General features: G+C 62.2%; 89 protein-coding genes, 2 pseudogenes and 2 riboswitches (1 of these 93 only partly in view). Of the genes and pseudogenes, 40 read left to right on the top strand and 51 right to left on the bottom strand.

Going from position 1 to position 99786, the window contains the following annotated elements:
- Nucleotides 1–55: 55 nt before the first annotated feature.
- Nucleotides 56–886 (bottom strand): D-alanyl-D-alanine carboxypeptidase family protein, encoded by an 831-nt coding sequence (locus tag CO670_RS05165; protein WP_097589256.1) that lies wholly within the window; start codon nt 884–886, stop codon nt 56–58.
- Between the two features lie 186 nt (nt 887–1072).
- Here CO670_RS05165 and CO670_RS05160 point away from each other — a divergent pair.
- Nucleotides 1073–1592, top strand: a pseudogene (locus CO670_RS05160) (AAA family ATPase).
- Between the two features lie 28 nt (nt 1593–1620).
- Here CO670_RS05160 and CO670_RS05155 read toward each other — a convergent pair.
- Nucleotides 1621–2178: a cysteine hydrolase family protein gene (locus tag CO670_RS05155; RefSeq protein ID WP_097589255.1), complete on the bottom strand. Its 558-nt coding sequence runs from the start codon at nt 2176–2178 to the stop codon at nt 1621–1623.
- 91 nt (nt 2179–2269) lie between these two features.
- Complete coding sequence (locus tag CO670_RS05150; RefSeq protein WP_097589254.1) at nt 2270–9367, bottom strand: hypothetical protein; 7098 nt, start codon at nt 9365–9367, stop codon at nt 2270–2272.
- A gap of 465 nt (nt 9368–9832) precedes the next feature.
- Here CO670_RS05150 and CO670_RS05145 point away from each other — a divergent pair, with 465 nt between their 5' ends.
- Complete coding sequence (locus tag CO670_RS05145; protein WP_097589253.1) at nt 9833–10216, top strand: Hpt domain-containing protein; 384 nt, start codon at nt 9833–9835, stop codon at nt 10214–10216.
- A 200-nt stretch (nt 10217–10416) separates the two neighbouring features.
- Nucleotides 10417–10737 carry a 2Fe-2S iron-sulfur cluster-binding protein gene (locus CO670_RS05140; RefSeq protein ID WP_011425597.1) on the top strand — a complete coding sequence of 107 codons (321 nt, stop codon included), beginning with the start codon at nt 10417–10419 and terminating at the stop codon, nt 10735–10737.
- 325 nt (nt 10738–11062) lie between these two features.
- On the opposite strand, the gene CO670_RS05135 is transcribed toward CO670_RS05140, so the two are convergent.
- Entirely contained in the window at nt 11063–11689 is a 627-nt protein-coding gene (locus CO670_RS05135; protein ID WP_097589252.1) for a DUF922 domain-containing protein, read from the bottom strand.
- A 101-nt stretch (nt 11690–11790) separates the two neighbouring features.
- Here CO670_RS05135 and folP point away from each other — a divergent pair, with 101 nt between their 5' ends.
- Genes folP through folK form a run of 3 tightly spaced genes read left to right on the top strand, consistent with a single transcriptional unit; the run spans nt 11791 to nt 13533 of the window.
- Nucleotides 11791–12660, top strand: a complete 870-nt coding sequence (folP, locus tag CO670_RS05130) for a dihydropteroate synthase (protein ID WP_097589251.1) — start codon at nt 11791–11793, stop codon at nt 12658–12660.
- Nucleotides 12657–13022 (top strand): dihydroneopterin aldolase, encoded by a 366-nt coding sequence (gene folB / locus CO670_RS05125; RefSeq protein ID WP_097589250.1) that lies wholly within the window; start codon nt 12657–12659, stop codon nt 13020–13022. The genes folP and folB overlap by 4 nt, the downstream gene beginning before the upstream one ends.
- On the top strand, nt 13015–13533 hold the full coding sequence (folK, locus tag CO670_RS05120; RefSeq protein ID WP_097589249.1) for a 2-amino-4-hydroxy-6-hydroxymethyldihydropteridine diphosphokinase: 519 nt from the start codon (nt 13015–13017) through the stop codon (nt 13531–13533). The genes folB and folK overlap by 8 nt, the downstream gene beginning before the upstream one ends.
- 52 nt (nt 13534–13585) lie before the next feature.
- Here the strand turns inward: folK and CO670_RS05115 are convergent, their stop codons facing one another.
- From CO670_RS05115 to CO670_RS05100, 4 genes are all read right to left on the bottom strand, one after another.
- The gene (locus tag CO670_RS05115) at nt 13586–14137 is read right to left on the bottom strand and encodes a hypothetical protein (protein WP_097589248.1); all 552 of its coding nucleotides are present in this window, start codon (nt 14135–14137) and stop codon (nt 13586–13588) included.
- Between the two features lie 211 nt (nt 14138–14348).
- A complete protein-coding gene (locus CO670_RS05110; RefSeq protein ID WP_097589247.1) occupies nt 14349–15428 on the bottom strand; it encodes a TIGR01620 family protein in 1080 nt (359 codons plus the stop codon).
- Nucleotides 15425–16900 (bottom strand): YcjX family protein, encoded by a 1476-nt coding sequence (locus CO670_RS05105; protein ID WP_097589246.1) that lies wholly within the window; start codon nt 16898–16900, stop codon nt 15425–15427. Before CO670_RS05105 ends, CO670_RS05110 begins: the two co-directional genes overlap by 4 nt.
- A gap of 75 nt (nt 16901–16975) precedes the next feature.
- Nucleotides 16976–17470: a histidine phosphatase family protein gene (locus CO670_RS05100; RefSeq protein WP_097589245.1), complete on the bottom strand. Its 495-nt coding sequence runs from the start codon at nt 17468–17470 to the stop codon at nt 16976–16978.
- Here CO670_RS05100 and CO670_RS32865 point away from each other — a divergent pair.
- Together CO670_RS32865 and dksA are read left to right on the top strand one after the other, a co-directional pair.
- Nucleotides 17469–17633 carry a hypothetical protein gene (locus CO670_RS32865; RefSeq protein WP_176538869.1) on the top strand — a complete coding sequence of 55 codons (165 nt, stop codon included), beginning with the start codon at nt 17469–17471 and terminating at the stop codon, nt 17631–17633. The two genes, CO670_RS05100 and CO670_RS32865, sit on opposite strands and share 2 nt — an antisense overlap.
- Before the next feature lie 111 nt (nt 17634–17744).
- Nucleotides 17745–18164 (top strand): RNA polymerase-binding protein DksA, encoded by a 420-nt coding sequence (gene dksA / locus CO670_RS05095; RefSeq protein WP_008525884.1) that lies wholly within the window; start codon nt 17745–17747, stop codon nt 18162–18164.
- A gap of 60 nt (nt 18165–18224) precedes the next feature.
- Here the strand turns inward: dksA and CO670_RS05090 are convergent, their stop codons facing one another.
- Both CO670_RS05090 and CO670_RS05085 read right to left on the bottom strand, forming a co-directional pair.
- A complete protein-coding gene (locus CO670_RS05090; protein WP_097589244.1) occupies nt 18225–18860 on the bottom strand; it encodes a DUF1062 domain-containing protein in 636 nt (211 codons plus the stop codon).
- Between the two features lie 392 nt (nt 18861–19252).
- Entirely contained in the window at nt 19253–20284 is a 1032-nt protein-coding gene (locus tag CO670_RS05085) for a flagellar biosynthetic protein FliO (protein ID WP_097589243.1), read from the bottom strand.
- Nucleotides 20285–20590: 306 nt separating this feature from the next.
- Here CO670_RS05085 and CO670_RS05080 point away from each other — a divergent pair, with 306 nt between their 5' ends.
- Nucleotides 20591–23194, top strand: coding sequence for a PAS domain-containing sensor histidine kinase (locus CO670_RS05080; protein ID WP_097589242.1), 2604 nt, complete (start codon nt 20591–20593; stop codon nt 23192–23194).
- 107 nt (nt 23195–23301) lie between these two features.
- On the opposite strand, the gene CO670_RS05075 is transcribed toward CO670_RS05080, so the two are convergent.
- Nucleotides 23302–24228 carry a pseudouridine-5'-phosphate glycosidase gene (locus CO670_RS05075; protein ID WP_097589270.1) on the bottom strand — a complete coding sequence of 309 codons (927 nt, stop codon included), beginning with the start codon at nt 24226–24228 and terminating at the stop codon, nt 23302–23304.
- An 89-nt stretch (nt 24229–24317) separates the two neighbouring features.
- The gene (locus tag CO670_RS05070; RefSeq protein WP_097589241.1) at nt 24318–25262 is read right to left on the bottom strand and encodes a carbohydrate kinase family protein; all 945 of its coding nucleotides are present in this window, start codon (nt 25260–25262) and stop codon (nt 24318–24320) included.
- Nucleotides 25263–25491: 229 nt separating this feature from the next.
- Here CO670_RS05070 and recA point away from each other — a divergent pair, with 229 nt between their 5' ends.
- Nucleotides 25492–26580 carry a recombinase RecA gene (gene recA / locus CO670_RS05065; RefSeq protein WP_088674365.1) on the top strand — a complete coding sequence of 363 codons (1089 nt, stop codon included), beginning with the start codon at nt 25492–25494 and terminating at the stop codon, nt 26578–26580.
- A gap of 165 nt (nt 26581–26745) precedes the next feature.
- Nucleotides 26746–29400 (top strand): alanine--tRNA ligase, encoded by a 2655-nt coding sequence (gene alaS / locus CO670_RS05060; protein ID WP_097589240.1) that lies wholly within the window; start codon nt 26746–26748, stop codon nt 29398–29400.
- Nucleotides 29401–30037: 637 nt separating this feature from the next.
- Here alaS and CO670_RS32450 read toward each other — a convergent pair.
- Nucleotides 30038–30265 carry a hypothetical protein gene (locus tag CO670_RS32450; RefSeq protein ID WP_141502229.1) on the bottom strand — a complete coding sequence of 76 codons (228 nt, stop codon included), beginning with the start codon at nt 30263–30265 and terminating at the stop codon, nt 30038–30040.
- A gap of 355 nt (nt 30266–30620) precedes the next feature.
- On the opposite strand from CO670_RS32450, the gene CO670_RS05050 reads away from it, so the two are divergent.
- Nucleotides 30621–31472, top strand: coding sequence for an AraC family transcriptional regulator (locus tag CO670_RS05050; protein WP_097589238.1), 852 nt, complete (start codon nt 30621–30623; stop codon nt 31470–31472).
- A 52-nt stretch (nt 31473–31524) separates the two neighbouring features.
- Here CO670_RS05050 and CO670_RS05045 read toward each other — a convergent pair whose 3' ends face one another.
- From CO670_RS05045 to CO670_RS05035, 3 genes are all read right to left on the bottom strand, one after another.
- Complete coding sequence (locus CO670_RS05045; RefSeq protein WP_097589237.1) at nt 31525–32151, bottom strand: glutathione S-transferase family protein; 627 nt, start codon at nt 32149–32151, stop codon at nt 31525–31527.
- Nucleotides 32152–32237: 86 nt separating this feature from the next.
- On the bottom strand, nt 32238–32684 hold the full coding sequence (locus tag CO670_RS05040; RefSeq protein ID WP_097589236.1) for a GNAT family N-acetyltransferase: 447 nt from the start codon (nt 32682–32684) through the stop codon (nt 32238–32240).
- A 70-nt stretch (nt 32685–32754) separates the two neighbouring features.
- Complete coding sequence (locus CO670_RS05035; RefSeq protein ID WP_088674229.1) at nt 32755–33966, bottom strand: NADP-dependent isocitrate dehydrogenase; 1212 nt, start codon at nt 33964–33966, stop codon at nt 32755–32757.
- Nucleotides 33967–34154: 188 nt separating this feature from the next.
- Here CO670_RS05035 and CO670_RS05030 point away from each other — a divergent pair, with 188 nt between their 5' ends.
- The 10 genes from CO670_RS05030 to CO670_RS04985 all read left to right on the top strand — a co-directional run bounded on the left by CO670_RS05030 (nt 34155) and on the right by CO670_RS04985 (nt 44773).
- Complete coding sequence (locus CO670_RS05030; protein WP_097589269.1) at nt 34155–34697, top strand: hypothetical protein; 543 nt, start codon at nt 34155–34157, stop codon at nt 34695–34697.
- A gap of 122 nt (nt 34698–34819) precedes the next feature.
- Nucleotides 34820–36856, top strand: a complete 2037-nt coding sequence (locus tag CO670_RS05025; RefSeq protein ID WP_097589235.1) for an FUSC family protein — start codon at nt 34820–34822, stop codon at nt 36854–36856.
- Between the two features lie 34 nt (nt 36857–36890).
- A complete protein-coding gene (locus tag CO670_RS05020; RefSeq protein ID WP_097589234.1) occupies nt 36891–37721 on the top strand; it encodes an RNA methyltransferase in 831 nt (276 codons plus the stop codon).
- Nucleotides 37702–38502, top strand: coding sequence for a glutamate racemase (murI, locus tag CO670_RS05015; RefSeq protein ID WP_097589233.1), 801 nt, complete (start codon nt 37702–37704; stop codon nt 38500–38502). Before CO670_RS05020 ends, murI begins: the two co-directional genes overlap by 20 nt.
- Nucleotides 38503–38633: 131 nt before the next feature.
- Complete coding sequence (locus tag CO670_RS05010; RefSeq protein ID WP_097589232.1) at nt 38634–40145, top strand: ATP-binding protein; 1512 nt, start codon at nt 38634–38636, stop codon at nt 40143–40145.
- Between the two features lie 338 nt (nt 40146–40483).
- The gene (gene rpsD / locus CO670_RS05005) at nt 40484–41101 is read left to right on the top strand and encodes a 30S ribosomal protein S4 (RefSeq protein WP_097589231.1); all 618 of its coding nucleotides are present in this window, start codon (nt 40484–40486) and stop codon (nt 41099–41101) included.
- 72 nt (nt 41102–41173) lie between these two features.
- Nucleotides 41174–42103 carry a glutaminase gene (locus CO670_RS05000; RefSeq protein ID WP_097589230.1) on the top strand — a complete coding sequence of 310 codons (930 nt, stop codon included), beginning with the start codon at nt 41174–41176 and terminating at the stop codon, nt 42101–42103.
- Between the two features lie 59 nt (nt 42104–42162).
- The gene (ttcA, locus tag CO670_RS04995; RefSeq protein WP_097589229.1) at nt 42163–43032 is read left to right on the top strand and encodes a tRNA 2-thiocytidine(32) synthetase TtcA; all 870 of its coding nucleotides are present in this window, start codon (nt 42163–42165) and stop codon (nt 43030–43032) included.
- Nucleotides 43033–43078: 46 nt separating this feature from the next.
- On the top strand, nt 43079–43906 hold the full coding sequence (locus CO670_RS04990; RefSeq protein WP_097589268.1) for an inositol monophosphatase family protein: 828 nt from the start codon (nt 43079–43081) through the stop codon (nt 43904–43906).
- A gap of 42 nt (nt 43907–43948) precedes the next feature.
- Nucleotides 43949–44773 (top strand): inositol monophosphatase family protein, encoded by an 825-nt coding sequence (locus tag CO670_RS04985; protein WP_097589228.1) that lies wholly within the window; start codon nt 43949–43951, stop codon nt 44771–44773.
- 60 nt (nt 44774–44833) lie between these two features.
- Here CO670_RS04985 and CO670_RS04980 read toward each other — a convergent pair whose 3' ends face one another.
- From CO670_RS04980 to CO670_RS04960, 5 genes are all read right to left on the bottom strand, one after another.
- A complete protein-coding gene (locus CO670_RS04980; RefSeq protein ID WP_097589227.1) occupies nt 44834–45307 on the bottom strand; it encodes a GNAT family N-acetyltransferase in 474 nt (157 codons plus the stop codon).
- Between the two features lie 33 nt (nt 45308–45340).
- Nucleotides 45341–46621: a multidrug effflux MFS transporter gene (locus CO670_RS04975; RefSeq protein WP_097589226.1), complete on the bottom strand. Its 1281-nt coding sequence runs from the start codon at nt 46619–46621 to the stop codon at nt 45341–45343.
- A 34-nt stretch (nt 46622–46655) separates the two neighbouring features.
- The gene (locus CO670_RS04970; RefSeq protein WP_097589225.1) at nt 46656–47861 is read right to left on the bottom strand and encodes a multidrug effflux MFS transporter; all 1206 of its coding nucleotides are present in this window, start codon (nt 47859–47861) and stop codon (nt 46656–46658) included.
- A gap of 137 nt (nt 47862–47998) precedes the next feature.
- On the bottom strand, nt 47999–48334 hold the full coding sequence (grxD, locus tag CO670_RS04965) for a Grx4 family monothiol glutaredoxin (RefSeq protein ID WP_009994514.1): 336 nt from the start codon (nt 48332–48334) through the stop codon (nt 47999–48001).
- A 183-nt stretch (nt 48335–48517) separates the two neighbouring features.
- Nucleotides 48518–48748, bottom strand: a complete 231-nt coding sequence (locus CO670_RS04960) for a hypothetical protein (RefSeq protein WP_097589224.1) — start codon at nt 48746–48748, stop codon at nt 48518–48520.
- Nucleotides 48749–48913: 165 nt separating this feature from the next.
- Between CO670_RS04960 and CO670_RS04955 the strand changes: the two genes are divergently transcribed.
- The gene (locus CO670_RS04955; RefSeq protein WP_097589267.1) at nt 48914–50104 is read left to right on the top strand and encodes a hypothetical protein; all 1191 of its coding nucleotides are present in this window, start codon (nt 48914–48916) and stop codon (nt 50102–50104) included.
- A gap of 36 nt (nt 50105–50140) precedes the next feature.
- On the opposite strand, the gene CO670_RS04950 is transcribed toward CO670_RS04955, so the two are convergent.
- The 4 genes from CO670_RS04950 to CO670_RS04935 form a co-directional block, all read right to left on the bottom strand.
- A complete protein-coding gene (locus CO670_RS04950) occupies nt 50141–50374 on the bottom strand; it encodes a BolA family transcriptional regulator (RefSeq protein WP_003540079.1) in 234 nt (77 codons plus the stop codon).
- A gap of 19 nt (nt 50375–50393) precedes the next feature.
- Nucleotides 50394–52625 (bottom strand): phosphoribosylformylglycinamidine synthase subunit PurL, encoded by a 2232-nt coding sequence (purL, locus tag CO670_RS04945; protein WP_097589223.1) that lies wholly within the window; start codon nt 52623–52625, stop codon nt 50394–50396.
- 121 nt (nt 52626–52746) lie between these two features.
- The gene (locus tag CO670_RS04940; protein ID WP_097589222.1) at nt 52747–53325 is read right to left on the bottom strand and encodes an acyloxyacyl hydrolase; all 579 of its coding nucleotides are present in this window, start codon (nt 53323–53325) and stop codon (nt 52747–52749) included.
- A gap of 122 nt (nt 53326–53447) precedes the next feature.
- Nucleotides 53448–54866, bottom strand: a complete 1419-nt coding sequence (locus CO670_RS04935) for a PLP-dependent aminotransferase family protein (protein WP_097589221.1) — start codon at nt 54864–54866, stop codon at nt 53448–53450.
- Between the two features lie 81 nt (nt 54867–54947).
- Between CO670_RS04935 and CO670_RS04930 the strand changes: the two genes are divergently transcribed.
- Nucleotides 54948–55205 (top strand): DUF1127 domain-containing protein, encoded by a 258-nt coding sequence (locus CO670_RS04930; RefSeq protein ID WP_097589220.1) that lies wholly within the window; start codon nt 54948–54950, stop codon nt 55203–55205.
- Nucleotides 55206–55342: 137 nt separating this feature from the next.
- Here CO670_RS04930 and CO670_RS04925 read toward each other — a convergent pair whose 3' ends face one another.
- From CO670_RS04925 to CO670_RS04895, 7 genes are all read right to left on the bottom strand, one after another.
- A complete protein-coding gene (locus tag CO670_RS04925; protein ID WP_097589219.1) occupies nt 55343–55741 on the bottom strand; it encodes a hypothetical protein in 399 nt (132 codons plus the stop codon).
- Nucleotides 55742–55819: 78 nt separating this feature from the next.
- Complete coding sequence (gene purQ / locus CO670_RS04920) at nt 55820–56491, bottom strand: phosphoribosylformylglycinamidine synthase subunit PurQ (protein ID WP_097589218.1); 672 nt, start codon at nt 56489–56491, stop codon at nt 55820–55822.
- A complete protein-coding gene (locus tag CO670_RS04915) occupies nt 56488–57042 on the bottom strand; it encodes an RNA 2'-phosphotransferase (protein ID WP_097589217.1) in 555 nt (184 codons plus the stop codon). The genes purQ and CO670_RS04915 overlap by 4 nt, the downstream gene beginning before the upstream one ends.
- 43 nt (nt 57043–57085) lie before the next feature.
- Nucleotides 57086–57328: a phosphoribosylformylglycinamidine synthase subunit PurS gene (purS, locus tag CO670_RS04910; protein WP_097589216.1), complete on the bottom strand. Its 243-nt coding sequence runs from the start codon at nt 57326–57328 to the stop codon at nt 57086–57088.
- A 15-nt stretch (nt 57329–57343) separates the two neighbouring features.
- Nucleotides 57344–58108 (bottom strand): phosphoribosylaminoimidazolesuccinocarboxamide synthase, encoded by a 765-nt coding sequence (purC, locus tag CO670_RS04905; protein WP_008526002.1) that lies wholly within the window; start codon nt 58106–58108, stop codon nt 57344–57346.
- Nucleotides 58109–58358: 250 nt separating this feature from the next.
- Complete coding sequence (locus tag CO670_RS04900; protein ID WP_097589215.1) at nt 58359–60659, bottom strand: EAL domain-containing protein; 2301 nt, start codon at nt 60657–60659, stop codon at nt 58359–58361.
- A 95-nt stretch (nt 60660–60754) separates the two neighbouring features.
- Nucleotides 60755–61309: an alpha/beta hydrolase gene (locus CO670_RS04895; RefSeq protein ID WP_097589214.1), complete on the bottom strand. Its 555-nt coding sequence runs from the start codon at nt 61307–61309 to the stop codon at nt 60755–60757.
- A 172-nt stretch (nt 61310–61481) separates the two neighbouring features.
- Here CO670_RS04895 and CO670_RS04890 point away from each other — a divergent pair, with 172 nt between their 5' ends.
- Nucleotides 61482–62285 carry a DUF2189 domain-containing protein gene (locus tag CO670_RS04890; protein ID WP_097589213.1) on the top strand — a complete coding sequence of 268 codons (804 nt, stop codon included), beginning with the start codon at nt 61482–61484 and terminating at the stop codon, nt 62283–62285.
- A 109-nt stretch (nt 62286–62394) separates the two neighbouring features.
- Nucleotides 62395–62854, top strand: a pseudogene (locus CO670_RS04885) (low affinity iron permease family protein); the annotation flags it as partial.
- Nucleotides 62855–63691: 837 nt separating this feature from the next.
- On the opposite strand, the gene purB reads toward CO670_RS04885, so the two are convergent.
- The 5 genes from purB to CO670_RS04855 all read right to left on the bottom strand — a co-directional run bounded on the left by purB (nt 63692) and on the right by CO670_RS04855 (nt 68180).
- Nucleotides 63692–64999 (bottom strand): adenylosuccinate lyase, encoded by a 1308-nt coding sequence (gene purB / locus CO670_RS04875; RefSeq protein WP_004676261.1) that lies wholly within the window; start codon nt 64997–64999, stop codon nt 63692–63694.
- 123 nt (nt 65000–65122) lie between these two features.
- Nucleotides 65123–65620 carry a hypothetical protein gene (locus CO670_RS04870; protein ID WP_097589211.1) on the bottom strand — a complete coding sequence of 166 codons (498 nt, stop codon included), beginning with the start codon at nt 65618–65620 and terminating at the stop codon, nt 65123–65125.
- 14 nt (nt 65621–65634) lie between these two features.
- Nucleotides 65635–66360, bottom strand: a complete 726-nt coding sequence (locus CO670_RS04865; RefSeq protein ID WP_097589210.1) for a DUF2259 domain-containing protein — start codon at nt 66358–66360, stop codon at nt 65635–65637.
- Nucleotides 66357–67034: a ribulose-phosphate 3-epimerase gene (rpe, locus tag CO670_RS04860; RefSeq protein ID WP_097589209.1), complete on the bottom strand. Its 678-nt coding sequence runs from the start codon at nt 67032–67034 to the stop codon at nt 66357–66359. Before rpe ends, CO670_RS04865 begins: the two co-directional genes overlap by 4 nt.
- Nucleotides 67035–67097: 63 nt before the next feature.
- Entirely contained in the window at nt 67098–68180 is a 1083-nt protein-coding gene (locus tag CO670_RS04855; RefSeq protein WP_097589208.1) for a branched-chain amino acid ABC transporter substrate-binding protein, read from the bottom strand.
- 253 nt (nt 68181–68433) lie between these two features.
- Here CO670_RS04855 and CO670_RS04850 point away from each other — a divergent pair, with 253 nt between their 5' ends.
- Nucleotides 68434–68928, top strand: coding sequence for a flavin reductase (locus CO670_RS04850; protein ID WP_088674261.1), 495 nt, complete (start codon nt 68434–68436; stop codon nt 68926–68928).
- A gap of 29 nt (nt 68929–68957) precedes the next feature.
- Nucleotides 68958–69278 carry a TfoX/Sxy family protein gene (locus tag CO670_RS04845; protein WP_097589207.1) on the top strand — a complete coding sequence of 107 codons (321 nt, stop codon included), beginning with the start codon at nt 68958–68960 and terminating at the stop codon, nt 69276–69278.
- On the opposite strand, the gene CO670_RS04840 is transcribed toward CO670_RS04845, so the two are convergent.
- The 5 genes from CO670_RS04840 to CO670_RS04820 all read right to left on the bottom strand — a co-directional run bounded on the left by CO670_RS04840 (nt 69275) and on the right by CO670_RS04820 (nt 74092).
- Entirely contained in the window at nt 69275–69697 is a 423-nt protein-coding gene (locus CO670_RS04840; RefSeq protein ID WP_097589206.1) for an NUDIX domain-containing protein, read from the bottom strand. The two genes, CO670_RS04845 and CO670_RS04840, sit on opposite strands and share 4 nt — an antisense overlap.
- Nucleotides 69698–69705: 8 nt before the next feature.
- Complete coding sequence (locus CO670_RS04835; protein ID WP_097589205.1) at nt 69706–71205, bottom strand: DEAD/DEAH box helicase; 1500 nt, start codon at nt 71203–71205, stop codon at nt 69706–69708.
- Between the two features lie 157 nt (nt 71206–71362).
- Nucleotides 71363–72688, bottom strand: a complete 1326-nt coding sequence (locus CO670_RS04830; RefSeq protein WP_097589204.1) for a M23 family metallopeptidase — start codon at nt 72686–72688, stop codon at nt 71363–71365.
- 106 nt (nt 72689–72794) lie between these two features.
- A complete protein-coding gene (locus tag CO670_RS04825) occupies nt 72795–73622 on the bottom strand; it encodes a ferritin-like domain-containing protein (RefSeq protein ID WP_097589203.1) in 828 nt (275 codons plus the stop codon).
- Nucleotides 73619–74092 (bottom strand): peroxiredoxin, encoded by a 474-nt coding sequence (locus tag CO670_RS04820; protein WP_097589202.1) that lies wholly within the window; start codon nt 74090–74092, stop codon nt 73619–73621. Before CO670_RS04820 ends, CO670_RS04825 begins: the two co-directional genes overlap by 4 nt.
- 125 nt (nt 74093–74217) lie before the next feature.
- Between CO670_RS04820 and CO670_RS04815 the strand changes: the two genes are divergently transcribed.
- On the top strand, nt 74218–77622 hold the full coding sequence (locus CO670_RS04815) for a DUF3971 domain-containing protein (RefSeq protein ID WP_097589201.1): 3405 nt from the start codon (nt 74218–74220) through the stop codon (nt 77620–77622).
- A 123-nt stretch (nt 77623–77745) separates the two neighbouring features.
- Here CO670_RS04815 and CO670_RS04810 read toward each other — a convergent pair whose 3' ends face one another.
- Nucleotides 77746–79407: an alpha-amylase family protein gene (locus CO670_RS04810; protein WP_097589200.1), complete on the bottom strand. Its 1662-nt coding sequence runs from the start codon at nt 79405–79407 to the stop codon at nt 77746–77748.
- Between the two features lie 171 nt (nt 79408–79578).
- On the opposite strand from CO670_RS04810, the gene CO670_RS04805 reads away from it, so the two are divergent.
- Nucleotides 79579–79863, top strand: coding sequence for a hypothetical protein (locus CO670_RS04805; protein ID WP_097589199.1), 285 nt, complete (start codon nt 79579–79581; stop codon nt 79861–79863).
- A 79-nt stretch (nt 79864–79942) separates the two neighbouring features.
- Here CO670_RS04805 and tyrS read toward each other — a convergent pair whose 3' ends face one another.
- A complete protein-coding gene (tyrS, locus tag CO670_RS04800; protein WP_097589198.1) occupies nt 79943–81199 on the bottom strand; it encodes a tyrosine--tRNA ligase in 1257 nt (418 codons plus the stop codon).
- A 128-nt stretch (nt 81200–81327) separates the two neighbouring features.
- Here tyrS and CO670_RS04795 point away from each other — a divergent pair, with 128 nt between their 5' ends.
- On the top strand, nt 81328–82446 hold the full coding sequence (locus CO670_RS04795; RefSeq protein WP_097589197.1) for an anhydro-N-acetylmuramic acid kinase: 1119 nt from the start codon (nt 81328–81330) through the stop codon (nt 82444–82446).
- Between the two features lie 27 nt (nt 82447–82473).
- On the opposite strand, the gene CO670_RS04790 is transcribed toward CO670_RS04795, so the two are convergent.
- Entirely contained in the window at nt 82474–83640 is a 1167-nt protein-coding gene (locus CO670_RS04790) for an acyltransferase (RefSeq protein ID WP_097589196.1), read from the bottom strand.
- A 143-nt stretch (nt 83641–83783) separates the two neighbouring features.
- Nucleotides 83784–84461: an alpha/beta hydrolase gene (locus CO670_RS04785; RefSeq protein WP_088674274.1), complete on the bottom strand. Its 678-nt coding sequence runs from the start codon at nt 84459–84461 to the stop codon at nt 83784–83786.
- 218 nt (nt 84462–84679) lie between these two features.
- Here CO670_RS04785 and CO670_RS04780 point away from each other — a divergent pair, with 218 nt between their 5' ends.
- From CO670_RS04780 to sufA, 7 genes are all read left to right on the top strand, one after another.
- Nucleotides 84680–85846 (top strand): cysteine desulfurase family protein, encoded by a 1167-nt coding sequence (locus CO670_RS04780; protein WP_097589195.1) that lies wholly within the window; start codon nt 84680–84682, stop codon nt 85844–85846.
- A 167-nt stretch (nt 85847–86013) separates the two neighbouring features.
- A complete protein-coding gene (gene sufB / locus CO670_RS04775; RefSeq protein ID WP_097589194.1) occupies nt 86014–87483 on the top strand; it encodes a Fe-S cluster assembly protein SufB in 1470 nt (489 codons plus the stop codon).
- Between the two features lie 295 nt (nt 87484–87778).
- The gene (sufC, locus tag CO670_RS04770) at nt 87779–88534 is read left to right on the top strand and encodes a Fe-S cluster assembly ATPase SufC (RefSeq protein WP_097589193.1); all 756 of its coding nucleotides are present in this window, start codon (nt 87779–87781) and stop codon (nt 88532–88534) included.
- Between the two features lie 25 nt (nt 88535–88559).
- Complete coding sequence (gene sufD / locus CO670_RS04765) at nt 88560–89834, top strand: Fe-S cluster assembly protein SufD (RefSeq protein WP_097589192.1); 1275 nt, start codon at nt 88560–88562, stop codon at nt 89832–89834.
- 13 nt (nt 89835–89847) lie between these two features.
- Nucleotides 89848–91089: a cysteine desulfurase gene (locus CO670_RS04760; RefSeq protein ID WP_097589191.1), complete on the top strand. Its 1242-nt coding sequence runs from the start codon at nt 89848–89850 to the stop codon at nt 91087–91089.
- A gap of 12 nt (nt 91090–91101) precedes the next feature.
- Entirely contained in the window at nt 91102–91482 is a 381-nt protein-coding gene (locus CO670_RS04755; protein ID WP_016554095.1) for an SUF system Fe-S cluster assembly protein, read from the top strand.
- 92 nt (nt 91483–91574) lie between these two features.
- Nucleotides 91575–91967, top strand: a complete 393-nt coding sequence (gene sufA / locus CO670_RS04750) for a Fe-S cluster assembly scaffold SufA (protein ID WP_097589190.1) — start codon at nt 91575–91577, stop codon at nt 91965–91967.
- A 62-nt stretch (nt 91968–92029) separates the two neighbouring features.
- On the opposite strand, the gene CO670_RS04745 is transcribed toward sufA, so the two are convergent.
- From CO670_RS04745 to gcvT, 5 genes are all read right to left on the bottom strand, one after another.
- Entirely contained in the window at nt 92030–92332 is a 303-nt protein-coding gene (locus tag CO670_RS04745; protein ID WP_097589189.1) for a flagellar basal body rod C-terminal domain-containing protein, read from the bottom strand.
- 151 nt (nt 92333–92483) lie between these two features.
- Nucleotides 92484–93524 (bottom strand): GH25 family lysozyme, encoded by a 1041-nt coding sequence (locus CO670_RS04740; protein WP_097589188.1) that lies wholly within the window; start codon nt 93522–93524, stop codon nt 92484–92486.
- A gap of 209 nt (nt 93525–93733) precedes the next feature.
- Nucleotides 93734–96598, bottom strand: coding sequence for an aminomethyl-transferring glycine dehydrogenase (gene gcvP, locus CO670_RS04735; protein ID WP_097589187.1), 2865 nt, complete (start codon nt 96596–96598; stop codon nt 93734–93736).
- Nucleotides 96598–96960 (bottom strand): glycine cleavage system protein GcvH, encoded by a 363-nt coding sequence (gene gcvH / locus CO670_RS04730; RefSeq protein WP_088674283.1) that lies wholly within the window; start codon nt 96958–96960, stop codon nt 96598–96600. The genes gcvP and gcvH overlap by 1 nt, the downstream gene beginning before the upstream one ends.
- 26 nt (nt 96961–96986) lie before the next feature.
- Nucleotides 96987–98123, bottom strand: a complete 1137-nt coding sequence (gene gcvT / locus CO670_RS04725; protein WP_097589186.1) for a glycine cleavage system aminomethyltransferase GcvT — start codon at nt 98121–98123, stop codon at nt 96987–96989.
- Nucleotides 98124–98198: 75 nt separating this feature from the next.
- A riboswitch (glycine riboswitch) is annotated at nt 98199–98280 on the bottom strand.
- A 3-nt stretch (nt 98281–98283) separates the two neighbouring features.
- Nucleotides 98284–98372: riboswitch (glycine riboswitch) on the bottom strand.
- 159 nt (nt 98373–98531) lie between these two features.
- Here gcvT and CO670_RS04720 point away from each other — a divergent pair.
- Nucleotides 98532–98912, top strand: coding sequence for a hypothetical protein (locus CO670_RS04720; protein ID WP_097589185.1), 381 nt, complete (start codon nt 98532–98534; stop codon nt 98910–98912).
- A gap of 71 nt (nt 98913–98983) precedes the next feature.
- Nucleotides 98984–99786: the 5' portion of a copper chaperone PCu(A)C gene (locus CO670_RS04715; protein WP_097589184.1), read on the top strand. It continues 211 nt past the right edge of the window; 803 of the gene's 1014 nt are visible here — the first part of the coding sequence; its start codon is at nt 98984–98986; its stop codon lies off the right edge, out of view.

The raw sequence follows: 99786 nt of genomic DNA, 5'->3' as shown, positions 1-99786 counted from the left end.
TTTTTTTTAGGTAGGCGGCAGCCTATTTGGTCGGCTGCGCGTCCGTCATCGTGGCTCACGGCTGACCGGTTGCCGTGACCGTAGGTGACGACGGCAGATAGTTGTCCAGCAGGCCCGCCATCTTGTCGTCGCGCAGGCTTGCGGTCTTTTCGCCCATGACGACGCCCACCACGCGGCGGCCGTCCTTCAGCGCCGATGTCACGACATTGTAGCCGGATGCATCGGTGTAGCCGGTCTTGATGCCGTCGACGCCGTCATAGCGGTACATGAGGTTATTGTGGCCGCGCAGCTTCATGCCGCGGAACTGGAAGCCGCGCATGGAGAAGAGCTTGAATTCTTCGGGGTAGTCCCGCATCAGCGAAACGCCGAGGGTCGCCATGTCGCGCGCCGTGGTGACCTGCTCGGGATCGGGCAGTCCCGACGGGTTCTTGAAGACCGTATCCTTCATGCCGAGCTGATGCGCCTTGTCGGTCATCGTCTTGGCGAAGGCCTGTTCGGAGCCGCCGAGCTGTTCGGCGATCGCCACGGCCGCGTCATTGGCCGAGAGCACGACGATGGCTTCGACCGCTTCGCGCAGCGTCACCTTGCGGCCGGCGCCGACGGCGAGCTTGAAGGGCTCCTTGCTCTCGGCATTTTCCGACATGGTAAGCTTTTGGTCCCAGGCGAGACGTCCCTCATGCAGGGCCTCGAAAGCGAGATAGAGCGTCATCATCTTGGTCAGCGACGCCGGATAGTTCAGCTCGTCCTGATTGGAAGCTTCGAGGACCTGTCCTGAATGCGCGTCCACGACGAAGCTTGCCTGACCTGCTTCAGCCAGAGTATAGGCGCCAAGCAGGAAGGCGGACGAGAGCGCTGTGGCAAGAAGCCGGGATGTCATCTTGGTCATCAATGTTGCTGTCTCTATCGGTTGATGGTCGAACGAGCCGTTCAGTTGATCGTAGCGCATTGGAAAAGTTTGTGACGGAATGAAGGACGGGGAGCAACAAAAGTTGGTGATCCACAGGTGATTGGGTTTGTTCAGCAGTTCGCCTAAAACGAGATCCTCACGAATATTCACGGACGAGGTGAAACCATGCTGATCATCTTCGGCGGCTTGCCGGGAAGCGGGAAAACGACAATCGCCCGCGCGCTCGCGAAACGGCTTGGCGCCGTCCATGTCAGGGTCGACACGATCGAGCAGGCGATCAGGGCGTCAGGCGATGTTGAAAGAGACATCGGCCCGGCCGGTTATGTCGTCGCCTATGGAGTGGCGCAGGATAATCTCACTCTCGGCAGATTGGTCATTGCCGACTCGGTCAATCCGCTGGAGATAACGCGCAGAGCATGGCTGGCGGTTGCCGCGCGATCTGCGGTGACTGCGGTCGAGGTGGAGGTGATCTGTTCCGACAAGACCGAGCATCGCCGCCGGGGTGGAGACGCGGGAAACCGATGTTGAGGGACTCGTGAAACCGAGCTGGCAAGAGGTTGTCGACCGGGCCTATGAGGATTGGGGGCGGAGGCCAATCGTTGTCGATACGGCTGCGAAGAGCGTTGAGGAGGCGGTGGACGGGTTGGTCGTCAAATTGGGCATTGATCGCCGGCCCTCGATTTGATGCCAGCTCTCCTTTCGCGCTCCGCGCCTTATAAAACGATGTCTGCGGCGGGACGGACGGCGACCACGGCTTTGCCGGCGTCGAAGCCGTCTAGCGTTTCATTGTGGTGCGCGACGATCTCAGAGAAGGTGAGGGTTTCGGTGTCGCCGGTCGTGTGGCCGTCGGCAATCAGCGTCACATCATATCCGAGCGACACGGCGCGCCTGACCGTCGTATCGACGCAGAATTGGGACATGCAGCCGCCGACGATCAGGTGAGTGATGGATCGTTCGTCCAGACGTTCCGCGAGATCGGTCTCGAAGAAGGAGTCGGCGCTTTTCTTGCGCACGACGACTTCGCCCTGCTTCGGCGCAATTTCCTGGCGCAGCGCCCATCCCGGCGTGCCGACGGCCAATCTGTGGCCGTTGCCGCCGTCATGCTGCACCAGCACGACAGGCACGCCAGCCTGCCTCGCCTTTTCCTGAAGCGAGGCAAGACGGGCGACGGTCTGATCGAGGGCGGAATCGATCTGCGGCTGCCGCTCCGGCGTGGCTTTTCCGGAAAGAATTGCGTTCTGCACGTCGATGATCAGAAGGGCCTTGGTCATTTCCGGAGCTTCCTGCGCAGATGATCTAAAACGAAAACCGCCTGACACGCTGTTCAGGCGGCTTTCCAATCAAGATATCAGTCAGCTCAGCTCAGCTGAGCCGGCCTGCGGCGTGGGCGAGCATGGTGTAGACCTTGCCCGTGTCCGAGGTGAGGTAGGACTGCGAGACGATCTGGTTCGGGTCGCTGCGGGCGACGTCGGCGAGCAGCTTTTCGAAATCGCCGATATAGCGGTCGACGGCGGTGCGGAATTCCGGTTCGCGGTCGTATTTGCGCTTGATCTCGTCGAAGGTCTGCTGGCCCTTCAGCGTGTAGAGGCGACGGGTGAAGACGTCGCGCTCGCCGCGCTGATAACGGCGCCAGAGATCGACGGAGGCGTCGTGATCGATGGCGCGGGCGATGTCGACCGAGAGCGAATTCAGGGATTCGACGACATGGCGCGGGTTGCGGACATCGCCGCTGCGCGCGGCCGGCGCTGCCTGTGTGGCCGGGGCGCGAGCGGGCGCTTCCTCGGCGGCCTCCTCACGCGAGGCGCCGCGCAGGAGATCGCTGATCCAGCCGCCGCTTTCCGCACGAGCCGGTTCCTGGCGGGCAGGCGCTGGCTGCTGGGCGGGGCGCTGAGGCGCGGCAGCGGGCGCCGATGGCGCGATCGTTCCGCGCAGGCCCGTGGCTTCGATCGGCGGGCGGGCGGGCTGCTGCGGCTGGGCGGCGACCTGTTGAGTTACGGCCGGCTGAGCGGGACGCGGGGCAGGCTGCGCCTGGGCGAGCGTGCGGGCGACCGGCTCGGATATTTCGAGCTGCTGGCTGCTGCGGCCGACGAGCTGGGAAATGTCCTGCAGCGCCTTGATCTGCTCGGCGACGGCCCGGCGCATGGCCGAGGCGCTTTCCTTGGCTTCCTCGGGAAGGTCGAAGGCGCCGCGCTTCAGTTCGGCGCGAGTGGCGTCGAGCTCGCTGCGGATATCGGCTGCGGAGCGACGGATATCTTCGGTCGCGCCGGAGAAGCGGCCGACGGCATCCTCGATCGCTTCACGCAGCGATTCCCGCATGTTCTGAGCGGCGCCATCGGAAGCGCGGCCGGCTTCGCCGAGCATGCGCTCGACTTCCGACAGCGAGGCGGTGAGACCGCCGCGAATGCGGTTGGAGAGATCGCCGGAGCGGCGCTCGACATTGGCGAAGGTGGTGTCGATTGTCGTATTGGCTTCTTCGCCGGCGCGGGTGATCGCCTCGCGCATCGTTTCGGCGGCTTCCTGGGCGCGCTTCTCGGTCTCGCCAAGAATGCGGCCGACATCGGCGAAGGAGGACTGGACACCCTGGCGCAGATTGCCGGTGACCTGGGTGGCGCGCTGCTCGGCCCGCTCGAAGACGGACTCGATCATGCCGCCGAGGCCGCGCATGGTCTTCTCAATCTCGTCGGAACGCTGGACAAGGCCGACCGAGAGCGTCTGCAGCGCGCTTTCGCGCTCTTCCAGCGTCGAGGCGAGGTTGGACTGGGCGGCGCCGAGAAGCTGAGAGGCCTGGGTCAGAACCTTCGAGTGCTCGTCGAAGCGGCCGATGATGCTGCCGACCTGCGACAGCGTCTGGCCCGATATGTCGGAGAGGCGGTCGACCTTGCCTTCGAGAAGCCTGGTCGAGGCGGAAACCATTTCGGCGGCCTTGGTGGCGGAGTCGGCAAAGCGCGTGGTGGTCTCGCCGAGACGGCTGTCGACGCCGGTCAGCTGTTCGGCGGCGCGGTTCATCATCATCGCCATCGCCGCGCTGCTTTCCGACATGCGCTGAACGAGGCCGTTGACGTTTTCCGCCAGGCTGTTCTCGATGGCGGCGACGGCATTGGTCACATTCTCGGTGCGGGCGGCAACGGCGCTGGCAAGCGCTTCGTTTTCCGCACGCAGGCGGTCGGCGCTGAGATTGGCTGCGGCGGTGATGCGGGCGGCAGCCTGCTCGCCGGCATCGGTGTAGCGGTCGATGATCGGGCGGGCGGTCTCGTCGAGGATGCGCGTCAGTTCGACCGAGCGGCCCGATAGCATCGAGTTGAGGTCGCGGGTGCGCTCCTCGAGGGTGGTGCGGATCGAATTGCCGCGCGCTTCGAGCGCTCGGTCGATATCGGAGAGCGTCGTATCGATCTCGCGGGTACGCTCTTCGAGATTGGAGCGGATAGCGCTGCTGCGTGCTTCGAGCGCCCGGTCGACATCCGCCATGGTGGCGGAAATCTCGCTGCCGGCGCCGGTCAGCGTCGAGCGGATGGCATTGCCGCGTGCTTCCAGCGACTGGCCGGCATCCGACAGAGCCTTGGAAATCGCATTGACCTGCGTGCCGACGATGGTCTCGGCCTCGGCGACCTTGTTGACGATGGCGTTGCCGGCTTCCGAGAAGGTCTGGGCGACGGCAGCGGCCTGGCTTGCCAGCCGGTTCTGGGCCTCGGCGACGCGGGTGACGATCTGCGACGAGCGCTCATCCATGGTGCGGGTGAATTCGTCGCTTTTCGTGTTGAGGTCTTCGGCGAATTGCTGGCCGGTCTTGCCGAGCAGTTCGGTGGTTCTCGTCGCTTCGCCTTCCATGCCCTGGGCGGCTTCGGCAACCGCGCTGCGCAGCGTCGAGGCGAGGCCGGCGGCCTTGCCCTCGATCGTGCGGTTGACGGCTTCGAGGCCGACGGTCAAGGCGCGGTCCATGGTGGACAGGCGTTCCTCGATACGTTCATTGCCGCGGTCGAGGGTTTCGCCGAGGCTCGCCGTGCGGCCTTCGATGGCGCCCGTCAGGGTCGTGGTCCTGGTGTCCAGCGTCTCCGCCAGATTGGCGGTACGGCTGTCGATCGCCTGGGTGAGGTTCGCGGCGCTGCCTTCGAGCGCCGCCGAGATGCGCTGGCTAGCGTCGTCGCCGAGCGCGCCGATGCGGGAAATGCCATCGGTCAGCACGCCGGAGAGCTGGCTGCCGACCGATTCCACCTTTTCGGCAACACCGCCGACGCCGTCACGGATGCGGGTCTCGATGGCGGCGAGGCCGGCTTCGACGCGTGATCCGGTTTCTTCGAACCGGCCGGTCAGGCTTTCGACGGACTGGTCCAGATGCGAGGAGAAATTCTGGGCGGAGGTCGAAATCGCACTCGCGGCTTCCTGGAAGCGGCCGGCGATCTGCCCGGCGCCGGCATGCATGCGCTCTTCCAGTGTCTGCGCGCTGGCATCGATCGTCTTGCGGAGCGAAGCCTCGCGCTCTTCCAGCGACATTTCGAGCATGCTGACGCTCGTCGCAACCGAGGTGCCGATGCTGGTCGCCTGTTCGGTCAGCGTATCGTTGATCAGCGCATGGGCCTGGTTCAGCGACAGGTCGATGGCGTTGGCGCGGTCTTCGAGCGTGGTGCGGATGCGGTCATGGGCGGAGGCAAGGCCGCCCTCAATGCGCGCCGCAGCCTCCTCGGCAAGGCCTCCGAGCCGCGCATGGGCATCGGCGAGGCGGCCTTCGATCCGGCCGGTCAGGCCGCCGACGAGATCTTCGAAGCGGGCGCCGCCCGCATCGAGAACGCCGGAGAGAGCCGCGCTGTGTCCGGAGAGGGCATTTTCGAGCCGCTGCTGATTGTCGGTATAGGCGGCGTGGATCGCGTCTGTCTTGTCGGCGAAGGCGCTGGCAACGCGTGCCTCGGCACTGGCGACGGCCTCCATCATGGCGTTGCTGCGGGCTTCCAGTGCGCTGTCGAAGCGGCTCTGGTTGTCGTCGAGCGAAATGGCGAGCGCCATGGTCTTTTCATCGAGCGAATCGGTGAGGCGGTCGTGGCTTGCCGCCACGGCGTTGACGATCGCGGCGGTGCGGTGACCCAAGGCTTCTTCCAGGCGAGCCTGGCCGTCGCTCAAGGAGGAGGCGAGGGCGCTCGCCTTCTGGTCGAGGACGCCGTTCAAGCGCTCATGCGTGCCGGCGACCGCATTGGTGATCGCGTCGGTGCCCGATGTCAGCGTCTCCTCCAGACGGCTCTGGCTTTCGTTCAGAGAGATGGCAAGCGCCATCGCCCGGTCGTCGAAGGTCTCGGACAGGCGGTCATGGGTGGCGGAGATCGCGCTGAGGAAGGACTCCGAGCGGGTTTCCAGCGTGTCCTGCAGGCGGGTCTGGCCCTCGTTGAGAGAGGCGGCGAAGGCCGATGCCTTTTCGTCGAGCGTTTCGGAAAGACGCTCATGCGTGCCGGAAACGGCCTTGAGGAAGGATTCCGAGCGGGCTTCGAGCGTGTCTTCGATACGGGACTGGCTCTCGTTGAGCGAGATTGCGAGCGTCATCGCCTTCTCGTCAAGCGTTTCCGACAGGCGCTCATGGGTGCCGGAGACGGCATTCAGCAGCGCCGCCGAGCGGGTTTCCAGCGTGTCCTCGATGCGAGCCTGGCCCTCGGTCAGCGAGATGGCAAGCGCCATCGCTTTTTCGTCCAGCGTCTCGGAGAGGCGGTCATGGGTGCCGGATACGGCATCCAGCAGCGCCGCGGAGCGGGTTTCGAGCGTATTTTCGATGCGGGTCTGGGTGTCGTTCAGCGAGGTGGCAAAAGCTGCCGCCTTGCCTTCCAGAGTCTCGGCAAAGCGTTCATGGGTGCCGGAGACGGCGTTCAGCAGAGCGGCGGAACGGGTCTCGAGCGTCTCTTCGATCCGGGTCTGGCTCTCGTTCAAGGAAATGGCGAGCGCCATCGCCTTTTCGTCGAGCGTTTCGGCAAGCCGGTCGCTGGTGCCGGACACGCTGTTCAGCAATGCTTCGGCGCGCGTTCCGAGCGCGCCTTCGATACGGGCATGGCGCTCGTCGAGCGAGCTCGTCAGGGCGGCCGCCTTCGTATCCAGCGTTTCCGACAGGCGATCATGAGTACCCGAGACGGCATTCAGGAAGGCCGTGGAGCGGGTCTCGAGCGTGTCTTCGATACGGCTCTGGCTTTCGTTCAAGGAGATGGCGAGCGCCATCGCCTTCTCGTCAAGCGTTTCGGAAAGGCGGTCATGGGTGCCGGAAACGGCATCCAGCAGGGCGGCCGAGCGGGTCTCCAGCGTGTCTTCGATACGGGTCTGGCTCTCGTTCAGGGAAATGGCGAGCGCCATCGCCTTTTCGTCGAGCGTTTCGGCAAGACGGTCATGGGTGTCGGAAACGGCATTGATGATGGCATCGGAGCGGCTCGTCAGCGCTTCCTCGAAGCGGCTGTGATGGGTGCTCAGTGCATCGACCAGCGAGTCGCCGCGTTCGGCCATGACGCTGTCGATCCGCTCGTGGGCTGTGCCGAGCGCCTCACGGATTTCCGCGGCGCGTGCTGCAAGCACACCTGTCAACTCTTCGGCACGGCCGCCGAAGGCGGTGGTGACTTGCTCGGTGCCGGCGGCAACGGCGGCAGTCAGATCGGTGGTGGTGGTGCGCAGCGTGTCGCGGAACTCGGTCGAGCGGGCCTGGAGATTGTTCTGCAGGTCGGAGGTGCCCGATGCCAGCGCCAGCGCGATGTCCGACGTGGCGCTCTGCAGCGCCGAGGTCAGTTCGCCGGTGCGGCCGGCAAGCGCCGTGGTGATTTCCTCCGTCCGGGTGCCGAGCGCGCTTTCCAGCACTTCATGGCCGGTGGCGAACGCGGTGGCCAGCGCCAGCGACTGGTCGGTGATCGAGGAACTGATCCGCTCGATGCTGGAGCTGAGAATGCCCTCGATCGAATCCGAACCGCCGGTCAGCGTCTCGTTGATGCGGGCAAGGCTCTCCATCAGCTTGGTGTCGAGCGAACCGGTGCGCTTGTCGAAAGCGCTGGTGAATTCGGCGACGCGCTCGTCGAAGGCGGTCGACAGCTGGGCGACGGTGGTCTGCAGCCGCTCCTCGAAGAAGCCGGAGCGCACGTCGAGATCCATGACGGCGTCGTCGGCGGTGCTCTGCAGGCTCTGGCGGAAGCTTGCACCCTTTTCGTCGAGCGCGCTGTTCAGCTTCGACAGCACGTCGTCGAGCGTGCCGCTGATGGTGCGTTCGCCCGATGTCAGGCTTTCGTTGATCTCGCGGGTGCGGGCGATCAGGATTTCGTTGAGCTGGTGCGTGCGCTCGTTCAGCGCCGCGTTCAGCTTCTCGGTGCTGCTATCCATGGTCGAGGCGCGCGTCTCGAACTGGCTGAGCAGCTTTTCACCGTGTTCATTGAGATTGACCGAGATGGCTTCGAGACGGTTGTCGAATTCGGTGGCCAGCGCAAAACCGGATGCGTTCAGCGTCTGGAGCAGGCTGTCGGTCTTGGCGGCGAGCAGGCTGCCCATCGACTGCAGGGCGCTGTCCGATTTTTCCAGGATCGTCGCCGCACGCGTGTCGATCAGCGAGGCAAAGGCTTCGCCCGATGTGGCGAGGCGCACCGCGATCTCTTCGGTCGCAAGCGACAGCTCTTCCTTCAGCTGATCGTGGACGCTGCCGATCGAGGTGCGGATGCGGTCGGCATGATTGACGATCGCCTCGCGCTCGGAGCCGAGTTCGTGGACGAGGCCGCGCACGCGCAACTCGTTATCGGCATAGGAGCGTTCGAGCGCGTTGACCTCGGAATGGACAAGCGTTTCCAGCTCGGAGGCGCGCGCGATGGTGCGCTCGATGCCTTCGTTCATGGCCGAGACTTCGCGGCGCACGGCCTGGCCGACCGTCATGATGCGCTCGGAGGCAATGGTTTCCGGCTCGGCGAGACGCAGTGCCACCTCGGCCATGGAGCGGGCGGCGTTGCGCATGTCCTGGGCGCGGGAAATCATGATGGCGAAGGCATAGAACATCATCACCGGGATGATGATACCGACGAGGCCGGCGATGACGCCGGGCAGGGCGACGAGATCGGCGACCGAACGGATCTGCCAGATCTGCGGCGCGTAGAGCAGAGACATCAGGCCGAGGCCGGCCATGACCCAGAGGACGGAAAACAGGGTGGCGGTGCGCACCGCCGAGCGGCTGGAGGCACCATCGAAGGATTTCAGGATAGAGGCGGGCGTATTGCGGCTGGCATCGTTGGCCGGCGCGAAGGCCGGAGCCCTGGAAGCCTGCTCGCCGGCGCCCCCGCGGCGGTTGCGGCGCTGCGCTTCTTCCTGGGCCTGCTGATTACGCGCATTCGATGGTTCAGACACATTAGCCTCCGGGGCCTGGGGCGCGCTGCCGCGGCGAGACGGCACGGTTTCCTTGCCGAAATCGATCTGGAGGGCCTCGTCCAATGCCTTGAACGCCTTGTCCTCGATCGACTCATTATATTTGTTGTTCGCCATTCGGTTATGCCTCGTTACTGTCAGCCAGTCCGGCAGCGCATCCCGGGCTTCCGCCTTACCCGGGTAACAACTTCGCCGCTCCAGCCTTCCATCCCAACCGCGGACGGATAAGCATGTCATTTCAGAGTAGATAGCCGCTTTTTCAAACGGAAGGTATCAAAACACTACCATTATCCACTCGCTCGGCAAAGGCGCGTACCATAAACCCGCTCTACCAGTATCGTAGTGACACATCTGGGCTCTTCACACAATTAATGAAGGCTTGAGATTCACGGCTCGTTAATCCGTTGTTAACATCTTTGAATCCGGAGCCCTGCTTAAAAACCAATAATTTAGGGATGTTTAACGGACATTAACCATATGGCGAGATTTCCGCCCTGAATGTGCCGGAATTTAACGTGATGGCCACCCTCCTGGCGCAGAACTGTAGCAACTGCGGACGATAAGAGACGGGAGAATTGGCAAATGGCAGCCCAAATGGCAGCATTGAGCATCGTATTCGAGGCGCCGGACAATGCAAAGGGACCCTGTCCTTCCAAGGTCCGGCCGATCGATCTGGTCCATCTTGCAAAGCAGACGATGGGCGACAAGACGCTGGAAATCGAAGTCCTTCAGATGTTTGCGCGCCAGGCGCGCGCGTGCCTGCAGGATATCGCAAGCGGCGAAACCAGCCGGGCGGGTGCTGCGGCACACCGGCTGAAGGGGGCGGCAAGCTCCGTCGGCGCGTTCCGCGTATCGCAGACGGCGGAAGCCATCGAGGAAACCGGCTGTGACGCCGGGACGATGGCAGCGCTGGGTGCCGCCGTCGTCGACGCCGAGAATTTCATCCTGAAACTCTGCCGCGGCTGACCCTCTCCAGCCATCGTTCGACCGAGGCCCGTTGTTTCATTGCGAAACCACGGGTCTTTTTGCGACGTGCCATATGACGCATTGAAGACGGCGGGCGACGGCCCGATCTGCGAGGTTAAGACACGTTCCGCAATGTTGACTGATGCGTCGAATTGTCGGAAGAAAATCCGCCCACCATTAGAAGACCGGAAATAGTCCTGATGCCCAAACTTACCATCGTCGCCTTCGACGGCACGCGCTTCGACCTCGACGTCGACCAAGGCTCCACCGTAATGGAGAACGCCGTGCGCAATTCGGTGCCCGGCATCGAGGCCGAATGCGGCGGCGCCTGCGCCTGTGCGACCTGTCATGTTTATGTCGATGAGGAATGGACCGAGAAGGTCGGCCAGCCCGAGGCGATGGAAGAGGACATGCTCGATTTCGCCTTCGACGTACGTCCGACCTCGCGGCTTTCCTGTCAGATCAGGATGAAGGCCGCCTATGACGGGCTCGTCGTGCACGTGCCGGAACGCCAGGCCTGAGGCGCGACGCCTCGACTGGCTACGCTCGTCGAGATCTTCCCATACCCACAAAAAAGACGCCTCGCGCGCTGGTGCGAGCGAGGCGAGGCGGGCGCATTACCAACGGATGAGGGAGGAACATCCGCGGCTTCGGAACGCGCCAGGAGAACCCAGCGATGAAAGTGCAGATGCCGTACCTGAACTTTCGAATGTGTTCATATTAACGCGTTCCGGTTGAGTCTGCCAGGATGAAAAATGACCATTAAATCGCTGGGGAGAGCGTAAGTTTCGCACAGGTTTCGTTGCGCAGCTAAGCTTTCCCACTCGCAATCAGCTTGAAAAAGCGTTATTTTCCGCCGGCTCTGCCGTTGATTCGATTATTCAGCAATCTCAGCATACGCTTCTGGAAATTGACCGCCTCTACCCGGTCGAATTGCGCCTGCTGCCGGTCGTGCTCCTCTATACCGCGAGCTGATTCGTTGGAAACGAGTTCCTGCATGGCCTCGCAACTGCGCTGCACCGGCAAGGCGCGAATGGCCCGCTCCATGGCACGGGCCTGGTTGCGGGCGATCTCGGCGTGGCGCTCCTCGTGGCGCTTGATATCGCTCGAAAGTGCATCCCAGATCATCGACAGCTCCTTGCTCGCGCCCTTGCGGCTGTTCCAGCGCGGCAGGATGATCTGGGTATGGACTGTCACCTTGACGTTGCCGACGCGGCAGCGCCCGTCGTCCTGGATATAGGTGGCCTCGCCGCCGAAGCGGATCTTCGTGGCGCCCGGATGGCGCGCCGAGGAGCCGCTCGCCGTCGGGCCGCGCCGGCTGAGTTCGCGATCGAGCTCATCCGCCGTTTTGCCGCGGATGTCGAAATAGGAATAGCTTTTCGATGCAATCACTTCGGCTGCCGCTGGGCCGCAGAGGCAAAGAGCAATGGAAAAGGCGACAGGAAGGTACATATAACGCACTGCAAGCGGCATTCTGAATGCAACCCGTGTTGAAATCGGCAGGAGCTTGGGGCATAGCCACCACAAGCGCAATATCGGATGACGGTTTTTTCGTCATCAATGGGATAAGTCTGGTGACAGGGCTCGAAGGCAGTTTATGGCGCGTCGCCCATGGCCGGGAGATCGAACTCGGCCGTCGGTCGGCGATCATGGCGATCATCAACGTGACGCCGGACTCCTTTTCCGACGGCGGGCGCTTCGAAACCGTCGAGGCGGTCGTCGAACATGCGCTGCAGGCAGTCGCCGACGGCGCCGCCATTATCGACATCGGCGGCGAATCGACCCGGCCGGGCGCCGCATCCGTCAGCCCTTCCGAGGAGCAGGCGCGCGTGCTGCCGGTGATCGAGGCGCTGCGCGGGCGCACCGAAGCCCTCATCTCCATCGATACCTATCGCGCCGAGACGGCGCGGCTTGCGATCAGCGCCGGCGCTCATATCGTCAATGACGTCTTCGGGCTGCAAAGGGAGCCTGATATCGCCGATCTCGCCGCGGCGACCGGGGCCGGGCTCTGCATCATGCATACCGGCCGCGACAGGGCGAAGCTTCCCGACGTGATCGCCGACCAGGTGCACTTCCTCAAGCACTCGCTCGCGATCGCCGCAGCGGCCGGCGTCGGCAACGACCATATCGTACTCGATCCGGGCTTCGGCTTCGCCAAGGAGACGGCCGAGGAGAACCTGGAATTGATGGCGCGGTTTTCCGAGCTTTCGCGCTTCGGCCTGCCGCTGCTTGCCGGCACGTCGCGCAAGCGCTTCCTCGGCAGCGTGACGGGGCGGGAGGCGCCGGAGCGGGACGTGGCGACGGCTGCATCAAGCGCGCTGCTTCGGCTGCAGGGAGCTGCGGTTTTCCGGGTGCACAATGTCGCAATCAACAGGGATGCGCTCGATATCGCCGATGCTATGCTCAATGCCCGCCAGGATTTCGAGAGGAAGCGGCCGACATGACCACTTACACGATCACGCTGCAGAACTGCGCCTTCTTCGCGCGCCACGGCGTGCATGACGAGGAGGAATTCCTCGGCCAGCGCTTTTTCGTCGATGCCGAGCTCGATGTCGTCGCCGGCGAGGCGCTGGAAAGCGATTCAATCGACGACACGGTGAATTACGGCATTGCCTTTACGGTGATCGAGGAGATCGTCACGGGCAAGCGGCGCTATCTGATCGAGGCGCTGGCGCTCGATATCGCCAGGGGGCTCTGTCAGAAATTTCCGCAGGTGCGGCGGGCGAAGATCACGGTGCGCAAGCCGAATGCGCCGGTGCCCGGCGTGCTCGATTTCGTGCAGGTGAGCGTTGAGCACTTTGCCTGAGGCCTCGTTGCAATCGGCCACGCTCGGTCTCGGCGGCAATATCGGCGATCCGGTAAAGGCGATGGCCGCGGCGCTGCAAAGCCTGGACCGGCGGGACGACTGCCGTGTCAGCGCCGTCTCGCGGCTCTATCGCACGCCGCCCTGGGGCAAGACCGACCAGTCGTTCTTCTTCAATGCCTGCGCCGCCGTCGAAACCTCGCTTCCACCGGAAGCATTGCTCGATCTCTGCCTGTCGATCGAGCGCGAGATGAAACGCGAGCGCGTCGAGCGCTGGGGTCCGCGCACGCTCGATATCGACGTGCTGACCTATGGCGACGTCGTTCAGGAGGCGCCGCGGCTGGAGCTGCCGCATCCCCGCATGACCGGTCGCGGCTTCGTGCTGATGCCGCTTGCCGATATCGCGCCGGGCCTTCTCGTCAAGGGCAGGACGGTCGGCGACTGGCTGTCGGATGCCGATGTGGCGGGCATCGAGGTCGCCGATAACGGCCGCGACTGGTGGCGGAAATCCTGAAACGAAAAACGGCGGGAAATCCCGCCGCTTCCGGAAAATCCTGGATGCCGTCTTACTGAATGGAGCCGACGGCCATTTCGTCGACCTGGCGGGTCAATGTCAGGCCGATGACCGGGACCATCTGGCTTTCGACCTTGACCGAGACGGTGATGTTCATCGTCTTGTCGTCACGTACGCGGGCGATCATCGCGCCGTTCAGCTTGGCGCGGTTGATGCCGACAACGACAGTATCCTCAGTGACGGCGCCGGAGACGACGTCGAGGCCCTTACCGGCAGCGCCATCGAGGAACTTGCCCTTGTAGGTGGAGCCAGCCTGCGAGATGACGGCGGTCATCGGCTGCTTGAAGACGCCGACGCGGCACGTGCCGTCGAGCTTGATGCCGGCGCTGCTGTCGCCGGTCGGCTCGCCGATCAGGTTGCAGGTGAATTTCGTGCCTTTATACTTTCCGGCGACGATCTCGCCCGGACCCTTCCAGGAGCCGGCGACGGATTCGAAGAAGGCCTTGTCACGGGTCGCAGCCGTGGCTGCCGGAGCGACATCTGCGACGGGAGACAATGCCGCGGCGGCAAGGCCGCAAACGAAGAGAAACTTGCGCGAATACATGGATTTTCCTTGGCAAACACCACTCACGAACTGGCTGCAAGTTTTGCCGAATAATGGTTAATCCTTCCTTTCGATTGTCCCGAAATGCACGGTGGCACAAGGGTTTTCGCGCGGCGCGAACTTCAGTATCCCGCTGCTAATATCTTGAATCCACTTCAATTTCTCCAACATTACGCTACGTATGGTGAAAGCTGCCGAAACGTCACTGATGTCAAGGAGTGTTGCCGCGCGGTGACATCGAAGGCGTGAGATCGCCGATGAAATCGCCGATTCCCGGCCGTTTCAGCGCGTGGAAGGCGAGCGGGCGGCAAAGATCCATGGCCGCGATTCCAATGCGGGCGGTCATCAGGCCGTTGATGACGCCTTCGCCGAGTCGGGCGGAGAGCTTTGAAGCCAATCCGTGGCCGAGCACCTGCTGGACGAGGCTGTCGCCGACGGCGATAGAGCCGGTGACGGCGAGATGGGCGAGCACATCGCGCAGCAGGCGGAACATGCCGAGTGTGCCCGGACGGCCGCCATAGAGCTCGGCCATGGCGCGGATGAGCCGTACGGCCTCGTAAAGGACATAGAGCAGGTCGACGACGGCGCGCGGGCTGACGGCGGTCACGATCGAGACGCGCTTCGAGGCATTGACGATGAGGGCGCGGGCCTTGCGGTCGAGGGGAGCGAGCAGCTCGCGTTCGGCGAGCGCAATCAGATGCGGGGCGTCGATGACCTCGCCTTCGGTCGCCTTCAGCGTCGCGCGGCCTTTCGACGTCTCGGGATTGGCGGAAAGCAGCGTGGTGAGACGCGTAACGACGGCGCGTGCTTTCGCCGGCCGGGTTTCGAGGACGGCGGCTTCCGCTTCGGCCTTGATCGTCTGAACCGCGGCAAGGCGCATCATGCCCACGGTTTCGCGGATGACGAGGGCCAGCACGGCGAGGATGCCAACCGCCAGCACGGCAAGAGCGACATAACCGAGCCAATCGGCGCGGGCGAAGAGGTCGCGGATCAACCGATCGGTCCACAGCCCGATGCCGAGCGACAGCAGGATGCCGAAGGCGCCGGCGGCGATCTTGCCGAAGGAGGTTCGCCTTTTGCGCGGCGTTGCGACCGGGACGGCGCTCAGATCCTTATCGGGATTGAGGAAAGGATCGTCCTCGTCGGGCGTCACGACGATGTTTTCGGAGAAGCTTTCCGGCCTGCGCCGCGGCTGCTGCCCCCGGCCGTTTTCGCGCGGCTCCGAGGTTTCTTCCTCGTAGATGAAGGCGGCGGGCGGGCGGCGCGGCGGATCGGATGGGGGCTTGCTCATGCGAGACGGTCTCCGAACAGGAACTGCATGGCGCGGTCGAGGCGGATATGCGGGACCGACAGCTTGACGCCGCCGCCGGCTTCCTCGAGATGCGGCGGGCGAAACCTGACGACGTTGACGTCGGGCAGGGGCTCGACCGTCTTGCCCGAAGCGATGCGGTCGAACAGGCTTTCCGGATCCTCCGGCAGGTCGCCCGGGAAGATCGCGGTTTTTCTCTGCCCGTCGAAGCGTTCGCCGGCGATGGTTTCGCCCTCCATCGGCGTGCCGACGATGACGGGCAGTTCATGGCCGTCACGCTTGACCGTCGCCTCCCGGGTCGCGCGCACGGAGGCCAGCGCCATGACATCGATGCCCGCGCCTGCCATGCCGATGCGGCCGATGGCGCGGTCGACGAGGCGGCGGGTCAGCGCATCGAGCCGGTCATGGCTCTCATGATGGAGATGATCAGCCTTGGTGGCGGCGACCAGCACGCGGTCGATGCGGCGCCCAAGCAGCGAAGAGAGCAGCGAATTGGTGCCGGGGCGGAAGCAGGCGAGCACATCGGTCAGCGCGCGCTCCAGATCCTGCACGGCCTCGGGGCCGCGATTCATCGCCTGCAGCGCATCGACCAGCACGATCTGGCGGTCGAGCCGGGCGAAATGCTCGCGAAAGAAGGGTTTGACGACGACCGATTTATAGGCCTCGTAGCGCCGCTCCATCATCGTCCACAGCGAGCCGCGGCCGGGATGCCCGTGCGCCGGCAAGGCTAGGGGCGCGAAGGTCAGCGCCGGCGAACCGTCGAGATCGCCGGGCAGAAGCAGGCGGCCGGGCGGCAGAGTGGAAAGCGAGCGTTCATCGGCCTTACAGGCCTTGAGATAATCGGCAAAGGCGGTGGCAAGGCCGCGGGCAACCATCTCGTCCGCCTCGGCGCCAATATCAGCGCCGTAGGTGAGCGCCAGCCATTCACGCGACAGCTCGGAGCGGACGCCGGTTTTCGCGAGCGCGATCGTTTCCTCGCTGAAGGTGCGATAATCCTTGCCGAGCAGCGGTAGGTCGAGCAGCCATTCGCCGGGATAATCGACAATATCGATGGACAGCCGGCCGGGCGAGAACAGGCGGTTCCAGCCGCTGGCGCTCTGATAATCCAGGGTGATGCGCAGCTCGGAAATGGCGCGAGTCGAATCCGGCCAGATGCGGTCCTTCACCAGCGCACGAATGTGATCCTCATACTGGAAGCGCGGCACGGCGTCGTCCGGCTGCGGCTCCAGCCGCACCGCCGAGACGCGGCCCGACTGCACGGGCTCGAACAGCGGCAGGCGGCCGCCATGCAGCAGGTTATGGACCAGCGAGGAGATGAAGACCGTCTTGCCGGAGCGGGAGAGGCCGGTGACGCCAAGCCGGACGGTCGGATTGACGAGGCCGCTTGCCCGGTCGGCAAGATTATCGAACGCGATACGGGCGTCGTCGGCAAAGGATGTCAGGCGTGGCGGCAAGGCGCGATTCCGGTTGGTGACTGCCGGCAATATAGGAAGGACGCGCCGCCGGAAAAAGAAGCGGCGCGAAACACTTCAGACGACCACGAAATCGGTAAGGCGCCAGGCGTTGACGGACGCAGCGAAATCGATGACCGCGAGGCTTGCCGTCGGGAAGCCGGCGGGAAGGGCATTCACCATCGCCTCATGGCCGATCAGCGCCTCCAGCGCCTGTTCCATGGTGGGGTTGTGGCCGACCAGCATGACGGAGGCCGCGTCCTGCGCGTCGACGATCTCGATATAGGTGTCGACCGTCGCGTTATAGAGCGCATCGACATAACGTATGTCGAGCGCGAGACCCATCGCCCGGTGGACGGCGTCGGCTGTGCCGCGGCAGCGCCGAGCCGTCGAACTGATCAGGAGATCGGGGCGGTATCCCTTGTCGGCGGCCTTGTCGGCGATGATTTCGGCGTCGCCATAGCCCTTCTCGTTGAGAGGCCGGTCGAAATCGCGCTGTCCGGGTTCGGCCCACGCGGCCTCGGCATGACGCAGGAGATAGATGCGGTTGGGCGGAGGCAGGGGTACGGTCATGGGCAAATCCAGGATCGAGCGGGTCTTTTCAGTAATGGCTGCAATCGGCCGCCGTCAACCGGCAGGCGTGCGACAGCTGCCCGAAACCTGGCCGACAACACGGCGTTTTGAAGGCGAAGCAAAAAACGGCAGCCGGAATAATGATGAGAAAATAGATCGTTAGCCGGAAATTGTAACAGATTTAAAAATCTGTTTACCTGTCGTATTTGGCTTGAATCGCGGCCAGCGCTTGGGATATACAGCCCGCCATGAGATGTTCTTCAGGAGAATCGCGTTGAGTGAGAAGATCGATCTTAGCAATTACGTTCCCTCGGAAGAGGAAGAGTTCATGAACGTAAACCAGCGTGCCTACTTCAGGGCGAAGCTGGTAGCCTGGAAAAACGATATCCTTAGAGAAGCGCGCGAGACACTCGACCATCTGGCCGAGGAAAGCGCAAACCATCCCGATCTCGCCGACCGGGCGTCATCGGAAACCGACCGGGCGATCGAACTTCGCGCCCGCGACCGGCAGAGAAAGCTGATTTCCAAAATCGACGCGGCGCTGCAGCGCATCGAAGACGGTACATACGGCTACTGCGAGGAAACCGGCGAACCGATCGGCCTCAAGCGTCTCGACGCCCGCCCGATCGCGACGCTGTCGATCGAGGCGCAGGAGCGTCACGAGCGCCGCGAAAAAGTCTATCGCGACGAGTGACGGCTTCCGTGTAACCGTGAAATGGAACAAGGCGCCGCGACCTGTCGCGGCGCCTTTCATTTATAGCGGATCGCCTGTTGCGGCCGGCCTCCACGATTGCTCGCGATCGGTCTCCATGGCGAGGTCGATCGTAATGCGGGCGCCGTTTCTGATCCGCCGCCGCAGGGCGGCTGCACCATCGGCATCGATCAGAAGCTTGCCGTGTTCCTGAAGAGCCTGCAGCCGCGAGCGCGACACTTTCAGTTCCGAGGCCAGCAGGCGGTCAAGGCGCGTGCTGATCGGCAACGGGACCATCAGCTCGATTTCCAATCTCGTCCAATCTGCCGTTTGGTGCCGTATCTGCTTTGCAATGTCGAACTCGGCGAATTCGTCCACGCGTGGCGAATGACGCCTGAGAGCCTCGATGTTGAAGGTCTCCGCGCGGATCCAATCCCGGTCGTTGGATTGCAGCGCATCAAGAATCGCAGGATCGATGCTGCGAACATTGCGCCGTTCCAGGATTGGCCGGTTCCATGTCCTCTGGCAAATCAGGCATTTGTAGATAAGCCAGGCATCGAGCTTGCGGCCGTTGGCGTTGAGCCGGATCCTGTCGCTGCTCCGGAAAGCCCTCAAGCCTCCACATCCGCTGCATGTTATCCAAGGCTGAGGCGCTGTCTGAGGGGTAATGGTCCATCGGACCTGAAGCGTCTTGCACATATCGTGTTGGTCTTCCCTTCGGAAGTCCACCAGGATGGTGCATGAGAAAACCCTTACGGGACGCGGCGTGGCGATGTTGTGGGCGGCTGAAGAGCTTAAGCAGCGGAGCTGCACCTGGCACAATTGACAATGCCAAACCGGTCTCTCGCCACCACCCGATGAACATGTTCATACCTCGGACGGCATCTTGCCGTCCCGAAATACGGGTGAAACTGGAGTGAGACCGGTCTTTACTTAGGCAAAATGAACCTCAGTGCGCCAACGCTCTTCGACCTGAGGGATAACAAATGATCGACGCCAGTGGGAGTCCCGAGCGTTCTTCAAAGCTAAAAGCCACAACTTGCGGCTTTTATGCAACTTTGTGATGAAGGCAGGGAAGCATTACGCTTCCCTCACTTGTCGCGATTGACGCTCATTTCGCCGAAGATGCGGGCGACTTCCTTCTGCAGCTCGGTGTCGGCGCCGGTGATGGGGGCGAGCTCGGGATCGCGGCGCGGCAGGTTGGCGGGCTGCGGCGCGGCCTGGCGCGGGGCCTGGTTTGCCGGCGCCGGCACGATGCGTTCGGCCGTCAGATTGTTCGACATTTCCTCTTCCAGCACGCGCTGGAAATCGCGCCGAATCGCTTTTGCCGATTGCGCTGCCGCATCATCCTCGGCCGTCGCTATGCGCGCAGCCGCAGGCATGTTCTGGACAGGCGGGGCGGAAACTTCCGGCTCGATTCGTTGCTGCGGCAGCACGCGCTGGCGGGCGGCATCGAGGATTTCGGCGGCGCTGGCGGTATCGCGGAACGGCGCGGGCTGTGCGGCGGCAATGGGCGCGGCGGGACGTTCCGGCGGGCGCGGGGCGGCGCGTAGCGGAATTTCGCGTTCAGCGGCCAGAGGAGGTGCTGCCGGCTCTGGCGGAAGAGGACTGGTGGCAACCGGCGGCGGCGCGGCCGGCTGGACAGGCTCAGGGCGCGGACGTGGTTCCGGCGAAACGGGTGCTGCGAAGGAAGGCTCGGCCACCGGCTCCGGTCGGGTTGCGACCGGCGGGCGGGGCGGGGCGGCGGGCGGCATTTCCGGCCGCGCGACCGATATCGGATGCTCTTCCGCAGGCTGCGGGCGATAGGGGTTTTCCGCCGGCTCGGCCGCCTCAGTGAGGATGCGGCTTTCGATGACGATATCGGTCGGGCCGCCGATCATGATCAGATGTTCGACATCGTCGCGGCGGACCAGCACCAGCCGGCGGCGCGTATCGACGGCAGCCGCATCCAGCACCTGCAGGCGGGGCTGACGATTGCGGCCGCCGCGCACGAAGGGCGAGGGGGCGCGATTGCGGAGCAGCCAGAGCGCGATGATGAGCAGGAGAAGCGCCAGACCGACGCCACCGGCGGCAAGCAGGAAACGGCTGCCGTAAGCTCCGACAACATCATCGAACATAGTCACTCACTCCATTTCACATTCGGCACATATTGACGACTTTTCCGTTCCTTAGGCAAGGGTACAAGGTCCTGTCCAGTCACGCGTGAACGCAATTTCGTGTTGTGCCGGTCCGCGGCTGCCGGCCTCGCTGGCGGGGCGGCTGCGGCGAGCTTTCGGGGGCAGATGGCGCTCTTGCCTGTGAATTCAAGCAGTCTTGCCAGCTACCGCTGTTTTTGCCGGCGTGGCAAATTGCTAAGAAGAAAAGAGTGCCTGATTCCTGCTTCGTCTTCGTGCTACGGAGCAAGCCGGAAGGGTTTATGTGAGGAATAGATGACGAAACCGCGTCAGGCCGACGACTATAACGCACCGCTTGTGGATCGTGGGGGGCGTTCTGGCACGGTTTTGCGCATTCTTTTCCTGGCGATCGTGCTGATTGCGGCCGCTGGCGCTTTCGTCGTTTTCAAGCACTCGCTCGACAATGAGATCGTGCTCGGCGGCCTCGGCGTGCTCGCCATGGTCGGCATTTTCTTCCTGGTATCCTCGGTCATCGGCTTCATCGAGGTGATGCCCCAGCGCCAGTCCGACAGCCTGGCGCGCGCCTTTCTCAACAGCCATCCCGACGGCACGCTGATCACCGACGACAAGGGCCGGATCATCTATGCCAACGCCGCCTATGGCGCGCTGACGGGCGCCCGCAAGGCGACCGAGGTGCAGACGCTGGAAACGCTGCTGTCGCGTCACCGCGAATCCAACGAGGCGCTGTACCGGCTGGTCAACGGGCTGCGCGAAGGCAAGGAAGGCCGCGAGGAATTCCGCCTGCTGCGTGCCGTCGGACCCGGCAGCAACAGTTCCGGCGCGCATTGGTACAGGCTGAAGGCACGGCTGCTGGAGCCGGAGGATGCCGGCGGCAAGCCGCTGCAGATCTGGCAGATCACCGACATCACCGCCGAACGCGACGACCAGGAGCGCTTCTTCAAGGAGCTGCAGAACGCGATCGATTATCTCGACCATGCGCCGGCGGGCTTCTTCTCCGCCGGCAGGAAGGGTGAGATCTTCTATCTGAATGCGACGCTTGCAGAATGGCTGGGCCTCGACCTCACCAAATTCATACCGGGCTCGATGACGATCGGCGATGTCGTGGCGGGCGAGGGGCTGGCGCTGATCCAGTCTGTGCAGGCCGAACCCGGCCTGAAAAAGACCGTGACGCTCGATCTCGATCTGCGCAAGACGAACGGCCAGAGCCTGCCGGTGCAGATCATCCACAGCGTCACTTCGATGCGCGACGGGGCGCCCGGCGAAAGCCGGACGATCGTTCTGGCGCGTGAAAAGGGCGACGAAAGCGGCCACTCGGCTTCGGCCGCCGCCATGCGCTTCACCCGCTTCTTCAACAATACGCCAATGGCGATTGCCTCGGTCGACGGCGAAGGGCGTATCTTGCGCACCAATGCGCCGTTCCTGAAGCTGTTTTCCGGCGTCGTCTCGCGCGACGATCTCGAAAAGAAGCCGCGCCTGGAAACCATCGTGCAGGAAAGCGACCGGCCGGCGCTCGCCGAGGCGCTGGCGGCGGCGAAAGACCGGCAGGGCGACATCGCGCCGCTCGATACCCGCACGCCGACGGACGAAGCGCGCTACTTCCGATTCTATGTCAATGCCGTCATCGACCAGAGCGACGAGGCGCCGGAGGAAGCGGCGATCGTCTATGCCGTGGAGGTGACCGAGCAGAAGGCGCTGGAAGCGCAGATGGCGCAGACGCAGAAGATGAATGCTGTGGGAACGCTCGCCGGCGGCATCGCGCACGATTTCAACAACGTGCTGACGGCGATCCTGCTTTCCTCCGACCATCTGCTGCTGCAGGCGCGGCCCTCCGATGCGAGCTTTGCCGACCTGATGGAGATCAAGCGCAACGCCAACCGCGCCGCGGTGCTGGTGCGCCAGCTGCTCGCCTTCTCGCGCAAACAGACGATGCGGCCCTCGGTGCTGAACCTGACCGATGTCGTCGGCGATCTGCGCATGCTGGTCGATCGGCTGCTTTCCGGCACCAACGTCAAGCTCGACGTGCAATATGGCCGCGATCTCTGGCCGGTCAAAACAGACCTCTCGCAGTTCGAGCAGGTGCTGATCAATCTCTGCGTCAATGCGCGCGACGCCATGCCCGATGGCGGCACGCTGACGCTGCGCACCCGCAATCTGACGGCCGCCGACGTCGCCGCCTTCAACTATTCCTACATGCCGGCCGAGGACATGGTGCTGGTCGAGGTCGCCGATAATGGCACCGGCATCGCGCCAGAGATCATGGACAAGATTTTCGAGCCTTTCTTCACCACCAAGGATGTCGGCAAGGGCACCGGTCTCGGCCTCGCCATGGTCTACGGCATCGTCAAGCAGTCGGGCGGATACATCCAGCCGGAGTCCGAAGTCGGCAAGGGTACGACCTTCCGCGTCTTCCTGCCGCGCCACATTCCGGAGCCGGCGGTTGCCGCAGAGGCGGGCGCGATCGATGGGGCCATTGCCGGGACGGAAGTGCCGCCGCCGCCCGCATCGCCGCAGCAGCCCGAGGACCTGACCGGCTCGGCCGTCGTGCTTCTCGTCGAGGATGAGGAAGCTGTGCGCCGCGGCGGTAAACGCATGCTGGAAACGCGCGGCTATACCGTGCACGAGGCAGGCTCTGGCGTCGAGGCGCTGAGCATCATGGAAGAGCTCGACGGCAAGGTCGACATCGTCGTTTCCGACGTCGTCATGCCCGAAATGGACGGCCCGAGCCTGCTGCGCGAGCTGCGCAAGAACTATCCCGACCTGAAATTCATCTTCGTCTCCGGCTACGCCGAGGACGCCTTTGCCCGCAACCTGCCGCCGGATGCGAAATTCGGCTTCCTGCCGAAGCCGTTCTCGCTGAAGCAGCTGGCTGTGGTGGTGAAGGAGACGCTGGACGGTTAGGGGCTGGAAGGTTCAGAGAGGTCGTGCCGTGCACCACGGATCGCGCAAGTAGTTATCTACGGCAATGCGGTAAAGGCGGGGCGGGGACCAACCCCGCCCATCATCCCCTATTCTCCGAGCGCCACGGCAATCTCTGCCGCCAGCCGTGCATTGTTCTCCACCAGCGCGATATTCGTCTTCAGGCTCTGCCCATCCGTCAGGTCGAAGATCGTCGAAAGCAGATAGGGCGTCACCGCCTTGCCGGTCACTTCGTCGCGCTCGGCGCTGTCGAGGGCGCGTTCGATATAGATTTCCATCTCCTCGCGCGCGATCTCGTCGGCTTCGGGCACCGGATTGGCGATCAGCATGCCGCCGTCGATGCCGAGCTGTTCGCGCGTGGTCTGGAAATTGGCGATTGCCGCCGGGCTGTTCAGCGACAGCGGGCTGCGGATGCCGGACGAACGCGACCAGAAGGCGGGGAATTCCTCGCTCTCATAGGTGACGACGGGCACGCCGCGGGTTTCCAGTACTTCCAGCGTCTTCGGAATGTCGAGGATAGCCTTGGCGCCGGCGCAGACGACGATGACGCCGGTGCGGGCCAGTTCTTCCAGATCGGCTGAAATATCGAAGCTTTCCTCGGCGCCGCGATGCACGCCGCCGATGCCGCCTGTCGCAAAAACTCGGATGCCGGCGCGGGCCGCCGCGATCATCGTCGCCGCAACCGTGGTGGCGCCGGTGCGCCGCTCAGCGATCGCGAAGGCGAGATCGGCGCGCGAAACCTTCATCACCTCCGTCGCCTTCGCGAGCTGCTCCAATTCCGCCGATTCAAGGCCGATATGCAGCGTGCCATGGATGACGGCGATGGTTGCCGGCACGGCACCCTGCTCGCGGATGATCGTCTCGACGCTGCGGGCCATCTCGATATTGCCGGGATAGGGCATGCCGTGGGTGATGATGGTCGATTCCAGCGCCACGATCGGGGCGCCGCGCTGCTTGGCGCTGGCGACTTCCTTCGAATAGGCGATCGGCAGAAGAGGGGAGATGGGCTTGGTCATGATCTTGTCCTGTGATCGATAGAGCATGATGCCGAAAGGTGTCGGCGGTTTTCGGACGACATCATGCTCGATACTTCAATTTGGCCGCTTCAATGCAGAATTCTGACCTTGGGAACAAGGGCAAGCGCCTCATTCAACAGATCCGGCGTCAGATTTTCGTTGACCGCGTGCCGCGACTGCACGGTCAGCGCTGCCGCCGCCGTGCCGTGACGGATGGCTTCTTCGAGCGGCAGGCCTGATATCAAGGCGGCGAGCGTGCCGGCGGCGAGGGAATCACCCGCGCCCGTGACATCGGCGACGGTCTCGGCGACTGGCGGCTGAAGCGTCACGGCGCGGCCCTGGCAAAGTGCCACGAGCTCCCGCCGGCCGCGGGTGACGACGGCGTTCCGGATGCCGATCTCGTTCAGAAGCGGCGGCCAGCCCTCCGCGTCCGCCGGCTGCCTGCCGGCAAGGACCGCTGCCTCCGCCTCGTTCAGGAACAGATAGTCGATATCCCCGATGCAGGGCCTCAGCTTCACGACCTTGGCGGGCGAAATGGCGATCGCTGCGACGGGCTTTGAGAGGAAGTGCGCCTTTGCGACGATCGCCGCGATCGTCTCCTCCGGCAGGTTGGCATCGAAAAGGATCAAATCATGGGCGGCGAAGGCATCCCGTACCCAGCGGATCGAAAGGCGTCGCGGCACGAAGAAGCGGTAGAGATCCATGTCGGCGAGGGCGATGACAAGATTGCCGTCTTTCTCGATGATCGCCGTGTAACTCGGCGTTTTGCGGTCGAGGAAGACGAACGGCCGGTCGTCGATGCCGGCGTAGTCTGCGGCTTCGCCCACCATCTCGCCGATGGCATCGCCGCCGCGCGGCGAGATCATCGTCACCTGAAAGCCGAGCCTTGCAAGATTACGCGCCGCATTGAAGCCGCCGCCGCCGGGCTCCTCGAACCACGTGCCGGGATTGCTGGCGCCCTGTGCGGTCTCACCGGAAATGCGGCCGCGCCGGTCGATATGAGCGCCGCCGAGAACAAGAATCTTTTTCTTCATCCGAGCGGCTCTCCTGACGCCGGGCGAGCGAATCGGCGGCCGATACACGCTTCCAACAAAGCCGGTTCAGGTGGCTTAAGCCTTTGCTTTGCATCGATAAAACAAATATAGAACACGAGCCGTTTTACCTTTTTCTTTCAATTGTTTGATCGCCTATTGCGAGAGTGGAACAAATAGGGTACAAACTCGACATTGCTTGAGCGGCTTCAATAACCTAAAGGTGGATCGGATGTCTCAGAATTCATTGCGGCTGGTAGAGGACAAATCGGTGGACAAAAGCAAGGCGCTTGAAGCGGCACTCTCACAGATAGAGCGGTCGTTCGGCAAGGGCTCGATCATGAAACTCGGCTCCAACGAGAACGTCGTCGAGATCGAGACGGTTTCGACGGGCTCGCTCGGCCTCGATATTGCGCTCGGCATCGGCGGCCTGCCGAAAGGCCGCATCATCGAAATCTATGGTCCGGAAAGCTCCGGTAAGACGACGCTTGCGTTGCAGACCATTGCGGAAGCCCAGAAGAAGGGCGGCATCTGCGCCTTCGTCGACGCCGAACACGCTCTCGATCCGGTCTATGCCCGCAAGCTCGGCGTCGATCTGCAGAACCTTCTGATCTCGCAGCCCGATACTGGCGAACAGGCGCTCGAAATCACCGATACGCTGGTGCGCTCCGGCGCCGTCGACGTTCTGGTGGTCGACTCGGTCGCCGCGCTGACGCCGCGCGCCGAAATCGAAGGTGAGATGGGCGACAGTCTTCCGGGCTTGCAGGCTCGCCTGATGAGCCAGGCGCTGCGCAAGCTGACCGCTTCGATCTCCAAATCGAACTGCATGGTGATCTTCATCAACCAGATCCGCATGAAGATCGGCGTCATGTTCGGTTCGCCTGAGACAACGACCGGCGGCAATGCGCTGAAATTCTATGCCTCCGTGCGCCTCGACATCCGCCGCATCGGCGCGGTCAAGGAGCGCGAAGAGGTGATCGGCAACCAGACCCGCGTCAAGGTCGTCAAGAACAAGATGGCGCCTCCCTTCAAGCAGGTCGAGTTCGACATCATGTATGGCGAAGGCGTATCGAAGACCGGCGAACTCGTCGATCTCGGCGTCAAGGCCGGCATCGTCGAAAAGTCGGGTGCCTGGTTCTCCTACAACAGTCAGCGTCTCGGCCAGGGCCGCGAAAACGCCAAGACCTTCCTGCGCGACAATCCGGATCTCGCCCGCGAGATCGAGCTGTCGTTGCGGCAGAATGCCGGTCTCATCGCCGACCGCTTCCTGCAGAATGGCGGGCCGGATGCCAATGACGGCGATGACGCTGGGGAAATGTAATTTCCGCGCGGAGCTTTTCCGTCAGTCCGCCTGAAGTTCACACCGGCCGCATTCTCTGATCAGAATGCGGCCGGTTCCGTTTGTCGGCTGGACAGTGGCGGAGGTGAACGTTAAAAGCCGATGGATTTGTATTTACCTGCCTCGGGCAGCATTGAAGGGCATAAAATGAGCGGCGTGAACGATATCCGGTCGACCTTCCTCGACTATTTCAAGAAGAACGGCCACGAGATCGTTTCCTCGAGCCCGCTTGTGCCGCGCAACGACCCGACGCTGATGTTCACCAATGCCGGCATGGTGCAGTTCAAGAACGTCTTCACCGGCCTGGAGAAGCGTCCTTATTCCACGGCGACGACCTCGCAGAAATGCGTGCGCGCCGGCGGCAAGCATAACGACCTCGATAATGTCGGCTATACCGCGCGTCACCTGACCTTTTTCGAAATGCTCGGCAATTTCTCCTTCGGCGACTATTTCAAGGAGAATGCGATCGAGCTTGCCTGGAAGCTCGTGACAGAAGGTTTCGACCTGCCGAAACATCGCCTGCTGGTGACCGTCTATTCCGAAGACGAGGAAGCAGCGGCGCTGTGGAAGAAGATCGCCGGTTTCTCCGACGACAGGATCATCCGCATCCCGACCTCCGACAATTTCTGGCAGATGGGCGATACCGGCCCCTGCGGCCCGTGCTCTGAAATTTTCATCGACCAGGGTGAGAACGTCTGGGGCGGCCCTCCCGGTTCGCCGGAAGAGGATGGCGACCGCTTCCTGGAATTCTGGAACCTCGTTTTCATGCAGTTCGAGCAGATCGAGCCTGGCGTTCGTAACCCGCTGCCGCGTCCGTCGATCGATACCGGCATGGGTCTTGAGCGCATGGCCTGCATTCTCCAAGGCGTTCAGAGCGTCTTCGACACCGACCTGTTCCGCACGCTGATCGGCGCCATCGAAGACACGATAGGCGCCAAGGCAGAAGGAAGCGCCAGCCACCGCGTCATCGCCGACCATCTGCGCTCCTCGGCTTTCCTGATCGCCGACGGTGTTCTGCCGTCGAATGAAGGTCGTGGTTATGTGCTGCGCCGGATCATGCGCCGCGCCATGCGCCACGCTCAGCTTCTCGGCGCCAAGGAGCCGCTGATCTACAAGCTGCTGCCGACGCTGGTGCAGGAGATGGGCCGCGCCTATCCGGAGCTGGTGCGCGCCGAAGCGCTGATCTCGGAGACGCTGAAGCTCGAGGAAGGTCGCTTCCGCAAGACGCTGGAGCGTGGCCTGTCGCTGCTGTCGGATGCGACGACGGACCTCGGCAAGGGCGACATGCTGGATGGCGAGACCGCTTTCAAGCTTTACGACACCTATGGTTTCCCGCTCGACCTGACGCAGGATGCCCTTCGCGCCCGCGAGATCGGTGTCGATATCTCCGGCTTCACCGACGCCATGCAACGGCAGAAGGCCGAAGCTCGCTCGCACTGGGCCGGTTCCGGCGAGAAGGCAACCGAAACCGTCTGGTTCGAGCTGAAGGAAAAGCATGGCGCAACCGAGTTCCTCGGTTACGACACGGAAGCCGCTGAAGGCGTGGTGCAGGCAATCGTCAAGGACGGCGCAGTCGCTGACGAAGCCAAGGCTGGCGACAAGGTGCAGATCGTCGTCAACCAGACGCCCTTCTACGGCGAATCCGGCGGCCAGATGGGCGATACCGGCGTGATCTCCTCCGACCATGGCAAGATCGAGATATCGGACACGCAGAAGAAGGGCGAAGGCCTGTTCGTGCATTCCGGCACTGTGGTCGAAGGCGTGATCAAGGCCGGCGACGCTGTTGCGCTGACCGTCGATCACGCCCGCCGTTCGCGCCTGCGCGCCAACCACTCGGCAACCCATTTGCTGCATGAGGCGCTACGCGAAGTGCTTGGCACCCATGTGGCGCAGAAGGGTTCGCTGGTCGCGCCCGAGCGCCTGCGTTTCGACGTTTCTCACCCGAAGCCGATGTCGGCCGAGGAATTGAAGATCGTCGAGGACATGGCCAACGAGATCGTGCTGCAGAATTCGCCCGTCACCACGCGGCTGATGAGCGTCGACGATGCAATCGCGGAGGGCGCGATGGCGCTGTTCGGCGAGAAATACGGCGATGAGGTGCGTGTCGTTTCGATGGGCACCGGGCTGCATGGCGCAAAGAGCAACAGGCCTTACTCGGTCGAGCTTTGCGGCGGCACGCATGTGTCGGCCACCGGTCAGATCGGCCTCGTGCGCATCCTCGGCGAAAGCGCCGTCGGTGCAGGCGTTCGCCGTATCGAAGCGGTAACCGGCGAATCGGCGCGCGAATATCTCGCCGAACAGGACGAGCGCGTGAAGACGCTCGCTGCCTCGCTGAAGGTTCAGCCGGCGGAAGTTCTGTCGCGCGTCGAGGCGCTGATGGACGAGCGACGCAAGCTCGAAAAGGAATTGGCCGACGCCAAGCGCAAGCTCGCCATGGGCGGCGGGCAGGGTGGTTCTGCCGATGCCGTGCGCGAAGTCGCCGGCGTCAAGTTCCTCGGCAAGTCGATATCGGGCGTCGATCCCAAGGACCTCAAGGGTCTTGCCGATGACGGCAAGACCAGCATCGGCTCCGGCGTCGTCACGCTGATCGGCGTGTCCGATGACGGCAAGGCGAGCGCCGTCGTTGCGGTGACGCCGGATCTCGTCGAGCGCTACAGCGCCGTCGATCTCGTCCGCATCGCCTCGGCCGCCCTCGGCGGCAAGGGCGGCGGCGGCCGCCCCGATATGGCGCAGGCTGGCGGTCCCGATGGATCGAAGGCCGATGAGGCGATCGAGGCGGTGGCTGTAGCACTCGCGGGCTGAGCTGCCGTTCATTTCTGAGTTTCGAAAAGGCGGAAGCTCGGCTTTCGCCTTTACTTGTTGGTGAACGTTTTTACTCGATGTTCCCTAAACCCACCAAGTCAGTCTAAGCAATGACTGGCATTGTTGGTTTCGCGAGCAGATGGCGTCGCTGACGCGAGTGTCTGCGCTGTGAATGGTTTCCCCACCCACCCAACCCTCCGTCATGCTCGGCCTTGAGCCGAGCATGCACGCCGCTTCCATCAGCCGCCACCGCATGGATCCCAGGCTCAAGGCCTGGGATGACGGAGAGTGTGGTTAGCATTCTCGCCAATCTCACCGTCTGCGTACAGAGACACACCATAACGCGTGCTTCATTAAGCCGACACCTACTACGCCCTTCCTCATTCCTGTGCTCGTCACAGGAATCCAGTGCGCCCAAGACCTTGGCCGCGAAAGACTCTTTTTCTTTAGATACTGATTCATTCACGGCGCGGACGCGCTGTGGCTGGATTCCTGTGACGAGCACAGGAATGAGGAGGAGACGCGGCGTAGCTGGCATGTCAACCTAGACAGCGGCTCCATTGCCGGCTTGCCAATGCGTCTGCGCTTGCTGTCGTCCAAAACTAGTCAGAGGAGTTTTTTGCGAAACCGGGTTCCGTCATTTCTCACCCCTCGACACATCCCAAAATTCAACCTGTCCACGAATACCGAACGCCACTGAGAGAGCAATGGGTTCTGCCGAAAGCGGTTGCTTAACCTCGCATCCAATAAAGAAGCTGACGTTTGGAATCCGGTCGGTTTCTGCCTCTTCGATTCTGAAGCAATTCGCAAAACGCATTCGATCGACTTCTCCGTTTTCGGCAAGGTATTTTTTTAGTATATCCATTGACTGTTCTTCTGGAGTTTTATGTGACTGGAGAGTTTCTCCATATATGTATATGGCCAACACACAAAATAGGAAGGACACCAATATCCAGTGATACTTACCAGACGGAAATTTCATTCTTTTCCTGCGATTGATTTACGAGGGCGCGCCGAAGAGGCATCTTGTATGATCAGCATTATGTAATTTCAGCCACATCCTGCAACTGGATTGAAAAGTCAATCTGGCGGTTCGCAAATTTCCTAGCCTCTGCCGCTTAGCGGGTGATGGCATTGGCGCTCCCCAGCCGGCAAGTCAGCAGGATTTGTCAAATCGGACTATGGTTGTCTGCAGCCGATCGATTTGCATGAGGTTTGACATGAATGGCGAAACGGCATGGGCACTTTATGAAAGCCGTCTGCGACGGGTTTCTGCCTATATTCACGACCACCTCGACCAGGAGCTGGATATGGAGCGCCTGGCCGAGATCGCCTGCCTGTCGAGCTACCACTGGCACAGGATCTACCGGGCGATTTACGGCGAGACGCTGGCGGCCACCGTCAAGCGGCTGAGGCTGCATCGCGCGGCGGGCGAGATCGTCGGCACGGAACTTGCCGTCAGCGAGATTGCGAAACGATCAGGCTATCCCAATCTCCAATCCTTCAATCGCATCTTCAAGTCGGTCTATGGCATGCCGCCGGCCCGCTACCGGAAAGAGGGAAGCCATACAGCCTTTGAACCCTCACCTAACGGAAAGACCCAAAAGATGTTCGATGTTACCATACGTGAGATCGCACGGACCGAGTTGATCGGTGTCGCCCATACCGGCTCTTACATGCAGATCGGCAAAGCCTTCGAGACATTGTTCGGCACGCTTTACGCCCGCGGCCTAGCGAGGCCCGGCATGCGGATGATCGGTGTCTATCTCGACGATCCCGATATCGTGCCCGCAGCACAGCTGCGGTCGATCGCCTGTGTCACCGGAACGCCCGACCTGCCGGCGGAAGCGCCGTTCGAGCGGCGCACGATCGATGGCGGCAACTATGCAGTGCTGTGCCACAAGGGGCCTTACGCCGACATGCACAAAGCCTATCAGTGGCTTTATGCGGAATGGCTGCCCAAATCAGGGCGGCAGCTGAAGGACAGCGTCATGTTCGAGGAATATCTCAACAACCCACGCGACGTGCCGCCAACCGAGCTCCTGACAGAAATCCACATGCCGCTTGCCTGACCTCATGCGAGGACGCGGCTGAGTTGCCGCGTCCTCGATCGTGCCTGAACGCTCAGGCTGCCTGCATCGTCTTGCCAGCCTCGTCGTCCAGCGCATTGGCGCGCTTATAGGCGTCGCGCTCGCTTATGCGGCCGAAGTAATCGACGAAGGCCTGGCGTTTCTCGATGGAGCCGAAACCGAGGCCCCAGCCGATATGCGCTCCGACATAGACATCGGCGGCGGTGAAGCGCTCGCCGGTGACATAAGTCGAGCCGGAAACGGCCATTTCAAGCGTGTTCATGACGTCGCCGAAACTGCCGCAGCCTGCCATCCGCAGGCGCTCCGCCGGAATTTCGAAGCCGAGCGCCTTCATCGTCACCGCCGATTCCAGCGGGCCGGCGGCAAAGAACATCCAGCGGTAATAGCGGGCACGCTCCTCCGGTCTTGGGGCCAGCCCCTTTTCCGGGAAAGTTTCGGCGAGATAGGCGCAGATTGCCGCGCATTCGGTGACCACGGTGTTGCCGTGGCGGATTGCCGGCACCTTGCCCATCGGATTGAGCGAAAGATATTCCGGCGCCTTCATGGTTTCGCCGAAGGTCAGAAGTTCGGTGCGATAGGGCTGACCGATCTCCTCCAGCATCCAGCGCGCGATGCGCCCGCGTGACATTGGGTTCGTATAGAATACCAATTCTTCGGCCATGACATCCTCCTCCTGTTGCCGTTCTGTCAGGCATTGCCGTCGCCCGGAATCAATAGCGCGGCGAGGTCTTTGTGCAAGTCCCATCGTCAGAGAGCTTTGCGATACTGGATGAAGCCTGAGCGTTTGGCGATCCGGTCGTACAGCCGCCGCGCCGTGGCATTCGTTTCGTGCGTCATCCAGTAGAGCCTGCCGGCGCCGTTTGCGCGCGCAAGATCGGCGACCGCATCGATCAGTGCGGCACCGGTGCCGAGGCCGCGCTGGCTGGTTTCGACGTAGAGATCCTGCAGATAGCAGGTCCATTGCGGTAGCCAGCAGGAGCGGTGAAAGATCGCATGCACGATGCCGACGAGGCGGCCGTCGCCGTCGAAGGCGCCGAGCGCATGCATCGGTTCGTCAGGATCGTGGAAGCGGCCCCAGGTGAGGTCCGTCGTCTCGGCGGGGATGACCACCTCGTAGAAACGCTGATAGGCCGCCCATAAGGGCTCCCAGGCGGCGCGGTCGGAGGGTTCGAGCGGACGCACGGTCGCCGTCATTGCCTGTTCTCCCAAAATGAAAACGGCGGGGAAATCCCCGCCGTTTCAATGCTATCCTGAAAGGACTGGCTTACGCCATCGCCTTCTGCAGGTTCTGGTCGATCTTGTCGAGGAAGGCGGTGGTGGAGAGCCACGGCTGATCCGGACCGATCAAGAGCGCCAGATCCTTGGTCATGAAACCGGATTCGACGGTATCGACGCAGACCTTTTCCAGCGTGGAAGCGAACTTGGCGAGTTCGGCATTGTCGTCGAGCTTGGCGCGGTGCGCGAGGCCGCGGGTCCAGGCGAAGATCGAAGCGATCGAGTTCGTCGAGGTTTCCTGGCCCTTCTGGTGCTGGCGGTAGTGGCGGGTAACCGTGCCGTGGGCGGCTTCGGCTTCGACCGTCTTGCCATCCGGCGTCAGGAGAACCGAGGTCATCAGGCCGAGCGAGCCGAAGCCCTGGGCGACCGTGTCGGACTGGACGTCGCCGTCATAGTTCTTGCAGGCCCAGACGTAGCCGCCCGACCACTTGAGCGCCGAGGCGACCATGTCGTCGATCAGGCGGTGTTCGTAAGTGATGCCGACTTCCTTGAACTGGTCCTTGAATTCGGTTTCGTAGACCTCTTCGAAGATGTCCTTGAAGCGGCCGTCATAGGCCTTGAGAATGGTGTTCTTGGTCGACAGGTAAACCGGCCACTTGCGCATCAGGCCGTACATCATCGAAGCGCGGGCGAACTCGCGGATCGATTCATCGAGGTTGTACATGGCCATCGCCACGCCGGCGCCCGGTGCGTTGAAGACTTCCTTCTCGATGACGGTGCCGTCTTCGCCGACGAACTTGATCGTCAGCTTGCCCTTGCCGGGGAATTTGAAGTCGGTGGCGCGATACTGGTCGCCGAAGGCGTGACGGCCGACGACGATCGGCTGCGTCCAGCCCGGAACGAGGCGCGGAACGTTGCGGCAAATGATCGGCTCGCGGAAGATGACGCCGCCGAGGATGTTGCGGATCGTGCCGTTCGGGCTCTTCCACATTTCCTTGAGGTTGAATTCCTTGACGCGGGCTTCGTCAGGCGTGATCGTCGCGCACTTGATGCCGACGCCGTACTTCTTGATGGCGTTGGCGGCATCGACGGTCACCTGGTCATTGGTGGCGTCGCGGTTTTCGACCGAGAGGTCGTAATAGTCGATATCGAGGTCGAGATACGGATGGATCAGCTTGTCCTTGATGAGCTGCCAGATGATGCGCGTCATTTCATCGCCGTCGAGATCGGCGACTGGATTGGCGACCTTGATCTTCTTCATGTATCTGCCTCGTAAGCTGGAAGGGACGGTTGTCCCGGCTGGGTGATGTGGTCCGGAGCGCTATAGCACTGTGCGCCGGGAACGCAAAGCAGAACGGGCAGGGGCATGACGTTTTTGCCGCCATTGCCAAGCGCGGGAAAAGGGCTAGTCTCGCCGCCGCAAGCCCCTTGAGTCCCGGACATTTTGCCATGAAGAAGATCGCCGTTCTGTTCGCCGGCCTCGTTGCCGCCCTGTCCGCTTTGCCGGGTCCTTCGCTTGCCGCCGATGCGACCGTGCCGGTCGAGGAGATCATGAAGGACACGCAGAAGAATTGGGCGGGGGACGACAGCGACTGGATAGACATTTTCGGCGAGGCGATGCTGAGCCGGCTCTACAGCCATGATTTCGGCGACAAATACAAGGCGGCGGTCCAGAACCCGGCGGCGGACGAGGACGGCATTTCGCCCTTCGACTACGACGTGATCGTCAACGGCCAGGATGCTTGCCCGCTGCAGGACCTTTCCATCGACGGCGGCCAGGCGGCGAACGGCGCCACGGAGGTGACGGTAAAGTTCAAGGCCGCGACCTGCATGGAGGGAACGCCCGACAAGGATGCCTTAACGACCGTGCGATTCGAGGTGATCGAGGAGGACGGCAAGGCCGTCATCGACGACATCTTGATCCAGGGCAAAGAGGGGCAGGGGCCGATCTCGCTCAAGGAAGCCATGGTACAGATCGCCAAGGGCGAATGAGGCTCGATGTCACCGGATGGTGATGCTGGAGCGACCATCGCGGGTGTGATTTGATTTTTGCCGGGGCTGCGGTATCTCGCTCTCGGGACGGCTGCCTCCGGCGCGCATGAGGACTGGCGAGGGTGATTTCCGGCTTTGAGTTTCGAGACTGGCTGCTGGCCAATGACCCGGCGCTTTCGCGCCTGCGCATGGGTTCACGCGTCACGCTGTCGATCGTTCTGTCCTTCGTGATCCTTTATGCGATCAGCACGCTCATCGTGCCGCTGCCGGTTGCTTCCTATGGCCTCGGCATCGTGCTGTCGATCGAAGGCGGGGTCGCGGTGCGCGACAAGGGCTCGACGCGCCAGCTCATCACCCGATTGCTCGGCTGCCTTGCGAGCGTCATCGTCGTCGGCATTGCGGCCGCGCTCGAGTCGCAGCGTATTCTTTCGGATTTCATTTTTCTCGCGGTGATCTTCCTGGCCTCGTCCGGCCGCGTTTACGGCCCGCGCGGCTTTGCAATCGGCATGTTTGCCTTCACATCCTACTTCATGGGCTCCTATTTTCATCCGAAGATGGCGGAGCTGCCGCTCGTGGTGATCGGCCCTGTCGTCTCGGCGCTCGTCAGCCATTGGGTGAGGGCGGTGCTCCTGCCCGACAATTGGCGGCGCGACCTGCTGCGTTCGCTGGAAAGCGTGCGGGGCCGCATCAACCAGATCCTTTTCAAGCTTGCTGCGCTTGCCGCGGATGGCAAGATCGAAGAGGCAGACCGGCAGGAACTGCGGCAGCTGGAAGAGCGGCTCAAGGAAGTGGTGCTGATGGCCGAGAGCTTCATCCCCCGCCCGCCAGGCGGCGTCTTCGACGGCGCCTCCGCACCGGCTGCGGAGCTGGCGATCCGGCTGTTCGATGCGCATCTTGCGGCGGAGAGCGCGATCGTGCTGAGCTTCCAGAGCCCGCCCTCCTTTGCACTCGTCCACGCCGTCATCGAGGATGACAAGGCGGTGCTTTCTGATGAGGAGAAGGCCGTTGCCGATAAAGACGGCCAGCCGCAGGGCGAAACGGTGCGTGCACTCCTCTGGCTTGCCGCCGCACGACGGCAGCTGATGGAAACGATCGATGCCGGGCGCCGCGCGAACTTCGCCGAGATCGCCTCGGTGGACGAGATCAGCACGGCAGCCCCAATCGATTTTTCGCTGAAAAATCCGCTCATCCGCTCGGCCCTTCAGATCACCTTGGCAGCGGCAATCGCCATGACGCTCGGCCTGGCGCTTTCCCGCGAGCGCTGGTTCTGGGCGGTGCTGGCCTCCTTCCTCGTCTTCACCAACACGAATTCCCGCGGCGATACGGCCATCAAGGCGCTGCAGCGGTCGATAGGCACGCTGTTCGGCATCGCTTTCGGCCTTGTCCTGGCGACGCTGCTTGCGGGACATCCGGCGATTGCCATTGCCTTTTCGGTCGCCTGCATCTTTCTTGCCTTCTTTTTCCTGCAGATTTCCTATGCGACGATGACGTTCTTCATCTCGATCGTTCTTTGTCTCGTCTATGGCATGATGGGCGTCCTGACCTTCGACCTCTTGAAGCTGCGCCTCGAGGAGACCGTCATCGGCGCGGTCGCGGGAACACTGGTGGCTTTCCTCGTGCTGCCGGCGCGCACGCGCGGCGCGCTCGATACGGCGATCGCCAAATGGTTCGACGCCTTGAGGGAGCTGCTATCGGCCGTATCGGAGAAGAAGAGCCAGCCGGAGCTCATCGTCGTCTCGCAGAAGGTCGATGCCTGTTACCGCGACATTACGCTCGCCGCGCGCCCGCTCGGCTCCACCTGGTCCATTGTCACCAGGCCGGGACAAATCCGCCGGACGCTGGCGATTTTTCTCTCGGCGACCTATTGGTCGCGCATCCTGGCGCGGAACCATATCGCTGACGCCGTCGATGACGATCTGAAGCGGCGGATCGCTGCCGATATCGGCACGCTGGAGAGGGTTGCCATCCGCGGCTCGGAATGTTTCCTCATAACCCGCAAGCAGATGAGGCCGGCGAGCCGCCACCTGCCGCTCTGGCGGGAAGGTGCGCGGCTCGCCGTCGAAGTGATCGGCTCGACGCTGGAGCGGCTCTATCCCGCGGAGACGCAGGACTTGCCGTTTGCGGCTGGCAAAGCTATTGCGCCCCTGAATCAAGAATAATGGGCACTCAGGAATAGGAAACACGATAGGCACCATGGCCGGCACCAACAGCGAGCGTCAACTTCTGGCCGAAGGGCCGGTTATCATTCTGGTCGAGCCGCAGATGGGCGAGAATATCGGCATGGTGGCGCGCGCCATGGCGAATTTCGGGCTTGTCGACCTTCGCCTCGTCAATCCGCGCGACGGCTGGCCGAATGAGAAGGCGCAGGCCGCGGCCTCCAAGGCCGATCACGTCATCGAGGGCACCAAGGTCTTCGCCACACTGGAAGAGGCGATCGCCGATCTCAACTTCGTCTACGCGACGACGGCGCGCAGCCGCGACAATTACAAGCCGGTGCGGGCGCCGGTCTTTGCCGCCACAAATCTGCGCAGCCGATTTCGGGCAGGCGAGGCGACCGGCATCCTCTTCGGCCGCGAGCGCTGGGGCCTGACGAATGAGGAAGTGGCGTTGGCCGACGAGATCGTCACCTTCCCGGTCAATCCGGCTTTTGCATCGCTCAATATCGCCCAGGCTGTGCTGCTGATGTCCTATGAATGGATGAAATCGGGCATGGAGGATCTGGAAGCCGTGCCGTTCCAGGCGCTCGAGCAGCGGCCCTCCACCAAGGAGCAGCTTTTCGGCCTGTTCGACCAGCTGGAAGAGGCGCTCGATTCACGCAACTATTTCCATCCGCCCTCGAAAAAGCCGAAAATGGTCGACAACCTGCGCGCAGTCCTCTCCCGCCGGGCATTCACGGAACAGGAAATCAGCGTGCTGCGCGGCGTCATCTCCTCCCTCGACCGCTTTACGCGCAACAGTCCGCGCAAAGGCGGTTTCACCCGATCCGGCAAGGATGCGTCCACTGATGACAGCGCCGACGAATGAGCTGAAACCCATCCTCCTCTTCGATTCCGGCATTGGCGGGCTGACCGTGCTGCGTGAAGCGCGCGTGCTGATGCCAGAGCGCGGCTTCATCTATGTCGCCGACGATGCCGGCTTTCCCTATGGCGGCTGGGAGGAGCAGGCGCTGAAGGAGCGGATCATCGGGCTCTTCGGCAAGCTGCTGATTGAGTATGACCCCGAAGTCTGCATCATCGCCTGCAACACCGCGTTCACGCTGGTTGGCGCCGATCTGCGCGCCGCCTTTCCCCAGATGACCTTCGTCGGCACCGTGCCGGCGATCAAGCCGGCGGCTGAGCGGACGCGTTCAGGCCTCGTCTCGGTGCTCGCCACCCCCGGCACGGTCAAGCGCGCCTATACGCGCGACCTCATCCAGTCCTTCGCCCAGCAGTGCCATGTGCGGCTGGTCGGCTCGGAGAACCTCGCACGCATGGCCGAGGCCTATATTCGCGGCGATGCGGTGTCCGATGAAGCGGTGACGAGCGAGATCGAGCAATGTTTCGTCGAGAAGGACGGCCGCAAAACCGATATCGTCGTGCTCGCCTGTACGCATTATCCCTTCATGGCCAATATGTTCCGGAGGCTCGCACCCTGGCCGGTGGACTGGCTGGATCCGGCGGAAGCCATTGCCCGGCGCGCCCGCACGCTGGTGCCTGAGGTCGCGGATGCCGTTCACCCCGACAATTTCGACTTTGCCGTCTTCACATCGGGCAATCCCGATTTCGCCACGCGGCGGCTGATGCAGGGCTTCGGGCTGAAAGCGTGATGCCGGGAATTGTCCTGTGGGTTGGCAAAATCCACTCCTGAAAATCACTATATTCTTTGATAGACGGGGCGTTGCCGTTTCGGAAGAATGGCGCTTCGTTCATGTGAGTCTCTTCGTCGCGAGGATCAGCATTGCAGGTTGGCATCGATATGGGATTGGCGTCCGGCGCTCCGGCGACACTCGATATCGAGGAGTTGCTGGCGACGCGTCTGCTCGTGCAGGGAAACTCAGGATCGGGCAAGTCGCATCTGTTGCGCCGCCTGCTGGAACAATCTGCGCAATGGGTGCAGCAGGTCATCATCGATCCCGAAGGTGACTTCGTCACGCTGTCCGATCGTTTCGGCCACGTGGTCGTGGATGGCGAGCGCACCGAGGCCGAGCTTGCCGGCATCGCCAACCGCATCCGCCAGCACCGCGTTTCCTGCGTTCTGACGCTGGAAGGGCTCGATATCGAGCAGCAGATGCGGGCGGCCGCAGCCTTCCTCAACGGCATGTTCGATGCCGATCGCGAATATTGGTATCCGGTTCTGGTCGTCGTCGATGAAGCCCAGATGTTTGCGCCCTCGGTCGGCGGCGACGTCTCGGAAGATGCGCGCAAGATGTCGCTGGGCGCCATGACCAATCTGATGTGCCGCGGCCGCAAGCGCGGGCTTGCCGGCGTGATCGCGACGCAGCGTCTCGCCAAGCTCGCCAAGAACGTCGCGGCCGAAGCCTCCAACTTCCTGATGGGCCGCACCTTCCTCGATATCGATATGGCGCGCGCCGCCGACCTGCTCGGCATGGACCGGCGCCAGGCCGAGATGTTCCGAGACCTGAAGCGCGGCAATTTCGTCGCTCTCGGGCCGGCATTGTCCCGTCGGCCATTGCCGATCCAGATCGGCGCGGTCGAGACCTCGGCGCGCTCCTCCAGCCCGAAGCTTATGCCGCTGCCGGATGCGCCGCAGGATGTAGAGGATCTGATCTTCACGCCCGATCCGGAGGAATTCCAGCGTCCGCTCGTGCGCCGCGCGCCGCCGGCGCCGCGGCCGACGACCGATATCCTGGCGGAGCTGTCGCGCTCGACGCCGGCGGCATCGCCAGCGCCGGTCGAGGCGAGGACGAGCCAGCCGGAGCTTTCCGCCGAGGAGCGGGAAGAGCGGCTTGCCGGCGTGCTGGCCGAGATACTCGACGACCCCACCTCCGCCTTCCGCACCGATTCCGTGCTCTATCAGGACTTCCTCGTGCGGCTGCGCATGCGCCGCGTGCCGGGGCCGCCGATCGCGCTGCCGGATTTCCGCCGGCGGGTGGCGATCTCCCGCTCGGGCGTCGACGCCGCGACAGCGGCGAGCGATGCGTGGGCAACGGCGCTGTCGCTGTCGGCAGGTGTCACCGACGACCTGCAGGGCGTCTTCCTGATGCTCGCCAAGGCCGCCGTCTGTGGTGAGCCGTGCCCTTCCGACGCCCGCATCGCCCGCGCTTACGGCACCCATTCGGCGCGGCGCGCCCGCCGCCTGCTCGGCTATTTCGAGGAGCAGGGGATCGTCGTCGTGCACACGGATTTCTCCGGCAAGCGCATCGTCGCCTTCCCCGACATGAATTGCCAGACCGCGCCGGGCGACGCGAATGCGCCTGACACAGGCGATCAGCCGCTGGCTGCGGAATAGTGGCGCTTTCGGGCTCTAGAACAGGATGATTTTAGCCCCGCCCGGCCTAAAATCTGAATCCTGTTCTCAATTAAAGAGTTAGAGCATGATGTCGTCCGAAAACCGCCTACACTTTTCGGCATCATGCTCTAGCGCAGTTGACATTTTCATGACGGGCCTCTAAAGACCGCGCCAAGCACCGGGCAGCAATGTCCGGTGTTTCATTTGACATGTCCCGTGGATCGTTTCTGTTCGCGTAACCGAAACATCCTGTCAGGTCTCGCAAGAGGTCAGAGGAGGGCGTGTTTCCTTCGCGCGGTTTGGCAACAAATCGCCTTAAACATTTGAAAGGAAATGCGATGAGCAAGCGCGAATCGTCCAAGTACAAAATTGACCGCCGTATGGGCGAAAACATCTGGGGCCGTCCGAAGTCCCCGGTGAACCGCCGCGAATACGGCCCGGGCCAGCACGGCCAGCGCCGCAAGGGCAAGCTTTCGGACTTCGGTGTGCAGCTGCGCGCCAAGCAGAAGCTCAAGGGTTACTACGGTGACCTGCGCGAAAAGCAGTTCCGCGCGATCTTCGCCGAAGCCGCTCGCCGCAAGGGCGACACCTCCGAAAACCTGATCGGTCTTCTGGAAGCCCGCCTCGACGCGATCGTCTATCGCGCCAAGTTCGTTCCGACGGTCTTTGCTGCCCGTCAGTTCGTCAACCACGGCCACGTGACCGTCAACGGCGTTCGCGTCAACATCGGTTCCTACCGCTGCAAGGCCGGCGACGTCATCGAAGTTCGCGAAAAGTCGAAGCAGCTCGTGACCGTTCTGGAAGCCGTCAGCCTCGCCGAGCGCGACGTTCCGGACTATATCGAAGTCGATCACAACAAGATGGTCGCCACCTTCGCCCGCGTTCCGAACCTTAGCGACGTTCCGTTCCCGGTCGTCATGGAACCGCATCTGGTCGTCGAATTCTATTCGCGTTAAGAAGCACCAGGCGTTTTCGCATATGGAAAAGCCGCTCTTTCGGGCGGCTTTTTTGTTATCCGGAGAGAAGCGATGGCGGATTTGCAGGCGACCCTCGACAGCATCTACACCGATATCCTGCCGCGCATCGGCGAGGGCAAGGTTGCCGATTATATTCCCGAGCTTGCCAAGGTCGATCCGCGGCAGTTCGGCATGGCGATCGTCACCGTCGACGGCAAGGTCTATCGCGTCGGCGATGCCGATATTTCCTTCTCGATCCAGAGCATCTCCAAGGTCTTCATGCTGACGCTGGCGCTCGGCAAGGTCGGCGAGAGCCTGTGGAAGCGCGTCGGGCGCGAACCTTCCGGGTCGGCTTTCAATTCGATCGTCCAGCTCGAGCATGAGAGCGGAATCCCGCGCAATCCCTTCATCAATGCCGGCGCGATCGCCGTTACCGACGTCGTCATGGCTGGCCATGCGCCGCGCGAGGCGATCGGCGAATTGCTGCGCTTCGTGCGTTATCTGGCCGATGACGAATCGATCACCATCGACGACAAGGTGGCGCGCTCGGAAACGCAGACCGGCTACCGCAATGCCGCGCTTGCCAACTTCATGCGCGCCTACCGCAATCTCGACCATCCCGTCGATCACGTGCTCGGCGTCTATTTCCACCAATGCGCGCTCTCGATGAGCTGCAAGCAGCTGGCCCGCGCCGGACTGTTCCTGGCAGCGCGCGGCAGCAATCCGATGAGCGGCCATTCCGTGGTGTCGCCGAAGCGGGCGCGGCGCATCAATGCGCTGATGCTGACCTGCGGCCATTATGACGGCTCGGGCGATTTCGCCTATCATGTCGGCCTTCCCGGCAAGAGCGGCGTCGGCGGCGGCATCTTCGCCGTGGCGCCTGGTATCGCCTCGATCGCCGTCTGGTCGCCGGGGCTGAACAAGGTCGGCAATTCGCAGCTCGGGGCGGTGGCGCTGGAAATGCTTGCAGCGCGCACCGGCTGGTCGGTTTTCGGCGATTGAGGCTGTGTGGGCGAAGGTCTTTCTGCTAAGGCAAGATGAAGCTTCGATGGGACCAAGCAATGAATATCGCAGCCAACGTTGACGACCTGGAAACCGGCGAAGCCGACAGCGCTATCGGCCATGCGCTGTTTGCCGATGCGCCGCGCTCGGTCTCTTTCAACAAGCTGCGCAAGCGGCTGCTGAGACAAGTGCGCCAGGCTTTCGACGATTTCGGCATGCTGAAGGGGCAAAAGCGCTGGCTGGTCGGTCTTTCCGGCGGCAAGGATTCCTACGGATTGCTGGCGCTGCTGCTCGATCTGCAATGGCGCGGCCTGTTGCCTGTGGAGCTCATCGCCTGCAATCTCGATCAGGGGCAGCCGAACTTTCCCAAGCATGTGTTGCCGGATTATCTGACGAAGATCGGCGTGCGGCACCGGATCGAATATCGCGACACCTACTCGATCGTGAAGGAGAAGGTGCCGGAGGGCGCAACCTATTGCTCGCTCTGTTCGCGGCTGCGCCGCGGCAATCTCTACCGCATTGCGCGGGAGGAGGGCTGCGATGCGCTGGTTCTCGGCCACCACCGCGAGGACATTCTCGAAACCTTCTTCATGAACTTCTTCCACGGCGGACGTCTCGCCTCGATGCCGGCGAAGCTCCTGAACGACGAAGGCGACCTGATGGTGCTCCGGCCGCTTGCCTATGCCGCCGAGGACGACCTCGCCAAATTCGCCGCCGCCATGCAGTTCCCGATCATCCCCTGCGATCTCTGCGGCTCTCAGGACGGGCTGCAGCGCAATGCGATGAAAGACATGCTCGCCGATATCGAGCGGCGCATGCCCGGCCGCAAGGACACGATGCTGCGCGCGCTTTCGCATGTGAACCCGTCGCACCTGCTCGATCCGAAACTCTTCGACTTTTCCAGCCTTGGTGTCACCGATCCTTCATGAAGGGCCGGCTATGCAGGCTTTTCATTGCATGAAGGACAGATTTCGCATGACCATTTCAGATCAGGATATTCTCTTTCTCGGCGAGTGCGTGAAGGAGGCGGCGCGCGCGGAGATCATGCCGCGTTTCCGCAATCTCGGCACTGCCGACGTTTCGGAAAAGACCTCGGCAATCGACCTGGTGACGCAGGCGGATCTGCTCGCCGAACACCGGATTACCGCGGCGCTGAAAGAGCGCTTTCCCTCGGCCCTCATCGTCGGTGAGGAAGCCTATGACGCCGACCGGTCCGTCGTGCCGGCGCTTGCCGACGCCGAACTTGCGTTTGTCATCGATCCTGTCGATGGCACCTTCAATTTCGCCGCCGGGTTTCCCGTCTTCGGGACGATACTGGCGGTCACCGTCAGGGGTGAGACGGTCGCCGGCATCATTCACGATCCCGTTCTCGGCGATACGGTCACGGCGATCAAGGGAGCGGGCGCTTTCCTGACGCGGCAGGATGGGCAATCGAGCAAGCTTGCTGTGGCCGAGCCTGCCGCCTTGAACCAGATGGTTGGCGGCATCTCGTGGGGCCATATGGAGGACCCGGATCGCTCGCGCATTTCAGCCAACATGGCGAAGATCAAAATGACCTTCGCTTTCAATTGCTCAGCCTATGAATATTGGATGGTCGCCTCCGGCAAGCTGCATTTCATCGGCCATGCGAAGCTGATGCCCTGGGATCATCTGGCCGGCGTGCTCGCGCATCAGGAGGCGGGCGGTCATACGGCCAAGTTCGACGGCACGCCCTATCGTCCGGGCGAAACGACGGGCGGCATCATTTCCGCGCCCGACAGGGAAAGCTGGCAGCTTATCCGACGCGAGATCGTCGGCATCTGATTTGAGGCCTTTTCGGAAAGGCCGAACCGAAAGGATTTGGACATGACTGCGACTGTCGATGTGACCGTGCTTGCCGATCTGCTGCGCCGAGCGGCGCAGGCGGAGATCCTGCCGCGCTTTCGCCGGCTCGGCGGAGAGGACGTTCGCGCCAAGAGCGAAGCGACGGATCTCGTCACCGAGGCGGACGAACAGGCCGAGCGGATGATCAAGGCGGAAGCCGCGCGGCTCTGGCCGGGCGCGCTGTTCCTCGGCGAGGAATCGGTCGCGGCTGAGCCGGCTCTGCTCACCGGGCTTGCGGATGTCGATCTTGCGATCGTCGTCGATCCTGTCGATGGCACATTCAATTTCGCTTCGGGCATCCCGGCCTTCGGCGTCATGGCCTCCGTCATTTCCGGCGGAAAGACCATCGCCGGGATCATCTACGATCCGATGGGCGACGATTGGGTTATGGCGGAGAAGGGTGGCGGTGCATGGCTGCGGCGGCCCGATGGCGAAGCGCAGCGGCTGCGGACGGCCGAGCCGGTCGCGCTCGACCAGATGGTCGGCATGGCCTCGACCGGATATCTGCCGCAGGATAAGCGCGCCGAGATCCTCGGCAATCTGGCGAAGGTGCGCTTCCTCACCAACTACCGCTGCGCGGCCCATGAATACCGCACCTTTGCCGGCGGGCATGTGCATTACCTGATGTACAACAAGCTGATGCCCTGGGATCATCTGGCCGGCACCTTGATCTCGCAGGAAGCCGGCGCCCATGCGGCGCGGCTCGACGGATCGCCCTACCTGCCGCATCACCTCGACGGCGGACTGCTGGTTGCGCCTGATAAGGCTTCGTGGGAGCTTCTGCGGCGTGAGGTGTTTACGGTCTGACAAACCGATCCTTGCACGGGCCGGTCGGGGCCGCCGAATTTGCGGCCGGCTCTCGTGTGCTCATGCGCAGGGCTTTTCCATCAGGAAGTTTTCCAAGCTTTGGCCGCGCTTCTCGACGATTTGCCTGGCGACCATTCGGAATCCCTGGCGCTCGAAGAACGGCCGGGCGGTTCTGCTGGCTTCCGTATAAATTCGGCCGTACCCCAGCCTGAGAGCCTCTTCCTCGACCCTGCGCAACAGGCGGGTTGCCACTCCAACTCCCTGAAATTCGGGGTGAACGAACATCATATCCAGGCATCCATCGCCGGTCAGATCGGAAAAACCCACCGGCTTTCCGCCGATTTCCGCGGTCCAGGCAGGTCTGCTCATCCTTCGTTCCGCCCATAGGCTGCGATCTTCCACCTTTGCCCAGGCCTCGATTTCAGCGGCGGAATAGTCTTTCGAGGAGACCTCATGGATCGAGCGCAGGAAAATCTCGATCGTCGCGTCCACGTCGTCTGGCGCGTAAGGCCTGATCAGAATTCGCTCGTTCATCGAGATACCCTGGATTGATCCGGCGCACCTCGCTCAGAAGTGAGCAGCACCGGGATCGAGTTGCGGGCTGTCTCCCGGGTGCGTGAAGAGCTTGCCGTTTTCCGCCCAGAGGGTGGCGGCGATCGTCACCAGGCCAAACAGCGCGAAGCCGCCGAAGAGAGGCTGCACCGTGCCGTTGAACATCTGGCCGACCAGGCCGCCGAGAATGGCGCCGAAGGTGGTCGAGACGAAACCGGTGACGGCGGTGGCCGTGCCGGCGAGATTGCCCATCGGCTCGAGGCTGATGGCGGTGAAATTGGTGGCGATCACGGCAAACATCATCAGGACGATGGTGAAGATGCCGTAGGCGACGGCAAAGTCGGGCTTGCCCGCCAGCGAATAGAAGAAGCCGGCTGCTGACAGCACCGTGAAGATCAGCAAGGCCGCGTGCGAGATGCGGCGCATGCCGAATTTGCGCACGAAGAAGCCGTTGGCGAAATTGGCGACCGCGATGCCGCCGGCAGTGGCCGCGAAGGCGATCGGCAGCCAATCGCCGAGGCCGTAGACCTCGCCGAAGACCTGCTGCACCGAAATGACATAGGCGCTGATGACGCCGGTGAACATGGTGAGGCCGATCATGTAGCCGCAGGTGATGCGGTTGGTGAGCACGGTCTTGAAGCCATCCGCGACGGAGCCGACCGACAGCGGCAGGCGCTCTTCCGGCGGCAGCGATTCCTTCAGACGCAGAAGCGCCCAGACGAATAGGATGGAGGCGACGATGCCGAGCAGGATGAAGATCCAATGCCAGTTGGCGTACATGATGATCAGTTGGCCGACGGAAGGAGCGACGATCGGCACGATCATGAAGACGATCATGACATAGGACATCACGCGAGCCATTTCGCGGCCACCGAAGCAGTCGCGCACGATGGCCATGGTGGTGATGCGCACCGCCGCACCGCCCACGCCCTGGATGAAGCGCATGACCAGCAGCATTTCGAAGCTGCCGGTTGCCGCGGCGGCAAACATTGCAAAGAGGTAGCAGACGAGGCCGCCGAGCAGGATATTGCGGCGGCCGAACGTATCCGAAAGGCTGCCGAAGAATATCTGCGAGACGCCGAAGCCGAGGAAGAAGACGCCGATGATGAGCTGCGCATCGTTGGTATTGGTGACGCCGAGGGAATGGCCGATATTCGGCAATGCCGGCAGCATGCTGTCGATCGCCATGGCGATGCTGGCGGTCATGATGGCGATGGTGACGACGAATTCGCCGAAACCCATGCCGATGCGGCGGGAGCCCTGGTTTTCCTGATGCGGTTTATGCGGCGGCGTCATGTGGAGATATCCCGAATGCGAATGGCCCGGTCGTTCAGACGGCCGGGTTCTGCTGGTGGAAGAGGCGGCCCTTCTCGGCGATCAGCACGAAGACCAGCCCGACGACCGACACGGCAAAGTAACCGGCGACCATCGGCAAGGCAGTGCCATCGAAGGCCTGGCCGATGCCGGCGCCGATGATGGCGCCGCCGACCGTGCTCATGAAGCCGAGGACGGAGGAGGCGGTGCCGGCGACATGGCCGAGAGGCTCCATGGCAAGCGAATTGAAATTCGAGCCGATCCAGCCGAATTGGAACATGGCGAGGCCGAAGAAGGTGATGAACAGGGCGAAGGGCATCGGCTCGGAGCTTGCCATCTGGACGATCAGCCAGAGCGTGTTGATGGCGATGAAGCCGAGGAGCGAGCCGTGCGACAGGCGGCGCATGCCGAGCTTGCCGACGAAGCGCGAATTGAAGAAGGACGACAGCGACATGAAGATCGCAACGCCGGCGAAGGCGACGGGGAAATAGACGCCGAGGCCGTAGATGCCGACATAGATCTGCTGGGCGGAATTGATGAAGCCGAACAGCGCACCGAAGATGAAGGTGCTGGCGATGGTGTAGCAGAGCGCCACGCGATTGGTCAGCACCAGCTTGAAGGCGCCGAAGATCGAGCGGGCGGTGAAGGGCCTGACATTGGCGGGATGGAGGGTTTCCGGCAGGCGCAGATAGGCCCAGACGGCGATTGCGGTCGCCATCGTGGCGATGAAGAGGAAGATCAGGTGCCAGTTGCCGAAGAACATCACCACCTGGCCGGCGCCGGGTGCAATTACCGGCACGATCATGAAGACCATCATGATCAGCGACATGACCTCGGCCATCTGCCGGCCTCCATAGATATCACGGACGATGGAGATGGTGATGACGCGGGTGGCGGCCGAACCGACGCCCTGGATGAAGCGCAGCACGAGAAGGCCGGCGAAGGAGGGAACGAAGACGCTGCCGACGGCGGAAAGAATATAGATGACGAGGCCGATCAACAGCGGCAGGCGGCGGCCGAAGCGATCCGAAAGCGGGCCGTAGAAAAGCTGGGCGCAGCCGAAGCCGAGCAGATAGGAAGAGATGACGAACTGGCGGTGATTCTCGCTTTCGACGCTGAGGCTGGCGCCGATCTGCTGCAGGGCCGGGAGCATGATGTCGATCGCGAGCGAGTTGATAGCCATAAGAAAGGCTGCAAGCGCGATGAACTCACGCTTGCCCATGGGCAGGCGGCCCGCGGACACGGCTTGTGATGAATCTGTCACAATGAAATTCCCATAAACAGGCCAAGGCGCTGCTCAGCGCAGCGCCTCGGACTCGAGAAACAGATTTGGAAACCGGACGGACGCCCGGTGACCGATCAGGCGGCGCCGCGAACGGTGACGCCGTTTTCCTGGAGGTGCTGCTGCAGCTCACCGGCCTGGAACATCTCCCGGACGATGTCGCAGCCGCCGATGAACTCGCCCTTTACGTAAAGCTGCGGGATCGTCGGCCAGTTGGAATAATCCTTGATGCCCTGGCGGATTTCAGAATCGGCGAGCACATTGATGCCCTTGTAGTCGACGCCGATGTAATCGAGAATCTGCACGACCTGGCCGGAGAAACCGCACTGCGGAAACTGCGGCGTGCCCTTCATGAAGAGGACGACGTCGTTGCTCTTGATTTCGTTGTCGATGAATTCGTGAATGCCGCTCATAGGACCTGATCCTTTCCACAGGCGAGTTAAAGGCCCGCCGTTTCAATCGTTGTCCTTAGATAGCATGCGACGGCAGGAATTCCAGCCGCCCGAACCAAAAAAAGACCAATCTGGTCAGACCACTTCGGAGTTGTTGCCGCCGCGTTACGGTGCGGAGAGCACAGTGAGACTGCGGCACTTGCTTCAACTGCGGCGTTGGCGGCTGCGGCCAGCGGCCGTGCGGCGCTTGCTGACCTGTTTGCGGGCGGGTTTGCGCTTGGCCGTGGTCGTCTTTCGCGCCGTTGCCGTCGATGTGGCAGGGCGTGTCTTGCGCCTCCTGCGCTTCGTCGTGACGCGGCCGGTGGTTTTCTTGAGGATTTCCTTCAGCACGCTGTCGACGACGCCTGAGATCAATTCTTTGACGAGATCGGCCACAAAATCCTCCGTTCGTGGTGGAAACGACATGGCTGCTATTGAATTCCGGAAGAGTTCGGTTAGCAAGACGGCTTCGAGACCATGGCTGCTTTTTCGCCGATATCGGCGGCGTCCGCAGCCGGACTGCAGTCACATGCCGGTCATTCGCCCGGCCGGAAGAGCGGAATGAAATTGATCGAGAAGCGGGTCGTCCTGCATTTTCCGGGCTTCGAGCCGCTTGACGGCCTTGCCCACAGGGCGCGCTACGAGCGGTCGGCCAGGCAGAGTTCCGCGGTCTGGGGCTACTCGATCAAGACGGGAACGCCGGATGACGGCAGCGATCCCCTCAGTTTCGAGGTCACGACCGGCCAAGCCGCACCTGGGAAAGCCGACGAGGGGGCAGGGGCCGATTCTGCCGGCTGGCAGACGCAGAGTCGGATCCACATGGTCGAGCACGATGCGCTCGTGCGCCGGCTGCGCAGCGGCAATACGCTCAGTCAGATTCTTGCGGGTTTTCGAAGCTGCGCCCAGATTATCCTTGAAGGCGGGATGCGGGGATATTTCCGTCATGCCTGGCGCTTCGGCCTGTTCTTTCTCTTCCCCTTCCTGCTGACGGCTCTGGCGCTCGCGCTGACGGTGCAGATCGCTATCCTTCCAAACGAGTTCGGCTTTTCGGCTTGGCACATGCTCTGGAGCGCGCCGCTGGCGCTCTGTTTCTTCATCTTCGCCTTCCTGCCGTTTTCCGAACGTTTCCACACGCTGCACCTCTTCGCCGATTGGGAAATGGCGGTGGCGCTCGGCCGCATGGATCGGGCCGATTTCAATGACTGGCTGGAGAACCGGGCCAGTGCCGTGCGCAAGGCGCTCACGGAAGAGGCGGATGAATACGTGATCTCGTCGCACAGCATGGGATCGAGCGTCGCGGCCCATGTGATCGGCATTCTGCTCGAAAGAGAGCCGGAGATATTCAGGGGCAAACGCGTCGTCTTCGCGACGCTCGGCAGCGCCATCCTGCAATGCGCGCTCTTATCATCGGCGACGCTGCTTCGCGCCCGCGTCGGGCTGATCGCCCGCTGTCCCGAGATTTCCTGGCTCGATGTGCAGTGCCTGACGGATTCGATCAATTTCTACAAGGTGCCGGTCGTCGCCGTCTGCGGCCATGGCGGTGCGCCGCCGGCGAAGATCCTGCTTATCCGCGTCAAGCAGATGCTGACCGGCGAACACTACCGCAAGATCCGCAAGGACCAGCTGCGGGTCCACCGGCAATATGTGCTCGGGCCCGATCTCCAGGCACCCTTTGACTTTACGCTGATGACATCAGGACCGATGCCGGCTTCGGTTTTTACCAGCCCCGACGAAAAGCGGATGCCCGGCTGAAGCCGGGCTACCCTTATTCTAATTAGCGATGAGATCCTATTCCGGCGCCGAGGTCTGCAATGCGAGCGCGTGCAGGACGCCGCCCATATTGCCCTTCAACGCCTCGTAGACCATCTGGTGCTGCTGCACGCGGCTCTTGCCGCGGAAAGCTTCGGCGACGACTTCGGCGGCGTAGTGATCGCCATCGCCCGCCAGATCGCGGATCGTCACCTTGGCACCGGGAATCCCAGCCTTGATCATGTCTTCGATATCGCCGGGTTTCATGGCCATGATCGTTACTCCTTGCGCATCATTCCGCAGCCAGTTCGCCGCGGCCTTCCATGTAATCAGGGAACCACGATTCATGGGCATCGCGCAATTGCTGAATCGGCAGCGAGATGAGATCGCCGACCGTGAGCGCCGTGCCCCCGACGGTGCCGAGGCGGCGGAAGGGAACGCCGGCGCCTTCCGCATTCGAGCAGACGAAATTCGCCACATCGGCGGGCACGGTCAGCACGTAGCGGGCCTGGTCCTCGCCGAAGAGCAGCGCATGCGGGGCGCCCTTGCTTTCGCTGAGATCGATCGTCAGGCCCTTGTCCGACGCCATGGCCATTTCCGCGAGCGCGACGGCAAGGCCGCCGGAAGAAATGTCGTGGCAGGCGGTCGCCTGGCCGTTGCGGATGACGGAACGGACGAAATCGCCATTGCGGCGCTCGGCGAACAGATCCACCTCGGGCGCCGGGCCTTCGCGGCTGGAGAGCACGTCCCTGAGATAGACGGACTGGCCGAGATGGCTGCCGTCGACGCCGATCATGATCACCTTGTCGCCGTCATTGGCGCTGCCGATGCGGGCCATCTTGCGCCAGTCCGGCAACAGGCCGACACCTGCGATCGTCGGCGTCGGCAGGATAGCGACGCCGTTGGTTTCGTTGTAGAGCGAGACATTGCCCGACACGATCGGGAAGTCGAGCGCGCGGCAGGCTTCGCCGATGCCCTTCACCGCCTGAACGAACTGGCCCATGATTTCGGGCTTTTCGGGATTGCCGAAATTGAGATTGTCGGTGGCGGCGAGCGGCTCGGCGCCGGTCGCGGTGATGTTGCGCCAGCACTCGGCGACCGCCTGCTTGCCGCCTTCGAAGGGATCGGCCTCGACATAACGCGGCGTAACGTCGGAGGAGAAGGCGAGCGCCTTGCTCGGATGGCCGTCGACACGCACCACGCCGGCGTCGCCGCCCGGAAGCTGCAGCGAATTGCCCTGGATCAGCGTATCATACTGCTCGTAGACCCAGCGGCGGCTCGACTGGTTGGCGGAGCCGACCAGCTGAAGCAGCGCCTGGCCGTAATTTTCGGGTGCGGCGACGAGATTGGCGGGCAGGGGCGCCTGCTTGCCGGGTTCGCGCCAGGGGCGGTCATACTCCGGCGCCTGATCGCCGAGATCCTTGATCGGCAGGTTGGCGACTTCCTCACCCTGGTGCACGACGCGGAAACGCAGATCGTCTGTCGTCTTGCCGACGATGGCGAAATCGAGGCCCCACTTGACGAAGATCGCCTTGGCTTGCTCTTCCTTCTCCGGCTGCAGCACCATGAGCATGCGCTCCTGGCTTTCCGACAGCATCATCTCATAGGCCGTCATCCGCTCTTCGCGCACCGGCACCTTGTCGAGTTCGAGCAGGATGCCGAGATCACCCTTGGCGCCCATTTCGACCGCCGAGCAGGTGAGGCCGGCCGCACCCATGTCCTGGATGGCGATGACGGCGCCGGTCTGCATGAGCTCGAGGCAGGCTTCGAGCAGGCACTTTTCGGTGAAGGGGTCGCCGACCTGAACGGTGGGGCGCTTTTCCTCGATCGATTCGTCGAATTCGGCCGATGCCATCGTGGCGCCGCCGACGCCGTCGCGGCCGGTCTTGGCGCCGAGATAGACGACCGGAAGGCCGACACCCTTGGCTTCGGAGAGGAAAATGGCGTTGGATCTCGCGATACCGGCGGCAAAAGCGTTGACCAGGATATTGCCGTTGTAACGGGCATCGAATTCGACTTCGCCGCCGACCGTCGGCACGCCGAAGGAATTGCCGTAGCCGCCGACGCCGGAGACGACGCCGGAGACGAGATGGCGGGTCTTCGGATGATCCGGCTCGCCGAAGCGCAGCGCGTTCATCGCGGCGATCGGGCGCGCGCCCATGGTGAAGACGTCACGCAGGATGCCGCCGACACCGGTCGCAGCCCCCTGGTAGGGTTCGATATAGGACGGGTGGTTGTGGCTCTCCATCTTGAAGACGACGCAGTCGCCGTCATCGATATCGACCACGCCGGCATTTTCGCCCGGACCCTGAATAACGCGCGGCCCTTTGGTCGGCAGCGTGCGCAGCCACTTCTTCGAGGATTTGTAGGAGCAGTGCTCGTTCCACATGGCCGAGAAGATGCCGAGCTCGGTGAAGGTGGGTTCACGGCCGATCAGATCCAGAATACGCTGGTACTCGTCCGGCTTCAGGCCGTGGCTTGCTATGAGTTCCGGCGTGATCGGGATGGTGTTTGGAATGGTCATGAGCGGAAAGTCCCTGGCGCGTTTTGCGCTGTCTTTAGCTTATGTAGCGGCGGCGCGCGACAGGAAAATGCCCGCCGTCAACAGAGGGCGGACAGAGTTTTCCGATAAAAGAGCCGAGCGATCAGAACTTGTAGCCGATCTGCAGGCCCGCGCGCGTCATGCCGTCGTTCGGGCCGTCGCAGAGATTGGCATGGGAGGAGTGAGCGATCTGGGCCATCACGTTCCAATTGCGGGTGAAACGATAACCGGCGCCGAGATATTCGTGGAAGAGGATGCGACAGCCGAGACCCGGGCCGTCATCGTCGTCATCGAGATCGCCGGTATGGACGACGCCGCCGAAACCGGCTTCGGCAAACAGTTTCTCGTTGAAATCGACGGTCCAGGTGAAGCCGGTGAAGAATTGCGTGGCTTCCCCCGATGTGCCGATCGAGGTGCCGACATGGACGCGCGGGCGCAACAATTGCTGCCAACCGACCGTCTCATCATAGCCGAAGGGATCGAATAGGGCGGTAACTTCGGGAAAGACGCCGTTTTCCCTGGAGTGCCCCGATTGTACCGAGGCCGAAACGCCGAAGCGCAATTCATCGAATATTTGTTCACCTGCACTTGCGGAGCCGGTCATGGCCAAAAAGCCAATTGCCGCTGCCGCCGACGCTGTACTCAAGAAGGGCAGAGCGACTTTGCCGAAGTCGATCTTCATCTGCTGTCCTTTGATTCCCTCACTCGCGGGATGATCAAGGGGTAGCATGGCGGTCGGGGCGGCACAGCTTCGCAGTTCCGCGCCGATGTTTTTTTGGAACTATGACGTGTATTTGCAACAGGTCATATTTCGCCGTCGTAGGTGGAGCCGCCATTTTCCAGCAGACGGCGCAGGATCATCAGACCCGCGATCAGTTCCTGTCCCGTCTTCGGCGAGGAGAAGCCGACGCGAACACGGTGATAGGTTTTCTCGCCGCGCGCCGTCTTGAACTCGTCCTCGTCGTCGACGAGGACGCCGTCGCGGAAGGCGGCGTTCTTGAAGGTACCGGACATCCAGGGCTCCGGCAGCTTCAACCAGAGGAAGGGCGCGTGCGGATGCGATTCGAAATCGAAACCCTGCAAATGCTCTCTGGCAAGCTGGGTACGACGGGAAAGTTCTTCAACGCTCGCCTTGCGGATATCATGGGCGGCGCCGCTTTCGACGAGCCGCGCACAGGTCTCCGCCAGAATGAAGGGCAGGCCGCCCGTGATCATCCTGTGCGTTACCTTGATGCGCTGGGCAAAATGCGGCGGGCAGGCGACCCAGCCGCCGCGCACGCCGGCGGCAACCGATTTGGACAGGCCGTTGACCAGGAAGGTGCGGTCGGGCGCCAGTGCGGCAAGCAGCGGCGTATCGTCATCGGCCATGCCGCCGTAGAGATCGTCCTCGATCAGCCAGACCCCATGCTTCCTGGCGATGCCGGCGATTGCCGCGCGCCGCTCCTCCGGCATGATGGCGACCGTCGGATTGTGAACGGTCGGCATCAGGAAAGCGAGCTTCGGATGCTGCTGCTGGCAAAGCCGCTCGAAATCATCGGGGATCACGCCGAATTCGTCGGAATCGACCGTCACCGTGCGGCGCCCAAGAAGGCGCGCGCTGCGACTGACCTGCGTATAGCTGAGATTTTCAAAGACGATCTTGTCACCCGGCGCCGAGACGGCGGCGATCACGGCGACGGCCGCCGCATGGGCGCCAAGCGTCGGCGCGATATTTTCGACGTCCGGCGTCCAGCCGCTGCGGGCAAGCCAGCGGCGTCCGGCTTCGAACCAATTCGCCGGGAAACTTCTGGAATAGGAGGAGATTTCCGCGAGATGCTGTTCGCCGATCTCCGCCAGAATACCAGCGATGATCTTGCCCTGACCGAGATCGGGAGCGGCAGTGGTGTCGAAGCGGATCTTGTTCGCAGGCGCATCCTGGAAGCGGGTGCCGCCAAGCGAGACGGTCAAGGGATCGCTCTGTTCGCTGGGCGGCGTCTCGGAACGGTTCAGCACATAGGTGCCGCGCCCGACTTCGCCTGCGACCAGGCCGCGTTCGTGCACCAGCGCATAGGCGCGGCCGATCGTGCCGATCGTTACGCCGATGTCATAAGCAAGGTTGCGCTGTGGCGGCAACTTGCTGCCCGCGGGCAGGGCGCCGCTCGCGATGGCGGATTCAATGCTGTCGGCAAGCCGGAGATAGACCGGTCCGGAGCCGCGGGAGAGATCAGGAAGCCAATTTGTCATGGTGACAATTACCTATATTGTCACATTGTTCCTGTCAAGATTAGGAGTCAATTCCAACGGATCGCCGAAAGGATTCCTGGAATGTCTGCTTTGCCTGAAATCAAAATGCCAATTGTATCGATTGCCTCCCTCGACGACAGGAGACAGGTTGCCCTGCCGGCCGCGCCTAGCGAGGCGACGACGCATCTAGGCCGGATCTGGGCGGCCATTCTTCTCTGGCATCAGAAGCGGGAAGGCCGCCGGGCGCTACGAGGCCTGACGGCGAGCGAGCTCAAGGATATCGGCGTGTCGCAATCCGACGCGGCGCGTGAGGTCGGCAAGTCGTTTTTCTGGGATTGATCGCTAGAACAGGATGATTTTAGGCCAGTCCGGCCTAAAATCTGAATCCTGTTCTCAATTAAAGAGTTAGAGCATGATGTTGTCCGAAAACCGCTCACACTTTTCGGCATCATGCTCTAGCGGATCGGTCACAGCGATCAGTTGCAGGCCTTGTTGCCGGCAGACCAGCGATTGACGTCGCCGGCAATGCGCCCGGCCACCGGCTCCTGCATCATCGGCCCGAAGGCCTGGAGGCGTGCCGGGCTGCCTTCGGCCTGGACGACGAGCAGCGGCCGGCTTTCTGGGCTGCCCTTGTGAACAAGCAGGATGCGCGGCCGGCCGGTGAAGGAATTGAGTTCCGGTGCGAGCTTGTAGGCAGCAAAAGCGGGATCGCCTGATTTGAACCAGCAGGCGTTGGCTCCAAGTGCCACCCGTTCCATCGTCGGCAGGGCGGCGCGGTTCGGACTTGTTGCCGGCGCCGCCGACTGACAGGCCGCCAGCATGGCTGCGAGAACAGTCGACAAGGCAGCGTTTGCGACGGAGAGGCGAGGGCGCATTGGTCTTGCTCCAGGGATGAAGGCTTTGCATGCCGTTGCCCGCGGTAGGCCCGCGGGCGGCATGCGTTCAGGGCGGGCTCAGGCGGCGATGACGTCGAGCGCCGAAGCGAAGAGGCCGCGGCCGTCCGAACCGCCATGGGCGGCTTCGATCAGGTTCTCGGGATGCGGCATCATGCCGAGAACATTGCCCTTCTCGTTCATCACGCCGGCAATGTCGTTGATCGAGCCGTTCGGATTGGTGCCTTCGGCGTAACGGAACACGACCTGGCCATTTCCTTCGAGCTTTGCCAGCGTCGCTTCGTCGGCGAAATAATTGCCGTCATGATGGGCGACCGGGCTGCGGATAACCTGGCCCTGCGCGTAAGCGCGGGTGAAATCCGTATCGGCATTGACGACTTCGAGCTTGACCTCGCGGCAGACGAACTTCAGCGAGGCGTTGCGCATCAGCGCGCCGGGCAGCAGGCCGGCCTCGACGAGGATCTGGAAGCCGTTGCAGACGCCGAGCACCTTCACGCCCTTATCAGCCTTGTCGATGATCGACTGCATCACCGGCATGCGGGCGGCAATCGCGCCGCAACGCAGATAATCCCCATAGGAGAAGCCGCCGGGAATGACGATCAGATCGACATCGGGGATCTCTGTCTCCGTCTGCCAGATCGTCACGGGTTTTTGGCCGGAGATCTTGGTCAAGGCGGCAATCATGTCGCGGTCGCGGTTGAGACCCGGAAGTTGAACGACGGCTGATTTCATGGGGTCCCTGCGCTTAGCGAAAGAAATTGAACGGGAACGCTTTCGGCGAGCCATACTCCATTGTCGGAGACAAAGAAAGAATGGCCTTTTGAAAACATGGCGGCTGCGTCGACGCGCAGAATGATATAATCGCCCTTGCGGCGTGTGGCGACGATTTTCGCGGTTTCGATATCCGCTGACAGATGGACGTGATGCCGCTCCATCTTCTTCAAGCCTTCACGCTCGATCGAAGGCCAACTGGCCTGTGACGTGCCGTGAAACAGGATTGCGGGCGGTTCAACCGCCTTCAATGCCAGATCAACCTCGACACTGTGACCCTGATTTGCGCGGATCCTGTTATCGGCGAGCGTGAAGCGCTTCTTCGGATTGTTGTCGATGATCTCGATGATATCGGCGCGGGAAACGTCGTATTTCGACGTCAGCGCCTTTTCGAGCTCATCGAACGAAACCCAACCCTCGGCATCGAGCGTCAGGCCTGCGGCCTCGGGCGCATGGCGCAGAACATAGCTCATATATTTCGAGACTTCCGTCTCCAGCTTTGCCTTCGTCATGACGCCTAATCCTCAAGGCCTGCCAGCCGGCAGCCTGTGATCGTCAATCGATCGCGATCGCGTAGTTCTCGATCACCGTATTGGCGAGCAGCTTTTCGCACATCGCCTTGAGGTCGGCTTCGGCCTTGGCCTTGTCGGCGCCTTCCAGCTCAAGGTCGAAGACCTTGCCCTGCCTGATATGGCCGACGCCCGAGAAGCCGAGGGCGCCGAGCGCGCCTTCGATGGCCTTGCCCTGCGGATCGAGAACGCCGGTTTTCAGCGTGACGGTGACACGAGCCTTGATCACTTTGTCTTTCCTGCCTTACTTGACGAGAACCGGGCCGGTGCCGCGCACAGGCTCGTTTTCATTGATGATGCCGAGACGGCGCGCGACTTCGGAATAGGCTTCGAGCAAGCCGCCGAGATCGCGGCGGAAGCGGTCCTTGTCCATCTTCTCGCGGGTTTCGATATCCCACAGCCGGCAGCTGTCGGGCGAGATCTCGTCGGCGAGGATGATGCGCATCAGATCGCCTTCGAAAAGGCGGCCGCATTCGATCTTGAAATCGACGAGCTGGATGCCGACACCAAGGAAAAGGCCGGTCATGAAATCGTTGACGCGGATGGCGAGCGCCATGATGTCATCGAGTTCGGCCGGATTGGCCCAGCCGAAAGCGGTGATGTGCTCTTCGGAGACCATCGGATCGTCGAGCGCGTCGGACTTGTAATAGAATTCGATGATCGAGCGCGGCAGGACGACGCCTTCCTCGATGCCGAGGCGCTTGGCGAGAGAACCGGCGGCGACATTGCGCACGACGATCTCCAGCGGGATCATCTCCACTTCCTTGATCAGCTGCTCGCGCATGTTGAGGCGGCGGATGAAATGGGTGGGGATGCCGATCTTGTTCAGATGGCTGAAAATATATTCGGAAATGCGGTTGTTGAGGACGCCCTTGCCGTCGATGACTTCGTGTTTCTTCTTGTTGAAGGCAGTGGCATCGTCCTTGAAAAACTGGATCAAAGTGCCCGGTTCCGGGCCTTCATACAGAATCTTTGCCTTGCCCTCGTAGATACGGCGGCGACGGTTCATCGTGGTTATTCTCTGTTGTTGGCGCTCTTGGGATAGCGCGAGTGGATCGATCTCGTGGCGTCCCCATAAAGGAAAAGAGAGTGTTTCACAATCCGCCTGTCGCTCCTTCCCCCGTTTAGGGATTTCTGGCCCCGGATTCCGGATTTTACGGAATGCCGCCAAGAGAATCGAATGAATTCGCCGGATTAATCTAGCGCCTTTTCCTCTACGGTGGAATGAAGGCGAAATGGCGGGCCGCTTATGCAGGTTTTTATTTGGCGGTCCTGCCGCCAAGCGCGCGGCCAAACTGCGGCTGCGAGGTCCGAACGGCGGTTTGCCCGTGGCGCCAGCTTCCGGAGCGGATGAAGGAGGGGATCTGCATGGCCGGCATCGGTCGGGCCAGCGCATAGCCCTGCAGCATGTCGCAATCGAGTTCTTCGAGGATGCGGATATGATCCGCCGTCTCGACGCCTTCGGCGATGACGAGGATGTTCAGCGAGCGGCCGATATCGATGATCGAGCCCACGAGCTTGCGCTGCTCGGCCGATTGCGGCAGCATGCGGATCAATTCGCGGTCGATCTTCAGCGTCCCGGGGCTCAGCCGCAGCAGGCTGACGATCGAGGCATGGCCAGTGCCGAAATCGTCGATCTGGATGTCGATGCCGAGCTTGCGCAGCCTTTTCAGATTGGCGGTCATCGTCTCATCGCAATCGTCGAGCGAGATCGATTCCAAGAGTTCGAAGCAGACCGTCCCGGGCTCGATCTTGAGCGCGCGGAGCTTCTTGCCGAGATCGGGATCGGCGAGCCGCCTGGCCGACACGTTGACGGATATTTTCGGGACCGGCAGCCCATCCTTGATCCACGCCTTTCTATCGGCGAGAGCACGCTCGAGGATCAGAGCGTCGATGGTCGAGACGACATCGAGATCCTCGGCGATATCGAGGAAGCGGTCGGGCGCCAGCAGCCCGTGCACCGGATGCTGCCAGCGGGCAAGCGTTTCGATGCCGGTCACATCAAGCGTGCGGGCATCGAATTGCAGCTGATAGAAGGGCACGAATTCATTGCGTTCGAGACCGATCAGGATCTCGTCGGCGAGCTGCTTGGCGGAGACGATGTCTAGGCGGTCGGAGGCCGAGAAGAATTCGAAACGGTTGCGGCCGAGGCCCTTGGCCCGATAGAGCGCGATATCGGCGTCGAGCAGCATCTGCTTGCCGTCGAGCTCCGGCCCGCTGTCGACGGCGATGCCAATGCTGGCGCCGAAACGGCAATCGTGCCCCTCATATCTGACCGGTTTGCGCAATTCGCGGATGACGCGTTCGGCAAGGCCGACGACCTTCTTCGACGCGGCGTCGACCGCGCAGAGGATGACGAATTCGTCACCGCCGATGCGGGCGACGAAATCGGCAGCGCGGACGCAATTCCGCAAGACGCCCGCGGCGTGTTTCAGCATGGCGTCGCCGGCCCGGTGGCCGAGCGTATCGTTGATCTGCTTGAAGCGGTCGAGATCGATATGCAGGATTGCCAGTGCCTGGCCCTTGGCACGGCATTCGGCCGCGCGCTTTTCCAGCATCTTGTCGAGATAACGGCGGTTCGGCAGCCCGGTGAGGTAATCGTGCAGGGCGAGGTGCTCGATGCTCTCCTTGGCGGCCTCGAGCTCGCCGTTGCGGGCTTCGGCCAGATCCCTGGCGCGCCGCAGCTCGTCGCGAAGCTTGACCTCCTCGGTGACATCCCAATTGGCGCCGATCACCTTGCGTTTGCCGACGCCGTCGACGAAATAGGCCGCACGCGAGCGGATGACGCGTTCGGTGCCGTCGCCGCGAATGATGCGGTATTCCTGCTGGAAATCACTGCCGCTTGCGACGCTGCGGTCGACGAGGCCGAGCACGCGGTCTCGATCGTCAGGGTGCAGGCTTCTCGCCCAGACCTCACCGGCGTTCTGACGCGAAATGCCCTGCAGCCCATAAATGGCCATCAGGCGGTCGTCCCATTCGACCATATCCTGCTCGATATCGGCCTCGAAGACGCCGATGCGGGAGATCTCCAGGGCAAGATCGAGCCGACGCGACAGACGCGACAGCGTCTCCTCGGCCTCTTTGCGGGCGGTTATATCGGTATCGGTGCCGACGATGCGCGTCGGTACGCCGGCCTCGTCCCATTCCACGCAGGCGCCGCGGCATTCGATCCAGATCCAGTGGCCGTCCCGGTGGCGCTCGCGATATTCGAAGATCTGATAGTCGGGATCGCCGGTATTCTGACGATCAATGGCGTGGACGACGAAATCGCGATCATCGGGATGGACGAGCTGCAGCCAGGCATCGTAATCGCCGGCGGCTTCCTCGTCCGGCGCCATGCCGCGCATGGTCTTCCATGTCTCCGAGTAATATTTCCGGCCGAGACGGTAATTGTGATCCCACACGCCGAGGTTCGAGCCGACGAGCGCATAGTCCCAGCGGCTCTCCCGTTCGGCCAGATCGGAATCGTCGGCCGTCGTCCCGTTGCCGAGGCCTGCCTCAGCCGCTGCGGCATCGCCATGCGGATCGTCGGCCTCTGGATGGGCTTTCTTCACGGGCATTCTCGCTTATTTCGTCCGACTCAGTCTGCGGTCTTTCCATTAAGAAAGACTTAGAAAGTAATCGCTCAATTAGCGAGACGGCAAGTTTTACTCAATCAGGCGGAGAGTCGGCTGAGGAATTGGGCAAAGACCATGGTGCCTTCTGGCCAGGGGCCATGACCGGAATCGGCGTTGATATGACCGGCCTCGCCGGCATCGACGAGGAAAGATCCCCAGCTGCTGGCGATGTCGTCGGCATGGTCGTAGCTGCCGAACGGATCGTTGCGGCTCGCCACCGTGATCGACGGGAAGGGCAGCGGATCGCGCGGATAGGGGCCGAAGGTCATCAGGTGCTTCGGGCGGATGTCGGGATTGGCGACATCGGGCGGGGCGACGAGAAAGGCGCCCGCCACCCGCTTGCGGAAATGCGGGATGGCGTGAATCGCCGAGGGAACGCCGAGCGAATGGGCGACGAGGACGACAGGGCGGGTGGAAGCATTCACTTCCTCGGCGATGCGGGCGATCCAATCCTCGCGGACCGGCTTCGTCCATTCGGCCTGTTCGACGCGTCGCGCCGTGCTGAGCTTTGCCTCCCAGCGGCTCTGCCAATGGCCGGGGCCTGAATTGGTATAGCCGGGGATGATGAGAATATCTGCGTCTGAGGCTTTCATAGTGCCGCCGATGTGAGAAGGCGCGACGGAGATGTCAAGAGGCGATGCAAGGGAGAGAGCGACACGGGCGCTAAAACTTGCTATATAAGTCAAGTGCCGGTTGCGGGTTTCGTATCGGCTTGTCGCCGATGCTTTCCCCGTCGACCAGATCTCGGCTGAGGAGGAGAAAGCCATGGCGGCATTTCATGTCATGACGGGTGCCAACGAAAACTTCGCGCGGCCCGTCGTCAATCGCATCAGCATCGCCGACGTGTTCGACGCATTGAAGCGCGGGCTCGACGATTTCAGCGAGAAGCCTTCCCACTACGTGTTCCTATGCCTGATGTATCCGATTGCCGGCGTCTTCCTGACGCTGTGGACCTCCGGCGCCAACCTTCTGCCGATGGTCTTCCCGCTGATGTCCGGTTTCGTGCTGATCGGCCCGATCGCGGCGATCGGCCTCTATGAGATCAGCCGCCGGCGCGAGGAGGGGCTCGATACCTCCTGGACGCATGCGCTGGAGGTGCGCCATTCGCCGGCGCTGCCGTCGATCGCCGCGGTCGGGCTGATGCTCTTTGGCCTCTTCGTCGTCTGGCTGGTAACGGCGCAGACGCTCTATACCGGCCTGCTCGGCGATGTCTTTCCGCGCACCATGGCGGACTTCAGCCGCCAGGTCTTCGGCACCCCTCAGGGCCTGCAGCTGATCATCTGGGGCAATCTCATTGGCTTCGTTTTCGCGCTTGTCGTGCTGGCGATATCGGTCATCACCTTTCCGATTCTGCTGGACCGCGATATCGGTGCGGTTGCCGCGGTCGTGACCTCGATCCGGGCGACGATCGCCAATCCGGTGCCGGTGCTGCTCTGGGGCCTCATCGTCGCAGCACTCCTCGTCATCGGCACGATCCCGGTCTTTGCCGGGCTTGCTGTCGTCATTCCGATCCTTGGTCATGCGACCTGGCACCTCTATCGCAAGCTGATTGCGCGCGAGGCCACGTAATCGCAGCCGTCCTCCCGGACTACCGTCCGATCTGACCTCCTGAACGGGAACCTTCGAACCTTCCTCGGCGTTTTTGAACAGACTCCGAGGAAGGATTTCAGAGGTGACGATGAAGCATCTGTTCGCCCGCTTCGCGACCAAAACATCGGAATGGGCGGGCAAGCCCATCATATTCATCCTGGCGCTGGCGGTCGTCATCATCTGGGCCCTGCTCGGGCCCTTCTTCGACTATTCCGAAACCTGGCAGCTGATCATCAATACCGGCACGACGATCATCACCTTTCTGATGGTCTTCGTGCTGCAGAACGCGCAAACGCGCGACACCAGGGCGATCCAGGCAAAGCTCAACGAAATCATCCTGACGAGCCACGCCGAAAACCGCTTCATCGGCATCGAACATCTCGACGAAGAGGAGCTGAAACGTCTCGACCAGCTTGTGGCCAAAGCTGCGCAGGGCAGGGCGGGGACAGAGGCCTGCAGGACGCGGGAGGTGGAGAAGGCGGAGTCGGCGAAGAAAGCCGGAGACGCGTAGGCGGCCGGTTGCGGCAAAGGCGGCGAAGCAGCGACAGGGGCGGGTTTGCAAACACCTCCTCGGCTACCAAAAGCAAGATTCTGATTGTACTTGTATCAAGCTCGTTGGCGACACCCCCATGAGGGCATTGAATGAGATCCAGAGCTCCTTAGCAATGGTATTGGCTCGAAATGCATTCCGCTGGATAAAGTCTGCCGTTCCCCGTCTCAACAGCGATGCGCCCCCGTGATGTATATCTTCTCTTGGGAATTAGCCGTTGTTAATCATATATATGAAAAGAGCGGTCCAAATTGAGCCAGCTATAAATATTACCGACCAGATGCGCATTAGTTGCTTTATTTCTTTGTCCTTTTTTCTCATGATGTGCAATAATGCTGCCAGCATCATTAGTGGATAAACCTGCGGAGACATCATTAGCATCCCGACAAGAGGGCCCTTAAACCGAATAGCATCGGAAATCTCTTCTGATATAGTTTTATAATATGCTATTTGCCTGAGAAGGGAGTAGCAAGAAATAAAATAGACGACAGATAGTATTACCATAAGTATTCTTGTTGCATATATTTTATTCATATTTATATCTCGCAACAGGCGCAATATTCTATGGTATCATAAGTAAATTCGCCGAAGAAAACAAAAGCTTCGGAGCATTGGACAATCGCCATTCTTCATGAAGACTGTTGCAATCATTGCCCGAATTAGACCAACCTGAGCGGATGTGGTCAGTCTGCATCATTTCATCGCGAGATGATACGCGACCCGAGCAATGCTGCCTCGCCCCAAAGCCTCCGCAATCAGCTATCGCGCTTATTGCGATCTCTGAAACGAAAGTCGATCGTGCCCTGTCTCTCTATAATGTAGATACAGAATCCGCTCACGCCGCCCCAAACACCCGCCGGAAGATCGTGTCGACGTGCTTGGTGTGATAGCCAAGGTCGAACTTCTCGCGAATATCCTCCTCCGACAGCGCAGCCCGCACCTCGGCATCAGCCAGCAGCTCCTCCAAGAAATCCTTGCCCTGTTCCCAGACCTTCATGGCGTTGCGCTGGACCAGGCGGTAGGCGTCTTCGCGGGAGGTGCCGGCCTGGGTCAGTGCCAGGAGGACGCGCTGGGAGTGGACGAGGCCGCGGAACTTGTTGAGGTTCTTCTCCATGTTCTCGGGGTAGACCAACAGCTTTTCGATGACGCCGGCCAAGCGCGAGAGGGCAAAGTCGAGGGTGACGGTGGCGTCGGGGCCGATCATGCGTTCGACGGAGGAGTGGGAGATATCGCGCTCGTGCCAGAGGGCAACGTTTTCCATGGCCGGCAGGGCATAGGAGCGGACCATGCGGGCGAGGCCGGTCAGGTTTTCGGTCAGCACCGGGTTGCGCTTGTGCGGCATGGCCGAGGAGCCCTTCTGGCCGGGCGAGAAATATTCCTCGGCTTCCAGAACTTCGGTGCGCTGCAGGTGGCGGATTTCGGTCGCCAGCCGCTCGATCGACGAGGCGACGACGCCGAGGGTGGCGAAATACATGGCGTGGCGGTCGCGCGGGATGACCTGGGTCGAGACCGGCTCGGCCTTCAGGCCGAGGGCTTCGGCGACGTGTTCCTCGACGCGGGGATCGATATTGGCGAAGGTGCCGACGGCGCCCGAGATGGCGCAGGTCGCGACTTCCTCGCGGGCGGCGACGAGGCGCTGGCGGCAGCGCTCGAATTCGGCATAGGCGAGCGCCAGCTTGACGCCGAAGGTTGTGGGCTCGGCGTGGATGCCGTGCGAGCGGCCGATGGTGACGGTATCCTTGTGTTCGAAGGCGCGGGTTTTCAGCGCCGCCAGCAGTCGGTCGAGATCGGCAATCAGGATATCGGTGGCGCGCACCAACTGAACGTTGAAGCAGGTGTCGAGCACGTCTGACGAGGTCATGCCCTGGTGGACGAAGCGCGCATCCGGGCCGACGATTTCGGCGAGGTGGGTGAGGAAGGCGATGACGTCATGCTTGGTGACGGCCTCGATCTCGTCGATGCGGGCGACATCGAAGGTGGCGGCGCCGCCTTTTTCCCAGATGGTCTTGGCCGCCGATTTCGGGATGACGCCGAGCTCGGCCAGCGCGTCGCAGGCGTGCGCCTCGATCTCGAACCAGATGCGGAACTTGGTTTCGGGAGACCAGATGGCGACCATTTCGGGCCGGGAGTAACGCGGGATCATGGGCGGCTGCCTTCACTTCAAGAGGTTTAAGCGTTTTGTCTTTATGCAATTCCGGACGGAAAGCCGCTGGGCACTTTTCCTGGAATTGCTTCAGCGCCCCTGTAGCAAAGACGGGCGGCAATCTCAACGCATGCGTTTGGCAAGATGATAGCTGCTGGCGACAAGACAGACCAGGCCGAGCGGCAGGAAGAGGCGAAGGCCGATCACCAGGAACTGGTAGATGGCGCTGATGCTGGTGAAGACGAACTGGAAGGCCCAGACGATGCTGCCGAAGGGGGCGTGCCAGCGCGAATAGAAGAGCCGGTATTCCATGGCAAAGAGGAAGGCGGTCATCAGGACCGTTGCCGCCGTCAGCGTCACGAAGAAAGCGGCGAACCGGGCTTCCGGCGGCCTGTCATAGGCAAAGAAGCGGGCAACCGGCAGGGCGAAGGGCCATGAGAGCAGGCCGCCGAGGAAATAGAGTGCTGCGACCTCGGCAAGCCGGCTCGTCTCCAGGCCGTTGCGGAGGTAAAGGCCGAGCATGGCCGACGCCAGCATCTGCGTGCCCCATAGGAACGCGCCGGCAATCAGATCGGGGTAGGGCGGCTTTGCGGCCCGCAGGCGGCTGCCCGGGCGATCCATCCTTCCATCCGCGCTCAGGGATGAACCGGGACGGCGATCCAGCGTCCGTTCCTCTCCGCATCGAAGGCCAGCACGAGGGCGACGTGGACCGGGTTTCCGCCTTCCGGTTGGTAGACCATCGCGCCGCCGATCCGGTATTCCACCGAACATGCGCGCTCGGCCGGAACCGTCGTTGCCTGGCGCGCCGCCTGGCGGTTCGGAGCGCCTTCCTTTTCGATCATCTGCAGGCTGAAACCGATGATGCGTTTGTCGATCGCCGCGCAATCCTTCGGCGTCGGCACCGGCATTTCGCCAAGCGAAAGCGTGTAGGGCGATTTCGGCGGGCCGTCGGCGGCAAGCGTGGTGTAGCGCAGCGTCTTCGAGGGAGAGCCGAGCTCGGTCGGCGGGTTGAAGGCGGCGATCAGGCCGGGATTGGTCAGCAGATCGTATTTATCCATCTGGCTGCGCGCCGCCGTGAGGTTCTGCCGCCGCGCCTTGGAAAGATTGGCGTCCTTCTCGGTCAGTTCGGTGCGAAACGGCGTGCCCTCAAGATACTGGCCGGTTTCGGTATCGATGAAATAGGTGTTGGAATAGGGGGTATTGGCGCCCTCCTCGATGCCGAATTCCTGAAAAGCGAAAACCTTGCCGTCGGCGGAAAAGCCGATCGGCTGGATGCTGGCAATGTCTCCGGCCAGTGACGCGCCCGGCAACCCGGCAAGCGCGGCGGCAAGCATGCCGCCGAAGATCAGACCTTTCTTCATGCTCGTGCCCGTTCGGCTGCCTGACGCAGACCGGCGACGGTCTTGCGATAATCCTCGACCGTGTCACCCTTGAAAATCGCCGAGCCGGCGACGAGAACATTGGCGCCGGCCCGTGCGATTGCCGGCGCCGTCTCCACCGTGACGCCGCCGTCGACCTCGAGTTCGATCGGACGATCACCGATCAGTGACTTCGCGGCGGCGATCTTGGCCGTCATCGCCGGAATGAATTTCTGTCCGCCGAAGCCGGGATTGACCGACATGATGAGGATGAGGTCGACATCGTCGAGCACGTTTTCGATGGCGCTGAGCGGGGTGGCCGGATTGATCGTCACCCCGACCTTCTTGCCGAGATTGCGGACGGTTTGCAGCGAGCGATGCAGATGCGGGCCGGATTCGGCATGAACGGTGATACGGTCGCAGCCTGCCTTGGCGAAGGCTTCGAGATAGTCGTCGACCGGCGCGATCATCAGATGGCAGTCGAAAGCGGCTGATGTATAGGAGCGCAGCGACTTGATGACATCGGGGCCGAAGGAGATGTTCGGTACGAAATGGCCGTCCATGACGTCGAGATGGATCCAGTCGGCGCCGGCGGCCGTCACGTCGCCCACTTCCTCGCCGAGCCTGGCGAAATCCGCAGCGAGGATCGAGGGGGCAATACGAATGGGCAGCGTCATCAGGTCTCACTCCGTAGGAGGGCGCCAGAACCGCGGCGCCCGAATTCAAGGCTCGCGGCGCGCTTATTGCGTCGGCGCGGCGGGTGGAAAAAAGCCGCTGCCTCGCCATTCGAGCAGACGGTAGGGATTCTGCGAAAGTTCATGCGCGCCGGTGAAGCCGATGGCGCCGACCGGCGTCTGGAATGTCGCGCCGAGAAGTGTCTCCTGCAGCGGCTTGCCGGCGGCAGCGGCGGCTTCCGCCGCCTGCCCGGCGATAAGGGCGGCCGCCAGCGATGGCAGGACGTAACCCTCGGGCTCGACGCCTTTGGCACGCAGGGCCTCGGCCGGAGCCGCGCCTTCCGGCAGGGCCGCATATTCGGGCAGCGTGACGGCGCGCACGCCGTCCGTGAGCGGCAGCGGCTGGTTGGCGGCGCGCATGGCGTCACCGCCGAGGATGGAGAGCGGGATATTTTCGGCCTTGGCATCCCGGGCGATGACGGAGACGTCGTTGCGGTCGCCGCCGACGAAAACCCTGGTGGCGCCAGCCCGTTTCAGGCGGCGGACAAGAGCGATCTGCTGCTCCTGGCCCGGGCGATATGTATCGGTGAAGACAGGCTTCAGGCCGTTCTGTTCCAGCGCGTTGCGCACCGCGTCCGTCAGTTCGCGGCCGTGGATGGTGCCGTCCTCGATCAGCGCGATCGGATCGGCCGCCCAGTCCTTCAGGATCACCTCGATGATCTTCGCCGCTTCGGCGCCGTCGGCGGGCGCAAGGCGGAAAAGCGGCAAGCCGTTTTTCAGCGCATCCTCCATCAGGATGCGGGAGCGCACGGAGACGGTGATCGCCGGAATATTGGCGTCCTTCAGCTTCGGCAGCGCGCCTTCCAGCGTTTCGCTGCAGAGAAAGCCGACAGCAATCTGCACCTTGGCATTGACCAGCGCATCGGCAACCGCTGCACCGCTATTGTCCTCGCAGGTCTCGTTGACGGCGACGAGGGTGTTTCCGGATTGCTGGATCTCGAAACCGGCGCCGGCGGCGATCTGGGCGCCGAGCAGGGCGAGCGGACCGCCCTGAGGCGCGACGACGCCGATTGTCACGCCGGCCGCATGGCCTTGCGCCGCCGCTCCCAGCAGCGTCAGAAAGGCTGCTATGCCACGCAGGTTGCTCATGAAAGGCGGAGATCCCTAGCCATCGTCCATGCCCTTTTATCCGCAAGGCCGCGATCGTCAAAGAAAAACAAGCGCAACCCAATGCTTTTCACCGGTCCTATTGTAGAAAAGGTAACGCATGCTCGCCATATTGGCGCGATGGAAAGTCGAACTGCAGCGCAGGGCGTCCTTTCGGTGACGCAAAGGACGCTGCAGCACTTTGCACTGCTGTGTAATTGTATGTAGTCGGCAGAAGAGCGCGTGGGAGAAGCAGGTGTTGAACAGGCAGCATATCGACCCCGGCCTTTATCGGGATGCCATGAGCCGCTATGCCGGCCATGTGCAGCTCGTGACGACGGCGATGGAAGGCATGCGCCGGGGCGTCACCATCACCGCCGCCTGCTCGGTCTCGGACAATCCGGCCTCCGTGCTGATCTGCCTCAATAACACCAATCCGAAGAACGAGATCTTCTTTCGCAGCGGCATCTTCGTGCTCAACACGCTCGGCGCGCATCACCAGGGCGTTGCCGATGCGTTTTCCGGCCGCACGGCGCTTGCCGAAGACGACCGTTTCACCAGCGCCCGTTTCGACACGCTGGTCACCGGCGCGCCCGTCCTTGCCGATGCGCTCGCCGCCTTCGACTGCCGGGTGACCGACATCAAGGAAATGCCGACGCACAACGTGATCTTCGGGGAAGTCGCCGCCGTCCGCTTCAGCGAGAAACACCCGGCGCTCATCTATATGAACCGCGACTATCACACGCTGTGATCGAGGCCGGGATTTCGAGAGGGTAGAGAATGGACAATGCCGGGATCGAGGAAATGTTTCAGGGGCTCGGGCCGGTCACGATCAAGCGCATGTTTGGCGGCAAGGGCATCTATCATCTCGGCCGCATCGTCGCCGTCGAAGTGCGCGACGAGATGCTGCTGAAGGCAGATGAGAAGAGCGCCCCGGAATTTGCCGCCGCCGGCGCCACGCAATGGGCCTATGAGGGCAAGATGGGCAAGCCGGTGAAGATGCCCTACTGGTCGATCCCCGAAGAGGCTTACGACGATCCCGATCTGATGGCGAAATGGGTGCGGCTTGCCTATGAGGCGTCGCTGAGGGCCGACAGCTAAGCGCGGCCGGCTGAGGACAGGGCCGATATCGCCGCCTTGGTGAAGGCGGACAGCGGCTCAGGCAGATCGCTCAGCGGAAACCAGCCGAAATCCGAAAGCTTCTCCGGCTCGGTCAATTGCGGCTCGCCCTCGATGTCGCGGGCGAGATATAGGATAGAAATCCAGTGCTGGCGGTCGGCATCGATGATCTGTTCAGTCATGCCGATGCGCTCGATCCAGCCGATCGTCAGGCCGGTTTCCTCTTCCGCTTCGCGGCGCGCGGCCTTTTCAGCCGGCTCCATGTGATCGACCTTGCCGCCGACGATATTCCAATAGCCGGCTTCAGGCGCATTCACGCGTTTGTAGAGAAGTATCCTGTCGTCTCGCAGAATCACCAGGCCGACGCCGAAGCCCGGGAAATCGACACCGGGCCTGCCCATGACTGTTGTCAGACCTTGGCGCTGCCGGCAATCAGCATGAAGGCGGGGATATCGTCGCCGAATCCGACCGGGGTCGGGCCGTCGTCGTGATCGCGATGACGGCGGCGGTCGCGGCTGTCGTCGTTTGCCGGATAAGGCCGATTGTTGCGCGCATGGTTTTGCGGCTTCTGCTCTGCTTTGCGCTCGTTTCTCACGACTTCGGCCTTTGCTGGTGCTGCTGCGATCACTTGGACGTCATTATCCTGTATGTCGTTATCAGATTTATGACTCGCAGCACCGGACTTGCCGCGCCCGCGCCCGCGATCCCTGTCGCCGCGTTCGCGTCCGTTGCGGCGCGGACGGTCGCTGTCCTTGCCTTCTTCCACCGGCGGCAGTGCATTCAGGTCGCCGTTCAGCCATTCGACATTTTCGCCGATCAGCTTCTCGATTGCGTCGACGAATTTCGTGTCGCGCTTGGTGACGAGGGTGAAGGCGGCACCCGAGCGGCCGGCGCGGCCGGTGCGGCCGATACGGTGGACGTAGTCTTCCGAGTGGATCGGAACGTCGAAGTTGAAGACGTGGCTGACGTCGGGAATGTCGAGGCCGCGGGCGGCGACATCGGAAGCGACCAGAAGCTGCAGGTTGCCGTCGCGGAAGTTCTGCAGCATCGTCGTGCGCGAACGCTGATCCATGTCGCCGTGCAGGGCGCCGACCGAGAAGCCGTGGCGCTCGAGCGACCGGAAGAGATCAGCGACATCCTTCTTGCGGTTGCAGAAGATGATGGCGTTCTTGAGCTCGGTCTGGGCGCGGACGAGTTCACGCAGAACGGCGCGCTTCTCATAATCCTTGCTGTGCGAGGCGACGAAGCGCTGCGTCACGGTCTTTGCGGCCGAGGCCGGCTTTGCCACTTCGATCCGCTCCGGGTTCTGCAGGAAGCGATCGGCGAGCTTCTGGATTTCCGGCGGCATGGTGGCCGAGAAAAACAGCGTCTGGCGGGTGAAGGGGATGAGCTTGGCGATGCGCTCGATGTCGGGAATGAAGCCCATGTCGAGCATGCGGTCGGCCTCGTCGATGACGAGGATTTCGACGCCGCTCATCAGGAGCTTGCCGCGCTCGAAATGATCGAGCAGGCGGCCCGGCGTGCAGATCAGCACGTCAGCGCCGCGCTCGAGCTTGCGATCCTGGTCCTCGAAGGAAACGCCGCCGATCAGGAGGGCGACGTTGAGGCGGTGGTTCTTGCCGTATTTCTCGAAATTCTCGGCGACCTGGGCGGCGAGCTCGCGCGTCGGCTCCAGGATCAGCGTACGGGGCATGCGGGCGCGGGCGCGGCCCTTCTCCAGAAGCGAGAGCATCGGCAGAACGAAGGATGCCGTCTTGCCGGTGCCGGTCTGCGCGATGCCGCAAATATCGCGGCGCTCGAGCGCAAAAGGAATGGCGCCCGCCTGAATAGGCGTGGGGATCGAATAGCCCGCGTCGGCAACAGCCGATAGCACTTTTTGGCTCAAGCCAAGGTCAGCAAATGTCGTCAAAGGGAAAACTGTTTCCGTTCCGGTTCGGCCGAACTCTGAACGAGTCGGCGGGATTGCATGCCGCAATGCAGCGCGACATAGCCCCGAATGGCCGGCAAGTCAAGAAATAGAGAGGCCGCACCCCGTGCAGAGTGAAGCTTTGGTTACCGGGCGGGTATTACTTGATATAGGTGGCGAGTTTGAGGCCGGCATTCATGAAATATACTGGATCGACAGCACGGCCATTCTGGCGCACTTCATAATGCAGATGCGTGCCGGTCGAACGGCCGGTGCTGCCGGCAAGGCCGATCACGCCGCTGCGGTCGACCGTCTCGCCGACTCTGACCAGCACCTCCGACATATGCCCGTAGCGCGTCGATATGCCGTTACCATGGTCGATCTCGACCATGTTGCCGTAACCGCCGGTCCAGCCGGCGGAGATCACCTTGCCGGGTGCCGTCGGACGGATCTTTTCGCCCGGTGAAAAGCGGAAATCGACGCCGGAATGCAGCGCCAGGCGGCCGAGGAAAGGGTCGCGGCGGTTGCCGAAGGGGCTCGTGACTTCCTTGCCGATCGCGGGATTGCGGAAGGGCAGGGATTCGGCGGTGCTGCGCACGGCTTCGAGCCTCGTCAGCGCGCCGTCGAGAGCGGCCAGCGAATTGTTGAAGTCGTCATTGCTCTCCGGCTCGATATAGGGGCCGCCGACAGCGCTGTCATCCTCGTCCCGCTTGGCGGCGGCTTCTTCCGGAACCGGGATCTTGAAGCGGGTCAGAACGCTCTCGATGGCATTCGCGGCGGTGCCGGCGTCGCTCGTCAGCTGCTCGACGCGGTTGCGCTGGTCCTGTTCGACATCTTTCAGCGACAGCGTCACCTTGGAGAAGATGCGATCGGCGCGGTCGCCGACCGTCTCTGCGGCCGGCACATAGGCAAGCGTCGAATTATCGGGTGTCGCATCGGCGGGCGCGCCGCTCGCCAGCTGCTTCTCGATCGCCTCCAGGCCGCCGCCGGTGAGCGAAGCGCGTTTGTCCTTGATGGCGGGGGCATAGGATTGGACGGGCGAAGACGGCGCGGATGGGACGGCGTCCTTATCCGTCAAGCCCGAGCTTTCAGCGCGGTCGAGCAGGTTGTCGAGCTTGCCGTGGCGCGAGGTGAGCGCCATCTGCTGCTCCATCAGCTTGTCGACCTTGTCTTCCACCACCTGCTGGTCGAGAAGCTGGCGGGAGGTGATGCGGTCGACCTGGGCGCGAAGGGCGGCGATGCGGTCTTCATAATCGTGCTGCATGCGGGCCTGACGGGCCATGGTGGCGCCGATCAGGTCGTCGCGCAGCACGAGATAGGACGTTGCCAGGAGATAGCCGATCGAAAAGACGCCGACGAAGCAGAAGGCCAGCGCGCCCATCCAAGGCTTGACCGTCATATGGCGGACCTTGTCGCCGCTCGCCAGGATGAGAATGTGTTCCTGCGCCCGCTTGCCGAATACCCGGTGCTGATGTCCGCTGTTCACGCAGGCTCTCCCGATTGATGCTCTACGCCTCTTTCGGAAAATTAGACACGTTTATGGTTAATGAATGCTTTCTTTGCCGCTATGCGCGTCAAAAATGCCAAGGATGTCAGGCATGGCTGATCGATGCCAGCGCGCGGTAGAAAGACGGCGTCAGCCCGGCTTCGGCGCGGGCGAGATCGTTGAAGGGCGGCTTCAGCGGCCCGCGGAAATTGGCGCGCACCAGTTCCTGGAAGGCCTTTGCCGGATCGCGCTTTTCGCGCGCGCAGAGGAAGCGGAACCATTTGGCGCCGACCGCGACATGGCCTTTCTCGTCGTTGTAGATGACGTCGAGAACCGCGGCACTTTCGAGATCGCCGGTCTCGCGCATCTTGGCCTGCAGCGACGGCGTCACATCGAGGCCGCGGGCTTCGAGAATCAGCGGCACGACGGCAAGCCTTGCCGTCAGATCGTTGCGGGTGGAGTGGGCAGCCTGCCAAAGCCCGTCATGGGCGGGAAGATCGCCGTAATCGGCGCCGAGATCGTTGAGGCGGGCGCGCACCATGCGGAAATGCTTCGCCTCCTCGAAGGCAACCTGCATCCACCCGTCGAAAAAGGAATTGGGCACCTGTTCGCTGGCGAATCGCGCAACGATATCGAGCGCCAGATCGACGGCGTTGAGCTCGATATGAGCGATGGCATGGAGCAGGGCGATCCGCCCTTTCAGGGTATGCAGCGAGCGCTTCTCCACCTGGGTCGGCGGCGTCAGCACCGGTTTTTCAGGCCGGCCCGGCCTTTCCGGCAAGGCGGCGTCGAGCGGCGAGCGCAGCGACACCCGGCGGGCGAACCAGCGGGTGGCGCTTTCCTGCGCAAGCGCCGTCTTACGGTCGAGATCAGCGGCGCGGATGGCATCGATCGCACCGCCGCGCAGCGAGGTTATCGCAAGATCTCCGGTCACGCGGCGAGGTTCCTCACCGCCTCTAACACGGTCTCGGCATGCCCCTGCACCTTCACCTTCTGCCAGATGGTGGCGATCGTGCCGTCCTGGCGGATGAGGAAGGTGGTGCGCTCGACGCCCATGAAATTGCGGCCGTACATGCTCTTTTCCTTCCAGACGCCATAGGCCTGCAGCGTGGTCTTTTCCTCGTCCGAGGCGAGCGCCACCGAAAGACGGTGTTTCTTGATGAACCTGTCATGGCAGGCGGCCGAATCGGGCGACATGCCGATGACGGCAGCACCTGCAGCCTCGAACTCGGGGGCGAGCGCGGTGAATGCCAGTGATTCGGCCGTGCAGCCTGTCGTGTCATCCTTGGGATAGAAGAACAGCACGAGTGGCTTGCCATGGAAATCGGCAAGCGAAACACGACCGCCGCCATCGCGGGGGAGGTTGAAATCAGGGGCCATGGCACCGATGCCGGGAACCGCCATTATGAAAACCTTTCTTTTGCCGGGTTTGTGGATGACACACTCTCTCCCCGAATTATATATTGGACGGAAACCCGTCCAGCATGGCCGGGTTCAATTCTTCAAATCAAGGGAGAGCCCGAGGGCGCATGTCAGCCATCCGCGGCGAAAAGGTCACGTTTCGCAAGAAGGATATCGTTGCGCTGGACCGCTTGCCGTCCGCCCAGGCCGAGGATCCGATCATCGTCCATTGCCCGCCGCCGCGCTCGCCGATGCGGCGCACGGTCAAGCTGACGTCGGTATTTCTCGGACTGATTCTCCTTATTTTCGCGGCCATCGTCTTCACCGTCGAAAGCGGCATGTTCGACAAACCGCTGTCGCAGCAGGCGCAGGCGGCGCTGAACGGCGCTGCCGGGCCGCGCTACCGTGCCGAGGTCGGCTCCACCGTTATCCGCTTCACCTCGGGCCTTCGGCTGGCGCTGGAAGCGCGCGATGTCAACATGATCGACCAGCAGAGCGGCCAGCACGTGTCGACGACGGGTTCCGTGCGGCTGGGGCTCGATCCGCTGCAGCTTTTCCGGGGCCGTATCGCCGTCACGGATATCGAGGCCGAGGATATCGCCCTCGATACCGCGCTTCTGCCCTCGGGCAATCCCGTCAAGCTCGATGATCTGCGCATCGACGCCATGCCGGCGGCAATGGAAAGGATCTTCTCGCAATTCGACATGTTCGATAGCATCGTGACGCGCGGTTCGACGAGTTCCGTGCGCATCTCGGGGATCGACATCAAGCTCGCCGACACCGCCAACGGCCCGCTTTCGCTCGTCGTCGACAATCTCGTCTTTGCCCATGCCGGCCCGTCCTCGCTGCAATTGAGCGGGGAGGTCGCGCTCAATGGCGAGGTGGCGGAACTCGACGTGCTGGCCGAAAAGGAGGACGGCCACGTATCGAAGGTGGTGGCGACGCTGAAACATGCCGACCTCACGCCCTTCACGCTCAAACGCAACGATCAGGGAGCGATACGGCAAGGGCTCAACAGCTTTGCCGACCTGACGGTGTCGGCCAGCCGGGCGCGCGAAGGCGTGCAGCCGGCGCTTGCGGCGACGATCGACATCGATCCCGGCCTGATCTATGCGGACGGCGATGCCCAGGAGCTTTCGGGCGGGCAAATCAACCTCGTCTACGACTTCACCAAGCAGACGATCGAGATCGCCAAGTCGAACGCGCGGTTCGGCGCGACCACGCTTCCCATCAACGGCGCCCTCATCGATCTCGACAAGCTCGACCCGCAGGCCGGCAAAGGCTTCGGCATCGACCTGCTCATCAGCGGCGGCACGGCAGCACCCGGCGCATCCGGCGAACAGCCGCTTTCCTTCGATATCCAGGCGACCGGGCGTTATATGGTCGCCGTCCGTGAATTCCAGTTTCCCAACATGACCGTCTCCAGCCCGCTCGGAGCGCTCTACGGATCGCTTGATATAAAGCTCGGCGACAAGTCCCCGCAGATCAGCTTCGCCGGTCAGTCGTCACAATTGCAGACGACGGCCATCAAGCAGCTGTGGCCGTTCTGGATGGCGCCCAAGGTGCGCACCTGGGTACACGGCAATCTTTTCGGCGGCACCGTCACCGACGCGTCCATCTCTGTCTTCATTCCTTTCGGCAGGCTGGACGAGGCAGCCGGCGGCAAGGGACTGAAGCTCGACGCCAACCAGATCCGCATCGGCTTCGACATTGCGGGGACGCGGATGAATGTCGCCGGCGACATTCCGCCGGTGCGCGACACGGCAGCGCATTTCGACCTGACGGGCCCCGTCGCGACGGTCTCCATCAAGAGCGGCAAGTCCTATTTTCCTTCCGGCCGGTCCGTCGGTCTCGGCCAGGGGACCTTCGTCATACCTTCCGCCTACGACAAGCCGCTGATGGCCGATATCGATCTGGCGGTATCGGGCGCGGCGGACGCCATCGGCGAACTCCTGACCTACAAGCCGATCCGGGTTCTGCAGCGCGCCGGCTTCATGCCCGACGATTTCAAGGGGCATATCGACGCCAACGTGAAGGCGCATTTCGGGCTGCTATCCTCGCAAAACCCGCCGCCGGCCGAATGGAAGGCCGTCATGAAGCTCGCCGACGTCGATCTTGCCAAGCCGTTTTCCGGCCGCACGATCAGCAATGTCACCGGCGTGCTGAACGGCGATCCGAAGGCGATCACACTCGACGCCAAGGGCGAGATCGACGGCATTCCCGCCAATATCGAGCTGACCGAGCCGGTCGAGGCGTCCTCCGGCGTCGAGCGGCAGCGCGTGATCACGGCGACGCTTTCCGACGACCAGCGCAGCAAGGTGATGCCCGGACTTTCCGATATCGTCAGGGGCAATCTGAAGATGGTGCTGACGCGGATCGACGATGACCGGCAGAACGTTCAGCTCGACCTCACCAAATCGATGCTCGATCTGCCCTGGATCGGCTGGTCGAAAGGCGGCGGCATCGCCGCCTCCGCCGAATTCGAAATGTCCGGCCCGCCCGAGAACACCGAGATCAAGAATTTCCGGCTGAAGGGTGACGGTTTCGGCGCCAGCGGATCGCTGAACGTCGGCAAGACGGGCTTGATCTCCGCGGATTTCGACAGCGTCAGGCTCTCCTCGCTCGACGATTTCGCCTTGTCGGTAAAACGCAGCAAGGGCAATTTCGACGTCTCCGTGTCCGGCGACAGCGCCGACGCGCGCCCGGTCATTGCGCGATTGAAATCAGGCTCGGACAGCGAGGAAGATGGCGATGGCGATGGCGACAACACTGCCGTATCGGTGCGCGCCAAGCTGAAGAATGTCATCGGCTTCAACGACGAGAAGGTCGGCAATTTCCAGGCACTGGTGTCACTGCGTGGCGACAAGCTGCAGGCCTTGAATTTTTCCGCCATCACGGACAGCGGCGAGGCCGTGGTAAGCCAGATGAAGGACGGCGGTGTCATCAACATCACCAGCGGCGATGCCGGCGCAGTATCGCGTTTTGCCGATCTCTACCAGCACATGCAGGGCGGCCTTCTCAATCTTGCGATCCGGCTCGGAGCGCAGGGAGGCTGGGACGGCTCGCTCGACGTGCGCCGCTTCTCGATCGTCAACGAACAACGCCTGCGTTCGATCGTCTCGACGCCGGTCGGGAATGAGCAAAGAAGCCTCAACGAGGCGGTGAAGCGCGATATCGACACGTCATCGCAGCGCTTCCAGCGCGCCTTTGCACGCATCGTCTCGCGAGGCGGCATGATCGGCATCGAGAACGGCGTGCTGCGCGGCGACCAGATCGGCGCGACCTTCCAGGGTATCGTGCGTGATCGCAAGGGCAACATGGACATGACCGGCACCTTCATGCCGGCCTACGGCCTCAATCGCCTGTTCGCCGAACTGCCCCTGATCGGCGTCATCCTCGGCAACGGCAGCGACCGCGGCCTGATCGGCATCACCTTCAAGCTCACCGGGAAGTTCGACCAGCCGAACCTGCAGATCAACCCGCTGTCGATCATCGCGCCGGGCGTGTTCCGTCAGATCTTCGAATTCCAGTGAGGCAGGACGCGACTTAGAGGATGATTTTAGGCCCGGTTGGCCTAAAATCTGAATCCTGTTCTAAATTAAAGAGTTAGAGCATGATGTCGTCCGAAAGCCGCTCACACTTTTCGGCATCATGCTCTAGATATCCTTCCGCCTGAGGAGATAGTCGAGGCCGCCGACCCGATACCAGCGATAGCCATAGGCGTCGAGCACAACGGTATGACGACCTTTCTCGTCTGCCTCGCTGCTCGCGCTGTCGGCGATATCGATCAGAAGCCGGCCATGTTCACCGACATCGGGATCGAAGGTCACCTCCGCCGGGTGCGGATGCAGATTGTGCAGGATCAGCACCGAATTGCCGCGCCAGTCATAGCGCAGCGCCAGCACGCCGTCGTTCCCCGTATCGACCGTTGAGAAATCGCCCCAGCCGATCTCGGGAGCCTCCTTGCGCATCCGGATCATCCGCTCCGTCCAGTTCAGCAGCGAGTTCGGGTCGCGCCGCTGGACGGCGACATTGACATGCTCGAAGCCGTAGGGACCATCCTTGATGACCGGCGAAACGGGCTTTTCACTTTTGGTGAAGCCGCCTTCCGGTTCCGTCGACCATTGCATCGGGGTGCGGGCACAATTGCGCTCCGGCAGGCACAGATCATCGCCCATGCCGATTTCGTCGCCGTAGCGGATGACCGGCGTTCCGGGCAGCGAGAACAGCAGGCTGTAGGCCATTTCGATCTTGCGACGGTCGCCGCCGAGCATGGGCGCCAGGCGCCGTCGAATGCCCCTGTCATAAAGCTGCATGTCCTTCTCTGCACCGAATGCGGCAAAGACCGCGTCGCGCTGCTTGTCCGTCAGGCGGCCAAGATCCAGCTCATCGTGGTTACGAAGAAAGAGGCCCCACTGCGCAGTCGCCGGGCGCGGCTTGGTGGCCTCCATCGCCTTCTTCAAAGGCCGCGCATCGGCCGTCGCGAGAGCATAGAACAGCGTCTGATTGACCTGGAAATTGAACATCATCTGCATGCGGTCGCCATCGTCCCCGAAATATTCGAAATTATCCTTCGGCAGGATATTGGCCTCCGCCAGCACGATGGAATCGCCCAGGCGCCATTGGAGGAATTCGCGGAATTTCCTGAGCATGTCGAACTGCTCGACCGGTCTGGTCACATCCGCGCCTTTCGTCGCAATGATGAAGGGCGCGGCATCCATGCGGAAGCCCGAGACGCCGAGCTGGATCCAGAATCCCATGATCTTCAGGATTTCCGCCTGCACCTCGGGATTGGAGGTGTTGAGATCGGGCTGGTGATCGTAAAAGCGGTGGAAATAGTAGGCTTTGGCTTTCTCGTCATAGGTCCAGGTGGTCTTCTGTACACCGGGAAAGACCATGCCCTGATCCGCATTCGCCGGCTTTTTCTCCGACCAGACATACCAGTCACGATAGCGCGACTGCGGATCGCTTCTGGCGTCCTGAAACCATGGATGGTCCTTGGATGTGTGATTGATGACCAGGTCGATCAGCACCCGGATGCCGCGCTGCTTGGCGCCATGGGTGAATTCGACGAAATCGCCGAGCGTGCCGTAGCGCGGATCGACGTTGTAATAATCGGAGACGTCGTAACCGTCGTCGCGACCGGGGGAAGCCTGAAAGGGCATGAGCCAGATCGCCGTCACGCCGAGGCCGGAGAGATAATCGAGACGGCGCATCAGCCCCTGGAAGTCGCCCACGCCGTCGCCGTTGGCATCCATGAAGGTCTCCACAGACAGGCAATAGATGACGGCGTTCTTATACCAGAGGTCGTTGATCATGCCGGCGCTCCAAATCCATCTGGTCGCAAATCCCGGCGGGCGGAAAAGGTTCCGAAACGGCAAAGCGCCGCGGCTGGCAGCCGGCAATTTCGTCATCGACGCCGGAACGTTTTAGCGTATCCTGATGTAAGGTGGAGTTTCGGCCTGAATAGAGGGCCGACGGAGAATGCCATGCTGTGCGCCCGGACAGTCTCTTTCGCATCGGCCGCCGTGATCGCCGTCGCAATCGGTCACCAGGCTTCCTATTCGGCTGACAAGGTTGGTCGGCTGAAGCCGTCGGAGGGCATCCGTTCCGACCACATGCTGATGGTTCCGCTCGATGCGACGGTAACCGCGCCGATCTTCTCGATCAGCTGGTGGTCACGGGTGACGCCTGCGCCGGGGATCGATCCGCCGAGCCGCCTGCTGCGCGAAGACCAGCGAAACGATCTGACCTATCAGCGGGGAGCACAGTGATTGCTTTGGCTGGTCGTGCAAACGCGCCACCCCCGGGTGGGAGCGGCGCGTTGGCGAGTTTCGGCTTGCTACGGCGTTTTTAGGCCGCGCGGCGGATCAGGATGTGCTTCTTCTTGCCGAGCGAGAGCTTGATGACGCCGTCGGCGGTGATTTCGCCGCTGCCGATCAGGCGGCGTTCGTCGCTGACCGCCTGGTCGTTGATACGCACGGCGCCGCCCTGGACATGGCGGCGGGCTTCGCCGTTCGAACCGGCAAGACCGGCGCGGACCATCAGCGAGAGCAGGCCGATGCCGCCATCCAGTTCCGTGGCCGGAATATCGACCGAAGGTAGGTTTTCGGAGAGCCCACCTTCCTCGAAGGTCTTGCGCGCCGTTTCCGCGGCCTGCTCGGCGGCCGGGCGGCCGTGCAGGATCGCGGTGACTTCGGTCGCCAGGATCTTCTTGACTTCGTTCAGCTCCGAGCCGCCGATTGCCGAAAGACGGGCGATTTCGTCCATCGGCAGCGTGGTGAAGAGCTTGAGGAAGCGCGGCACATCGGCGTCCTCGGTGTTGCGCCAATACTGCCAGAAGTCATAGACGGGCAGCAGGTCGGCATTCAGCCAGACAGCACCGGACGCCGACTTGCCCATCTTGGCGCCGGACGAGGTCGTCAGCAGCGGCGAGGTGAGCGCATAAAGCTGCGGCGTCCCCATGCGGTGACCGAGATCGATGCCGTTGACGATATTGCCCCATTGGTCCGAACCGCCCATCTGCAGACGGCAATCGTAGCGCTTGGCAAGCTCGACGAAATCGTAAGCCTGGAGGATCATGTAGTTGAATTCCAGGAAGGACAGCGACTGCTCGCGATCCAGGCGCGTCTTCACGCTGTCGAAGGACAGCATGCGGTTGACCGAGAAATGGCGGCCGACATCGCGCAGGAACTCCAGGTAATTCAACGAACGCAGCCATTCGGCATTATTGATCATCAACGCCGCATTGCCGGGCTTTTCGTAATCGAGATAGTTCGAGAAGCAGCTCTTGATCGAGGCGATATTCTGCTCGATCGTCTCGACCGTCATCAGCTTGCGGGCCTCCTCCTTGAAGGAAGGGTCGCCGACCATGCCGGTGCCGCCGCCCATCAGCGAAATCGGGCGGTGGCCCGTCGCCTGCAGCCAGTGCAGCATCATGATCTGGGTGAGATGACCGACGTGGAGGCTCGATGCCGTCGGGTCGTAGCCGATATAGGCCGTCACGGTTTCCTTGGCGAAGAGGTCGTCGAGGCCGCTTTCATCAGAGATCTGATGAATGAAGCCGCGCTCTTTCAGCGTGCGGAGGAAATCGGACTTGAACTCGGACATGGCTTTCGTCTCTTGGTGTCTGCGCGGCCCCATGGGTTGGCGCAACTTCGTTGTTGTTGATCTGTCGCGGCGCGTTTAGCACTGTTTTTACGAAAGTGCATCCGGGAATCGCATGGGAGGCAAGCCTCATGGATGTCATCAGGACTGCGATCGGGCTGATGAGCGGCACGTCGATGGACGGAATCGACGTCGCGCTGATCAGAACCGACGGCCGCGGCTTCATCGAACGCGGGCCGTTCCTGGGCGTGCCTTACGACGCGGCTTTTCGCGACCGGCTCAAGCAGGCGCTGGAACTGGCTCGTCCGCTGAACGATCGAAACGAACGGCCGGCCGAGCTGCGCGAGATCGAACTTGAACTGACTTTACGTCATGCAGATGCCGTTACGGCATTTCTGAAGCATTTCGGGCTCTCCGCCGATGCCGTCGATGTTTTGGGCTTTCATGGCCAGACCGTGCTTCACCGGCCCGACGAGGGGCTGACGATCCAGATCGGCGACGGCCGGGAACTGGCGCGCCGAACGGGCATATCGGTGGTCTACGACATGCGCGCCAAGGACATGGCGCATGGCGGGCAGGGCGCCCCGCTGGTGCCGGCATATCACGCAGCGCTTGCGGGCAAACTCCAGCAGGCCGGACAAGCGGTGTGCTTCGTCAATATCGGCGGCATCTCCAATCTGACCTTTATCGGCACGGACGGCCGGATATCGGCCTTCGACAGCGGGCCGGGCAATACGCTGATCGACCAGTGGGTGGAGATGCAGACCGGCAAAATCTTCGATCCCGGCGGCGAAATCGGCGGACGCGGCAAGGTCATCGCCGCGCTTGCGGAGCGCTATTTGGAAAGCCCGTTCTTCCGTGGCAATGTTCGCCGCTCGCTCGACCGAGGCGATTTCGCACCGCTTCGTCAGGGCGAAGCGAGCCTTGAAGACGGCGCCCGGACGCTCGCGCATGTCGCGGCCGCCTCGATCATCAAATCGGCCGGTTTCCTGCCCGAGACCCCGTCGATCTATATCGTCTGCGGCGGCGGGCGGCTGAACCGCACGCTGATGGCGGAGTTCTCGGCCATGGCCGAAGGGCTGGGATCGCGCGTGCTGACCGCCGAGGAGGCGGGCTTCGACGGTGATGCGATGGAGGCCGAGGCCTGGGCCTACCTCGCCGTCCGCTCGCTGGACGGGCTGCCATTGACGTTTCCCGGCACGACAGGAGTTGCTGCTCCTGTCAGCGGCGGAATACTGGCAAAGCCATAACGGCTACCTGAAACGCGGCGTGAGCGTCTAACTCTTGACCGCAAGCGGCCGAACGCGCCCGCCCTGATTGCCGTCCTCGACGCCTCTGACCTGGGCGATGAACGAGAACTTCTTGCGAAGGCCGAGGATCGGCTTCTCGATGAAATGCCAGGACAGCACCGCGACGGCGAGCGCCGATGGCAGGCCGACGGCATAGAGCGCCAGCGCACCGTATTTCGGAAACAGGAAGACCGACGGGAAGGCGCTGATCCAAATCTGCAGGAACGGGTCATGGTAGAGATAGACACCGTAGGAATAATCGCCTTTCCTGAAGAAGGCGGGGATCGGAACTTCCGACAGGCCGATGAAAACGGTCATATAGACAAGGGCGCTGATGACGATGGGCCGGTTGATCACCGACTCCGTCGCCCGGCCGTCGAGAGTGAAGATGGCGACGAGGCAGACGAGGCAGGCGGCGCCAAACAGCCAACGGGAATGCGGAATGACCGCCCTGAACTGAAAGACGGCGATACCCATCAGGAATGCCGTTATCAGCTGCGAGCCGCGGCTCATGAAGAGGAAGCGGGCGACCGGCTTGATCGAACCTGGGAACAGATATGGCATCTTCTGCACGACAAGGCCGATGAAAATATACCCGATCAGCACGGCGAGCAGCTTGTAGCGCGTCTTGACGATCGCGGTGATCATCAGGAACGACATGATGATGTAGCAGAAGATCTCCCAAGGGACCGTCCACAAAGCGCCGTTGACGCGCTGGCTCGGATTATCCTGGAAGACGCCCGGTAGCTCGTAATGGATCCAGCCGACGATGTTCAGGAAATATTTGAAAAACCGCGGATCGGTAAAATAATCGGCGTGGTAGACGACCGTGACGATCGGCCCGATGATCAGCGAACAGACGACGATATCGACGGCAAGGGCCGGGACGATGCGCAATCCGCGATTGATCAGGAAGTTCCGCAGGCTCAGGCGTTGCGCGCTGCCGGCGATCAGGAATCCGCTCAATGCGAAGAACATCGGAACAAGAGCGTATTCGGTAAACCAGAATACCGACCCTCTGATGAAGTCATTATTCCCGGTCAGCAAAAACGAATGGGTCAATACGATAGAAAAGGCGAGCCCTATTCGAAGAAAATCAAATCCCGGACCGATGCCCTTGTACTTATCCAGGACTTCCCCGAACGACTTGGTCATTTACGGACCTCGCTTCTGTTTGGATCGCGAGGAACCTACCGCACTGCAATATATATTGCAACACGGTAAGTGATCTGTTTCGGCACAAGACACCCGGCTGGGCAGGATCCCCTCCGCAAGAGGCGCTGCGTTCGCCTTGTGGTTTAGCGGATTCGCTTGGCCGCCGGTTCCGGCACCAGCTCGCCGTTGAGGCGGCGGTCGAGATAGTCCTCGCATTCGCCCATCAGCGTCTCCACCTGACCGTTGAAGAAGTGGTTGGCGTTGGAGACGGTCCGGTGGGTGATCAGGATGCCCTTCTGGGTCTTCAGCTTCTCGACAAGGCCGTTGACGTCCTTTTCCGGCGCCACCTTGTCGGCCTCGCCGTTGATGATCAGGCCGGAGGAGGGGCAGGGCGCCAGGAAGGAGAAGTCATAGGTATTCGGCTGCGGTGCGATCGACATGAAGCCCTCGATCTCCGGCCGGCGCATCAGAAGCTGCATGCCGATCCAGGCGCCGAAGGAATAACCGGCGACCCAGCACGTTTTGGAATCCGGATGCAGGCTCTGCACCCAGTCAAGCGCGGAGGCGGCATCGGACAGTTCGCCGGCGCCATGATCGAATTCGCCCTGGCTGCGGCCGATGCCCCGGAAGTTGAAGCGCAGCGTCGTGAACCCGCGCTTCTGGAACATATAGAAGAGCTGGTAGACGATCTGGTTGTTCATCGTGCCGCCGAACTGCGGATGCGGATGCAGGATGAGCGCTATCGGCGCGCTTTTTTCCTTGGAGGGCTGGTAGCGGCCTTCAAGACGGCCGGCAGGGCCGTTGAAAATAACTTCGGGCATTGGTACTCCGGGTTTTATTTCGCGTTCGCGCTGCGTTGGACGACAACATGACTTGACTAACGTTGTCAGCTTTTCTAAAACGCAGTTTAGAACAATTCGAAACTTGCATGGCGATCCACGGCTTCGTGGAACGTGTCATAAGGCAAGCCCGGCGGAAATTTCAAGAAAAATGAACCGCGGCCGCTGAAGCAAGCTCGTCAAGCGCAGGACTGAAGATCATGGCGCCGCCACGCCTTTATCTCGACTGGAATGCCACAGCGCCGCTGCACCCTGCAGCGCGCGAGGCGATCATGCGCGCCATCGACGTGTTTGGCAATCCGAACAGCGTACATGGAGAGGGGCGCGCCGCCCGCGCCGCCATCGAGGGTGCACGACGCAAGGTGGCGGCACTGGCCGGTACCGATGCCGCCAATGTGGTATTCACCAGCGGCGCGACCGAAGCCGCCAATCTGGTGCTGACGCCGGATTTCCGCATGGGCCGTACGCCGCTTCAGCTTGGCCATCTCTATTTTTCGGCGATCGAACATCCCGCCGTGCGCGAGGGCGGCCGCTTCCCTAAGGAGAAGATGACCGAGATTCCGGTGACGGGAGCCGGCATCGTCGATCTCGACGCGCTTGACCGCCTGCTCGCTGCCCATGACAAAGCCGCCGGCCTGCCGATGGTCGCCGTCATGCTCGTCAATAACGAGACGGGCATCGTCCAGCCGGTCGAGGCGGCAGCAAAGATCGTGCATGCCCATGGCGGGCTCTTCGTAGTCGACGCCGTGCAGGCGGCCGGCCGGATCGCGCTCGACATCAACAGGATCGGCGCCGACTTCATGATCGTCTCCTCGCACAAGATCGGCGGGCCGAAGGGCGCCGGTGCGCTGATTGCGCGTGGCGAGGCGCTGATGCCGCGGCCGCTGATCCAGGGCGGCGGACAGGAGCGCGGTCACCGCTCGGGGACACAGAATTCGCTGGCGCTGATCGGCTTCGGCGCCGCGGCGGAAACGGCCGCGAGCGAACTGGAGACGCGCAATGCGGCCATCGGCGCGCTGCGCGAGCGGCTGGAGGCCGGCATGCGGGGGCATGCTAGCGACGTGATCATCCATGGCGAGGGTGGCGAGCGTGTCGCCAATACGATCTTCTTTACCCTTCCGGGATTGAAGGCGGAGACCGGACAGATCGCTTTCGATCTCGAAGGTGTGGCGCTTTCGGCCGGTTCGGCCTGCTCATCGGGACGGCTCGGCGAAAGCCATGTGCTGACGGCGATGGGCCGTGACGCCAAGCTCGGCGCACTGCGCATCTCGCTCGGCTTCTCGACCACGGAAGAGGACGTAGACAGGGCGATTGCCGCTTTTGCGAAGATCGCCTGCCGGCGCAGGTCGGCGGGCGAGGCGGCCTGACCGCATCATAAACTTGCGGAAATGCAAATTTCCGCTTGCCAATCGGGCTGAAAAGTCCCTTTTGGCCTCTTACATCAGGGCAAGGAATTGCCCGACGTGAAGGGCAAGACAATTGCCCATGCGCTACAAGCTGCCGGACCTTGTATCCGGCGAGATTGGAGAATGAAATGGCTGCCGTGCAGGAAACGATCGACCAGGTCCGCCTGATCGATGTGGACCAGTACAAATACGGTTTCGAGACCGTCATCGAAATGGACAAGGCGCCGAAGGGCCTGTCCGAGGATATCATCCGCTTCATTTCGGCCAAGAAACAGGAGCCGGAATGGATGCTGGAATGGCGTCTGGAGGCCTATCGGCGCTGGCTGACGCTCGAAGAGCCGACCTGGGCGCGCGTCAATTATCCGAAGATCGATTTCAACGACATCCACTATTATGCCGCGCCGAAGAGCACGCCCGGTCCGAAATCGCTCGGCGAAGTCGATCCGGAACTGCTCAAGGTCTATGACAAGCTCGGCATTCCGCTGCGCGAACAGGAAATCCTGGCCGGCGTCGAGAAGCCGAAGATCGCCGTCGACGCCGTCTTCGACAGCGTTTCGGTCGTCACCACCTTCAAGGCGGAGCTGAAGAAGGCCGGCGTGATCTTCATGTCGATTTCGGAAGCCATCCGCGAATATCCCGATCTCGTCCGGAAATATCTCGGTTCGGTCGTACCGACCTCGGACAATTATTATGCCACGCTGAACTCGGCTGTCTTCACCGACGGCTCCTTCGTCTTCGTGCCGAAGGGCGTGCGCTGCCCGATGGAGCTTTCCACCTATTTCCGCATCAACGAGAAGAACACGGGCCAATTCGAGCGCACGCTGATCATCGCGGAAGAGGGCGCCTACGTCTCCTATCTCGAAGGCTGCACGGCGCCGCAGCGCGACGAAAACCAGCTTCATGCCGCCGTGGTCGAACTGGTTGCGCTCGATGATGCCGAGATCAAGTATTCCACCGTCCAGAATTGGTATCCGGGCGATAAGGAAGGCAAGGGCGGCATCTACAACTTCGTCACCAAGCGCGGCGATTGCCGCGGCAACCGCTCGAAGATCTCCTGGACGCAGGTCGAAACCGGCTCGGCGATCACCTGGAAGTACCCGTCCTGCATCCTGCGCGGCGACGATAGCCGCGGCGAGTTCTATTCGATCGCCGTGTCCAACGGCCATCAGCAGATCGACAGCGGCACAAAGATGATCCACCTCGGCAAGAATACGTCGAGCCGCATCGTCTCCAAGGGCATTGCCGCCGGTGTTTCCAACAACACCTATCGCGGCCAGGTCTCGGCCCACCGCAAGGCGTCGAACGCGCGCAACTTCACGCAGTGCGATTCGCTCTTGATCGGCGACAAGTGCGGCGCCCATACCGTGCCCTATATCGAGGCGAAGAATTCGACGGCGCAGTTCGAGCACGAAGCGACGACCTCGAAGATCTCCGAGGACCAGCTGTTCTACTGCCTGCAGCGCGGCATCCCGACAGAAGCGGCGATCGCGCTCATCGTCAATGGTTTCGTCAAGGAAGTGCTGCAGGAACTGCCGATGGAATTTGCCGTCGAGGCGCAGAAGCTGATCAGCATTTCGCTTGAGGGGAGTGTCGGCTAAACGCGGTCTCCGTCATCCTCGGGCTTGTCCCGAGGATCTGCCGCGGTCAGAGGACAAGGATGACTGGTTTCGTCTATATGATGTCCGATAAACCGCGGGATGTGATCTACACAGGCGTCACGAGCGGATTGATAAAATTGAGAATGTCTATCGACCGCATCCGAATAGGCGGGAGTGGAGCGATTACAACTGAGGGCTTAGATCCTCGGGACAAGCCCGAGGATGACGGATCGAGACCGGTGCGAACGGTCGATTGGGCGGCACTTGAAGCCGTTGTATGAACAGGAAGAACGAAATGCTTGAAATCAGAAACCTTCATGCCCGTATCGCCGAAGACGGCACCGAAATCATCCGTGGTCTGAACCTGACGGTGAAGGCCGGTGAAGTTGCCGCCATCATGGGGCCGAACGGCTCCGGCAAGTCGACGCTCTCCTATGTGCTGTCCGGCCGTGAAGATTACGAAGTGACTGAAGGCGACATCCTCTACAACGGCGAGAGCATTCTCGAGCTCGATCCGGCCGAGCGCGCCGCCAAGGGCATTTTCCTTGCCTTCCAGTACCCGGTCGAAATCCCGGGGGTCGCCACCATGCAGTTCCTCAAGGTGGCGATGAACGAGCAGCGCAAGGCGCGTGGCGAGGACGAGCTGACGACGCCGGACTTCATGCGCCGCGTCAAGGATGCTGCCGGCAAGCTGCAGATCAACACCGAGATGCTGAAGCGTCCGCTCAACGTCGGCTTCTCCGGCGGCGAGAAGAAGCGCGCCGAGATCCTGCAGATGGCGCTGCTCGAGCCGAAGCTCTGCGTGCTCGACGAAACCGATTCCGGCCTCGACATCGACGCGCTGAAGATCGTTGCCGACGGCGTCAACGCACTGCGTTCGCCCGACCGCGCCGTCGTCGTCATCACCCATTATCAGCGCCTGCTCGACTATATCGTGCCCGATACCGTCCACGTTCTCTATAAGGGCCAGGTGATCAAGTCGGGCGACAAGACGCTGGCCCATGAACTGGAAGCCAATGGCTACGCCGACATCATCGGCGCGGCGGCCTGAGTTTCGGGTGGAAAGGACGACGTCCATGAACATGCAGACGACGAGCCGCCTGACCGCGGCCGAAGCGGCGCTGATCGAGGCCTTCAACCATCAGATCGGTGACCTGCCGGGCAATGGCGCGGTGACCGCACTGCGCGACCGGCTTCTCGACGACCTGAAGCAGGCCGGCCTGCCGACGCGCCGCATCGAAGCCTGGCACTATACCGACCTGAAGAACCTGCTGCGCAGCCTGCCGGCGCAGGCCGGTGATGCCGGCTCCAGCGCGCTCGAGCCGCTTGTTGCCGGTTCCACGGTCCTGGCCGTCATCCAGGGCCGTTCCGATGAGAAGGCGGTCGCCGGCGATCTCGGCGTTTCGGCCTATTCCGAACATCTGCTCAACGGCTCTGCCGCGGAGAGCCTCGATGCGCTCGGCAACGACGATGCCATCGGCCGCATCAACGGCAGCTTCGTGCGTGACGGCTATGTCGTCGACGTGCCTGCCGACACCGAGCTCGAAGCCCCGCTTGAAATCCAGTTCGTCCATGCCGGCGGCCAGACGCATACGCGCCTTCCGGTTTCCTTCGGGGCCGGCGTCAAGGCAACCGCCATCGAGCGTCACCGCGCGGTGACCAGCGATGCCGCTTTCGTGTCCCACATCAGTGACATCACGGTCGGCGAGGGCGCAGAGCTGACCTGGATCATCCTGCAGCAGCAGGGAGCCGACGATACGCATCTCGGCCAGATCCGCGTCGATCTCGGCGCCAATGCCAAGCTTCGCCTGTTCGTCATCAATGCCGGCGGCAAGCTGGTGCGCCAGGAGCTGCACATCAAGGTGACGGGCGAGGGCGCCGATCTGACATTGCGCGGCATCAACCTGCTCGGAGCAGAGAGCCATACCGACGTGACGATGGTGCTCGGCCACGATGTGCCGCATACCGGCTCGACGGAAGTGATCCGCAACGTCGTCTTCGACCGCGCCAAGGGTGTTTTCCAGGGCATGATTCGGGTCGCGCCCGATGCCCAGAAGACTGATGCCAAGATGGCCTGCAATACGCTACTGATGTCCGACGATGCCGAGTTTTCGGTCAAGCCGGAGCTCGAGATCTTCGCAGACGACGTACAGTGCGGCCACGGCGCGACGGTGACCGATATCGACGCCAACCATCTCTATTACCTGATGGCCCGCGGCATTCCGGAGAACAAGGCGCGGGCGATGCTCGTCAATGCCTTCGTCGCCGAGATCGTCGAGGAACTGGAAGACGAAGCCCTGGTCGAGGCGCTGGAAGGCGTGATCTCGGCCTGGCTCGAAAAGCACGCCTGATCGGATATCCGCCATGGACAAGATAGCACCGGCCACACAATACGACGTCGAAGCCATCCGCCGGGATTTCCCGATCCTTGCGGAAAAGGTGCATGGCAAGCCGCTGGTCTATCTCGACAATGGCGCATCGGCGCAGAAGCCGCAGGTGGTGATCGACGCCATCTCGCATGCCTATTCGCATGAGTACGCCAATGTGCATCGCGGGCTGCACTATCTCTCCAACGCGGCGACGGATGCCTATGAGGCGGCGCGCGAGAAGGTGCGCCGCTTCCTGAACGCCCCTTCTGTCAACGACATCGTCTTCACCAAGAATTCGACGGAGGCGATCAATACCGTCGCCTATGGCTGGGGCATGCCGAAGATTGGCGAGGGCGACGAGATCGTCCTGACGATCATGGAGCACCACTCCAACATCGTACCCTGGCATTTCATACGCGAGCGGCAAGGCGCCAAGCTGGTCTGGGTGCCCGTCGACGACGAGGGCGCCTTCCATATCGAGGATTTCGAGAAGAGCCTGACGGAGCGTACCAAGCTCGTCGCCATCACCCATATGTCGAATGCGCTCGGCACGATCGTTCCCGTCAAGGAGGTCTGCCGCATCGCGCATGAGCGCGGCATTCCCGTGCTGATCGACGGCAGCCAGGGCGCCGTGCACCTGCCGGTCGACGTGCAGGACATCGATTGCGACTGGTATGTGATGACCGGCCACAAGCTCTACGGTCCGTCCGGCATCGGCGTGCTCTACGGCAAGAAGGAACGGCTTTCGCAAATGCGCCCCTTCCAGGGCGGCGGCGAGATGATCTTCGAAGTTGCCGAAGATGCAGTCACCTATAATGATCCGCCGCATCGCTTCGAAGCCGGCACGCCGCCGATCGTGCAGGCGATCGGGCTGGGTTACGCCCTCGACTACATGGAGAAGATCGGCCGGGAAGCGATCGCCCGCCATGAGGCCGATCTTGCGGCCTATGCCGCCGAGCGCCTCAGATCGGTGAACTCGCTGCGGATGTTCGGGACGGCGCCCGACAAGGGAAGCATCTTTTCCTTCGAACTCGCAGGCATTCATGCCCATGACGTCTCGATGGTAATCGATCGGCAGGGTGTGGCTGTGCGCGCCGGCACGCATTGCGCCATGCCGCTCTTGAAACGCTTCGGCGTCACCTCCACATGCCGTGCATCCTTCGGCATGTACAATACCCGCGCCGAGGTCGATGCGCTGGCCGATGCGCTGGAATATGCGCGCAAGTTCTTTGCCTGAGGAGTGTCCTTAATGAGCCTGGACGAAAGCGAACAGAAGATCGACGTGCGCGAGGGCATCGTGCACTCCAGCATCCCGGCCGATGAACTGGCGCGGTTGAGCGACGACGTCATCAGCGCGCTGAAAACCGTCTACGATCCCGAAATCCCGGCCGACATCTTCGAACTCGGTCTGATCTACAAGATCGACATCGAGGACGACCGGATGGTGAAGATCATGATGACGCTGACCGCCCCCGGCTGCCCGGTGGCCGGCGAGATGCCCGGCTGGGTCGAAAATGCCGTCGGCGCGGTCGAAGGCGTGTCCGGTGTCGAGGTCGAAATGACCTTCGATCCGCCGTGGACGCCGGACCGCATGTCCGAAGAGGCGCAGGTCGCCGTCGGCTGGTATTGATGCGCTGCTATTGATCCGTTTACCTCGGGCGACTACATTTTGAATCACGAAGCGCCGGATCTTGACCCCGGTTGCGGAAGGAGAAAAAGCCGATGGGCTTTGCAGTGATGAGCATGACTGAGGCCGCCGCAAACCGCGTGAAGGCGATCGTCGAAAACTCTGGACCGGAGGCCAAGGGCGTTCGTGTCGGCATCAAGAAGGGCGGTTGCGCCGGGATGGAATATACCATCGACCTGGTGACCGAACCTAATGGCAAGGACGATCTCATCGAGCGCGACGGCGCCAGGGTCTGGGTCGAGCCCTCGGCCGTGCTCTATCTGCTCGGCACAGAAATGGGCTTCGAGCAGACGACGCTCCGATCCGGCTTCACCTTCACCAATCCGAACCAGACATCAGCCTGCGGCTGCGGCGAATCCGTGGAACTGAAGCCCGCCGATCTTGCGGCCCTTGCCGCGCAGCGCCAGAGCGAACCGGCGCATTCCTAAACAATCGCGACTGCGGAAAATTTCGGCCGAGCTAGGGCGCGACCTCTCTTAGGAGCGCGCGCTCAGTCGCGCTTGATGCTCATCAGCATTTCCCAAAGGTCGGCACCGGTTTCGAAGACCACGGCGTTCGCCTTGTAGCTCTGCTCGGCCTGGAGCATATCTGTCAGCTCGGTGGCGAGGTCGACGTCCGATGGCGTCGCTTCAACGGTGGCGCGAACGCCGGGCTCGGTGGAGGTGAGGCTGGTGTTCAGTCTGCCATAGTCGGGCGTGCTGCTGTTTGCAACATTGCTGGCGATCGCGCCGATCCGCGTCGTCTGCGCACGCATTCCCGAAAGAGCAATGTTGGTGATCCCAGATACGCTCATCAACGGTTCCCCAGATCTTAATGGAATGCTTGTACCTGCAATGGTTTAGGGAATGCTGAAGGCGTTGCGTTAGCAAAGATCTACGGCCACGGAGATCACACTGCCCACCTGTTCCGGACTGAGACAGGAAGGCGGGGCCGTGACCGGTCTGCTATCGCGACGCCACCCAGTCGTGCCAGTCGCTTTCGCTGCCGTTGAAGACATTGAGATCGATCTTGCCGTCGACGCCGTCGGAAAGACCCGAACCGGAATACTGCCAGAAGACCCACTTGCGGCCCGGATAGACCTTGGAGGGGTGGGCTGCGACCGAGCGCAGCCAGAAGGGATAGTCGAGCATCTGGCCCTTCAAATTGTCGCGGTAGAAGTCCGGCGCCGTGTAGATGATCGGGCGCTGGCCGTAGTGGCGCTCCAGCTTGTCCATGAACACCTGCATCTTTTCCCGGACGCGGGCGGGCGAAATACGCCGCTTGCAGCTCGATTCGCCGTTCCATTCGACGTCGATGACGGGCGGAAGCGCGTTTGCTTCTCTCGGCACGTTGCGGATGAACCAGTCAGCCTGTTCGCCGGCTGTCCGGCACCAGTAGAAGAAGTGATAGGCGCCATGTTTCAGGCCGGCTTCCTTGGCGCGACGCCAGTTCTTCCTGAACATGGGGTCGAGGTGATCACCACCGTCCGTCGCCTTGATGTAGACGAAGTTCGCGCCTTGCTTTCGCAGCGTTTCCCAGTCGATCTCACCCTGCCAGCGCGATACGTCGACGCCGTGCACGGCCAGATTTCTCGGCGAGGTTCTGCCGAAGTTGATCGGCTTGGCGTCGCGGAAACGATGGCCGTAGATCCGTCCACGCGATGGCGATTTCGTGCCGATACCGGGATCGATTGCCGGATTGTCGGGCATGAGCATCGCGACGGGTCTTTCCGTCGGCATGGGCATGCCGACCGGCCGTTCCGCGGGCACCAGCGCCTGCGGCTCCGGAACCGGCCCTGTCCAGCTCAGCGCCTGCTGCGGCGCGCTTGCCTGTGGGGCGGTATCACCCACGGCAGCAGCCGGGATCGGGCCGCTGGGCTTAGTGATCGCATTGGTCGTTTCCGTCGACGCCACAGGCGTGAGCACATCTTCGGCGCCGGAACTGGCGGCGCATCCCGAAAGGATCAGGGTGGCGAGGAGAATTGCTGGCACAGCCGATGGACGCATAAAGAACCCGCACGCAAAACAGAGATCAGCGGCAACATCCATGATGAATGGAAACCGCCCATTTCGAATTGCTAACAGAGACTTGCTAAGAAAGGTTAAATTTGAACCCTATGCCCCGAAACGGGCTTCGCCGGAGTTCGTGCCGTGCATGAAAGGCGTAACGCGTCAGCAGCCCCTCCCAGCGGTGAGAGGGGCTTGCCGAATTTATGTTATTCCGCCGCCTCGGCGTAGCTTTCGACCGGCGGGCAGGTGCAGATCAGGTTGCGGTCGCCGTAGACGTTGTCGACGCGGTTGACCGGAGACCAGTATTTGTCGACGCGGAAGGCGCCGGGCGGGAAGCATGCCTGCTCTCTGCTGTAGGGCCGGTTCCATTCGCCGACGAGATCTTCCACCGTGTGCGGCGCGTTCTTCAGCGGATTGTCGAGCTTGTCCATGCGGCCTTCTTCGATGGCGCGGGCTTCCTCGCGGATCGCCAGCATCGCCTCGCAGAAACGGTCGAGCTCCGCCTTGGTCTCGCTTTCCGTCGGTTCGATCATCAGCGTGCCGGCGACCGGCCAGCTCATGGTCGGTGCGTGGAAACCGCAGTCGATCAGGCGCTTGGCGACATCGTCGACGGTGACGCCTGAACTGTCGACCAGCGGGCGGGTGTCGATGATGCATTCATGCGCGACGCGGCCGGTCTTCGACTTGTAGAGCACGTCATAGGCGCCCTTGAGCCGGGCGGCGATGTAGTTGGCGTTGAGGATCGCCACCTTGGTCGCCTGCGTCAGGCCTTCGCCGCCCATCATCAGGCAGTAGCTCCAGGAGATCGGCAGGATCGAGGCGGAGCCAAAGGCTGCGGCCGAAACCGCACCGGGACGGCCGTCGGTTTCGGGATGGCCGGGCAGGTGGGGCGCCAGATGCGCCTTGACGCCGATCGGGCCCATGCCGGGGCCGCCGCCGCCATGCGGGATGCAGAAGGTCTTGTGGAGGTTGAGGTGGGACACGTCGGAGCCGATGTCGCCGGGGCGGGATAGGCCGACCATGGCGTTCATGTTGGCGCCGTCGAGATAGACCTGGCCGCCCTTGATATGCACGAGATCGCAGATTTCCTTGACGGTCTCCTCGAAGACGCCGTGCGTCGAGGGGTAGGTGATCATGCAGCAGGAGAGGTTTGCCGCATGCTCCTCAGCCTTGGCGCGGAAATCGTCGAGGTCGATATCGCCGTTTTCACGTACCTTGACGACGACCACCTTCATGCCGACCATCTGGGCCGAAGCCGGGTTGGTGCCGTGCGCCGAGGTCGGGATGAGGCAGACGTCGCGATGGCCCTCGCCATTGGCGATGTGGTAGTTGCGGATCGTCAAAAGGCCGGCATATTCACCTTGAGCGCCGGAATTCGGCTGCATCGAGAAGGCGTCGTAGCCGGTGACGGCGCAGAGCTTTTCCGTGAGGTCGTCGAGCATCTCGCGATAGCCGAGCGCCTGGTCGGCCGGCACGAAGGGGTGGATGTCGGAAAATTCCGGCCAGGTGATCGGCAGCATTTCCGCCGTCGCATTCAGCTTCATCGTGCAGGAGCCGAGCGGGATCATCGAGCGATCAAGCGCGAGATCGCGGTCGGAGAGCCGGCGGATATAGCGCGTCATCTCGCTCTCGGCGCGATTCATGTGGAAGATCGGATGGGCGAGATAATCGGTCGTCCGGAGCAGGCCCTTCGGCAGACGGTAGGACGGCTCGAAATCGGCGATGGTGAAATTGCCGCCGAAGGCGCGCCAGACGGCTTCGAGGGTCGCGGGTCGAGTTCGCTCGTCGAGGCTCATGCCGATCTTCGTCTCACCGACCTTGCGCAAATTGACGCCTTCGGCGACGGCGGCGCGCAGGATGAGGCCCTGCATGTGGCCGACATCGACTGTGATCGTGTCGAAGAAGCTTTCGGGTTCAACCTTATAGCCGAGCTTTTCCAGGCCCTTGGCCATCAGCACGGCCTTCTGGTGCACCTGCTGGGCGATCGCCTTAATGCCATCCGGTCCGTGAAAGACCGCATACATCGAGGCCATGACGGCGAGCAGCACCTGGGCGGTGCAGATGTTCGAGGTCGCCTTCTCGCGGCGGATATGCTGTTCGCGGGTCTGCAGCGACAGGCGGTAGGCGCGGTTGCCGCGGGCATCGACGGAAACGCCGACAAGGCGGCCGGGCATGGAGCGCTTGATGGCATCCTTGACCGCCATATAGGCCGCATGCGGGCCGCCGTAGCCGACCGGGACACCGAAGCGCTGCGAGGAGCCGACGGCGATGTCGGCGCCCATTTCGCCGGGCGATTTCAGCAGCGTCAGCGCCAGGATATCGGCCGCGACCACTGATATGGCGCCGGCCTGGTGCAGGCGTGCGATCAGGCCGGTGAAATCATGCACGTGGCCATGGGTGCCGGGATACTGGAAGATCGCCCCGAACACGTCGACGGGATCGAGATCGGTGAAGGGATTGCCGACGATGACGCTCCAGCCGAGCGGCTCGGCGCGGGTACGGATGAGGGCGATGGTCTGCGGGTGGCAGTCGGCATCGACGAAGAAGGCCTTGGCCTTCGACTTGGAGACGCGCTCGGCCATCGCCATGCCTTCGGCGGCGGCCGTCGCCTCGTCGAGCAGCGAGGCATTGGCGACGTCGAGGCCGGTCAAGTCGCAGATCATCGTCTGGTAGTTCAGCAGCGCTTCCAGGCGGCCCTGGCTGATCTCCGGCTGGTAGGGCGTATAGGCCGTGTACCAGGCGGGGTTCTCAAGGATGTTGCGCTGGATCACCGGCGGCGTGATCGTGCCGTAGTAGCCCTGGCCGATCAGCGAGACCAGCACCTTGTTCTTGTTGGCGGTTTCGCGCAGCTTGTCGAGCGCCTCGCGCTCGGTCATCGGCGCGCCCCAGACGAGCGGCGCCTTCTGGCGGATCGAGGGCGGCAAAGTCGCATCGATCAGGCCATCGAGGCTGTTATAGCCGATCACCTTCAGCATATCGCTCATTTCAGCCGGCGAGGGACCGATGTGACGGCGATTGGCGAAGTCGTAGGGCTGATAGTCGGTGAACTGGAATTCGGTCGGCGTCGTCATTACGCGATGAGCTCCTTATAGGCGGCCTCGTCGAGCAGGCCGTCGGCATCGGCGCGATTCTTGAGCTTCAGCTTGAAGAACCAGCCGGCGCCCTGCGGATCGGAGTTGACGAGCGAGGGATCGGCGACGATCGCCTCGTTGACCTCGGTGATTTCGCCGTCGAGCGGACAATAGACTTCGGAGGCAGCCTTGACGGATTCGACCGTCGCGGCGTCGTCGTTCTTCGCGAAGCTCTTGCCGACTTCCGGCAGCTCGACGAAGACGAGATCGCCGAGCTGTTCGACGGCAAAGGTGGTGATGCCGACGGTCGCGACATCGCCGTCGAGCTCAAGCCATTCATGTTCAGCGGTAAATTTCAGCATGGAAATATCCTCTCGGAAAACAGGGTTCAACGTTTGTAAGTCGGCTTGACGAAGGGCAGGGCAGAGACGGCAACAGGCAGGAACTTGCCGCGAACCTCAGCATAGACCTGAGTGCCTATGGCAGCGTGAGATACCGGCACATAACCCATGGCGACGGGGCCCTCGACGGAAGGACCGAAGCCGCCCGAGGTGACTTCACCGATTTCGGTCTTGCCCTCGGCATCGGCATAGAGCTTGGCATGGCCGCGCACCGGCGCCTTGCCTTCCGGCTTCAGGCCGACGCGGCGGCGCGCAGCGCCATTTTCGAGTTCGGACAGGATGCGGCCGGAGCCAGGAAAGCCGCCGGCGCGTGCGCCACCCGAGCGGCGTGCCTTCTGCATGGCCCATTCGAGGGCCGCTTCGACCGGCGAGGTGGTGGTGTCGATATCGTTGCCATAGAGGCAGAGGCCGGCTTCCAGACGCAGAGAATCGCGGGCGCCGAGACCGATCGCCTGGACGTCGGGATGCTCGAGTAGCCGCATGGCGACATCCTCGGCCTTGTCTGATGGAACCGAGATTTCGAAGCCGTCCTCGCCGCTATAGCCGGAGCGTGAGACCAGACAGGAGACGTCGTGCAGGCGGCAATGACGCACGTCCATGAATTTCATCGCCGCGACGTCGGCCCAGAGTTCGGCGAGAACCTCGACGGCACGCGGTCCCTGCAGCGCGATCAGGGCGCGGTTCAGGAGGGTAATATCGCACCGGTCGCCGATATGGGTGTGCAGATGGGCGAGATCGGCCTCCTTGCAGGCGGCGTTGACGACGACGAAAAGATGGTCGTCGAGATGGGTGATCATCAGGTCGTCGAGAATGCCGCCGGTCTCGTCGGTAAAGAAGCCGTAGCGCTGGCGGCCCTCGGCTAGGCCGAGGATATCGACGGGGACCAGGCTTTCCAGCGCGAGCGCGGCATCCTCATAGCTGCCGGATTTCGCCTTCACGATGACCTGCCCCATGTGGGAGACATCGAAGAGGCCGGCTGCCGTGCGGGTTTGAAGATGTTCCTTCATGACGCCAGCGGGATATTGCACCGGCATGTCATAGCCTGCGAACGGCACCATACGGGCGCCGAGCGAAAGATGCAGGGCATGCAACGGGGTTTTCTTCAGGGCAGCAGTTTCGTCCAAAAGACGCCTCCGGGGTTTGCGCCTCTTTCCAAGGCGCGGGCTCAAATCTGAAGGCGCGGCTGCGCGCTTCTCTCCTGAGCCCCCTCTGTCCTTGACGCCTGAGATTGTTATCCCTTCGGCGAGCGTTTCGAGAACGCTTCTCTCCAGAGTTCCGTCTGCCCCTTGCTGGTCCTTTTGCCTGAGAGTTTCCGGGGCGGTTGCTCCTTCGGCACCGGTGGCGAAAGCACCGGATTCTCCCAACATGGTTGGCGCAATTATCCGGCGGGTGCGGCGCTTGGCAAGACCAAATGTCGTGACCTGACAAATTTTTGTCGCCACAGCCGGGGGGAAGCCCGTGATCTCAAGCAAATCTGCTTTTGCATTCGGGTGCGAAACCGGCTATCGCGACATGCTGTTGAAGGGGATCTCATGCGGCGGACCGGACTAAAAGCGACGCTCTTCCTGCGCATGCTTTGCGCACTGAGCCTGCTTTTCCTTGGCGTTGCCCACCGGCCGCCACAGGCCCTCGCTTCTGAAGGTTATGACGCCGCCGCCTATATGCTGCCCGACGGCACCTTTGCGTCCCTCTGCGTGACGGCAAAGGACGACGATGGCAAGACGGTCGCCTTCAAACCGAATTGCGAAGTCTGCCGGTTGTCGGCTTCGGTCATCCTGCCGACGCCCGATGCGGGCTCATGGCTCGGGCGCAAAGTCGCCTCGCTCGTCAACGCGCCGATCGAGACCGCCGCCGTTGCCGGGGCAAGCGCCGTCAGCCGGGCGAATTCTCGCGCGCCTCCCATCCTCGTCTGATTTTCCCTCGCAATCAGAACGCAACAGCCGGTTCGCCTTAGAGAAGGCCGAGGCCGGCGAGGAGATATCCGATGAAAACGATCGAAACACAGACTATCAAGACCTTGGGGCTCGCCGCTCTCATTTCAGCAACCGCCGCAGCCGGCGCCGAGGCGCATGTGAGCTTCCTCGATAAGGAAGCGACGCAGGAAAGCACCATTCTCGCGACGCTGCAGGTCCCGCATGGCTGCGACGGCAAGGCGACCACCGAGGTGCGGGTCAAGCTGCCGGAAGGCTTCGTCTTCGCCAAGCCGCAACCGAAGGCCGGCTGGGAGCTCGAGGTGATCAAGGGCGATTACCAGAAGACCTACGACAATCACGGCGACAAGGTGAAAACGGGCGCGGTCGAGGTGCGGTGGAAGAACGGCAACCTCTCCGACGACTTCTACGACACTTTCGTCATCCAGGGTAAGGTTTCGGGCGTTGAGCCCGGCACCGCGCTCGCCTTTCCGGTGACGCAGATGTGCGGCGAGGCGGTCGAGACCTGGGATCAGGTGGCAAAGGATGGCGGCGATCCCCACGGTCTCAAAAGCCCGGCGCCGATCTTGAAGGTGGTTGCGAGCGAAGACCACGGCCACGACCATGGCGACATGGTCGGCATGGACATGACCGGTAAAACCGGCATGGATATGTCGGGCACGGCGGCGGCGGCCGGCGAGGCGGTCAAGGCAGGCGATCTGGAGATTTCCGGCGCTTTCGCCAAGGCGATGCTGCCCGGCCAGCCGGTCGGCGGCGGCTTTTTCACGGTGAAGAACGACGGCAAGACGGATGACCGCCTTCTATCGATATCGTCGCCCGTGGCCGGCGAGGTTCAAATCCATGAGATGGTGACCAA

The sequence above is a fragment of the Rhizobium sp. J15 genome (genome assembly GCF_002531825.1).
Taxonomy (GTDB): Bacteria; Pseudomonadota; Alphaproteobacteria; order Rhizobiales; family Rhizobiaceae; genus Rhizobium.
Note: the sequence above shows the minus strand (reverse complement) of the source record. Positions and strands in the feature narration are given on the sequence as shown.

Bases quoted from the DNA above. Each gene is read 5' to 3' on its own strand.
- CO670_RS04895 (WP_097589214.1), bottom strand. From the start codon at position 61,309: ATGAAAGCCTCAGACGCAGATATTCTCATCATCCCCGGCTATACCAAT.
- CO670_RS04985 (WP_097589228.1), top strand. From the start codon at position 43,949: ATGACTGCGACTGTCGATGTGACCGTGCTTGCCGATCTGCTGCGCCGA.
- recA (WP_088674365.1), top strand. From the start codon at position 25,492: ATGTCTCAGAATTCATTGCGGCTGGTAGAGGACAAATCGGTGGACAAA.
- CO670_RS04810 (WP_097589200.1), bottom strand. From the start codon at position 79,407: ATGATCAACGACCTCTGGTATAAGAACGCCGTCATCTATTGCCTGTCT.
- CO670_RS32450 (WP_141502229.1), bottom strand. From the start codon at position 30,265: ATGGATATACTAAAAAAATACCTTGCCGAAAACGGAGAAGTCGATCGA.
- CO670_RS04820 (WP_097589202.1), bottom strand. From the start codon at position 74,092: ATGGCGGTTCCCGGCATCGGTGCCATGGCCCCTGATTTCAACCTCCCC.
- CO670_RS04745 (WP_097589189.1), bottom strand. From the start codon at position 92,332: ATGAGCGTATCTGGGATCACCAACATTGCTCTTTCGGGAATGCGTGCG.
- purB (WP_004676261.1), bottom strand. From the start codon at position 64,999: ATGATCCCGCGTTACTCCCGGCCCGAAATGGTCGCCATCTGGTCTCCC.
- CO670_RS04930 (WP_097589220.1), top strand. From the start codon at position 54,948: ATGTCTGCTTTGCCTGAAATCAAAATGCCAATTGTATCGATTGCCTCC.
- CO670_RS05020 (WP_097589234.1), top strand. From the start codon at position 36,891: ATGGCCGGCACCAACAGCGAGCGTCAACTTCTGGCCGAAGGGCCGGTT.
- purL (WP_097589223.1), bottom strand. From the start codon at position 52,625: ATGACCATTCCAAACACCATCCCGATCACGCCGGAACTCATAGCAAGC.
- CO670_RS05110 (WP_097589247.1), bottom strand. From the start codon at position 15,428: ATGAGCAAGCCCCCATCCGATCCGCCGCGCCGCCCGCCCGCCGCCTTC.
- CO670_RS05080 (WP_097589242.1), top strand. From the start codon at position 20,591: ATGACGAAACCGCGTCAGGCCGACGACTATAACGCACCGCTTGTGGAT.
- gcvH (WP_088674283.1), bottom strand. From the start codon at position 96,960: ATGCTGAAATTTACCGCTGAACATGAATGGCTTGAGCTCGACGGCGAT.
- CO670_RS05090 (WP_097589244.1), bottom strand. From the start codon at position 18,860: ATGTGCAAGACGCTTCAGGTCCGATGGACCATTACCCCTCAGACAGCG.
- CO670_RS04865 (WP_097589210.1), bottom strand. From the start codon at position 66,360: ATGAAGAAAGGTCTGATCTTCGGCGGCATGCTTGCCGCCGCGCTTGCC.
- CO670_RS04755 (WP_016554095.1), top strand. From the start codon at position 91,102: ATGAGCCTGGACGAAAGCGAACAGAAGATCGACGTGCGCGAGGGCATC.
- CO670_RS05115 (WP_097589248.1), bottom strand. From the start codon at position 14,137: ATGTATTCGCGCAAGTTTCTCTTCGTTTGCGGCCTTGCCGCCGCGGCA.
- gcvP (WP_097589187.1), bottom strand. From the start codon at position 96,598: ATGACGACGCCGACCGAATTCCAGTTCACCGACTATCAGCCCTACGAC.
- sufA (WP_097589190.1), top strand. From the start codon at position 91,575: ATGGGCTTTGCAGTGATGAGCATGACTGAGGCCGCCGCAAACCGCGTG.
- CO670_RS04940 (WP_097589222.1), bottom strand. From the start codon at position 53,325: ATGAAGATCGACTTCGGCAAAGTCGCTCTGCCCTTCTTGAGTACAGCG.
- CO670_RS05000 (WP_097589230.1), top strand. From the start codon at position 41,174: ATGGCGGATTTGCAGGCGACCCTCGACAGCATCTACACCGATATCCTG.
- CO670_RS05135 (WP_097589252.1), bottom strand. From the start codon at position 11,689: ATGCCGCTTGCAGTGCGTTATATGTACCTTCCTGTCGCCTTTTCCATT.
- CO670_RS05145 (WP_097589253.1), top strand. From the start codon at position 9,833: ATGGCAGCCCAAATGGCAGCATTGAGCATCGTATTCGAGGCGCCGGAC.
- CO670_RS04740 (WP_097589188.1), bottom strand. From the start codon at position 93,524: ATGCGTCCATCGGCTGTGCCAGCAATTCTCCTCGCCACCCTGATCCTT.
- CO670_RS04980 (WP_097589227.1), bottom strand. From the start codon at position 45,307: ATGAACGAGCGAATTCTGATCAGGCCTTACGCGCCAGACGACGTGGAC.
- CO670_RS05100 (WP_097589245.1), bottom strand. From the start codon at position 17,470: ATGACCGTACCCCTGCCTCCGCCCAACCGCATCTATCTCCTGCGTCAT.
- tyrS (WP_097589198.1), bottom strand. From the start codon at position 81,199: ATGTCCGAGTTCAAGTCCGATTTCCTCCGCACGCTGAAAGAGCGCGGC.
- CO670_RS04720 (WP_097589185.1), top strand. From the start codon at position 98,532: ATGCGGCGGACCGGACTAAAAGCGACGCTCTTCCTGCGCATGCTTTGC.
- grxD (WP_009994514.1), bottom strand. From the start codon at position 48,334: ATGAGCGGCATTCACGAATTCATCGACAACGAAATCAAGAGCAACGAC.
- CO670_RS05070 (WP_097589241.1), bottom strand. From the start codon at position 25,262: ATGAAGAAAAAGATTCTTGTTCTCGGCGGCGCTCATATCGACCGGCGC.
- purQ (WP_097589218.1), bottom strand. From the start codon at position 56,491: ATGAAATCAGCCGTCGTTCAACTTCCGGGTCTCAACCGCGACCGCGAC.
- sufC (WP_097589193.1), top strand. From the start codon at position 87,779: ATGCTTGAAATCAGAAACCTTCATGCCCGTATCGCCGAAGACGGCACC.
- CO670_RS04975 (WP_097589226.1), bottom strand. From the start codon at position 46,621: ATGACGCCGCCGCATAAACCGCATCAGGAAAACCAGGGCTCCCGCCGC.
- CO670_RS04785 (WP_088674274.1), bottom strand. From the start codon at position 84,461: ATGCCCGAAGTTATTTTCAACGGCCCTGCCGGCCGTCTTGAAGGCCGC.
- CO670_RS04870 (WP_097589211.1), bottom strand. From the start codon at position 65,620: ATGGATCGCCCGGGCAGCCGCCTGCGGGCCGCAAAGCCGCCCTACCCC.
- sufB (WP_097589194.1), top strand. From the start codon at position 86,014: ATGGCTGCCGTGCAGGAAACGATCGACCAGGTCCGCCTGATCGATGTG.
- CO670_RS05155 (WP_097589255.1), bottom strand. From the start codon at position 2,178: ATGACCAAGGCCCTTCTGATCATCGACGTGCAGAACGCAATTCTTTCC.
- CO670_RS04790 (WP_097589196.1), bottom strand. From the start codon at position 83,640: ATGACCAAGTCGTTCGGGGAAGTCCTGGATAAGTACAAGGGCATCGGT.
- rpe (WP_097589209.1), bottom strand. From the start codon at position 67,034: ATGACGCTGCCCATTCGTATTGCCCCCTCGATCCTCGCTGCGGATTTC.
- sufD (WP_097589192.1), top strand. From the start codon at position 88,560: ATGAACATGCAGACGACGAGCCGCCTGACCGCGGCCGAAGCGGCGCTG.
- CO670_RS04935 (WP_097589221.1), bottom strand. From the start codon at position 54,866: ATGACAAATTGGCTTCCTGATCTCTCCCGCGGCTCCGGACCGGTCTAT.
- CO670_RS04780 (WP_097589195.1), top strand. From the start codon at position 84,680: ATGGCGCCGCCACGCCTTTATCTCGACTGGAATGCCACAGCGCCGCTG.
- ttcA (WP_097589229.1), top strand. From the start codon at position 42,163: ATGAATATCGCAGCCAACGTTGACGACCTGGAAACCGGCGAAGCCGAC.
- CO670_RS04900 (WP_097589215.1), bottom strand. From the start codon at position 60,659: ATGCCCGTGAAGAAAGCCCATCCAGAGGCCGACGATCCGCATGGCGAT.
- alaS (WP_097589240.1), top strand. From the start codon at position 26,746: ATGAGCGGCGTGAACGATATCCGGTCGACCTTCCTCGACTATTTCAAG.
- CO670_RS04855 (WP_097589208.1), bottom strand. From the start codon at position 68,180: ATGAGCAACCTGCGTGGCATAGCAGCCTTTCTGACGCTGCTGGGAGCG.
- rpsD (WP_097589231.1), top strand. From the start codon at position 40,484: ATGAGCAAGCGCGAATCGTCCAAGTACAAAATTGACCGCCGTATGGGC.
- CO670_RS04925 (WP_097589219.1), bottom strand. From the start codon at position 55,741: ATGCGCCCTCGCCTCTCCGTCGCAAACGCTGCCTTGTCGACTGTTCTC.
- CO670_RS05030 (WP_097589269.1), top strand. From the start codon at position 34,155: ATGAAGAAGATCGCCGTTCTGTTCGCCGGCCTCGTTGCCGCCCTGTCC.
- CO670_RS04990 (WP_097589268.1), top strand. From the start codon at position 43,079: ATGACCATTTCAGATCAGGATATTCTCTTTCTCGGCGAGTGCGTGAAG.
- CO670_RS04760 (WP_097589191.1), top strand. From the start codon at position 89,848: ATGGACAAGATAGCACCGGCCACACAATACGACGTCGAAGCCATCCGC.
- CO670_RS05045 (WP_097589237.1), bottom strand. From the start codon at position 32,151: ATGGCCGAAGAATTGGTATTCTATACGAACCCAATGTCACGCGGGCGC.
- purC (WP_008526002.1), bottom strand. From the start codon at position 58,108: ATGAACCGTCGCCGCCGTATCTACGAGGGCAAGGCAAAGATTCTGTAT.
- CO670_RS04840 (WP_097589206.1), bottom strand. From the start codon at position 69,697: ATGGGCAGGCCCGGTGTCGATTTCCCGGGCTTCGGCGTCGGCCTGGTG.
- murI (WP_097589233.1), top strand. From the start codon at position 37,702: ATGACAGCGCCGACGAATGAGCTGAAACCCATCCTCCTCTTCGATTCC.
- CO670_RS04890 (WP_097589213.1), top strand. From the start codon at position 61,482: ATGGCGGCATTTCATGTCATGACGGGTGCCAACGAAAACTTCGCGCGG.
- CO670_RS04970 (WP_097589225.1), bottom strand. From the start codon at position 47,861: ATGGGCAAGCGTGAGTTCATCGCGCTTGCAGCCTTTCTTATGGCTATC.
- CO670_RS05035 (WP_088674229.1), bottom strand. From the start codon at position 33,966: ATGAAGAAGATCAAGGTCGCCAATCCAGTCGCCGATCTCGACGGCGAT.
- CO670_RS04805 (WP_097589199.1), top strand. From the start codon at position 79,579: ATGCTGTGCGCCCGGACAGTCTCTTTCGCATCGGCCGCCGTGATCGCC.
- CO670_RS04950 (WP_003540079.1), bottom strand. From the start codon at position 50,374: ATGGCCATGAAACCCGGCGATATCGAAGACATGATCAAGGCTGGGATT.
- CO670_RS04915 (WP_097589217.1), bottom strand. From the start codon at position 57,042: ATGACGAAGGCAAAGCTGGAGACGGAAGTCTCGAAATATATGAGCTAT.
- CO670_RS04845 (WP_097589207.1), top strand. From the start codon at position 68,958: ATGGACAATGCCGGGATCGAGGAAATGTTTCAGGGGCTCGGGCCGGTC.
- CO670_RS05165 (WP_097589256.1), bottom strand. From the start codon at position 886: ATGACCAAGATGACATCCCGGCTTCTTGCCACAGCGCTCTCGTCCGCC.
- CO670_RS05050 (WP_097589238.1), top strand. From the start codon at position 30,621: ATGAATGGCGAAACGGCATGGGCACTTTATGAAAGCCGTCTGCGACGG.
- CO670_RS04955 (WP_097589267.1), top strand. From the start codon at position 48,914: ATGAAATTGATCGAGAAGCGGGTCGTCCTGCATTTTCCGGGCTTCGAG.
- CO670_RS32865 (WP_176538869.1), top strand. From the start codon at position 17,469: ATGGGCAAATCCAGGATCGAGCGGGTCTTTTCAGTAATGGCTGCAATC.
- folB (WP_097589250.1), top strand. From the start codon at position 12,657: ATGACCACTTACACGATCACGCTGCAGAACTGCGCCTTCTTCGCGCGC.
- CO670_RS05075 (WP_097589270.1), bottom strand. From the start codon at position 24,228: ATGACCAAGCCCATCTCCCCTCTTCTGCCGATCGCCTATTCGAAGGAA.
- CO670_RS05040 (WP_097589236.1), bottom strand. From the start codon at position 32,684: ATGACGGCGACCGTGCGTCCGCTCGAACCCTCCGACCGCGCCGCCTGG.
- CO670_RS05150 (WP_097589254.1), bottom strand. From the start codon at position 9,367: ATGGCGAACAACAAATATAATGAGTCGATCGAGGACAAGGCGTTCAAG.
- CO670_RS04815 (WP_097589201.1), top strand. From the start codon at position 74,218: ATGTCAGCCATCCGCGGCGAAAAGGTCACGTTTCGCAAGAAGGATATC.
- CO670_RS05140 (WP_011425597.1), top strand. From the start codon at position 10,417: ATGCCCAAACTTACCATCGTCGCCTTCGACGGCACGCGCTTCGACCTC.
- CO670_RS04795 (WP_097589197.1), top strand. From the start codon at position 81,328: ATGGATGTCATCAGGACTGCGATCGGGCTGATGAGCGGCACGTCGATG.